This is a genomic window from Ohtaekwangia sp. (genome assembly GCF_036786105.1).
In the GTDB taxonomy this organism is placed as follows: Bacteria; Bacteroidota; Bacteroidia; order Cytophagales; family Cyclobacteriaceae; genus Ohtaekwangia.
The window spans coordinates 1-115,343 of sequence record NZ_DAIQRQ010000002.1; the positions used below are offsets into that span (position 1 = coordinate 1).

Annotated in this window: 110 protein-coding genes (1 of these 110 running past the window's edge); 62 read left to right on the forward strand and 48 right to left on the reverse strand. The window is 43.4% G+C overall.

Annotated features, from left to right (window positions below):
* The first annotated feature begins 126 nt into the window (after positions 1–126).
* The 3 genes from V7Q33_RS01000 to V7Q33_RS01005 all read left to right on the forward strand — a co-directional run bounded on the left by V7Q33_RS01000 (position 127) and on the right by V7Q33_RS01005 (position 2,188).
* Positions 127–468 (forward strand): hypothetical protein, encoded by a 342-nt coding sequence (locus V7Q33_RS01000; protein WP_333818622.1) that lies wholly within the window; start codon positions 127–129, stop codon positions 466–468.
* An 86-nt stretch (positions 469–554) separates the two neighbouring features.
* Positions 555–662 carry an Imm32 family immunity protein gene (locus tag V7Q33_RS23375; protein ID WP_442945884.1) on the forward strand — a complete coding sequence of 36 codons (108 nt, stop codon included), beginning with the start codon at positions 555–557 and terminating at the stop codon, positions 660–662.
* Positions 663–742: 80 nt separating this feature from the next.
* On the forward strand, positions 743–2,188 hold the full coding sequence (locus tag V7Q33_RS01005) for a hypothetical protein (protein ID WP_333818623.1): 1,446 nt from the start codon (positions 743–745) through the stop codon (positions 2,186–2,188).
* 183 nt (positions 2,189–2,371) lie between these two features.
* Here V7Q33_RS01005 and hpf read toward each other — a convergent pair whose 3' ends face one another.
* The 4 genes from hpf to V7Q33_RS01025 form a co-directional block, all read right to left on the reverse strand.
* Positions 2,372–2,674, reverse strand: a complete 303-nt coding sequence (gene hpf, locus V7Q33_RS01010) for a ribosome hibernation-promoting factor, HPF/YfiA family (RefSeq protein ID WP_331983865.1) — start codon at positions 2,672–2,674, stop codon at positions 2,372–2,374.
* Positions 2,675–2,798: 124 nt separating this feature from the next.
* Positions 2,799–3,677 carry a tyrosine-type recombinase/integrase gene (locus V7Q33_RS01015; RefSeq protein ID WP_333818624.1) on the reverse strand — a complete coding sequence of 293 codons (879 nt, stop codon included), beginning with the start codon at positions 3,675–3,677 and terminating at the stop codon, positions 2,799–2,801.
* Between the two features lie 177 nt (positions 3,678–3,854).
* Entirely contained in the window at positions 3,855–4,052 is a 198-nt protein-coding gene (rpsU, locus tag V7Q33_RS01020; RefSeq protein WP_331983861.1) for a 30S ribosomal protein S21, read from the reverse strand.
* 52 nt (positions 4,053–4,104) lie between these two features.
* Positions 4,105–5,274, reverse strand: coding sequence for an acyl-CoA dehydrogenase family protein (locus V7Q33_RS01025; protein ID WP_333818625.1), 1,170 nt, complete (start codon positions 5,272–5,274; stop codon positions 4,105–4,107).
* A 171-nt stretch (positions 5,275–5,445) separates the two neighbouring features.
* Between V7Q33_RS01025 and V7Q33_RS01030 the strand changes: the two genes are divergently transcribed.
* The 18 genes from V7Q33_RS01030 to V7Q33_RS01115 all read left to right on the forward strand — a co-directional run bounded on the left by V7Q33_RS01030 (position 5,446) and on the right by V7Q33_RS01115 (position 27,566).
* Complete coding sequence (locus V7Q33_RS01030; RefSeq protein ID WP_333818626.1) at positions 5,446–6,759, forward strand: UDP-glucose dehydrogenase family protein; 1,314 nt, start codon at positions 5,446–5,448, stop codon at positions 6,757–6,759.
* Entirely contained in the window at positions 6,752–7,741 is a 990-nt protein-coding gene (locus tag V7Q33_RS01035; protein ID WP_331983855.1) for a UDP-glucuronic acid decarboxylase family protein, read from the forward strand. Before V7Q33_RS01030 ends, V7Q33_RS01035 begins: the two co-directional genes overlap by 8 nt.
* Positions 7,742–7,751: 10 nt before the next feature.
* The gene (rfbB, locus tag V7Q33_RS01040; protein WP_331983853.1) at positions 7,752–8,810 is read left to right on the forward strand and encodes a dTDP-glucose 4,6-dehydratase; all 1,059 of its coding nucleotides are present in this window, start codon (positions 7,752–7,754) and stop codon (positions 8,808–8,810) included.
* A gap of 75 nt (positions 8,811–8,885) precedes the next feature.
* Positions 8,886–9,752 carry a glucose-1-phosphate thymidylyltransferase RfbA gene (rfbA, locus tag V7Q33_RS01045; protein ID WP_333818627.1) on the forward strand — a complete coding sequence of 289 codons (867 nt, stop codon included), beginning with the start codon at positions 8,886–8,888 and terminating at the stop codon, positions 9,750–9,752.
* 11 nt (positions 9,753–9,763) lie between these two features.
* Positions 9,764–10,387, forward strand: a complete 624-nt coding sequence (locus V7Q33_RS01050; protein ID WP_333818628.1) for an HD domain-containing protein — start codon at positions 9,764–9,766, stop codon at positions 10,385–10,387.
* Positions 10,388–10,499: 112 nt separating this feature from the next.
* The gene (gene rimP / locus V7Q33_RS01055) at positions 10,500–10,964 is read left to right on the forward strand and encodes a ribosome maturation factor RimP (protein WP_331983847.1); all 465 of its coding nucleotides are present in this window, start codon (positions 10,500–10,502) and stop codon (positions 10,962–10,964) included.
* Between the two features lie 8 nt (positions 10,965–10,972).
* A complete protein-coding gene (gene nusA, locus V7Q33_RS01060) occupies positions 10,973–12,217 on the forward strand; it encodes a transcription termination factor NusA (RefSeq protein WP_331983845.1) in 1,245 nt (414 codons plus the stop codon).
* A 126-nt stretch (positions 12,218–12,343) separates the two neighbouring features.
* Positions 12,344–15,211 carry a translation initiation factor IF-2 gene (gene infB, locus V7Q33_RS01065; RefSeq protein WP_331983843.1) on the forward strand — a complete coding sequence of 956 codons (2,868 nt, stop codon included), beginning with the start codon at positions 12,344–12,346 and terminating at the stop codon, positions 15,209–15,211.
* Between the two features lie 102 nt (positions 15,212–15,313).
* Positions 15,314–15,973 carry a lipid-A-disaccharide synthase N-terminal domain-containing protein gene (locus V7Q33_RS01070; protein WP_333818629.1) on the forward strand — a complete coding sequence of 220 codons (660 nt, stop codon included), beginning with the start codon at positions 15,314–15,316 and terminating at the stop codon, positions 15,971–15,973.
* 29 nt (positions 15,974–16,002) lie between these two features.
* Positions 16,003–17,199, forward strand: a complete 1,197-nt coding sequence (locus V7Q33_RS01075; RefSeq protein ID WP_333818630.1) for a class I SAM-dependent methyltransferase — start codon at positions 16,003–16,005, stop codon at positions 17,197–17,199.
* A 70-nt stretch (positions 17,200–17,269) separates the two neighbouring features.
* The gene (locus V7Q33_RS01080) at positions 17,270–18,457 is read left to right on the forward strand and encodes a class I SAM-dependent rRNA methyltransferase (protein ID WP_333818631.1); all 1,188 of its coding nucleotides are present in this window, start codon (positions 17,270–17,272) and stop codon (positions 18,455–18,457) included.
* 684 nt (positions 18,458–19,141) lie between these two features.
* Positions 19,142–19,453, forward strand: coding sequence for a preprotein translocase subunit YajC (yajC, locus tag V7Q33_RS01085; RefSeq protein WP_331983838.1), 312 nt, complete (start codon positions 19,142–19,144; stop codon positions 19,451–19,453).
* 91 nt (positions 19,454–19,544) lie between these two features.
* Complete coding sequence (locus V7Q33_RS01090; protein ID WP_331983836.1) at positions 19,545–20,483, forward strand: hypothetical protein; 939 nt, start codon at positions 19,545–19,547, stop codon at positions 20,481–20,483.
* A 3-nt stretch (positions 20,484–20,486) separates the two neighbouring features.
* A complete protein-coding gene (coaE, locus tag V7Q33_RS01095; protein WP_333818632.1) occupies positions 20,487–21,086 on the forward strand; it encodes a dephospho-CoA kinase in 600 nt (199 codons plus the stop codon).
* 82 nt (positions 21,087–21,168) lie between these two features.
* Positions 21,169–22,224, forward strand: a complete 1,056-nt coding sequence (locus tag V7Q33_RS01100) for an efflux RND transporter periplasmic adaptor subunit (protein WP_333818633.1) — start codon at positions 21,169–21,171, stop codon at positions 22,222–22,224.
* A 10-nt stretch (positions 22,225–22,234) separates the two neighbouring features.
* Entirely contained in the window at positions 22,235–25,345 is a 3,111-nt protein-coding gene (locus V7Q33_RS01105) for an efflux RND transporter permease subunit (protein WP_333818634.1), read from the forward strand.
* Positions 25,335–26,654 (forward strand): TolC family protein, encoded by a 1,320-nt coding sequence (locus tag V7Q33_RS01110; protein WP_333818635.1) that lies wholly within the window; start codon positions 25,335–25,337, stop codon positions 26,652–26,654. The genes V7Q33_RS01105 and V7Q33_RS01110 overlap by 11 nt, the downstream gene beginning before the upstream one ends.
* Before the next feature lie 96 nt (positions 26,655–26,750).
* Positions 26,751–27,566: a purine-nucleoside phosphorylase gene (locus tag V7Q33_RS01115; RefSeq protein ID WP_331983826.1), complete on the forward strand. Its 816-nt coding sequence runs from the start codon at positions 26,751–26,753 to the stop codon at positions 27,564–27,566.
* A 72-nt stretch (positions 27,567–27,638) separates the two neighbouring features.
* Here the strand turns inward: V7Q33_RS01115 and V7Q33_RS01120 are convergent, their stop codons facing one another.
* The 3 genes from V7Q33_RS01120 to dxs all read right to left on the reverse strand — a co-directional run bounded on the left by V7Q33_RS01120 (position 27,639) and on the right by dxs (position 31,223).
* Positions 27,639–28,391, reverse strand: coding sequence for a hypothetical protein (locus tag V7Q33_RS01120; RefSeq protein WP_331983824.1), 753 nt, complete (start codon positions 28,389–28,391; stop codon positions 27,639–27,641).
* A gap of 151 nt (positions 28,392–28,542) precedes the next feature.
* Positions 28,543–29,304: an alpha/beta fold hydrolase gene (locus V7Q33_RS01125; RefSeq protein WP_331983822.1), complete on the reverse strand. Its 762-nt coding sequence runs from the start codon at positions 29,302–29,304 to the stop codon at positions 28,543–28,545.
* Positions 29,304–31,223 (reverse strand): 1-deoxy-D-xylulose-5-phosphate synthase, encoded by a 1,920-nt coding sequence (gene dxs, locus V7Q33_RS01130; protein ID WP_333818636.1) that lies wholly within the window; start codon positions 31,221–31,223, stop codon positions 29,304–29,306. The genes V7Q33_RS01125 and dxs overlap by 1 nt, the downstream gene beginning before the upstream one ends.
* 197 nt (positions 31,224–31,420) lie before the next feature.
* Between dxs and V7Q33_RS01135 the strand changes: the two genes are divergently transcribed.
* Complete coding sequence (locus tag V7Q33_RS01135; protein ID WP_331983818.1) at positions 31,421–32,206, forward strand: segregation and condensation protein A; 786 nt, start codon at positions 31,421–31,423, stop codon at positions 32,204–32,206.
* Positions 32,207–32,369: 163 nt separating this feature from the next.
* Here the strand turns inward: V7Q33_RS01135 and V7Q33_RS01140 are convergent, their stop codons facing one another.
* Positions 32,370–33,320, reverse strand: a complete 951-nt coding sequence (locus V7Q33_RS01140; RefSeq protein ID WP_333818637.1) for a threonine ammonia-lyase — start codon at positions 33,318–33,320, stop codon at positions 32,370–32,372.
* A 70-nt stretch (positions 33,321–33,390) separates the two neighbouring features.
* The gene (locus V7Q33_RS01145; RefSeq protein ID WP_333818638.1) at positions 33,391–35,553 is read right to left on the reverse strand and encodes a S9 family peptidase; all 2,163 of its coding nucleotides are present in this window, start codon (positions 35,551–35,553) and stop codon (positions 33,391–33,393) included.
* A 66-nt stretch (positions 35,554–35,619) separates the two neighbouring features.
* Between V7Q33_RS01145 and V7Q33_RS01150 the strand changes: the two genes are divergently transcribed.
* Positions 35,620–36,600: a YpdA family putative bacillithiol disulfide reductase gene (locus tag V7Q33_RS01150; RefSeq protein ID WP_331983812.1), complete on the forward strand. Its 981-nt coding sequence runs from the start codon at positions 35,620–35,622 to the stop codon at positions 36,598–36,600.
* Between the two features lie 74 nt (positions 36,601–36,674).
* Here V7Q33_RS01150 and V7Q33_RS01155 read toward each other — a convergent pair whose 3' ends face one another.
* From V7Q33_RS01155 to V7Q33_RS01170, 4 genes are all read right to left on the reverse strand, one after another.
* Positions 36,675–37,238, reverse strand: coding sequence for a hypothetical protein (locus V7Q33_RS01155; RefSeq protein WP_331983810.1), 564 nt, complete (start codon positions 37,236–37,238; stop codon positions 36,675–36,677).
* A 121-nt stretch (positions 37,239–37,359) separates the two neighbouring features.
* The gene (locus V7Q33_RS01160; protein ID WP_331983808.1) at positions 37,360–37,995 is read right to left on the reverse strand and encodes a response regulator transcription factor; all 636 of its coding nucleotides are present in this window, start codon (positions 37,993–37,995) and stop codon (positions 37,360–37,362) included.
* 64 nt (positions 37,996–38,059) lie between these two features.
* Positions 38,060–38,995, reverse strand: a complete 936-nt coding sequence (locus V7Q33_RS01165) for a diacylglycerol/lipid kinase family protein (RefSeq protein WP_333818641.1) — start codon at positions 38,993–38,995, stop codon at positions 38,060–38,062.
* A 9-nt stretch (positions 38,996–39,004) separates the two neighbouring features.
* Positions 39,005–40,111, reverse strand: coding sequence for a tetratricopeptide repeat protein (locus V7Q33_RS01170; RefSeq protein WP_333818642.1), 1,107 nt, complete (start codon positions 40,109–40,111; stop codon positions 39,005–39,007).
* Between the two features lie 172 nt (positions 40,112–40,283).
* On the opposite strand from V7Q33_RS01170, the gene V7Q33_RS01175 reads away from it, so the two are divergent.
* The gene (locus V7Q33_RS01175) at positions 40,284–41,393 is read left to right on the forward strand and encodes an amidohydrolase family protein (RefSeq protein WP_331983802.1); all 1,110 of its coding nucleotides are present in this window, start codon (positions 40,284–40,286) and stop codon (positions 41,391–41,393) included.
* A 57-nt stretch (positions 41,394–41,450) separates the two neighbouring features.
* Here V7Q33_RS01175 and V7Q33_RS01180 read toward each other — a convergent pair whose 3' ends face one another.
* The gene (locus tag V7Q33_RS01180) at positions 41,451–42,203 is read right to left on the reverse strand and encodes a hypothetical protein (protein WP_331983800.1); all 753 of its coding nucleotides are present in this window, start codon (positions 42,201–42,203) and stop codon (positions 41,451–41,453) included.
* A gap of 41 nt (positions 42,204–42,244) precedes the next feature.
* Between V7Q33_RS01180 and V7Q33_RS01185 the strand changes: the two genes are divergently transcribed.
* The 3 genes from V7Q33_RS01185 to V7Q33_RS01195 all read left to right on the forward strand — a co-directional run bounded on the left by V7Q33_RS01185 (position 42,245) and on the right by V7Q33_RS01195 (position 44,992).
* On the forward strand, positions 42,245–42,844 hold the full coding sequence (locus V7Q33_RS01185; protein WP_333818643.1) for a nitroreductase family protein: 600 nt from the start codon (positions 42,245–42,247) through the stop codon (positions 42,842–42,844).
* A 675-nt stretch (positions 42,845–43,519) separates the two neighbouring features.
* On the forward strand, positions 43,520–44,059 hold the full coding sequence (locus V7Q33_RS01190) for a TlpA family protein disulfide reductase (protein WP_331983796.1): 540 nt from the start codon (positions 43,520–43,522) through the stop codon (positions 44,057–44,059).
* Between the two features lie 213 nt (positions 44,060–44,272).
* Positions 44,273–44,992: a PrsW family intramembrane metalloprotease gene (locus V7Q33_RS01195; RefSeq protein ID WP_333818644.1), complete on the forward strand. Its 720-nt coding sequence runs from the start codon at positions 44,273–44,275 to the stop codon at positions 44,990–44,992.
* Here the strand turns inward: V7Q33_RS01195 and V7Q33_RS01200 are convergent, their stop codons facing one another.
* Both V7Q33_RS01200 and V7Q33_RS01205 read right to left on the reverse strand, forming a co-directional pair.
* A complete protein-coding gene (locus V7Q33_RS01200; protein WP_331983792.1) occupies positions 44,993–45,520 on the reverse strand; it encodes a hypothetical protein in 528 nt (175 codons plus the stop codon). It abuts the gene before it with no gap.
* Positions 45,521–45,563: 43 nt separating this feature from the next.
* Positions 45,564–47,942 (reverse strand): GAF domain-containing protein, encoded by a 2,379-nt coding sequence (locus V7Q33_RS01205; RefSeq protein WP_333818645.1) that lies wholly within the window; start codon positions 47,940–47,942, stop codon positions 45,564–45,566.
* A 203-nt stretch (positions 47,943–48,145) separates the two neighbouring features.
* Here V7Q33_RS01205 and V7Q33_RS01210 point away from each other — a divergent pair, with 203 nt between their 5' ends.
* Both V7Q33_RS01210 and proC read left to right on the forward strand, forming a co-directional pair.
* Positions 48,146–48,868, forward strand: a complete 723-nt coding sequence (locus V7Q33_RS01210) for a hypothetical protein (RefSeq protein ID WP_331983788.1) — start codon at positions 48,146–48,148, stop codon at positions 48,866–48,868.
* Positions 48,869–49,067: 199 nt separating this feature from the next.
* On the forward strand, positions 49,068–49,865 hold the full coding sequence (proC, locus tag V7Q33_RS01215; RefSeq protein ID WP_331983786.1) for a pyrroline-5-carboxylate reductase: 798 nt from the start codon (positions 49,068–49,070) through the stop codon (positions 49,863–49,865).
* Here the strand turns inward: proC and V7Q33_RS01220 are convergent, their stop codons facing one another.
* Together V7Q33_RS01220 and tpx are read right to left on the reverse strand one after the other, a co-directional pair.
* Positions 49,866–50,339, reverse strand: a complete 474-nt coding sequence (locus tag V7Q33_RS01220; RefSeq protein ID WP_331983784.1) for an LEA type 2 family protein — start codon at positions 50,337–50,339, stop codon at positions 49,866–49,868. It lies immediately after the preceding gene.
* A gap of 67 nt (positions 50,340–50,406) precedes the next feature.
* A complete protein-coding gene (gene tpx, locus V7Q33_RS01225; RefSeq protein WP_331983782.1) occupies positions 50,407–50,907 on the reverse strand; it encodes a thiol peroxidase in 501 nt (166 codons plus the stop codon).
* A gap of 180 nt (positions 50,908–51,087) precedes the next feature.
* Here tpx and rnr point away from each other — a divergent pair, with 180 nt between their 5' ends.
* The 6 genes from rnr (at position 51,088) to V7Q33_RS01255 (ending at position 57,796) form a co-directional block, all read left to right on the forward strand.
* A complete protein-coding gene (gene rnr, locus V7Q33_RS01230; protein WP_331983780.1) occupies positions 51,088–53,265 on the forward strand; it encodes a ribonuclease R in 2,178 nt (725 codons plus the stop codon).
* Positions 53,266–53,310: 45 nt separating this feature from the next.
* A complete protein-coding gene (locus V7Q33_RS01235) occupies positions 53,311–54,285 on the forward strand; it encodes a polyprenyl synthetase family protein (protein WP_333818646.1) in 975 nt (324 codons plus the stop codon).
* A gap of 119 nt (positions 54,286–54,404) precedes the next feature.
* Positions 54,405–55,598 carry a nucleoside permease gene (locus V7Q33_RS01240; protein ID WP_333818647.1) on the forward strand — a complete coding sequence of 398 codons (1,194 nt, stop codon included), beginning with the start codon at positions 54,405–54,407 and terminating at the stop codon, positions 55,596–55,598.
* 58 nt (positions 55,599–55,656) lie between these two features.
* A complete protein-coding gene (locus V7Q33_RS01245) occupies positions 55,657–56,850 on the forward strand; it encodes a Gfo/Idh/MocA family protein (protein ID WP_331983879.1) in 1,194 nt (397 codons plus the stop codon).
* 41 nt (positions 56,851–56,891) lie between these two features.
* Positions 56,892–57,314, forward strand: coding sequence for a hypothetical protein (locus V7Q33_RS01250; RefSeq protein WP_331983774.1), 423 nt, complete (start codon positions 56,892–56,894; stop codon positions 57,312–57,314).
* 23 nt (positions 57,315–57,337) lie between these two features.
* A complete protein-coding gene (locus V7Q33_RS01255) occupies positions 57,338–57,796 on the forward strand; it encodes a YybH family protein (RefSeq protein WP_331983772.1) in 459 nt (152 codons plus the stop codon).
* A 56-nt stretch (positions 57,797–57,852) separates the two neighbouring features.
* On the opposite strand, the gene V7Q33_RS01260 is transcribed toward V7Q33_RS01255, so the two are convergent.
* On the reverse strand, positions 57,853–59,034 hold the full coding sequence (locus V7Q33_RS01260) for a glycosyltransferase family 4 protein (RefSeq protein ID WP_333818649.1): 1,182 nt from the start codon (positions 59,032–59,034) through the stop codon (positions 57,853–57,855).
* 150 nt (positions 59,035–59,184) lie between these two features.
* Here V7Q33_RS01260 and V7Q33_RS01265 point away from each other — a divergent pair, with 150 nt between their 5' ends.
* Both V7Q33_RS01265 and V7Q33_RS01270 read left to right on the forward strand, forming a co-directional pair.
* Positions 59,185–60,102 carry a DMT family transporter gene (locus V7Q33_RS01265; RefSeq protein WP_333818650.1) on the forward strand — a complete coding sequence of 306 codons (918 nt, stop codon included), beginning with the start codon at positions 59,185–59,187 and terminating at the stop codon, positions 60,100–60,102.
* A 119-nt stretch (positions 60,103–60,221) separates the two neighbouring features.
* Positions 60,222–60,872: a YciI family protein gene (locus V7Q33_RS01270; RefSeq protein ID WP_331983766.1), complete on the forward strand. Its 651-nt coding sequence runs from the start codon at positions 60,222–60,224 to the stop codon at positions 60,870–60,872.
* On the opposite strand, the gene V7Q33_RS01275 is transcribed toward V7Q33_RS01270, so the two are convergent.
* The 8 genes from V7Q33_RS01275 to V7Q33_RS01310 form a co-directional block, all read right to left on the reverse strand.
* Entirely contained in the window at positions 60,873–61,487 is a 615-nt protein-coding gene (locus V7Q33_RS01275; protein ID WP_331983764.1) for a 2'-5' RNA ligase family protein, read from the reverse strand. It lies immediately after the preceding gene.
* Positions 61,460–62,386, reverse strand: a complete 927-nt coding sequence (locus tag V7Q33_RS01280; RefSeq protein WP_333818651.1) for a TIGR01777 family oxidoreductase — start codon at positions 62,384–62,386, stop codon at positions 61,460–61,462. Before V7Q33_RS01280 ends, V7Q33_RS01275 begins: the two co-directional genes overlap by 28 nt.
* 75 nt (positions 62,387–62,461) lie before the next feature.
* Positions 62,462–62,824, reverse strand: coding sequence for a hypothetical protein (locus V7Q33_RS01285; protein ID WP_331983760.1), 363 nt, complete (start codon positions 62,822–62,824; stop codon positions 62,462–62,464).
* 27 nt (positions 62,825–62,851) lie between these two features.
* Entirely contained in the window at positions 62,852–63,247 is a 396-nt protein-coding gene (locus V7Q33_RS01290; RefSeq protein WP_331983758.1) for a hypothetical protein, read from the reverse strand.
* Positions 63,248–63,306: 59 nt separating this feature from the next.
* Positions 63,307–63,810: a GbsR/MarR family transcriptional regulator gene (locus V7Q33_RS01295; protein ID WP_331983756.1), complete on the reverse strand. Its 504-nt coding sequence runs from the start codon at positions 63,808–63,810 to the stop codon at positions 63,307–63,309.
* A 113-nt stretch (positions 63,811–63,923) separates the two neighbouring features.
* Complete coding sequence (locus tag V7Q33_RS01300; protein WP_331968055.1) at positions 63,924–64,193, reverse strand: HU family DNA-binding protein; 270 nt, start codon at positions 64,191–64,193, stop codon at positions 63,924–63,926.
* A 171-nt stretch (positions 64,194–64,364) separates the two neighbouring features.
* The gene (gene polA, locus V7Q33_RS01305; protein ID WP_333818652.1) at positions 64,365–67,115 is read right to left on the reverse strand and encodes a DNA polymerase I; all 2,751 of its coding nucleotides are present in this window, start codon (positions 67,113–67,115) and stop codon (positions 64,365–64,367) included.
* A 190-nt stretch (positions 67,116–67,305) separates the two neighbouring features.
* A complete protein-coding gene (locus V7Q33_RS01310) occupies positions 67,306–67,740 on the reverse strand; it encodes a hypothetical protein (protein ID WP_333818653.1) in 435 nt (144 codons plus the stop codon).
* A 155-nt stretch (positions 67,741–67,895) separates the two neighbouring features.
* Between V7Q33_RS01310 and V7Q33_RS01315 the strand changes: the two genes are divergently transcribed.
* A complete protein-coding gene (locus V7Q33_RS01315) occupies positions 67,896–69,536 on the forward strand; it encodes an AMP-binding protein (RefSeq protein WP_333818654.1) in 1,641 nt (546 codons plus the stop codon).
* Positions 69,537–69,599: 63 nt separating this feature from the next.
* Here the strand turns inward: V7Q33_RS01315 and V7Q33_RS01320 are convergent, their stop codons facing one another.
* From V7Q33_RS01320 to V7Q33_RS01335, 4 genes are all read right to left on the reverse strand, one after another.
* Complete coding sequence (locus tag V7Q33_RS01320; protein WP_333818655.1) at positions 69,600–70,451, reverse strand: dienelactone hydrolase family protein; 852 nt, start codon at positions 70,449–70,451, stop codon at positions 69,600–69,602.
* A gap of 109 nt (positions 70,452–70,560) precedes the next feature.
* Positions 70,561–71,178: a 2OG-Fe(II) oxygenase gene (locus V7Q33_RS01325; protein ID WP_333818656.1), complete on the reverse strand. Its 618-nt coding sequence runs from the start codon at positions 71,176–71,178 to the stop codon at positions 70,561–70,563.
* Between the two features lie 17 nt (positions 71,179–71,195).
* On the reverse strand, positions 71,196–73,727 hold the full coding sequence (locus V7Q33_RS01330) for a M14 family metallopeptidase (protein WP_333818658.1): 2,532 nt from the start codon (positions 73,725–73,727) through the stop codon (positions 71,196–71,198).
* Between the two features lie 103 nt (positions 73,728–73,830).
* On the reverse strand, positions 73,831–74,307 hold the full coding sequence (locus V7Q33_RS01335) for a hypothetical protein (RefSeq protein ID WP_333818660.1): 477 nt from the start codon (positions 74,305–74,307) through the stop codon (positions 73,831–73,833).
* 59 nt (positions 74,308–74,366) lie between these two features.
* On the opposite strand from V7Q33_RS01335, the gene V7Q33_RS01340 reads away from it, so the two are divergent.
* Positions 74,367–74,612, forward strand: a complete 246-nt coding sequence (locus V7Q33_RS01340; protein WP_331983741.1) for a hypothetical protein — start codon at positions 74,367–74,369, stop codon at positions 74,610–74,612.
* Positions 74,613–74,624: 12 nt separating this feature from the next.
* Here V7Q33_RS01340 and V7Q33_RS01345 read toward each other — a convergent pair whose 3' ends face one another.
* The 3 genes from V7Q33_RS01345 to V7Q33_RS01355 are packed head-to-tail and all read right to left on the reverse strand — an operon-like array spanning position 74,625 to position 80,653.
* Positions 74,625–77,651, reverse strand: coding sequence for a two-component regulator propeller domain-containing protein (locus V7Q33_RS01345; RefSeq protein ID WP_333818661.1), 3,027 nt, complete (start codon positions 77,649–77,651; stop codon positions 74,625–74,627).
* A 44-nt stretch (positions 77,652–77,695) separates the two neighbouring features.
* A complete protein-coding gene (locus V7Q33_RS01350; protein WP_333818662.1) occupies positions 77,696–78,586 on the reverse strand; it encodes a fructosamine kinase family protein in 891 nt (296 codons plus the stop codon).
* An 18-nt stretch (positions 78,587–78,604) separates the two neighbouring features.
* Positions 78,605–80,653, reverse strand: a complete 2,049-nt coding sequence (locus V7Q33_RS01355) for a TonB-dependent receptor (protein ID WP_333818663.1) — start codon at positions 80,651–80,653, stop codon at positions 78,605–78,607.
* 103 nt (positions 80,654–80,756) lie between these two features.
* Here V7Q33_RS01355 and V7Q33_RS01360 point away from each other — a divergent pair, with 103 nt between their 5' ends.
* Positions 80,757–80,996 carry a hypothetical protein gene (locus tag V7Q33_RS01360; RefSeq protein ID WP_331983733.1) on the forward strand — a complete coding sequence of 80 codons (240 nt, stop codon included), beginning with the start codon at positions 80,757–80,759 and terminating at the stop codon, positions 80,994–80,996.
* A 21-nt stretch (positions 80,997–81,017) separates the two neighbouring features.
* Here the strand turns inward: V7Q33_RS01360 and V7Q33_RS01365 are convergent, their stop codons facing one another.
* The 3 genes from V7Q33_RS01365 to V7Q33_RS01375 form a co-directional block, all read right to left on the reverse strand.
* Positions 81,018–82,259, reverse strand: a complete 1,242-nt coding sequence (locus V7Q33_RS01365; RefSeq protein WP_333818733.1) for a 4-hydroxy-3-methylbut-2-enyl diphosphate reductase — start codon at positions 82,257–82,259, stop codon at positions 81,018–81,020.
* Between the two features lie 117 nt (positions 82,260–82,376).
* Positions 82,377–82,550: a hypothetical protein gene (locus V7Q33_RS01370; RefSeq protein WP_331983731.1), complete on the reverse strand. Its 174-nt coding sequence runs from the start codon at positions 82,548–82,550 to the stop codon at positions 82,377–82,379.
* Positions 82,551–82,567: 17 nt separating this feature from the next.
* Entirely contained in the window at positions 82,568–84,052 is a 1,485-nt protein-coding gene (locus V7Q33_RS01375; protein ID WP_333818664.1) for a Do family serine endopeptidase, read from the reverse strand.
* Between the two features lie 275 nt (positions 84,053–84,327).
* Between V7Q33_RS01375 and V7Q33_RS01380 the strand changes: the two genes are divergently transcribed.
* Positions 84,328–84,789 carry a hypothetical protein gene (locus V7Q33_RS01380; RefSeq protein WP_333818666.1) on the forward strand — a complete coding sequence of 154 codons (462 nt, stop codon included), beginning with the start codon at positions 84,328–84,330 and terminating at the stop codon, positions 84,787–84,789.
* Positions 84,790–84,903: 114 nt separating this feature from the next.
* Positions 84,904–85,050 (forward strand): hypothetical protein, encoded by a 147-nt coding sequence (locus V7Q33_RS01385; protein ID WP_331983725.1) that lies wholly within the window; start codon positions 84,904–84,906, stop codon positions 85,048–85,050.
* Between the two features lie 5 nt (positions 85,051–85,055).
* On the opposite strand, the gene V7Q33_RS01390 is transcribed toward V7Q33_RS01385, so the two are convergent.
* From V7Q33_RS01390 to V7Q33_RS01400, 3 genes are read right to left on the reverse strand one after another with little or no spacing between them, the layout of a single operon-like run.
* A complete protein-coding gene (locus V7Q33_RS01390) occupies positions 85,056–85,766 on the reverse strand; it encodes a YqjF family protein (protein WP_331983723.1) in 711 nt (236 codons plus the stop codon).
* Positions 85,767–85,769: 3 nt separating this feature from the next.
* The gene (locus tag V7Q33_RS01395; RefSeq protein WP_331983721.1) at positions 85,770–86,279 is read right to left on the reverse strand and encodes a peroxiredoxin family protein; all 510 of its coding nucleotides are present in this window, start codon (positions 86,277–86,279) and stop codon (positions 85,770–85,772) included.
* A gap of 12 nt (positions 86,280–86,291) precedes the next feature.
* Positions 86,292–86,483, reverse strand: a complete 192-nt coding sequence (locus V7Q33_RS01400) for a hypothetical protein (RefSeq protein ID WP_331983719.1) — start codon at positions 86,481–86,483, stop codon at positions 86,292–86,294.
* Between the two features lie 243 nt (positions 86,484–86,726).
* On the opposite strand from V7Q33_RS01400, the gene mfd reads away from it, so the two are divergent.
* Positions 86,727–90,101: a transcription-repair coupling factor gene (gene mfd, locus V7Q33_RS01405; protein WP_333818667.1), complete on the forward strand. Its 3,375-nt coding sequence runs from the start codon at positions 86,727–86,729 to the stop codon at positions 90,099–90,101.
* On the opposite strand, the gene V7Q33_RS01410 is transcribed toward mfd, so the two are convergent.
* The gene (locus tag V7Q33_RS01410; protein WP_331983715.1) at positions 90,062–90,313 is read right to left on the reverse strand and encodes a hypothetical protein; all 252 of its coding nucleotides are present in this window, start codon (positions 90,311–90,313) and stop codon (positions 90,062–90,064) included. The genes mfd and V7Q33_RS01410 overlap by 40 nt on opposite strands.
* 251 nt (positions 90,314–90,564) lie before the next feature.
* Here V7Q33_RS01410 and gldJ point away from each other — a divergent pair, with 251 nt between their 5' ends.
* A complete protein-coding gene (gene gldJ, locus V7Q33_RS01415; RefSeq protein WP_442945881.1) occupies positions 90,565–91,791 on the forward strand; it encodes a gliding motility lipoprotein GldJ in 1,227 nt (408 codons plus the stop codon).
* 251 nt (positions 91,792–92,042) lie between these two features.
* Here the strand turns inward: gldJ and V7Q33_RS01420 are convergent, their stop codons facing one another.
* A complete protein-coding gene (locus tag V7Q33_RS01420; RefSeq protein ID WP_331983711.1) occupies positions 92,043–92,426 on the reverse strand; it encodes a hypothetical protein in 384 nt (127 codons plus the stop codon).
* A 157-nt stretch (positions 92,427–92,583) separates the two neighbouring features.
* On the opposite strand from V7Q33_RS01420, the gene V7Q33_RS01425 reads away from it, so the two are divergent.
* The 3 genes from V7Q33_RS01425 (at position 92,584) to V7Q33_RS01435 (ending at position 96,409) form a co-directional block, all read left to right on the forward strand.
* Complete coding sequence (locus V7Q33_RS01425) at positions 92,584–92,913, forward strand: tRNA-binding protein (RefSeq protein WP_333818668.1); 330 nt, start codon at positions 92,584–92,586, stop codon at positions 92,911–92,913.
* Between the two features lie 4 nt (positions 92,914–92,917).
* Positions 92,918–95,356, forward strand: coding sequence for a bifunctional UDP-N-acetylmuramoyl-tripeptide:D-alanyl-D-alanine ligase/alanine racemase (locus V7Q33_RS01430; RefSeq protein WP_333818669.1), 2,439 nt, complete (start codon positions 92,918–92,920; stop codon positions 95,354–95,356).
* Positions 95,357–95,467: 111 nt separating this feature from the next.
* Positions 95,468–96,409 carry a sulfite exporter TauE/SafE family protein gene (locus tag V7Q33_RS01435; protein ID WP_333818670.1) on the forward strand — a complete coding sequence of 314 codons (942 nt, stop codon included), beginning with the start codon at positions 95,468–95,470 and terminating at the stop codon, positions 96,407–96,409.
* Positions 96,410–96,411: 2 nt separating this feature from the next.
* Here V7Q33_RS01435 and V7Q33_RS01440 read toward each other — a convergent pair whose 3' ends face one another.
* Positions 96,412–96,570: a hypothetical protein gene (locus V7Q33_RS01440; protein WP_331983703.1), complete on the reverse strand. Its 159-nt coding sequence runs from the start codon at positions 96,568–96,570 to the stop codon at positions 96,412–96,414.
* Between the two features lie 116 nt (positions 96,571–96,686).
* Here V7Q33_RS01440 and V7Q33_RS01445 point away from each other — a divergent pair, with 116 nt between their 5' ends.
* From V7Q33_RS01445 to V7Q33_RS01475, 7 genes are all read left to right on the forward strand, one after another.
* Entirely contained in the window at positions 96,687–96,917 is a 231-nt protein-coding gene (locus V7Q33_RS01445; protein WP_331983701.1) for a FeoA family protein, read from the forward strand.
* A gap of 3 nt (positions 96,918–96,920) precedes the next feature.
* Positions 96,921–99,044: a ferrous iron transport protein B gene (gene feoB / locus V7Q33_RS01450; RefSeq protein ID WP_331983699.1), complete on the forward strand. Its 2,124-nt coding sequence runs from the start codon at positions 96,921–96,923 to the stop codon at positions 99,042–99,044.
* Positions 99,045–99,127: 83 nt separating this feature from the next.
* The gene (locus tag V7Q33_RS01455) at positions 99,128–99,508 is read left to right on the forward strand and encodes a tellurite resistance TerB family protein (RefSeq protein ID WP_331983697.1); all 381 of its coding nucleotides are present in this window, start codon (positions 99,128–99,130) and stop codon (positions 99,506–99,508) included.
* 12 nt (positions 99,509–99,520) lie between these two features.
* Positions 99,521–101,446 carry a peptidylprolyl isomerase gene (locus V7Q33_RS01460; protein WP_333818671.1) on the forward strand — a complete coding sequence of 642 codons (1,926 nt, stop codon included), beginning with the start codon at positions 99,521–99,523 and terminating at the stop codon, positions 101,444–101,446.
* Between the two features lie 61 nt (positions 101,447–101,507).
* The gene (locus tag V7Q33_RS01465) at positions 101,508–102,647 is read left to right on the forward strand and encodes a 5-(carboxyamino)imidazole ribonucleotide synthase (protein ID WP_333818672.1); all 1,140 of its coding nucleotides are present in this window, start codon (positions 101,508–101,510) and stop codon (positions 102,645–102,647) included.
* A 1-nt stretch (position 102,648) separates the two neighbouring features.
* Complete coding sequence (purE, locus tag V7Q33_RS01470; RefSeq protein WP_331983691.1) at positions 102,649–103,161, forward strand: 5-(carboxyamino)imidazole ribonucleotide mutase; 513 nt, start codon at positions 102,649–102,651, stop codon at positions 103,159–103,161.
* A gap of 61 nt (positions 103,162–103,222) precedes the next feature.
* A complete protein-coding gene (locus tag V7Q33_RS01475) occupies positions 103,223–104,503 on the forward strand; it encodes a hypothetical protein (protein ID WP_333818673.1) in 1,281 nt (426 codons plus the stop codon).
* Positions 104,504–104,511: 8 nt separating this feature from the next.
* Here V7Q33_RS01475 and V7Q33_RS01480 read toward each other — a convergent pair whose 3' ends face one another.
* The 5 genes from V7Q33_RS01480 to gpmI all read right to left on the reverse strand — a co-directional run bounded on the left by V7Q33_RS01480 (position 104,512) and on the right by gpmI (position 110,065).
* Positions 104,512–105,519 carry a TerC family protein gene (locus tag V7Q33_RS01480; RefSeq protein WP_331983687.1) on the reverse strand — a complete coding sequence of 336 codons (1,008 nt, stop codon included), beginning with the start codon at positions 105,517–105,519 and terminating at the stop codon, positions 104,512–104,514.
* Positions 105,520–105,677: 158 nt separating this feature from the next.
* Entirely contained in the window at positions 105,678–106,094 is a 417-nt protein-coding gene (locus V7Q33_RS01485) for a Fur family transcriptional regulator (protein ID WP_331983685.1), read from the reverse strand.
* Between the two features lie 3 nt (positions 106,095–106,097).
* The gene (locus tag V7Q33_RS01490; protein WP_333818675.1) at positions 106,098–107,888 is read right to left on the reverse strand and encodes an ABC transporter ATP-binding protein; all 1,791 of its coding nucleotides are present in this window, start codon (positions 107,886–107,888) and stop codon (positions 106,098–106,100) included.
* A gap of 40 nt (positions 107,889–107,928) precedes the next feature.
* Entirely contained in the window at positions 107,929–108,537 is a 609-nt protein-coding gene (locus V7Q33_RS01495; RefSeq protein ID WP_333818676.1) for a hypothetical protein, read from the reverse strand.
* A 1-nt stretch (position 108,538) separates the two neighbouring features.
* The gene (gpmI, locus tag V7Q33_RS01500) at positions 108,539–110,065 is read right to left on the reverse strand and encodes a 2,3-bisphosphoglycerate-independent phosphoglycerate mutase (protein ID WP_333818677.1); all 1,527 of its coding nucleotides are present in this window, start codon (positions 110,063–110,065) and stop codon (positions 108,539–108,541) included.
* 163 nt (positions 110,066–110,228) lie between these two features.
* Here gpmI and V7Q33_RS01505 point away from each other — a divergent pair, with 163 nt between their 5' ends.
* From V7Q33_RS01505 to V7Q33_RS01540, 8 genes are all read left to right on the forward strand, one after another.
* Complete coding sequence (locus V7Q33_RS01505; protein WP_331983677.1) at positions 110,229–110,666, forward strand: DUF4783 domain-containing protein; 438 nt, start codon at positions 110,229–110,231, stop codon at positions 110,664–110,666.
* Between the two features lie 27 nt (positions 110,667–110,693).
* Positions 110,694–111,557: a carboxylating nicotinate-nucleotide diphosphorylase gene (nadC, locus tag V7Q33_RS01510; RefSeq protein ID WP_333818678.1), complete on the forward strand. Its 864-nt coding sequence runs from the start codon at positions 110,694–110,696 to the stop codon at positions 111,555–111,557.
* Positions 111,558–111,625: 68 nt separating this feature from the next.
* Positions 111,626–112,108 carry a hypothetical protein gene (locus tag V7Q33_RS01515; protein ID WP_331983673.1) on the forward strand — a complete coding sequence of 161 codons (483 nt, stop codon included), beginning with the start codon at positions 111,626–111,628 and terminating at the stop codon, positions 112,106–112,108.
* A 105-nt stretch (positions 112,109–112,213) separates the two neighbouring features.
* Entirely contained in the window at positions 112,214–112,696 is a 483-nt protein-coding gene (locus tag V7Q33_RS01520) for a regulatory protein RecX (protein WP_333818679.1), read from the forward strand.
* Between the two features lie 88 nt (positions 112,697–112,784).
* Entirely contained in the window at positions 112,785–113,243 is a 459-nt protein-coding gene (locus V7Q33_RS01525) for a YHS domain-containing (seleno)protein (RefSeq protein ID WP_333818680.1), read from the forward strand.
* A 67-nt stretch (positions 113,244–113,310) separates the two neighbouring features.
* The gene (locus tag V7Q33_RS01530) at positions 113,311–113,823 is read left to right on the forward strand and encodes a hypothetical protein (protein WP_331983667.1); all 513 of its coding nucleotides are present in this window, start codon (positions 113,311–113,313) and stop codon (positions 113,821–113,823) included.
* On the forward strand, positions 113,820–114,890 hold the full coding sequence (locus tag V7Q33_RS01535) for a hypothetical protein (RefSeq protein WP_333818682.1): 1,071 nt from the start codon (positions 113,820–113,822) through the stop codon (positions 114,888–114,890). Before V7Q33_RS01530 ends, V7Q33_RS01535 begins: the two co-directional genes overlap by 4 nt.
* Before the next feature lie 29 nt (positions 114,891–114,919).
* Positions 114,920–115,343, forward strand: the 5' portion of a protein-coding gene (locus V7Q33_RS01540) for a LysE family translocator (protein ID WP_331983663.1). The gene runs 188 nt beyond the window's last position; 424 of the gene's 612 nt are visible here — the first part of the coding sequence; the start codon lies at positions 114,920–114,922; its stop codon lies off the right edge, out of view.

Sequence of the window (115,343 nt, forward strand, 5' to 3'; positions counted from 1 at the left end):
AGGTAAGCGTAGATATCTAGATTTAAATGGTAATATTCCTAATAATACGGTTATGAATGGAAAGATTTCAGGAAGAAGTCAGGGTGAATATAACCAGGTAACTCACTTCAATAATATAGATTAACAATGAGGCAGAGAGTAATAACAGTGCCTAAAGATAAAAGGGCGGAAGAAGCATTAGATTTTAATGAAGCAACAAAGAGTCAATTAATTGAATTACCAATAGGAGAAGATGAATTCCAATTTATGTATCAAAATGGAATCATTGAATTAATTAATCGCGAAGGAAATTCTAATATAGACGATTTTGAAGATGATTCTGTAACAGAAGAAGATAAACTTAAAAGGGTGATAAGGGCTCTTAGTCTAATAGAGAATTTTGAGAATAACGGCCGGTTAGTACAAAATATATCAAATCTCTTTAAAGAGGCGTTAGAGAGGGGTACAGGGGTTTATTTTTATTTCTAAGACATAAAGCTGGAAAAGTACAGGCTAGATGAAAAATTGCTTGTATTGAGATCGAAACCAAGTTTGACGGTGGAGTAATAAATATTATTGCTAATAGGGAAGGCATTATTTCGTTGGCTAATCATCTATTGAATTTAGCGCAGGCGGATGTTCCGTCAGGTTATCATTTACATTTTAACGAATATATTCTTTGAAAGATGATTCTTTGGAATTGGTCTTTCAAAAAAAATGAAGCACAAAGTTTTTCTGTATAAAGCGAGCATTTGGTTTTGTAATGAATTTTTGTAAACAACTTATATTTTTAGTCATATTACTGTGCGTAAACTCCACGCTGTTTGCCCAACAGTTGAAAGACGGGAATGCAGCGGATAGCCTTCGCAGCAGCGCGGTGGAGAAGGCAGATTCAACAAGAAACAAGGCCGTGGCCCTAAACAATAAAATTCAAAATCGAGTTGATTCACTGAAGAAGATTGGCGCTACATATTCTTCAATCCATAATCATAGACCGGTAAATTTAGCAGACACCGCTCGTAAAGTTCTTCCCGCTGATTCCATTAAATCTATTGAGGCGAAAGCTAAAGCGCAGCAGGCAAAAATAAACGAAGTAAGTACTGAATTGGGTGTTGGTACTTTAGGTGGCGATGTTAGCCCAGTACACGGAATAAATACAAGTCTTCCTCAGAATATAGAATTGCCCGGCATCAATCAGCCGTCCATCAACAGTCCCGACTTGAATATAGGGAAGCCAGCAGTCAGTATACCAGAAGTTAAGAATGGGAGTGAAGATGTTTCCGGTATAGGTAACGAAATAAAAAGCGTGGAGGGAATATCCAGTGAAGTCAATAATTACTCAAATGAAGTTAAAAGCATTCAGGAGAATGATCTGAAAGAATCAAAGGAGTTGCCGGCCTTGGCAGAAAAGGAAATGCAGGAGCTTGATGAAATGAAGGCACTTCAACAAGTCAAAGGATTTACAGATGAAGAAGTTGAAGCCTATAAAAAGGCAATTGAACAGTATAAAAATGAAAAGCGTATGGAAGCAGAGCTTGCAGAAAAAGCGAAGGAAGTAGCAAACGATGCCGTTTTGCAGAATCAAAGCGTTGTGGATGGTTCTATGAAGAAGATTGCAAAGTATAAATATAAATTCTCTTCAGTAGCTGATATGCGGAATTTGCCAAAGCATGCCCCTAACCCCCTAAAGGATTTACCGCTGCGTGAACGAATTATACCTGGTCTTTCATTACAGGTATTGAATAGCACCGACCGTTGGTTGGAGTTTGATCCAAACGTAAATTACAGACTTACCGGTAACTGGTCTGCTGGTATAGGGGGTATGTTCAGGTTCTCTATGAATCCTTCTAAGTTAAAGTTTAGTGATTTTGGCAGTATGTATGGCTATAAGACTATTGTTCAGTATAAGGCTTTTAAAGGTTTCTTTCTTCAGGCAGAAGGACATCGTGTTACGTGGAAACCATGGGATACTCGTTTAAAAGATCCTTACTACAGGGAAAACGTCTATGTTGCACTTGTCGGTATTGGTAAAAGTCATGCTATATCAAAACGATTGAGAGGCAATATTCAAACCTTCTATCATTATGCATGGGGAATCGACCCCTATAAGCCGAAGGTCATGCTACGCTTCGGAATTGAATTTTCATTGGCAAAGCGGGAAAAGCAATCGTGGGAGAAGAGGTTGAAAGAGTTGCAGGATTGTGACTAATAGATCGTGACAGTCGATCTAAATTCTCAAATAAGCCGTACAATAGGAAACATCATTAGTGTTGCACCCGCAAGAGAAGGCCGTACAAATACACATATTCATGAACTTCATCCCAAAAGTTGAAGCAGTAAATAAAAAAGGCTGTCGTTTCAGACAGCCTTTTTTATTTACTATAATTTGGATCTATACTCTTCCGTTACGAATTTTTGTCTTGAATTTTTCCAGCTGCATACGAAGTGCATCAGTAGCTAAATCTGCTGCAGCCTCAAACGAACGAGCTTTCTCTGTTGCAAAAAGCATGTTTCCCGGAACGCGTAATTTGATTTCAACTGTTTTGTTTTCAATCCCCTCATTGTTAAGTCGAAGAAATACTTCGCCATCCACCAAGCGATTATAGAAAGTGTCCAGCTTGTCAAGCTTCTTTTGAATAAAGTTAATGAGCTTGCTGTCAGCATCGAAGTGAATGGAATGAACTTGAACCTTCATAGTGTTAAATTTTAAAAGTTGAACAATAAAACAGTGTTGCCGGCATTCGCAATGCCAGGCGATTCGTCGGAAAATGTAGTTATATACTCATGGGCGTTCTTTGTTATTTTTTGTTGAGAATCATTTATGCTTTGGGATGCGCCAGATCAAAAACCTTTTTGAGTTTTTCCATTGAGTTGTGTGTATATACCTGGGTTGCAGCGAGACTGCTATGGCCGAGTAAATCTTTTACGGCGTTGATCTCTGCACCTTTATTTAACAGGTGCGTTGCATAGGTATGACGCAGTACATGGGGACTTTTCTTTTCTACCGTTGAGCGTGTTAAATGATATTTCACAAGTTTGTAAACCATCATGGGATAGCATGGCTCACCAGAATCGGTAACCAGTAACAATCCATGATCTTGTTTTGTTACTTCCTTGTTCCTTACTTCCCGATAGCCTTCTATAATAGAAACGAGATTTTGAGTAAATGGGATTACCCTTTCCTTGTTTCTTTTACCAAGTACCTTCAACGTTTTTCCCTTCAGATCAATGTCATGATCTTTGAGTTTCAATAACTCAGAGAGGCGCATACCTGTGGCGTAGAATAATTCAAGAATAAGTTTATTACGCCAACCTGCAAGGTCTTCCGTAAACTCATAGTTGTCGAGGATCTTTACCATGTCGCCTTCTTTTACAAAGCTGGGCAACCTCTTTTTGGTTTTCAGAACCTTGATTTTCAGCATGGGATCCTTGCTTATAATCTCCTGTCGCAAAAGGAATTTATAAAATGTACGAAGGCAGGCAATCTTTCTGTTTACAGAAGAAGGTTCGATTCCTTCTTCGACTAATTTAATTATCCACGAACGAATCATTCCGTGGTCTGCCGATTGTGGCATTATATCTGAATACGTCTCCTTCAGAAAAGCAGAAAACTGCTCAAGGTCATTTTGATAGGCCAATAAGGTATTGGTACTTACGCGCTTTTCGTACTGAAGATATTTCAGGAAGGAATCCACCATGCTATCCACACCTTTCATTTTGAGGGGCCCATGGACTGAGCTTTGTAATAGCAATGTAAAAAAATAATCCCCTCAAGGAAATACCTTAAGGGGATATGTGGATAAAATGACAATTTATTGTGGACAAAACATGGTTTGTCCACAAGGAATAATCTTGCTAATAAGGAAAACTAGCTATTAAGCGTTGTTGTCCTGCAGTCTCTGCTGCTCGCGGTATGCAGCGCGGATGATTTCGTTTCTGCGTGTAACAGATGGCTTTTCGAATGCTGTGCGGGCACGCAATTCTTTTAAGATACCTGTTTTTTCAAACTTCTTTTTGAAACGTTTCAGCGCCTTGTCGATTGATTCGTTTTCTTTTACGTTAACGATAAGCATATTTCTTATTTAGGGCTGCAAATATAGCAGAATGTCAGTGAATTATCCAACATTACTTTAAAATGCTCCTTGATATTACCAATTTTTGAATTTCTGATGTGCCTTCACCAATGGTACAAAGTTTAGCATCGCGGTAAAACTTCTCAACGGGAAAGTCTTTGGTGTAGCCGTATCCTCCAAAGATCTGAACGGCTTCGTTGGCAACCTCTACGGCAACTTCAGACGCATAAAGTTTTGCCATGGCAGATTCGCGTGTTACGCTTTCGCCTCTGTTTTTTAAATCGCCGGCTCTGAGTGTCAGTAATTTAGCTGCTTCAATCTTCGTTGCCATGTCAGCGAGCTTAAAGGAAATTCCCTGGAAGGTTGATATGGGCTTATTAAACTGTTGCCGTTCTTGTGAGTATTTAAGAGCTGCATCGAATGCTCCAACGGCAATGCCTACGCTAAGTGCTGCGATGGAGATGCGGCCTCCATCCAACACTTTCAGTGCCTGAACGAAACCATCTCCCTCTTTTCCGATAACCTGGGATTTGTGTATACGACAATCTGAGAATATAAGCTCAGCTGTTTCGGATGCCCGCATGCCCAGTTTGTTCTCTTTTTTACCGGCCGAAAAACCTGGGGTGCCTTTCTCTATTATAAAAGCGGTCATGCCATGTGAATCTCCGACTTCTCCGGTCCTTACAATCACTACGGCTACGTCTCCTGACTTACCATGGGTGATAAAATTCTTCGCTCCATTAACGATATAGTAGTCACCATCTCTTACCGCAACTGTTCGCATGTTACCGGCATCCGAACCCGTGTTAGGTTCTGTTAGGCCCCAGGCACCTATAAATTCGCATGAAGCCAACTTCGGTAAATACTTCTTCTTCTGTTCCGGCGATGCAAATTGAAGAATATGGTTAGTGCAAAGCGAGTTATGGGCAGCGACCGATAAGCCAATCGAACCATCGATACGGGCAATCTCAATAATGGCGGTTATGTACTCCAGATAACCAAATCCGGCCCCTCCAAATTCCTCCGGTACAAGCACTCCCATGAGCCCCAAGGCTCCCATCTTTTTGAAAAGTTGTACAGGAAATTCCTGGCTTTCATCCCACGTCATAATGTTGGGCCTGATTTCTTTATTACCAAAGTCATGAACCATCTGCGAAATCATCTTTTGATTTTCAGTTTCATCAAAACTTATTGAAGCCAGTCTGTCAGTGATCACTTCCATTTTTAAAAATTTTAATTGGAAACGTTAAAGGTAGACGTTTATACGTCAACAAACAAACGAATGTTAGGTTGTGTTGAAATTTGGTGGTATAAATTATACCCTGTTAATGTGAAAATCGCCTGAATCTGCTTAAAAATCTTAATTTCGCAGGTTCAAAAACCCATTTAATACATGAAAATAGCTGTAGTTGGTACAGGTTACGTTGGCCTCGTAACCGGAACATGTTTTGCCGAAACCGGAAACACTGTAACCTGTGTTGACATTGACCAGGAAAAGGTGAAAAAACTCCAAAATGGAAAAATCACCATTTATGAACCTGGTCTTGAACAACTCTTCGAACGAAATATCAAACAAGAAAGACTTTTCTTCACTACCGATCTTGCGGAAGGAATAAAAGATGCGAAGGTTATATTCCTTGCTCTCCCCACACCTCCGGGAGAAGACGGCTCTGCTGATCTCAGGTATATTTTAAAAGTAGCCAGTGATCTCGGTCCATTGTTGTCTGAGTACACCGTGATCATTGACAAGAGTACTGTACCTGTAGGTACTGCTGATAAGGTAAGAGAGAAAATCGCAACAAATGCCAAAGTAGACTTTGATGTAGTATCCAATCCCGAGTTCCTCAGAGAAGGTGTAGCGGTGGAAGATTTTATGAAGCCTGATCGTGTGGTGATCGGAACAACTTCTCCTCGTGCCCGCAAGATCATGGAGACGTTGTATGCACCCTATGTTCGCCAGGGTAATCCGATCATCTTTATGGATGAGCGTTCTGCAGAGCTTACAAAGTATGCGGCTAACTCTTTCCTGGCAACGAAAATTACATTCATGAATGAGATTGCCAATCTCTGCGAATTAGTGGGTGCGGATGTAGATGCAGTTCGCAAGGGTGTTGGTACTGATAACCGAATCGGAAAACGATTCTTGTTTCCAGGAATCGGGTATGGTGGTAGCTGCTTCCCGAAAGATGTACAGGCACTAGCCAAATCTGCTTCTGATGTTAAATATGATTTCAGAATACTGAATGCAGTAATGGATGTAAACGCCGATCAGAAAACAAGACTCATCCAGAAAATCAAAGAATATTTTAAAGGAAATCTTAAAGGCAAGACTATCGCTTTTTGGGGTCTGTCTTTTAAGCCACACACCGATGACATTCGAGAAGCGCCATCACTTTATAACATTGAAGCGTTGCTTAGTGAGGGCGTGAAAATTCAGGCACACGATCCCGAAGCTATTGAAAATGTTAAGAGAATTTTGGGAGACAAAATCCATTACTTCTCTACGCCTTACGAAGCTGCTGAAGGAGCTGATGCAATTTTCATTGCAACGGAATGGCCGGAGTTCCGCACGCCTGATTTTGAAAGACTTTCTTCTGTAGTAAAAGCAAAAGTAATCTTTGATGGAAGAAATCTTTATGATCTATCTGTAATGAAAGAAATGGGATATACTTATTATAGCATAGGAAGAGAGGTGGTCAATGGCTAAGGAAAGAATATTGATTACAGGCGGAGCCGGCTTTTTAGGCTCTCACCTCTGCGACAGATTTATTAAAGAAGGCTACAGCGTTATTGCTATGGATAACCTGATAACGGGTGATCTGCGCAACATCGAGCATCTTTTCAAGCATCCTGATTTTGAATTCTATCACCACGATGTTTCTTCATTCGTGCATGTGCCGGGCGAACTAAAATATATACTTCATTTTGCTTCGCCGGCAAGTCCGATAGATTATCTCAAAATTCCTATTCAGACTTTGAAAGTGGGATCATTGGGTACACACAATCTGCTTGGATTGGCCCGTGTAAAAAAAGCACGCATACTGGTAGCTTCTACATCTGAAATATATGGCGATCCCCTCGTTCATCCTCAGGTGGAAGAGTACTATGGCAACGTAAACCCTATTGGTCCACGTGGCGTTTACGATGAGGCTAAACGTTTTCAGGAAGCCATCACCATGGCCTATCATACTTATCATGGACTGGAGACGCGCATTGTTAGAATATTTAACACGTATGGCCCTCGTATGCGACTGAACGATGGACGCGTACTTCCTGCTTTTATCGGACAGGCTTTACGAGGTGAAGACCTTACCGTTTTCGGTGATGGTTCGCAAACCCGTTCATTCTGTTATGTAGACGATCAGGTGGATGGTATTTTCAGATTACTCATGTCAGATTATCATTTGCCTGTAAACATTGGCAACCCTGATGAGATCACCATCCGGGAATTTGCTGAAGAAATCGTGAAACTTACCGGTACAAAACAAAAAGTGGTATACAAACCCCTTCCACAGGACGATCCCAAGCAACGTCAGCCAAATACAACCAAAGCAAGAGAAATTCTTGGATGGGAAGCAAAAGTACCGCGCTCCGAAGGTTTGAAAATAACCTACGAATATTTCAGGTCGTTACCGCAGGAAGTATTATATCAGCGAGATCATAAAAATTTCGAAAAGTTCATCCGCTAATCTATCAATTATGGCTGCAAAAAAAATACTTATTACTGGCGGAGCAGGCTTTATAGGCTCCCATGTGGTTCGACTTTTTGTGAACAAGTATCCCGCATATACTATTGTCAACCTCGACAAACTTACGTACGCAGGCAATCTGGAGAACCTCAAGGATGTAGAGAAAAAACCGAACTACAATTTTGAGCGTGGCGATATTCTGGATATAGAATTTCTCAACTCGGTATTTAGCAAGTATGAGATTGATGGTGTAGTACACCTTGCGGCAGAATCGCATGTAGATCGTTCGCTTCACAATCCTACGGAGTTTGCAAACACCAACATCATTGGTACGCTAAACTTGTTACGTGCCGCTCAAACAGCCTGGCAAGGAAACTTTGAGAACAAACGGTTCTACCACATCTCAACGGATGAGGTATATGGATCTGCAGAACATGGTGGCTTCTTCACAGAAGAAACTCCCATCGATCCACGCTCTCCTTACTCAGCATCAAAGGCCAGCAGCGATCACTTTGTAAGTGCCTATCACAATAGTTTCGCACTGCCAACAATGATAAGCCGTTGTTCCAATAACTATGGACCTTTTCATTTCCCTGAGAAATTGATTCCGTTGATGATTAACAACATCATTAACAATAAACCACTGCCCGTATACGGCAAGGGAGAAAACATTCGCGACTGGTTATTTGTTGAAGACCATGCGCGTGCTATCGATACTATTTTCCACAAGGGTAAACCAGGAGAAGTATATAACATTGGCGGTAATAACGAGTGGAAGAATATAGATCTGGTGAATCTGCTTTGCCACATCATGGATAAGAAGCTCAACCGGGCAGAAGGCACGTCAGCCAAGCTGATAACACATGTGAAGGATCGCCCGGGCCATGACCTGCGCTATGCTATTGATGCATCTAAACTGATCAGCGAAACCGGCTGGCGTCCGGAAGTAACATTCGAGATTGGCCTTGAGAAAACTGTTGACTGGTATCTGGCCAATACTACATGGCTTAACAACGTTACTTCGGGCGAATACCTGAAGTATTACAACAGCATGTATCAGGAGAGATAACAGAGGGAGTTATATTCTTCTCTCTCAAACCAGTTGTATTTGTTTTTAGCATCAACTTAAACACGTAGCGAAAACATGAAAGGTATAATTTTAGCCGGTGGCTCCGGCACACGCCTGTATCCATTAACCATTGCGGTTAGCAAGCAACTCATGCCGTTGTATGACAAGCCGATGATATACTATCCGCTTTCGGTGTTGATGATGGCAGGCATTCGTGAAATTCTGATAATCGCCACACCGCACGATATGCCCATGTTCCAAAAATTATTGGGCGATGGGAAGAGCCTTGGTTGTTCATTTAGCTATGAAGTGCAACCTAAACCGGAAGGACTTGCACAGGCTTTTATTATTGGAGAGAAATTTATTGGTAACGATAAAGTGGCTCTTATTCTGGGCGATAATATTTTCTATGGATCAGGCATGCAAAAGTTATTGCAGTCGAATGTGAATCCGGACGGAGGTGTAGTGTTCGCTTACCACGTTATGGACCCGGAACGCTATGGTGTAGTTGAGTTTGACGCAAACAAAAAGGCCATTTCCATTGAAGAAAAACCTGCTAAACCAAAGTCAAACTACGCAGTGCCCGGACTATATTTTTATGATAATGAGGTTGTAAAAATTTCAAAAGAACTGAAGCCGAGCCCGCGTGGGGAACTGGAGATAACCGATGTAAACAACATCTACCTGAAACAAGGCAAACTTACTGTAGCGCCCATGAGCCGCGGCACGGCATGGCTGGATACGGGTACATTCGACTCGCTGATGCAAGCTGCTAACTTTGTTCAAACCATAGAGCAACGCCAGGGATTAAAAATAGGATGTATTGAGGAGATTGCTTTCAGACAGGGTTTCATCTCTAAAGACCAGTTACTGACACTGGCCAAGCCGCTTGAAAAAAGTGGTTATGGTGTTTACCTGAAGAATCTGCCGGAATATATCTGATATACTCGTTCATGCTCGCTCAATATTTTGAAGAAGCTGTTATGCGCTATTGTCATGATCAGCGCGTGGCTGCAAAGCTCTGGTCAGAAATTGAGAAGCACTACACATCGAAGAAGCGCTACTATCACACGTTGGCACATCTTGAAAGTCTGGTAACGGAACTTTGGTTGCTTCGCGATTGTATTGAGGATTGGGATTGTATTTTATTCTCCATCGCCTATCACGACATTATCTACAATACACTCAATAAGGATAATGAAGAGAAAAGCGCAGCCTTCGCGGCAGAACAATTAAGAACAATTTCTTTTCCCGGCCAACGGATTGATCGATGCGTTGCACAGATATTGGCAACCAAGAGCCACGCAGTAAGTGAAGACAGCGATGCGAATCTTTTCACAGATTCAGATCTTTCTGTACTCGGATCAGATTGGGATGTGTACGGCCAGTACGCGCGAAATATTCGAAAAGAATATTCCTTCTATCCGGATTTGCTTTATAAACCGGGAAGGAAGAAAGTTTTGCAGCATTTTCTTTCAATGGAAAGGATCTTTAAAACAGAACAGTTCTTTTCCCGCTTTGAGGATAAGGCGCGAAAAAACCTTTTGCAGGAGTTTGAAACCCTCTCGGAATCCTGACAAATACTGTAAAGTTTGGCATTAATGTAAAAAAGGTATACTTTTGCGAAAGTTTCTGAGTATTCTTTAAGAGGGGACCAACGTCCCCTCTTTGTTTATAGAATTTTTTTCAATGGATATAGCAGCAGAGATAAAACGCATAGCGGAGTTGGCACTGGTTGATCAAAGTCAGTTTATTGTCGATGTTATCGTTTCGTCAAAGCAAGGTCCTCGAAAAATATTGGTATTGCTGGATAGCGACAAAGGCATAAGCATCGATGAATGCGCAGACCTGAGTCGCGCGTTGTCCAAGCAGTTGGATGAAGTAACATGGCTTGAAGAAAGCTATACACTGGAAGTATCAACCCCGGGACTGGATCATCCATTGAAGTTGACGCGCCAGTATCATAAAAATATCGGACGCAGGCTGAGGGTGAAGACCAGAGAGAAGCAGGAGGAAGGAAAGCTTACAGGTGTGACCGATGAGAAGATTGTGTTAGAACAGGAAACAGGTTCCGGCAAAAGGAAAGAAGTAAAAGCAATTGAAATCCCATTTACAGACATAGAAAAAGCTTTTGTGTTAGTAAGTTTTAAATAAGACGAACCATGGATGCACATGAATTGATTCAGTCATTTGCTGAATTTGCAAAACAAAAGAACATCGACCGGCCTACGATGATCCGGATTCTGGAAGATGTTTTCAAAAACATGATCCGGAAGAGATATGAGTCGGATGAAAACTTCGATGTGATTATCAATGCGGATAAAGGCGATCTTGAAATCTATCGCTTCCGCGAGATTGTTGATGATGACTCCGAAGACATTTGGGATTTCGACAAAATAAGTTTGTCGGAAGCGCGCAAAATAGAACCTGATTTCGAAGTAGGTGAAGAAGTATCTGAACAGATTTACATCGAAGATTTTGGTCGCAGAGCTGTAACAACAGCGAGACAAACGCTGATTCAAAAAGTAAAAGACCTGGAGAAAGATATACTTTTCCAGAAGTATAAAGATCTGGTAGGCGAAATCATAGCCGGCGAAGTATACCAGGTGCTGAGTAAGGAAGTTTTATTGACTGACGCAGAAGGAAATGAGATTGCCATTCCACGCAGTGAGCAGATTCAAAAGGATCGCTACCGTAAAGGCGAGAACGTAAGAGCAATTGTTCACAAGGTGGAGATGGTAAATGGTAATCCGAAGATCATTCTTTCCCGTACATCACCTGTATTTCTGGAACGCTTGTTCGAGCAGGAAGTACCGGAAGTGTACGATGGGCTGATCACCATCAAAAAAGTTGTTCGTGAGCCAGGTGAGCGTGCTAAAGTTGCTGTAGAATCTTACGATGACAGGATTGATCCGGTGGGTGCTTGCGTTGGTATGAAAGGATCGCGCATTCACGCTATTGTTCGTGAACTGCAGAATGAAAATATAGATGTTATAAATTATACTGAAAACCTGGAACTATATATCCAGCGTGCGTTGAGTCCTGCAAAAATTACCTCCATTAAAGTGGATAAAGAGAATGGACGCGCATCAGTATATCTGAAGCCCGACCAAGTATCTCTGGCAATTGGTAAAGGAGGTTTGAATATTAAACTGGCCAGCCGCCTGGTGGGTTATGAAATAGACGTGTTCCGCGAACTTGCCGAAGGTCAGGTAGAAGAAGATGTTGACCTGGATGAATTCTCAGATGAGATTGAAAGCTGGGTAATTGATGAGTTGAATCGTATTGGTCTTGATACAGCGAAGAGTGTACTGGCGCTTTCCAAAGATGAACTGGTAAGAAGAACAGACCTCGAAGAAGAAACTGTAGAAGGTGTATTGAACATCCTGAAGAAGGAGTTCGAATAAATCGTTTGAGATTTGGGTTTTATAATGAATCCTTAATAGTGAGCGATGAACTGTGAACAATAAGTTAAATTGCGCAACTGGGCGCATTTGAATTTTAAAGTCCTTAAAAAACAGGCATATTTGAATATGGCAGAAGAAAAGTTGATCAGGTTGAGTCAGGCAGCAAGGAAGCTCAATGTGGGGCACAACACCATTTTGGACTTTCTGGCGAAAAAGGGTTTTGAGGTTGAGAACAACCCCAATGCTAAACTCACGCCTGAGCAATTCAACCTTTTGTCGAAAGAGTTTGCCTCTTCTGCAACCGACAAACTGGAGGCTTCCGGTCTTCACATCGGAGCCAAGCATGCAGACAATCTTGTGTTGGAGAGTGAAAAAGAACTGGCCAAGAAGCGTGTAGAGGAAGAAGAGCGCATCATGATTAAAAACCTCGGCTCCAAAGAGGTTAAAGCGAAAGAGGAAGCCAAGCCCGACAAGATTGAGCGTGAAAAGCCGAAGCTTGAAGGTATCAAGGTATTAGGTAAAATTGATCTTGAGAAAAAACCGGCTATTAAAGCTGAAGAAGAACCAATCCCGGTAGTTGAAAAACCTGTTGTTGAAAAACAACCCGTTGCCGAGAAGAAAGAGGTTAACGAAGTAAAAGAGGTAATAGAGGTTAAGGAGACGAAGGAACCTGTTAAAGAGGTTGTAAAAGAAACACCTAAAGTTGTAGAACAACCTCCGGTAGTTACCCCAAAAGTTGTTGAGCAACCTGTAGCAGAAAAACCAGCTGAGCCTGAACTTGAGCTTATCAAAGCGAGAGCAGACCGGTTGAAAGGTTTAAAAGTTGTTGATAAGATCGAGCTCCCGGTTGATAAGAAGAAAGATTCACCGGTAGCATCATCTGATACAAAAGATGATCGGAAAGGTAAGCGTCCACGCAAACGCATTCCTACAGCCGATGATCAACAGCAAGGTGGCCAGGGTGGTCAGCAACAAGGCCAGGGTCAGGGACAAGGTCAGCATCACCATCGCCCTAATCAACAGCGCCCACATCAACAACAACGGGGTAAAGGACCTCATCAACATCCGCCGCGAGTTCAGAAAGAAGAGCCTACTGAAAAGGAGATCCAGGATCAAATACGCGCTACACTTGCAAAACTGAGTGGTGGTGGTAAAAAGACCAGCGGATCGAAGTACAGAAGAGAGAAGCGACAGGCTAACTCTGAAGCGCAGGAACAACAAATGCTTCAGGAACAAGAAGCATCCAAAACATTGCGTGTAACAGAATTTATTTCTGCCAATGACCTTGCGTCACTGATGGATGTTTCTGTCAACGAGGTAATTTCGACATGTCTGAGTCTGGGTATGTTTGTTTCGATCAACCAGCGACTTGATGCAGAAGCAATCACCGTTATAGCCGATGAGTTCGGATACAATGTTCAGTTCACTTCTGCCGAAGAAGAGCTGGAGGTAGAAGCAGATCAAGACAGCGAAGAAGATATGCAACCGCGTGCGCCAATCGTTACGATTATGGGTCACGTTGACCACGGTAAAACTTCGTTGCTTGACTACATCCGTAATACAAAAGTTACAGCATCAGAAGCAGGTGGTATAACACAGCACATCGGAGCGTATGATGTAACTACGAAGAGTGGTAACAAGATTGCATTCCTCGATACACCCGGTCACGAAGCGTTTACCGCGATGCGTGCGCGTGGTGCTAAACTTACCGATATAGCCATCATTGTGGTAGCAGCCGACGATGACGTGATGCCACAAACAAAAGAAGCGATCAATCACGCACAGGTGGCCGGTGTACCGATCGTTATCGCCATCAACAAGATTGATAAGCCGAGTGCAAATCCGGATAAGATTCGCGAATCGCTTTCTAAAATCAATATCCTTGTAGAAGAGTGGGGTGGTAAATATCAAAGCCAGGAGATCTCTGCTAAATCCGGAAAAGGTATAGATGATCTGCTCGAAAAAGTATTGCTCGAAGCAGAACTTCTCAACCTGAAAGCAAATCCTGACAGGAATGCAACAGGATCAATTATTGAAGCGTCACTCGATAAGGGTCGCGGATATGTAGCCACTGTGATGGTACAGACTGGTACGTTGAAGATCGGAGATATAGTATTGGCGGGAGCACATTACGGTCGCGTGAAAGCGATGTTTGACGACACCGGTAAAAAAGTAACAGAAGCAGGGCCATCTACTCCGGTAGTGTTGTTGGGTCTTGACGGAGCGCCACAGGCAGGTGAGAAGTTTAGCGTGATGGAATCAGATCGTGAGGCACGTGAACTTGCTGGAAAGAGAAGTCAGTTGTTGCGTGAGCAAAGTATACGCACCAAAAAACATATTACACTGGATGAGATCGGAAGACGTCTAGCGATCGGAAGCTTCAAGCAATTGAATGTGATTGTGAAAGGTGACGTGGATGGATCGGTAGAAGCATTGTCAGATTCATTGTTGAAACTTTCTACTCCTGAAATTCAAGTGGCCATTATACACCGTGGCGTAGGGCAGATATCGGAGTCCGATGTATTGCTGGCATCTGCATCTGATGCCATTATACTTGGCTTCCAGGTGCGTCCTTCCAATTCGGCGAAACGCGTAGCAGAGAATGAAGAGATCGAAATTCGTCTCTACTCAATCATCTACGATGCAATCAACGATGTGAAGGCTGCGATGGAAGGTATGTTGGCGCCTGAAACTGAAGAAGTGATTGTAGGTAACGCAGAAGTGCGCGAAACATTCAAGATTTCGAAAATTGGTACAATTGCCGGATGTATGGTTACCGATGGATCGATAAAACGTTCGAATCCGATTCGTTTGATCCGCGATGGTATTGTGATATACGCTGGTAAACTTGGATCACTCAAGCGTCATAAAGATGATGCGAGCGAGGTGAGATCTGGTTTCGACTGCGGTATAGGCATCGATGGTTTCAACAACATTGAGACGGGCGATGTAATTGAAAGCTACGAGCAGCGCGAAGTAAAGCGCACGCTCTAATCAACATAAACTTTACTGAAAGGCCTGGTCAGAATATTGATCAGGCTTTTTTAATCTTAAGGCAACACTCATTTCTTTTTGTTGCTTTTCTTTTGCAAAATCATGGAGTTCATTCAGCAATATTGGATTTACGGACTAGGCTTTTTTGCCCAGTCGTTATTTGGTGCACGCCTCGTAGTACAATTATTCCATTCCGAGAAGCAGGGAAAAGTTGCATCGCCTACAATTTTTTGGCAATTGAGCCTGCTCGCGTCTTTTCTGTTCCTTATATATGGCGTTGTTCGCAACGATATAGTGATCATTCTGGGCCAAACACTTTCGTATTTTATATACATCCGAAACTTGCAATTGAAGCACGATTGGGCAAAAATTCCATTCGTAATTCGAATAATCCTTCTGGTCTTGCCAGTCGTTACGTTTGCATGGATTGTGGTGGGTGCCAATGAAAAGATGGCCAGTATATTTTCAAACAGTGACTTTACTAATCCTGTTATTGTTATGGGCGCTATTGGCCAGCTTATGCTCAATCTCCGGTTTGTACATCAATGGTATTATTCCGAGAAACATAAGACATCTTTATTGCCTTTAGGCTTTTGGATAATAAGCACCCTTGCATCCGTGCTTATACTGATCTACGCCTCTTATCGCATAGATCCGGTGCTGCTGGTGGCGCAGGGCATGGGTATATTTGTATACGTGCGCAATATCTTCATTTATCGTAAGCAAAAAGCTGCTCTTAGTAACGAGTTCAAAAACGGTTAAATTTACTTTCAGGAAAGCAAATTAAAACTGTGATCAGCGAGCTTCTTCAAGAACGCGTACAACAATTTATCCATCAGCATGCCAATGATGATGAGCGCGATCTCGTATTAAAATATAGAAACATTGAAGGCGTATCTTCTGCCAGAATTGCTGAGCAAATAGCAGGACGCAGAAAAGCAAAAGAAAAGCTTCCTGCCTTTTATGCCGCCGCAGGTATAGTATATCCTCCCGGAATAAATCTTGAACAAAGCTCATCTGAGCGGACAGCGATATATAAGGCCAAGATTGCTAAGCAAGAAAATATTCCTGCCGGAACAATGGTAGATCTCACAGGAGGTTTTGGCATCGATTCTTATTTTCTAAGCAGATACTTTCAGCGGGTGCATTATGTAGAGTCACATGCTTCTCTTCTGGATATAGCGAAGCATAATCATACGATGCTTGGTGCTGAAAATATCCATCATCACAACACCCATGCTGAAAAATTTCTTCAAGCGATGGAACGTGCCGACTTGGTTTATATAGATCCTTCACGGAGACTGAAAGGGCAAAAAGTTTTTAAATTGAGTGATTGCGAACCGGATGTTATTGCATTGCAGGATATGATATTAGGTAAAACAAATTACCTGTTAATCAAAACATCGCCGTTATTGGATATACACCAGGCATTGAAAGAATTAAAAACCGTTAAGAAAGTATTTGTTTTATCGGTTGCAAATGAATGTAAAGAGTTGCTGTTTTTATGTACGCAGCATGTTACAATCGATCCTAAAATTATAGCGGTCAATTTGATCTCAGCACAAACACACGAGTTTCCGTTTACCTTTTTGCAAGAACAAAGTGCTTCTCCAAACTATACTTCTCCTGAAGAATATCTGTACGAGCCTAATGCCTCGTTGCTCAAAGCCGGTGCTTTTAAAATAGTTGCTCAACAATATTGCGTTTCAAAAATTCACCCCAGCACGCATTTGTATACCAGCATGGAGTTGATTCCTGATTTCCCCGGGAAGATTTTTAAAATACTGGCTTTTGTGAAGAGTGACAAGAAAGAAATGCTCCCATATTTCCCCCATGGCAAAGCAAATGTGGTGACGAGAAATTACCCCTTGTCGCCAGAAGAATTAAAGAGGAAGACAGGGCTTAAAGATGGTGGTGATAAGTTTTTGATAGGTTTCTCTGGCAGGAATGAGAAGTTCCTGGCGGTGGCAGAACGCATCATAGTCTGAGAGGACTGCTAAAGTATATTCTGTATACCTCACATTTTGTTTATACTTTTGCGTCACGATAAACGATACTATGGTTATTGCAGGAAGGATTACACTCAAAAAAGGAAAGGAACATTCTATAGAGCGCTTTCATCCCTGGATTTTCTCGGGCGCTATTCAAAAGATAGAGGGCGAACTTACAGATGGCTGCTGGGTGGAGGTCTTGAATTTTAAAAATAAAATATTGGGATTCGGACATTATCAGAATGGAAGTATTGCTGTTCGCATGTTAACGTTCGGCCCGATTATACCTGCTGAAAATTTCTGGGAGCAGAAGCTATCAAAGGCTCTTACGGTACGACAGAGTGCAGGCTTGCCAACAACGGCTACCAATGCTTTCCGCCTCATACATGGTGAAGGCGATGGACTTCCGGGATTGATCATTGACTATTACGATGGTGCTGTTGTAATGCAGGCACACGATGCGGGCATGCACCTCGATAGAAAAGATATAGCTTCTGCATTGCAAAATGTATTGGGCGATTCTTTACGCTGTATATACTATAAAAGTCAGGGAACATTACCGGGTAAGCTTCGTGATGTTTTGCAGGATGAATACCTGTATGGCATGGGAAGTGTACCACATGTTGTGTTAGAGAACGATAACAAGTTTCTCATCGATTGGGAAGAAGGGCAGAAGACTGGATTTTTTCTCGATCAACGTGAGAACAGAAAATTACTGGGCGATTTCTCGAAAGGAAAGAAGGTACTCAACACTTTCTGCTATACCGGGGGTTTTTCCATATATGCTTTGGGAACCGGCGCAGCACTTGTCCACTCCGTTGATGCTTCTGAAAAAGCCATTAACCTGACACGCAAAAATATTGCGCTCAACGGATTTGATCCCGAGTTGCATACATGCTTCGCTGAAGATACCTTCGATTTTCTGAAAGACAAGCAGGATGTTTACGATGTAATTATACTCGACCCTCCGGCATTTGCCAAGCATCGTGATGCCCGCCATCAGGCTGTAAAAGGTTATCAGCGTCTGAATACAGAGGCTATGAAAACAATAAAGCCCGGAGGTGTAATTTTTACCTTTTCGTGTTCGCAGGTTGTAGATCGGCAGTTGTTTTATGATACGGTGGTATCTGCAGCCATACAAGCGGGGCGACAGATCAAAGTGCTGCATCATCTTTCGCAACCGGCAGATCATCCGGTTTCCATCTTTCATCCGGAAGGGGAATATCTGAAGGGACTGGTGCTATATGTAGAGTAGCTTTAATTGAAGTGACACTCTTTTACTGTGCGGTGAGAGATCAGTTGCCAGTTTTTATTTCGTAAGCATATACCCTCACACAGCGTATTCCATACTTTGCATTTTTATCAGCATCGTTACGAGTAATGGAGGAGATTTCATGTAACGATGGCTATATCTTGGTGTAATTCTACCTTTGTGGAGTCGTGTTCGCGCGAAGTAAATTTTTTGACAGGATTTCAACATCCTTTATCCAGTTCTCTTTTCCGTCTACATGACCGGTGCCCGTGCGTAAAGACAAAATCATGGGCATATAGCTTTCGCGATAACGCGGCTGGACAGTGTGGATTTGTGTTCGAGTTGAAGAGGAAAAAACATTTTCCCGGAGGTGGTACACCTACTTTTTTACAGCACATCCATGCCTTCTGAAGACGAGTACCCTTTTATAGACTTTGGGTTTGTGGATGGCAAAAGTAAACGATAATACAAATCTTATAATGTGGCCAGCACCAACATGCCGGGAAAAGTTGTAATGATCACCTGCATCTGGGGAGATAATGTATCAGTCAGGCCAATGAATCATTTTAGCCGCCTTACAACTCTGAAACCGGTGGCCGGCATAAGGTTTTCAGAGGTCAAAACCTCAAACAACGTTGGTATGTTTGTAGTAATTAGGATAACTTTGAGGCCTTAAAAAACCAAATTATGTATTCAATCTTGTTACAAGCCCAAACCGGCGGTAATCCTCTTCAGTTCATTGTTTTCGGAGCCATCATTGTAATTTTCTATTTCTTCATGATTCGTCCTCAGCAAAAAAAGGCAAAGGAGCAGAAAAAGTTTACGGAAGAGATTAAGCGTGGAGATGCCGTAGTTACCATTGGCGGAGCGCATGGTATCGTAGCAGAATTGGAAGGTGATACGTTTATTCTGGAAGTAGAGAAAGGCGGCCGTATCCGCTTTAATAAATCTGCTATTTCTATGGAAGCAACCAAGGCTGCAACAGCAACCAAAAAATGATAACACGTTTGTACATATACGTTGACTGGTATTTACATCATAGTACGTATCAGCAGCGTATATATACACCAAGGTGCCAACGCGAATGAGTGTGATTAATTCAATATTCAACCTGTTGCGCTTCAACAGAAAAAACTGGAAGGCCGTGGCGCTGTGTTTATTTGCAGCTACGGTCTTCTGGTTTTTTAATGCCTTGAATAAAAATTATACCACCAACATTTCATTCCCCATCAAGTTTGATTACGACCAGGAAAATTATATAGCCGTTCGCCCGTTGCCACAAGTTGTGCGCATCAATGTAACAGGCATGGGATGGGATCTGTTTCGCAGAAGCCTGGGCGTTAAAGTGCCGCCTCTGATTATCCCGCTGGAGCGACCGGTTGATGTTCGGAAAATAGTGGGCACCACACTGCCTGCATTATTTGCCAATCAGGTAGAACGACTGGAAATAAATTTTGTATTAACGGATACGTTGCATGTTGCTATTGAACCGAAAGGCAGGCGGTGGATATCGCTTACTGTTGACACGCCTTCTATACTCTTCAGGAAGGGTTATGTAATGACGAGCGATGCTACAGTAGAACCGGATAGTATATATATAGAAGGGCCATGGAATCTTGTAAAGAGTATATCCGAACCGGTTTATATCAAGATTCAGCAACGTAATATTGACGAGACTTTTCAAAACGACCTGGAGGTAAAGTTTTTGAATGATGAACTTATCAAACGAAACCCTCCTACAGTACGCGTAAGCTTTGATGTAGATCAACTGCGGGAAATCACCGACTCTGTAAAACTCGTGCTGCTAAATTTGCCGAAAGGCGCGCGTCCTTCACTCGCGCTGCGAGAACTTCCCTGTACCTTCGCAATACCGCAACGCTATATTAGCAGTTACCATCGCGATTCGCTGAAAGCAGTTGTTGATCTAAAGAATTTCTCGCGTGGTGTTAAGCGGGTACAACCTGTTTTACAGGGGTTGCCTCCATACTCCCGGGTGATTCAGGTAGATTCTGTATTTGTTAAATTTTAATCTGTGAGTAAACCACTGCAAATTGGTATTACCGGAGGAATAGGATCTGGTAAAACATTGGTGTGTAAAATTTTCGCATGCCTCGGCATACCTGTATATGATGCTGACAGCCATGCGAAAGAACTAATGACCACCGATGGAAATCTCGTATCACAGATAAAGAAAGAATTCGGTGATTTGTCTTACCTAAGCGATGGAACACTTAACCGTAAATACCTTGGTGAGGTTGTTTTCAGCAATCAGGAGAAGCTGGATGTATTGAATAAGCTTGTGCATCCATGTGTAGCGCAAGATTATGCCTGTTGGGTAGAGAGCCACAGCGACAAGGCATACGTTTTGAAGGAAGCTGCCTTGTTGTTTGAGTCGGGTTCTTACCGGGGGTTGGACAAGATAATTGTTGTGCATGCTCCACAGGATGTGCGCGTGAAAAGAGTGGTACATCGCGATGGCAGAACCGAAGAGCAGGTGAAAGAGATCATGCAAAAGCAAATGTCCGAAGAGGAAAAATTACAACGGGCGGATGCCATCATTTACAATGATGATTCTTCCCTTATCATCCCACAAGTACTCTCGCTCCACAATCGCTTTCAAGCGAAGAAGTGACAGTAAGCCTCCGATCTTTCCTGAACCAGATCGAAACAGCAGGCGTTAAAGTATAGCTACCTATTTGATTTTCATGTATAGAATGTATAGATATAGTCTCGTAGTATTTGTTTGTGTTTCTGCACTGGCGGTGTCATCCTGCAAATCCAAGAAAGAAAATCAAACAGCAGGCCGTCCGCGCGTGCAAGGCCCTATAGTGGCCGATGGATTTCGTGTAGCACAAAGCTCGGTTAGTGAAAAGATAGAAGTTCCAGGCTCGCTGTTGCCCTTTGAAGAAACTCAACTGCGTGCCGAAGTAGGTGGCCGTATAGTATCACTTAACATCAATGAAGGTGCTGTTGTACAGAAAGGCACATTGCTGGTAAAACTGTTTGACCAGGACTTGCAGGCGCAGTTAAAGAAGTTGCAGGTACAGCTTCAGATCAAAGAGAAAACCGAAGAAAGAAATCGCGAGCTCGTAAAGATTAATGGTATCAGTCAGCAGGATTATGATCTTGCTGCATTGGATGTTGAGAACCTGAAAGCAGATATAGAGTCAACACAAATTGCTATATCCAAAACAGAAATTCGTGCACCCTATACGGGCAAGCTGGGGTTGCGTAACGTGAGCCTCGGTTCATATATAGCTCCTACCGATGTTGTTACTACTATACGCCAGGTAGATCAATTGAAACTGGAATTTTCTGTTCCTGAAAAATATGCGAAAGATTTACAGAAAGGATATACGGTAAGCTTCAAGATTGATGCCGGAGGTGGGCAATCGCATAAAGCAACTGTGCTGGCTACCGAGAGCAGTGTAGACCAGAATACACGTACGCTCAAAATAAGAGCCGTAGTAAATGAGCGTCATCCCGAATTGGTGCCGGGTGTATTTGCAAAAGTAAATTTGCAACTGGGCCAGAACAATCGTGCACTCCTTGTGCCTACTCAGGCAATCATTCCTACAGCACGCGATAAACAAGTTATACTGCTGCACAAAGACAGCGTATCATTTACGACAGTAGAAACCGGTATCCGCGATTCTGCCTATGTGCAGATAGTAAACGGATTGAAGCCTGGTGATACTATTATCACCTCGGGATTGATGGCTATTCGTCCCAACTCTAAAGTTAAGGTAACGAAGGTAAGTACCTTATAAGCGAACGCGTATGAATATATCGGAAGTAAGTTTACGAAGACCCGTATTGGCATTTGTGATGAACATTATCCTGGTGCTGTTCGGAGTTATAGGTTTTAATTTCCTGGGCATCCGCGATTATCCTGCTATCGATCCGCCCGTAGTAAACGTGCGTACCACTTACTCAGGAGCCAATGCAGATATCATTGAATCACAAATCACAGAACCGTTGGAGAAATCCATCAATGGTATAGCCGGTATAAAAAATATTACGTCTTCTTCCAGTGTTGGCAACAGTAACATCAACATTGAGTTTGAGTTGGGTGTAGACCTCGAAGCTGCTACCAACGATGTGCGTGATAAAGTATCGCAGGCTGTGCGCTCACTGCCGCAAGATCTTACAAATCCACCGGTAGTATCCAAAGCCGATGCGAACTCCGATGCCATCATCTCGATGACGGTGCAGAGCAACAGTAAAAATTCATTACAGTTAACGGAGTATGCTAACAATGTATTGGTAGAGCGCCTGCAAACTATACCGGGTGTAAGCAGTATACAGATATGGGGAGAAAAGCGATATGCCATGCGTATATGGCTCGACCCTGGAAAGCTCAGTGCCTATAGCTTGACACCGCTCGATGTACAGACAGCATTGAACAAAGAGAATGTAGAATTACCTTCCGGTAAAATTGCCGGCGATGCAACCGAACTTACCGTGCGAACCTTCGGTAAATTATATACGGAAGAAGATTTTGCTAATGTTATTATCAAGTCTACAGCACAAGGTGATATTCGATTGAAAGATATAGGACAGGCTGTGCTGGGTCCGGAAAATGAAGAGTCTATTCTGCGCGAAAGTAATGTGCCCATGGTAGGCCTTGCACTTGTACCTCTTCCTGGTGCCAACTATGTAGAGATCTCTGATGAATTTTACAAACGACTGGAGCAGATCAAAAAAGAAGTACCGGAAGATATCAAACTGAATATCGCGCTCGACCAGACGGTATTCATCAAACGCTCAATATCAGAAGTGGAGGAAACACTAATCATCTCCTTCCTGCTTGTGGTGTTAATTATCTACTTGTTCTTCCGTGATTTTATTATTGCCATTCGCCCGCTCATTGATATACCGGTTTCGCTGATTGCTACATTTTTCATTATGTATCTCTGCGGGTTCTCCGTCAATGTACTCACCATGCTCGGCATTGTGCTTGCCACTGGTCTTGTTGTGGATGATGGTATTGTGGTGACCGAAAATATATACAAGAAATTAGAGCAGGGTATGAATAAGTACCAGGCAGCAAAAGAAGGCTCAACCGAAATTTTCTTCGCGGTAATTTCTACTTCCATCACGCTCGCAGTTGTATTTCTTCCTATACTCTTTCTGCAGGGATTTGTGGGGCGCTTGTTCCGCGAGTTCGGAATTGTAGTAGCAAGTGCCGTGTTGGTTTCATGCTTTGTATCACTTACGCTTACACCTGTGCTCAGTGTAAAGCTTACACGCACCAAGCATTCACACTCGTGGTTTTACCGCGTAACAGAGCCTTTCTTCAGCAGTATGGAGAATGGATACAGGCGCATACTCGAATCGTTTATGCGGGTGCGCTGGGTATCGATTCTCATCATCTTGTTGTGTCTTGCATCAACCTATTTTATAGGAACGAATATGCAATCAGAGCTTGCTCCTATGGAAGACCGTAATCAGTTCCGTTTACAGCTATCAGCCGTAGAAGGTACATCTTACGACTATATGGATCAATATGTACAAAGCATGGTACAGTTTGTACAGGATTCTATACCGGAATATCAAACTGCATTGTCGGTAACAGCGCCAGGTTTTTCAGGAGCAGGTTCTGTAAACAGTGGGTTTGTTCGTGTAACCTTATCCGATCCGCAGAACAGAGATCGGTCACAACAACAGATCGTTGATATGGTGAACCGAAACCTGAGTCGCTTTCCGCAGGGTCGTGCCTTTCCCATACAGGAGCAGACTATATCTGTAAACAGAAGAGGTGGCTTGCCTGTGCAGTTCGTTATACAGAACAACAATCTCGAAAAACTCCGCCAGGTTATTCCGCAGTTTTTGGAAGAAGCCAATGCCAGCCCGGTGCTGCAAGGTGTAGATATAGATTTGAAGTTTAACAAGCCTGAACTACGCGTGGAGATCAATCGCCTGAAAGCTGCGCAGCTTGGTATCAGCGTTCAGGATATAGCACAGACATTACAACTAGCCTACAGTAATCTTCGTTTCGGATATTTCACCAAAGAAGGTAAACAATACCAGGTAATGGGCCAGGTAACACGCATTGACCGTGATGACCCGGATGATCTGAAGAACCTGTATGTACGCACAAATTCAGGACAACTGGTTTCATTGGATAATGTTGTGACTGTTCAGGAGTCTACCACACCGCCTTCACTCTATCACTTTAACCGCTATAAGTCAGCTACTATATCAGCCGGCCTCGCACCGGGCAAAACAGTAGGCGATGGTATAAAAGTTATGAATGAAATCTCAGCTAAGCTCCTGGATGATACGTTCACAACTTCGTTAAGCGGTACCTCGCGCGACTATGCAGAAAGTTCCAGTAATACCTCATTTGCATTCCTGCTCGCGCTGGTGCTGATATACCTTATTCTTGCAGCGCAGTTCGAAAGCTTTGTAGATCCGCTCACCATCATGCTTACGGTGCCGCTTGCCATTAGCGGTGCATTTATATCCCTGTATATATTTGGCCAGACTATAAATATATTCTCACAAATCGGAATGATTATGCTGATAGGTTTGGTAACAAAGAACGGTATTCTCATCGTGGAATTTGCCAATCAGAAACGCGAAGAAGGTTTGTCGAAGATTGAAGCGGTGTTGGAAGCATCGCGTCTGCGTCTTCGCCCTATATTGATGACGAGTCTGGCAATGGCGTTGGGATCATTACCATTGGCACTTTCGCTGGGAGCAGCATCAACCAGCCGCAAACCGCTCGGTATCGTGATTGTGGGTGGTATCATGTTTTCGCTTATCCTTACTTTATTTGTTATACCTGCGATGTATTCATTCTTATCTCGCAAAAGAAAGCACATTGAATTTGGTGACGGGGCTCCAACACCTCAGCCACAAAAGGAATTGGTTTATGAACATTAGATTCACGTTAACAATTTTTGTAGTCTTTATTTTTCTGTGTGTAGGCCAGGCACAGGAGATGATAACTGTAGAACAAGCGGTTGCACTGGCTATTGAAAAGAACTATGACATTAAATTGTCAGAGAATATATTAAGCTCAGTTGAGCTTGATAACAGTTATGCCTTTGGTGCCTTCCTTCCTCAGCTGAACGGATCGGCATCAAGAGTATGGAATACCAGCAACCAAAAACAATTACTGGCAGATAACAGCACTCGCCAGCAGAAAGGCCTGAAATCAAATACACAGGCTGCTGCTGTACAACTAACGTGGACGCTCTTCGATGGCACAAAAATGTTTGCAACCAGAGAAAGACTGGAAGAGTTGGTGAGACAGGGAGAGATCAATGTGAAGGGCCAGATTACAAACACTGTTGCACAGGTAATAACAAACTACTTTAACATTGTTCAGCAAAAGCAGCAACTTAAGGCCACCCAGGAACAAATGTCTGTAAGTGAAGAGCGTGTAAAATTAGCTGAGAAAAAACTTCAGGTTGGCACGGGTGGTAAGCCGGAGCTTCTTCAGGCAAAGGTAGATTTGAATACGCAGCGAACGCAGGTATTGCAGCAAGAGGCAGCGATTGCTCAATTAAAAGAACAATTGAGGGGCTTGGTAGGCATGCAGCTCCCGGAGCTGTATGATGTGTCGGATACGATTATCATAGATCTTGGATTGAAACGTGAAGACATTGAATTAAATATAGCGAATCAGAATTTTGCGTTATTGTCTGCGAAAAGAGACATTGAAATAGCAAGATTGGCTTTGCATGAGCGCAAAGCAGAACAATTTCCTACTATAAGTTTTAACTCTGCGTATTCCTATAATAAATCAACCAACGCAGTTTCACTAAACCCCGGTATTCCCCTGTATAGTCAAAGCAACGGATATAATTATGGTTTCTCGGCTGCTATTCCAATTCTGGGTGGTTTCAACAGAAGAAGGTTAGTTCAGCAGGCGAAGATTACATTAAGCAGGCAGCAGACAATTTACGATCAGCAAAAGTATATGGTTGACGTGGGCGTTCGTAATGCATACGTTAATTACGATAATGCCAAACAAGTACTGTTGGTGGAAGAAGAAACTATTCTGCTGGCGAAAGAGAATGTCTTCATTGCATTGGAAGGATTCAAACGAGGCATTACTACATTCATTGAATTACGTACGGCACAACAAAGTTTAGCGGATGCTTATAATCGTTTGATCAATGCACGCTACCTGGCCAAAGTAGCAGAGACCGAGCTGCTGCGACTCAATGGTTCACTACTGAAGTAACACAAGTATATTTAAAATTTTAAACCCACGGCAATACTGTGGTTATTTTTTGTCTGCTTATAGGTATATTTCATAGCGGTGTAATTTACTATAGCTATGATTGAACAGATTAACGAAGCAGCAGCTTATATTAAAAGTAAAGGTATTGATGAACCTGAGATCGGAGTGGTGCTGGGCACGGGCCTTGGCAATCTCTTCGTTAAACAAATACACGATACTGTTGTGATTGATTATCATAACATCCCTCACTTTCCGGTTTCCACAGTAGAGTTTCATAAAGGCAGGTTGGTCTATGGAAAGATACAGGGCAGGAATGTGCTGGCTATGCAAGGTCGCTTTCATTACTATGAAGGATATACCATGCAGCAGATAACATTTCCCGTCAGGGTAATGAAGAAGCTTGGTGTAAAGCACTTGCTGCTCTCTAACGCGGCAGGTAACATGAACCTTCATTGGAAGAAGGGCGAGCTGATGTTGCTGGACGATCACATCCACTTTCAACCGGATAATCCGCTGCGAGGTATAAACGATGAAACATTAGGTCCGCGTTTTCCGGATATGAGCCAGCCATATTCACCACACCTCAATGCGCTGCTGATTAGTATAGCGAAGCAGAAGGATATCAAACTTAATATAGGGGTATATGTAAGCGTGATGGGACCAAACCTGGAAACACGAAGTGAATATCGTTTTCTGAGAAGGATGGGAGCAGATGCTGTTGGAATGAGCACTGTGCCGGAAGTTATCGTTGCGAATCACATGGGGTTGCCGTGCTGCGCAGTTTCTGTACTGACCGATGATTGCGATCCCGATAACCTGAAGCCTGTTGCGCTCGCTGATATAATTGCTATTGCCAGCCAGGCAGAAGGTAAATTAACTGACCTGTACGTGGAGCTGATCGGGCGACTTTAAAAACCGGATTTCTTTTTAAAAAGAAACCCCGAAGCATGGCTCCGGGGTTCTATAGATAATATTTGTAAAGTCTTATGCCGTTGCTGCAGATGATTCTTCGAATTTCTGAGACATTCTAAGCGTAACAGTTTTCTTGGCTTTGTATCCGCAATAGCCACACTGGAAGTGCTTCAGCAGTTCGCCTTCTTCTGTGTTTGAAGGAGCTTTGAGAACTTCTTCGCGCACTACCTTGAAGGTTTGGTAATTACATTCAGGGCATTGTAAAGCATGGAGGTGACCAGAGTAACGCTCAATCTTTACATAGCCGGTTTCTTCATCTTTCCACACATCGTAGTCGATAGAGAAAACATTTTCTTCTGCTTGCATACCTTCATCCAGGTAAGCATCTTCTTCATCTTCGCTCAGAAGCTTCATAGCCTTTCCGGTTTTTGGAGAAATGCGTGGCTTATAGCGCAATACTTTAAGACGTTTCTCGATGAAGAACGGGTAATAGAATTTCAAAAGATTTTGAATGATCAATGCCACGATCAAGCCCATGGCAAACGTTGTAAATACGCGTACAAAGATCCAGAGCGGACTGAGCTCAACGATGTTGGCGTTTGCATAAAAGCAGCAGCCGATCACTAAAATGACAGACGAAATCCAAAGGGTCTTAATCTCACTGCGGTTGATGTAATCATACTTCGTCTTGGCATCACTCATCGTTGCGAGCCGCACAACATGATACAAAGCAATCAGGATGGCAATTGCCCAGGCAGCAAAAGCAACGTTTTTAGCCATCGTATTCCAGGCGTCATACTGATGTGGATCTACTATCTCTTCCATGGTTACAGGTTGGTTATTAATATTCCTATTAGCAAATATAGAGTCCTGATTTTATTTAACCTAACATCGCAGGTGCGCAGCCCACCGAAATTATTTCTAATTAACACTGTTTTCATGAATTTGTCAAAGCGATTGCAATATAGACGCTGTGTTACACACAACGGTTCACAAAAAACTTAACGAGGTTAACTGTTTCACTTGGTTGTTCGAACATTCCCATGTGCGCCACTTGTGTTAGCAGGTGCAGATCAGGTTGCTTGCAAACTTGAGCTTGCTCTTCAATACTGGCTCCGGGAATACCCTGATCCTTCGTTCCGCCAATCAATAGAACCGGCTTATTAAATTGTTCTAAAACATTAACGCATTCCGGGCGATCACGCATCGCTGCCGTATATCCGACTACGGCTTCTTCAGTAGATTGCATGGCTATTTCACGCACTATGACAATCGCAGGATGATGAGGATCAGCAAAAAGTTGCTGAGTAAAATTGGAAGTAAAGGCTAATACCCCATTCTTTTTTACAAACTCAATAGTTTTTGTACGTGATTCTTTTTTTTCAGCAGAATCCGCATAGGCTGTAGAATGAAACAGTCCTATACCGGCAAGCTTCTCTTCAGCTTTTGCTGCCATCGCCAATGTAACATAGCCTCCCAGCGAATGGCCGATTACCACCGGGTTTATAATTTTCTGCTCATCGATCCATAGTAACATTTGAGCAGCGACATCGCTTATTGAAAAAGGCACTGGTAAAATGGCACTCTTGCCAAAGCCCGGAAGATCGGGAGTAAATACCTCAAAATTGGTTGATAGTTGTGAAGCAAAGCTCTCCCATACTGTGCTATTCATTGGGAAACCATGTAAAAGTATAACAGGGCGACCGGAGCCGCGCGTAGTAAAAGCGATCGTTGACATTACTTTGTTACAAGCTCTAGCATTTCTACAACAGCACGCTCAATACCTTCCACATCAAAACCGCATTCATGATGAAGTTCATGTTGCTCACCATGCTCTACAATTCTGTCGGGGATACCAAGCCTTTTTACTTCTGCATGAAGATTATGGTCGGCCATAAATTCAAGCACAGCACTTCCAAAGCCTCCCTGCAAACAACCATCCTCCACAGTAATGATCTTTTTATATTGACTGAACACTTCATGCAGCAGCTTTTCGTCCAGCGGCTTCACAAAGCGCATATCGTAATGACCTACTAAAATAGAATGCCGGGCCAGGCGATCGCATGCTTCCACAGCATAGTTACCAATGTGACCAATGGTAAGTATAGCCAGGTCGTTTCCTTTTCGCAGTCGTCTTCCAGTGCCAATCTTGATCTCCTCCATAGGCGTTCTCCATTCCGGCATAACACCTTGCCCGCGCGGATATCGAATAGAGAACGCCTGCTCTTTTCGTGGAAGCTGTGCAGTATACATCAGGTTGCGCAACTCGGCCTCATTCATCGGTGATGAAATAATGATGTTAGGCAGGCAGCGGAAGTAGGCAATATCATAAGCACCGTGGTGCGTTGGTCCGTCTGCTCCGGCAAATCCTGCACGATCGAGGCAGAAGTTTACCGGCAAATTCTGAATACATACATCGTGCACTACCTGGTCGAAAGCACGCTGCATGAACGAACTATATATATTACAAAAAGGTATTAACCCCTGTGTAGCAAGACCGGCAGAGAATGTTACAGCATGTTGTTCCGCTATACCTACATCGAACGCGCGGTCAGGCATTTCTTTCATCATAATATTCATCGATGAGCCGGAAGGCATTGCCGGCGTAATACCAATGATTTTGTCATTGGTTTTGGCAAGCTCTACCAAGGTATGACCAAATACATCCTGATACTTGGGTGACTGTGGCTTGTCGTATACTTTTTTGAATATCTCTCCGGTAATCTTATCGAAAGTGCCCGGAGCATGCCATGTAGTAGCATTGCCTTTTTCAGCAGGACCATAGCCTTTACCTTTCACCGTTACACAATGGAGAATCTTGGGGCCTTTTATATTTTTGAGGTCGTTGAAAATAGTAACGAGGTGATTAACATCGTGTCCATCAACAGGACCGAAGTAGCGAAGGTTAAGTGATTCGAACAGGTTGCTCTGGCTTAGCAATGTTGACTTGATACCATTCTCGACTTTCGATACAATTTCCTGCGCGCTCTTTCCAAAGTTGGAGAGCTTGCCTAACAAATTCCAGACTTCATCCTTCAGTTTGTTATAGGTGCGCGATGTTGTGATGTCGGTAAGGTAATCTTTCAAGGCGCCAACATTCGGATCGATCGACATACAGTTGTCGTTGAGAATGATCAGAATGTTAGAGTCAGAAACACCTGCATGATTCAATCCTTCAAATGCCATTCCACCCGTTAGTGCGCCATCACCAATCACAGCAATATGCTGCTTGTCTTCCTGGCCCAGGTACTTCGATGCAACGGCCATTCCCAACGCTGCTGATACTGATGTAGAAGAGTGCCCTACGCCAAAAGCATCATACTCACTTTCTTTTCTTTTTGGAAAACCAGAGAGTCCGTTGTAAACACGGTTTGTATAAAAGTTATCCCTTCTGCCGGTAAGGATTTTATGACCGTATGCCTGATGCCCAACGTCCCACACCAGTTGATCGTAAGGAGTTTTGAAAACGTAATGAAGTGCTACCGTTAATTCCACCACACCGAGGCTCGCACCGAAGTGACCTCCATATACCGAGACATTGTCGATGATGAAATGACGAAGCTCATCGCAAAGCTGAACCAGTTGGGCCTGGTCAAGCTTCTTGAGATCATCAGGCGAGTTTATTTCTGCCAAGAGTTTTCCCGGTGTAATCAGCATGGGTTTCTGAGATTAGTGCGCTCAAATAACAATAATTGAAGGTAAGAGTTTTACCCCATCGCTCCTAACACACCCTTAAACGAGATAAATGACCTGAAAAAGAGGGTTTTGGAGAAAAATCAAGCTACAAAATTAGTATTTCTTTTCAATCAGCTTTTTGCCGGATTATAAATAAATTTGCCCCCTCACTTCGCCTTATGTCACAGGAAAATTTTGAAGTAAAGCTGCCATTGTTCGAAGGTCCGTTCGATCTTCTGTTGTTCTTCATTGAACGCGATGAACTGGATATTTATGATATTCCGATCGCCACGATTACGAACGATTTCCTGGCGTACATTCAACAGATGGAGCAACTCAATATAGAAGTAGCAAGTGAGTTTATCCTGGTAGCAGCAACACTTATGCGCATCAAGTCAAAAATGTTGCTGCCACGTCCGCAGCTTGATGAGCAAGGCAATGAAATCGACCCTCGCGAAGAACTGGTGCGCCACCTGCTCGAATACAAAAAGTATAAATCTGTAGTAGATGTCTTCCACAAAATGGAAGAGACAGAGCTCACCAAAGAGAAGCGCGGTAACCTGATGAAGGAGTTGAAATCACTGGCCGAGAGCACTAACGTGGAAGCAGAACTACAAGACATCACTGTATTCAAACTGATGCAAGTGTTTGAGAAAGTGATCAAGCGCTTTGAAGCAGAAAAGAATAAACCTGTTCACCAGGTTATTCAATATCCATATACCGTAGAAGGACAGAAGCAATACCTCGTGGATGAGGTCACCAAAAAACAACGTGTATCATTCACCGAGCTGTTAGAATCATTTCCATCGCGCATCGGATTGATCTTTAACTTCCTCGCCATCCTGGAAATGCTTGCATTGCAAATACTCACGATACAGGTAGGCGAAGGCTTCAACAACTTCTGGATATCAAAATCAGAAGCTACACCATCGGCAGCAACTCCCGCACAAGTAGACAACGCGTAGTCAGAGGGCTTCAGGCTACTGGCTGCTAGTTGCTGGGCTTGTGCATTCGCTGTATATCTCTTATTTCTTATCGATGTTAATCTGTTCCTGACAGCTATATCGGAATGTGGGGAAAATATATCTTTACTCACACCTCTAGCGGCCAGTAGCCAGAGGCCGGTTGCTACCGGATTCCAAACAAAGCAAACGCCCTTGCCAGCTCTACATTACCTCCGGAGATAATTACTCCTACCTTCTTGCCATTAAATTTTTCCTTCGACTTCAGTATAGCCGCAAAGGGAACAGCACCGGAAGGCTCTACAATTACTTTCAGATTTTCCCATAGCAGTCGCATCGATTCAGCTATCTCCTGATCGCTTACCGTGATTACTTCTTTTACATGTTCGCTAATGATCGGGAAAGTTTTATCTCCCAATGCCGTGAGCAATCCATCGGCAATTGAATTGGATTGTGATGATTCAATCTTTCCACTTTGTAGAGAGCGATAGGCATCATCCGCACCTTCGGGTTCTCCGGCTATAACTATTGTATGGGGAGAAAAATATTTTGTTGCCAGTGCTGTGCCGCTCAATAGACCACCGCCGCCTACCGGAGGTACAATAATATCCAGCGAAGGTATATCTTCAAACAGCTCTTTTGCGGCAGTGCCCTGACCGGTAATAACAGCATCGTTATTAAAAGGATGAACGACACTCGCACCTGTTTTGGCAACTACTTGCTGTAAAGTTGTTTCACGCGATTCCAGTGTTGGCTCACATTCAAATATCTCTCCGCCAAAACTGACTACACCGCGCTTCTTTATTTCCGGTGCTGTGCGCGGCATAACGATATACGAACGAATGCCGGTAATTTTTGCAGCTCGTGCCAACGCTTGTGCATGATTGCCCGATGAGTGTGTGGCTACGCCCAAAGCCCGCACGGCAGGTTCAAGCGATAGCACTGCGTTCATCGCGCCACGTGCTTTGAAGGCTCCTATCTTCTGCAAGTTCTCGCATTTGAAAAAAATGTTAGCGCCCGTTAAATCATCCATACTTTCAGAGGTCATTACCGGAGTATGGTATATATAGGGCTTGATGCGATCGTGTGCCTGTTCGATGTCTGCTTTTGTAATCATGGGATTGGGTTGGTATGTAATGGTATATTTAAAAAGAAGACCCCGACTGGCTGATCGGGGTCAGGCTTGACTATAAATTTTCCTGAATGTAATTCAACATCATGGTATATAGATGGCATTTAGTTTTAGCACCCTGAATACTGTGATGTTTATCCGGATAATAGAACGACTCGAATTGTTTGCCCGCGTTGATCAGGGCGTCCTGCAGCACGACTGAATTTTGAAAGTGCACATTGTCATCCCCTGTGCCGTGGATCAACAGGAAATTGCCTTGTAATTTATCGGCATACGTTGTAGGTGAATTATCGTCATACCCACCGGCATTTAATTGAGGTGTCTGAAGATAACGCTCGGTATAAATCGTGTCGTAAAATCTCCAGTTCGTAACGGGCGCCACTGCTATACCCATCTTGAATGCATCGCCTCCCTTGGTCATGGCCAGTGATGACATGTAGCCTCCATAGCTCCATCCCCATATACCGATGCGGCTGTCGTCTACATATTCCAGCGTAGCGAGAAACTTTGCGCCGGCTATAAGATCTTCCAGCTCATATTTACCAAGCTGCTTGTACGTAACCTTCTTGAATTTTTCTCCGCGGGCTCCGGTGCCACGGGAATCTATCACGGCTACTATATACCCTTTCTGTACCAGCATCTGGTGAAAGAAGAAGTGCCCACCACCCCAGGTGTTGTTTACATTTTGTGATCCCGGTCCGCTGTATTGATACACTAACACCGGATATTGCTTACCTGCATCAAAGTTCTTTGGTTTTAACATATAGCCATCAAGGGGCGTACCATCGGCTGCTTTCAAAGAGAAAAATTCTTTCGCTACAAAACCGTAATCGTCCAGAATCCTGGCTAACTCATCGTTGCTTTCGAGTACTTTCAGCAGTGCATTGTCTTTTGTTTTATACAGACTTACAGCAGTAGGACGCGTAGCGGTGGTATAGTAGTCGATATAAAACTGGAAACCTGTGCTCATGTTGATGTTGTGTACACCCGCAGCCTGTGATAGCTTTACCTTCTTCTTGCCATCCAGTGAGATGGAGTAGAATTGTTTTTCGAGCGGAGAAACTTCTGTGGAAGTATAATAAACGGTTTTGTTTTTCTCATCGAGGCCAACAAACTGTGCTACCTCAAAGGAGCCGCTGGTGATCTGGTGTAATAAAGTTCCTTCTATTGAGTAAAGATAAAGGTGTTTGAAGCCATCGCGTTCAGAAGTATAAATGAACTGTTTGCCATCCGCCAGGTATAAGAGATCGTCTGTAAATTCCAGATCAATATAAGTGTTGCTCTTTTCGTTGAGTACAAGCGTAGCGGCTCCCGTGGAGGCATTGATGTGTAGTATATCAAGATTATTTTGAAGTCGGTTCAACCTGCGAACAGAAAGTGTATTGCCATTAGCTGTCCACTTTACACGCGGTATATAGATATCTTTTTCGGTGCCAATGTCAGCTTTTACCTTTTGTTGAGAAGCCAGATCGTATATCCAGATTTCTATGGTTGAATTTGCTTCACCCGCTTTTGGATATTTGAAGCGATAATCGGTAGGATATAATGTTTTGCCCCAGCGCTGCAAATTATATTCGCGCACAGCTGATTCATCAAAGCGATAATACGCCAGCTTCTTATTATCAGGTGACCAGTAAAAACCATCTACAAAGCTAAACTCTTCTTCGTATACCCAATCGGTAGTGCCGTTAATAATGTGATTGAATTTTCCATCCGTTGTTACCTGCACCTCTTGCATGTCGCTTAAGGTAACATAGTAAAGATTGTTCTCTCGTACGAAAGCGACTTTACTGCCATCGGGCGAAAAAGCTGCATAAGATTGTTTGCCGTGCGCTGACAATTGCCTGACAGTTTTAGTAGTAAGATCGTATACAAAGTAATTGGCTGTGAACGACCGGCGGTATATATTTTCAAAGCTGGTTTGAAGCAAAAGTTTCTTTTCGTCTCCGCTGAACATGTAACCCTGGATATCAATCTGAGGCGATAATGTTGAGCCATCCACCAGTATTTCAACGGGCTTACTCGTGGTAATGTCGTACTTTACAACTTTGTTGTTCTCCAGAGTTGAATAGAATTTGCCGTCCTTCATCCAATTAATGCCGCGGACAGTTTTCTGCGGGAAGGTGTTTTTAGTAGTAAAATCTTCCACTGTAATTTGCTTCTGGGCAAATGCTGCTATGCTCGTAGCAAAAAAGACAGCGATTAGTAGTTTATTCATATCAAGTTTAGGTTATCGATCCAAATTTTTAAGAATATTGTTGAATTATCAAATTGATTTATAAGAATGGAGCTGTTTGATGTAATTATAGTCGGTGCCGGCCCTATTGGCCTGGCCTGCGGTATTGAAGCGCAAAAGGTGGGACTAAAGTATACTATTCTGGAGAAGGGTTGCCTCACCCATTCGCTATATAACTACCCACTGAACATGACATTCTTCTCTACTTCCGAGCGACTCGAAATAGGAGAGGTTCCATTCATATCGCATCAGCCTAAACCCAATCGATTTGAAGCACTTGAATACTACCGCAGAGTTTGCACTTCGTGGAAATTGGATTTAAAACTTTATGAAAAGGTAACGATGATCACTTCAACGGATGGTGTACATGATGTTACTACCGTAAAAAGCCAGTATAGATCGAAAGCTGTTATTCTGGCGTTGGGCTTCTATGACCTGCCATACCTGTTAAACGTGCCCGGAGAAAATCTGCCGAAAGTGAAGCATTACTATGATGAACCGCATCCATACTTCGGGCAGAAGATCGTGGTGATCGGTGCTGCCAACTCGGCTGTAGATGTGGCGCTTGAAACATGGCGCAAGGGAGCGGAGGTTACAATGGTAATTCGTGAAGGCGGTATTCGCGATAGCGTAAAGTATTGGGTGAAGCCTGATATAGAGAATCGCATTCAGGAAGGATCGATCAAAGCTTACTTTCATTCGGAGGTAATCAAAATTACGCCCGACACGGTGGAGATAAAAACCCCGGATGGCAACAAAACACTGGAGAATAACTTTGTGCTGGCGATGACGGGCTACCAGCCACCGTTTGAATTTATGGAAGCCTGCGGCATCCGTTTTCATAACGATGAGTTTCATACACCGGTATATAACGAGCATACGATGGAAACGAACGTTGCCGGTATATATCTGGCAGGTGTGGTATGCGGAGGACTAAAAACCAATAAGTGGTTTATTGAAAATTCGCGTGTACATGCAACCATGATTATAGAAGACCTCAATAGGAAATTCCAGCTAAGGTCAAAATAGAAAAATGCTTCCCCCGGAAGGGAAGCACCACCTGTAAAACCAACTATATACCAGTATTGGTAATTATCTTGACATCAAAGTGTATTCGCCTGAATAGCAACATCCAGTGTTACACTCATAACGAATGATACGGGTGTTTGCGAAAGTGTTCCCGTCAGGTAAACTTTTACAGCCTTTTTGTCTTTCAACATCGATTCAACTTTGGCTACATCGCTGGCCGGTATGGTAAGTTCGAAAACGGTTCCCGCGGTATAGGCTGCTTTCAGATCGAGGTTGGTGATGGTTGCAGAAACATTTGAAGTTGATCCAGCCTCATCACCAAAAGCCAGTATACCATTGAAGATGGTTGAGAAATCTCCGGTATAGGAAGATATAGTATAATTAATCTTTTTTACTTCAAAACCTTTGATCTTGTCTTTATAGCGTTCTATTTCAGAATCGGTGGTAGCGTCCAGCACAATTTCCTGCTCGTACGGAACGTCTTTACCGCTGCTGGTTTCAGAAACAGCAATATTCTGGTCTAGTGTTCTGTTGAAAGTAACATCATCTGCTTTGTCGAACAGATTGCATGAAGTGAACAACGTTGCTGTCAGAAACAGCAGGGCCAGTGATAGCGATCTTAGCGTTAGGATTTTCATGGGGGTAGAATATTTACGTAAAGCTAAGCGATTTTATAAAGCTATGCACAGCCGGAAAACAAATCAACTCCACAATCATGTGGGGCATGTTGCACGAGGCGGTTTTGATAGTAGAAAAGTACTAAATCTCTCCGCGCAACGATTTGGAAATAACTTCTGCCTTGCCGTGCACGTGAAGTTTGCGATAGATATTTTTGATATGAAAGCGCACCGTTTCTATGCTGATATCCATGCGATCGGCAATCAATTTATAACTCAGGCCATCTACCAAACCAATCACGATCTCTTTCTCTTTTGCGGAAAGAGGCGACTGTGGTTCTTTCTTTTTGGCATTGCTCTGGCTGAAATGTTCAATCACTTTCCTGGCAATCTGTGGCGACATGGGTGAGCCGCCTTTGGAAAGTAATTCGATGCCTTCTTTGATTTCCTCCAGCGGAGTATTCTTTAGCAGATATCCGGTGGCACCGGCACACAATGAATCGAAGATGCGCCTGGAATCATTGTATACCGAAAACACAATGATATCTACATCACTATATTTCTCTTTGATGAGCTTAATGCCTTCGATACCCGACATACCGGGCAGGCCAAGATCCATGATCAACACATTGGGAATATTAACGGATGTTATATTCTTTAGAAACTCTTCCACTGAACCGTAAGAATATTCGCAGGCAAAGTTTTCCTGCCGGTTCAAAAAGGTTTGAACACCCTTGCGGATTTCTTCATCATCTTCAATAATGCCTATCAGGATCATAGTGCAAAATAATCAAAGGAGATGGTATTCATAAGGAAAGCGCGACCCATAAAGATGGGGGAGTTTATTTCAGTAAATGATCTGTGCGGGGAACGAGAAAACGAAGCTTATGCGAAGTTATGCGAATGGTTGCCGGAAGTTTACCGAGCAGTTCTCCGTCTGCTTCAATAAGACAATCACTTTCGGAAGTTAGTGTAACGAATGTTGCTTTCTTATACCACACTTCCGGAATGTTGATGTGCTTACCTTGCTTCAGTGGTATAGAGTTTCGGACAAAATCAAGCACCGATACATTTCCGCATATAAAAGCTTCCAGTATGCCATCGTTCAATATCGCATCAGGGGCTACACATAATCCGTGGCCGTAATACTTGCCATTGCCAAATGCCATCGTGCGCAGTTTACCCTGCCACTCCCAGTCGTCAGCTTTTGCAGTAACCACCATAGGGCTATAAGTGAGAAAGGTTCTTAAGATAGAAAGGAAGTATGTAACTGCCGAACCCAACGATCGCCCGCTGTCAAGCACACGCTTTACTACTTCAGGTCCCATACCGAGGTCTGCTACATTGATAAAGTAACGATGCCCTGATCCTTCAGAAGTGGTGTAATGTACCTCACCCACATCAATCTCCCGCGTATTGAAATCCTTTAACAGCGCTAATAATTTTGCGGCGTTTGACGGTATATCTATACTTCGTGCAAAATCGTTTCCCGTACCAACAGGCACCACGGCAATAGCCGGCAGATGTTTTACATTTTCTCGTCCCGCCAGCATACCGTTTACAACCTGGTGCAAGGTGCCATCACCACCAGCAGCTATAATCACATCATATAACTTGTCGGTTGCTTTTGATGCCAGCGAAAAAGCATCATGACGCGAACGCGTCTCAAACAGATCTACCGTATAAACCGACCGTAATACAGGCAAAACCTTGCGGCAAAAAAATCTCTTGTCGAGTGCTATACCATTCAGAATAATCGCTAGCCGCAACGGTTTCACAAACAGAAGTTACTTGCAGTTCTTTTTGATGAGTGCTTTTGCTTCTGTAGAGCCCAGCTCTTCTGCGTGTTTAAAATCGAGGCACGCATCGTATTTGTTGTTCATACTGATTTTTACCAAACCACGCTGAAAGTAAGTTTCAGGATCGCTTGGGTATAGCTCGATGGAGGAGGAATAATCTTCTACAGCGCCGGCATAGTCTTCCTTCTCTGTTTTGCTCAGGGCACGGTTATCGTAATATACCGGGTTGGTATCATCAAGCTCGATGGCTTTTGTATAATCGGCTATGGCGCCATCGTGATCTTCGAGATTATACTTTACTACACCGCGAAGGTTAAACGTTTCGGGGTCGGTAGCATTCAACTCAATGGCTTTTGAATAATCTTCCAGCGCTCCTTTAAAATCCTGTTTGGCATTTTTGGCCAGCGCGCGATTCTCAAACTTCAATGGATCTTTTGGATCAAGTTTTAAAGCTTCGTTGTAGTCTGCAATAGCAAGGTCAAGATTGCCCGTGTTGTAGTAGGCTACACCGCGATAGTTATATAGTCCAGCATCCGTCTTATCCATTTCGATGGCCTTGGTATAATCATCAATAGCGCTGATAAATTCACCAAGCTCAGCTTTCACCACACCGCGATTGAAGTATTTGTCGGAATCAGCTGGGCCGAGTTCCAGTGCTTTTGAAAAATCGAAGTATGCACCTTGCAGGTCTTCAATATTATACTTGGCAAGGCCACGGTTGCTATAGGCATCAGCAAATTTGCTGTTGAACTTAATTGCTTTATCGAAGTCTGTAATGGCAGCTTCATCATCGCCAAGGGCCATCTTGGCTTCACCGCGATTGTTGAGTGCATCGGCAAAGGTGGAGTCAATGTCCAGTGCAGCATTGTAATCGCCAATGGCACCATAGAAGTCTTCCAGCTCCATGCGTGCTTGCCCACGAAGATTGAGCGCCAGCTTGTTTTTCGGATTACTATCAATGATTTTGGTGAGGTCTGCTTTTGCTCCTTTAAAGTCACTAGCCTGAATTTTCTTTTTAGCACTTTCAAGTTGTGCGTCCTGGGCGTACGATACGAGAGCGAAGAAGATCAAAAAAATGAATGCAAATGGTTTCATGCCGGAGTTTTAAAAATCATGGCCAATTTAAACATAAAAACGAAGCAGCACGATCTATATTTCCACGTTCGTCCGGTAAATCCTGGTAATGTGATCTGTGGTTTTACCATTCATCCTGTTTTAGAAAAGGTAGTTCGGTTCTTTCTGCTATTTTCACATTAAAAGCTTTTTTATGAGGAGATACTTTGTTTTTATAATGGTGGCCTGGAGTGGTATAGTTTCATGCCGTGCCCAGGAGAAGCCGCTTGATATGAAAATGGATTTTGAAGAGTATGATCCGCCATCAACGCTTATTGTACCGGAGCATCATGTAACACGCGCCAAGTTTCCTTTCATTGACGTGCACAATCACCAGTTCAATATGCCTACACAGGACCTGAATGCGTTGTTGAAAGAAATGGATAAGCTCAACATGATGGTGATGGTAAACCTGAGCGGCCGTGGCAGAGGCAGCACCGAGCACTTGGATAAATCGCTGGAGAATGTAAAGAAAACCAACCCGAAAAGACTGGTGGTATTTACGAATATGGATTTTGCAGCGATCGATGATCCGGAATGGCAGGGCCGTATGCTGAAGCAACTGGAAGACGATGTGAAGAAAGGTGCCAGTGGATTGAAGATATATAAGAACCTCGGCATGTTTACGTTCGATAGCAAGGGGAGGCGAGTGCATATTGATGATCCGCGCATCGATCCTATCTGGGAGAAGTGTGGCGAGCTGGGTATACCGGTATTGATTCATGCAGCCGATCCCAAACAGTTCTGGCAGCCGATCGATAAAAACAACGAGCGCTGGCTGGAACTAAAGCTTCATCCGGGAAGAAGACATGACACGGATACGGTTTCGTGGGAAACGATCATCGCGGAACAGCATAATATTTTCAGAAAACATCCGAAGACTAAATTTATCAATGCACACCTCGGCTGGTATGGAAGTGACCTGAAGAAGCTGGGAGAGCTGCTGGATAAATATCCAAATATGTATACCGAGATCGGTGCTGTTATAGCCGAGCTGGGTCGTCAGCCACGGGCTGCAAAAACATTCTTAACCAGGTATCAGGATCGTGTATTGTTCGGCAAGGATTCGTGGGTGCCGGAAGAATATGAAACGTACTTCCGTGTATTGGAAACTGCTGACGAGTATTTCCCTTATCATAAACGTTACCATGCCTACTGGCGGATGTATGGACTTGATTTGCCAGACGATATTTTGAAAAAGATATACTATAAAAACGCACTGCGCATCATTCCAAACATTGATGCAAGTCAGTTTCCCAAATAATACAAATGCGCTGTCAGGGTATATATCTGCACCTTGACAGCGATATTTTACCAGTAGTTATTCCGTTGTTTTGTCTTTTGATTTGGAAGACGCACTACCGCCAAACCGAAAGCCCAGGCCTGTGCCCAATTGGAACGAGCGATACTCAAAATATACATCCGGACTTGCCACGATTGTAGCGCCTACCTGAAACGTAAAGAAGAGGTGGTTATTCGCCAGGTTAACACGACCCATTACGGCTGGCTCCACAAATACTTTTGCGGATGAATTTACATTGGTAACAACAATTCCGGTAACATCGTCCTTGAATTGATAAAAGTTAACTACCGAGAATCGCGGGATGAACGACACGTGCATTACTTTCTTGTTGATACCAAAGGCAGGCTGCACAAAAAAACGTTCATATTTTCCCGTAGCCTGCGAGGTACCCCCTGAAAAAAAACTATAGTCGGCATAACTGGAGGCTTCACCTTTTCCATAACCACCAAAAATTTCGTAGCACCAGATGCCATCATTTTCATAATAGCCAATGCCACCTTCCAGGAATTTGTGTTTGTGATAATCGTCTGTATTGTTGTTACTACTGCTGGTTGTAGCAGAGCGATCTTCAAAAGAATAATTGGTCATTACACCAATGTGGTTGGAAACGGATAACGCTCCCTGCAGATCAAGGCCATTGCCAATTTGCATAGAGCCTTGAAACTCTCCACCTTTCGTGAACAAAGGTGAGTTGCGCAGGTTGGGTACATAAACCGGTGCACAAGAGGAAGCGATCAAAATAACACAGAGGGGGAGTAAATATTTTTGCATGCTTGATTGTTTAGTATTCTAAATTTAAAAAAACTTGCACAATGAAGATAGATGCTACAAAAGTTGAGCTGGTAAACAGCCTTATTCGTAACCGGCGTTCTGTTTACCAGCAACATTATACAGGTGAGAGGGTAGATGATGAAATTGTTACACAGATGCTGGAAAATGCGCGATGGGCTCCTACACACAAGCTCACAGAGCCCTGGCAGTTTGTTGTATTTACCGGTGAGGGTTTAAGGAAGTTAGGTGAAGCCCAGGCAACAGTATATAAGAAAGTAACAGAAGCCGATGGCACATTCAAGGAAGAGCGCTATCAAAACCTGCTCACTAAAACAACACTGTCATCGCATATCATTGCTGTTGGAATGAAGCGCGATGACAAAAAATCAATACCTGAAGTGGAAGAGATAGGTGCTGTATTTTGTGCGGTTGAAAACATGTATCTCACCGCAGCAGCGTATGGTATAGGCTGTTACCTGAGCACTGGAGGTATAACTTACTTTGAAGCAGCAAAAGAGTTATTCGGCCTTGGTGATGATGATAAGCTTCTGGGTTTCCTGCACATCGGTATACCGAAAGCAGCTATACCCGATAGTAAACGTAAACCCATTGAAGATAAATCTGTGTGGGTAAGAGGTTAGCCCACTGGCTTCTGGCTGCAAGCCGCTGGATGTGCATCTATATCTTCGGACTTTCCGTCTTCCGGGCTCTTGCAATTGATTTGTTCAAAAGTTTTCTGTGCAATTCTGTTCCCGATACTATCGGGATGGAGGCTGCATCCAGTTCAACATTCAACTGATAACAATAACGATTTCTGCTGGGTATTAACGCACACCACAGTAGGCGATAAGTTGATTCACCATTTTCAGTGTATTAAAATGCGTTAATGTATCACCCTATATAAACTATTATATCAGCCAGAGCCTCTCAAGTTGAGATATAGTCAACTATATCCTGTTCAAGGATCTCCACAGGCAATTTGTTTTGTTAACTTGCAGTTCGCTCAAAAGCTGATGATTGAAATCAATGACCTTTACAACAAAACGGAGCTTTGCAAGAGGTATACTTTGCAAGCCCTGGCCTGCACCCGGGTGAATCGCAACCTTTGTTGTAACAGGCAAGATTTAGTTGGCATGAAAGTGGCTTCCTGGTTACTGTGCTTCTCTTTAAAATCTTCTGATATATCATGAATAAAATTACCGGAGGTGTGTGTCGTAGTGCTCTTTACTGTCATCCTGGCGAATTATAAAGTACTTTCATTAAATGAAACGGTTACTAAGCACGTTATTCAATAAATTAAATCAAAAATCAATTGTATGAGATACGCTATACTCTTTGTTATTGTATTGTCGAACCTGGCAGCGAAAGCTCAGGCGGTCGGTAAAATGTTTCCGGCCATGGAAGCTGAAACTGTTGAAGATAAAAAAGTAAAGTTGCCAGACGATGTAAAAGGCAAATATACTCTGCTTGGACTGGCTTATTCTAAAAAGTCAGAAGATGAACTGAACTCATGGTTTCAACCCGTGTTCGAGAAGTTTATACAAAAAACATCGGGTGTATTATCTGGCTTTTCGTACGATGTGAATGTATACTTCGTTCCCATGTTTACGGGTGTGAACGCAGCTGCTACCGGCACTGCGAAACGGAAAGCGATAAAAAACATAGACCCACAACTGTTACCTTACATCTTATTCTACAAAGGCGAATTAAAGCCCTACAAAGAAGCTCTCGATTTCGAAAAGAGAGACATCCCTTACTTCTTTGTACTGGATGCCACCGGCAAGATTGTCTACGCAACCTCCGGGAAATACTCATCAGATAAAATGGATAAAGTAGAAGAAGTTATGGAGGAGTAGTTAGCCGTTACACATTAATGAAGAAAAACTTTTAATCAATAACGAATTTCAAAATGTCAGGCGGAGATGTCTGACATTTTCGTTTATAGCCCTTTAAGGAGGGAGCCAGGTGAAATCCTGACCTGCACAACCGGGCTCCTCACAGCTGCTTTGATAACGATTAACGTGTAACCTATAACAGTTACGGATAATCTAATTCATTATCTTCGCTGCATGGATTTCATTAGCCTGTTAGCGTTGGCACTGGCTCCCGGTGTGGCCATTGGTATATATATTTATCTAAAAGACAGGCATGAGCGCGAACCGCTGCTGTTGCTTTTCATCAGCTTTCTGTATGGCGCCCTCAGCGTTGTAGTTACCTGGATGATCAGCATGCCGGTAAACCTGTTGATCCTTACCAAAGAAGAAGATGTTGTGCACCAGTTTGTAAACGCATTCTTTAAAGTGGCGTTGATCGAGGAGTTCAGCAAATTCATCTTTGTTCGGTTTATACTTTTTTACAATAAGAATTTTAACGAGCCCTTCGATGGCATTGTCTATGCTGTTATGGTAGGCATGGGGTTTGCCACTTTGGAGAATATAGCGTATGTATTTCAATACGGACTGGTAACGGGTATACTTCGTGTCTTTACAGCTGTGCCGGCGCACGCTACCTTCGCGGTGATGATGGGATTCTTTCTGGGTAAAGCGAAATTCACACATCGCCAGCGTATAGGGCTTAGTGTTGGGGCGTTACTGGCGGCTACATTCTTTCATGGCCTGTACGATTACTTCTGGTTTATAGCATATATACCCGGCATTGGTATCTGTGCCATTGTATCGTTGATCATCGGGTTTATTTTATCACGAAAAGCCATACGCCTGCATCAGCAGGCTTCGCCTTTTATTGATCAGCACCTGGAAGGAAATGAACAACAGCGCCTTGAACCCTGATCACTGAATCTTTTTAAGGGTAGCTGTTTTTTTAAAGTATCCCTTCCTGATCAGGTCTAACAGTTCTTTGGGAGAAGGATCGATCTGGTAAAGAGTTTCCGTAGGCAGCACCGTAGAGTCTACCTTGATTTCTTTTGATAGATTTTTCAAAAGCTCGGGAAAAACGTTCTCTTCGGTAGCCAGCATATAACAGCTTATGTCGCCATTCTTTTCCTGCTCGAACACGCGCAACAACCACTCTGGCCGATCATTTATACTAATGAAATAGAATCCTTTGTAGAATTTGAGTAACAAGCTGTCGCTCAAGTGGCTGCCTCTTTTCGGATCGCTCGAAGCAAAATATGTATTGCTTTGCACCACCAGCGTATCGCGGACGGAACGGTTATCTTCAGGCAACAGATATTTACCTTGCAGATTTTTAGGTATACGTCGAAGGCTCTCTACTCCCTTCGGTTGCGGTTCACGATACGTTATCTCTTTGCAACCTATACATGCCAGGAGTATACAATAGACTAAAATGTTCTTCATAAAAATGAAAGGTACAAAGAACAACGAAAAAGCAAAAAATAGCTCATTGCATACGGAGACCTTCTTCAATTTCTTTCAACAGATTGTCGGGGTCAGATACAGAAAGTGCATTTTGTTCGGGTGTCAGTTGCACGCGCAATGCGTGGAGCCCTGTGGCACCCGGTAATTCTTCCAGCTCCAGTTCTTCTACCGGGCCGGTAATTAATCCTTTTGCTTTCAGGTAGTGGAAGTAGCGCTTGTACTCTTCTTCTACTTTGGCCTGGTTATATACTATAGCGAGTTTACCGGGTTGTGTAAGACGCTCGCCTGTATTTTTTATGTGTGCTTTGTCAATGCGCTTCTTTACGATCTCGTAGCGGATGTCGTAGGCGCCATCTACATCGAACTGTTTCTCGTCCGGACGGAATCGTATAGAGATTGGCTGATCGTGCACCAGGATCAACTGTGTGATCTCCAGTGGCGTTTTCATCTTTGCCTTGAGGGCATCAACTCTGCGGTTGGCTTCGATCATTACCAGCAATTGCCACAGGCGAAAATTTTTCAGACTGAAAAGATCAAAGGTTTTATCTTTTACCAGCGAGCTGCCCAGGTACATGGTGAACTCGACACCATCGGTTTTATATTTCTCGAAGTAGTGCGGAAACATTTTCTGTGCTTCGCCCTCCGCTTCATCAAGATAATCCCCAATAGTGGTATTAATCAGCGAGAGACTTTCTTCAAAAGCCTTTCTGCGTTTGTACACTACCCCAAAAGTTGGGTCGAGGTGTGCACGATAGCGCGAAATTAATTTCTGAAGGTCTTCCTCTTTTTCGAAGTGCTCAATCATGGGGTTGATCTCAGACTTCAGGAAATCAAGCACGTTGCTTTCATCACCCGAAGCCAGCCCGCCATTAATCTTGCGAAGCTGCTCGTCTGTTCTGAAGATTACTTCATCCAGCAATGGAAGTTTTTTGGCAGCATTTATTTTATGCAACAACTCCTTGGCAAGCTTCAGATTTTGCTGCAGGTCGCGTTGTATAGCCGTGTTGCGCTCAATAGAAGAATTGCGTACATCAGCCAAACCGTATAGCGGGTATACATCTTTGAATGCTATTTCTTCCAGTGTTGCCTTTTCATCGTCTCTTCTGCGATTGAGAAGGTTAAGACCAGCCTCAAAGAAACGCCATTGCACGGTAGGATGAATGGCTGTACATTCTTCCTGTATCAATGCACGAACTTCTGTAGACATCTCTTCCTTCACGCGCTTTACCGATGCCGTGAACATGGGCAATGCATTCTCTACCTTATGTGCACTGATGGGATTGAGTTTGCCGGGTGTAGGAGAGGCAAGCTCCAGCATACCGATGATCTCATCGTTATCGATGAGTGGTGCCAGCAGTATATTTTTAATTCCGTGCGCCAGCAGTGATTCTTCGATGGGTGATTTAAACGGGTAGTCTGCCAGGTTCTCCACAGTAATGTAGCGTTTCTCCATCCAGCTGCGTTCGTAGATCGAGCCGGTGTAGTCTCGACAGGCGTTATCGCCTTGTCCGCACATTACGCTGTTCCACGATTCAGTAGAAGGTTTGTTTACGATGATGTTATCGTTCGGATCCAGGTATGCTATACCGAGGCGGATATCGTTGATACCGAACAGTGAGCGAATCTTGTGTTGTATCTGCTCAAAGCTTTCTCTGCGGATCACCGCATTGCGCTCCAGCAGATCGTACTTGATAGACGATAACATCTCCTGCTCTGTAACGTCCACCAATCGCATGATGAGCAATCCGTGAAATTCAAAATCTTCCGGACGTATATACTGCAGCCACAGATCGGCATCGTATAATTTCTCCATCAGAAATTTAATGACGCTGCGATCAATCGGTTTATATTCTGTTTTGCAAATAATATCGCAGAACTGGTGCGTGATCTCGATCTTATATACTTTGTCAAGACCGGTTTGTGGATCGGTTAATGTAACCAGTACTGGTCTTGGGTTTTCAGCGATTATGCCGAAGTTCTGAAATTTCTCCAGTATCATCAGGCATGCACGTATGGTTTTGCCAAGGGTAAGTTTTCCGCCTGGTACATTGGCTTGTGCCTGTTGTTCGAACACGTCAAAGTTAACAGCGCGGTCTAATGCCGGTGTGCTGTATAACATTTTGAACGTAAAGGGTGGCAGTACAGCTATAAGGTCTGTTTCATCAGTAGCGGAAGGTATAGCGGCCGTCATGAGAAAGTCGAGGAAAGGTTTATGCTTTTGGTATACTGCATCATCCTCGATAGGCTCGCGCAGTTCAGGGGCATTTTTTATATAGGCTAGTATCGTTTCAGAAAAAGCCGGAAACTGCCCTTTTAAAATTCGTTGCTCCCAATGTTCAATGAGCAGACGAAAGCTCAGGCGGCATTTAAACGGGAAGCTATAGCGGGTGACGTTGCTCATAAAAAACTCGGATGTTTGATAATACGGGGGATTGAACCCGGAGTTTTCTTAAAAAGACGAATGTGTAATCTTTTTAGTGTACGATGCTAATATACGGATAACACGGGCCAAAACTTGATTGATCCCGTCATTAGGGGTTAAATTTGACATAAATTACAACCGGGTTCGTCATCGTGGTGTCTAACTGTCAAATGCCATTAACCATGAAGTGCGGGGCAATTCTATACGTGATAACAGCCTTTCTTTGCTTCGGATGCAACCTGAACAATACCGGGTCACAAGATCTTGCACTGGAATCCATCGTCTCCGATTTCAGTCATTCACAGGATGGCTGGGAGGCAGATTTTTCTGATTATCCTGCCACAGCAGAAGACTCGCTTAAATTGAATTTGCAGTTCAGTTATACAAATCTTCCCGCAAATCTGGGTTCTGGCAAATCGATTATGCTATCGGGCACCAACTATAACGATGATCTTTTCATGTTCATTAAAAAGAAGGTTAATGGCCTTCGCCCGAATACAGAATACACGCTTACGTTTGAAGTGGAGTTTGCCTCCAATGCTTCTTCGGGTGGCACTTCCTCCAATGAAGGATCGCCTGGTGAGAGTGTATTTCTTAAAGCCGGTGCAGTTGCTGTGGAGCCTTCCAAGATCGTGCGCGAGAGCGACTACGTGCTTAATATAGACAAAGGTCAATTGTTATACGGCGGGCAAAACATGATTGTGCTGGGTAATATTGCTGCCGGTCAAAATGCAAGTAATTATACATTACTTACCCGCACCAATGCCAACAACCTTGTGCCTTTTACGGCTATCACCAACAGTGCCGGAGAGCTGTGGCTCATTGTAGGTACAGATTCAGGCTTTAGCGGAACCACTACGATATACTATACCAAAGTGAGCGTAGTACTTAGCGCTACCGTGTGATGTTGTTACAGCTACCGAACAGGAGTAAGTGACATCAGTGTTTTATGTCATTATATTTTTTCACAGTTACACCTGTTTATATCATTATCGCTCTGGAAGAATTACAATAGAGGTAGCATTCCATTAAATTTTTTGCATCGCAGAGTAAAGTGGGTAAAAGTTGTTTTAATTTTCACACGGGTATATTTTAATCAACGTCATGAAACATTCAAAGATTGCCATTATAGGCGGAGGGAACCTGGGAGCTGCCATTGCAGAGGGATTGATCAAGAGTCAGTTTGTAGCACCGCAGCAGATAACCGTTACACGAAGAAACGTAGAAGCCCTTCAGCCGCTTGAAGCGCTGGGCGTAACTATTACGAGCGATAACCAGCAAGCTATACAAAACAGTGAAGTGATCATTGTAGCGCTCAAGCCCTATAATGTGAAAGAAGTGCTGGAAAGCTTGAAGAAGAACTTTGATCCGAAACGCCACATCATCATCAGCGTAGTGACCGGTATCTTTTTAAAAGATCTTGCCGCTATAGTGGATCATGGCGTGCCTATCTTCCGTGCCATGCCCAATACAGCCATTGCTATACAGGAGTCTGTTACATGCATGTGTCATCAGGGTGCGAATGCTGAGCAGGTAAAATATGTTACCGATCTGTTCGATCAGTTAGGTATTACAATCGCGATCGATGAAAAGCTGATGGATGCAGCTACAGTGCTCGGTGCATGTGGTATTGCGTATGCCTTGCGTTTTATACGCGCCTCTACTCAAGGGGGTATAGAAATAGGCTTTGATGCCAAGACAGCTAATCTTATTGCTGCACAAACTGTAAAAGGCGCTGCCGAATTGTTGTTGAAACTAGGCCGCCACCCGGAGGCTGAAATCGATAAGGTGACCACTCCCAAGGGATGCACCATTGTAGGCTTGAATGAAATGGAACATCAGGGTTTCAGCTCATCGCTCATCAAAGGTATAGGAGCTTCTTACGATAAAATTGTGAAGTAACTAGAACCGGATACGCACTTCATCGGTATACTTTACCGGCACACGGAAGGGTATACCATGATAGGTGAGCTTGAGAGATCCTTCGTATCGTACTTCAAATTTTTTGCCGCCCAGCACGCCCAGTAATGTATCGAAGAACCCCAGTTCTTTAATGGCTAACTGTACTTCCAGCGGTACACTGAACTCGCCATTAGCTGGTATCAGCGTATGAAGTTTCTGATCAATCTTACCGGCCTTTTTACCATTCACGTATATATCAACTTTTATCTTTTTGAGCCGGCCCTGTTTGTTGTTGGGGTTGAAGAAGATAGCCGTTGCCCGCAGGCGCGGGTCAGTATTGGCGTCTACTACAACATCGCGTATCTGCTTGAGCTTTATCTCTTCGTAGTCACCGGTTTTACATCCGTAAAGCACAGCGCCAAAGAGTATAATAATCGTGAATCGAACGAATAAGGTAAAGATGTTGTTAGTCATGCGTAGAAGATGATGTCCCCGCACCAATAACGTGCGGGGATATAAAGTATTTCTGATGGAGATAATTTTACCCGATAGCGTTTAATGCGGCATCGTAGTTCGGTTCCTGGCCAATAACCGGTACTACTTCGGTATATTTAACTTTCCCCTGTTTGTCGATCACCACAATGCAGCGGGCTAATAATCCAGCCAAACCGCCATCAACCATTTCAACACCGTAGTTTTTAGAGAAACCTTTGTTACGGAAGTCTGAAAGAGTAACAACTTTATCGATCCCTTCAGCAGCACAGAAACGTTTGAAGGCAAACGGCAGATCCTTGGAAACGCTGAGGATAAATGTATCCGGCTTTTCGGCGGCCCGCTTATTGAATGTACGAACCGAAGTAGCGCATACACCGGTGTCGATGCTCGGGAAGATATTCAGGATAATATTTTTGCCTGCATAGTCTTTCAGCGAATGCTCCTTCAGGTCTGTGCCAACGAGTATAAAGTCTGCGGCCTGAGAGCCTACAGCCGGTAAATTTCCATTGGTATTTACTACGTTCTCACCAAGTTTTGTTTGTGCCATATAAAGAAAATTTAAATGTGTTGAATTTGGTATAACAGGACTTCAGCAGCCAGTGTTCAAAATTAATTATGTTCATCGTATGGCATAATTTTATTTTTATATAATTCAGTGGTATGGTGTAGAGTGAACTGAAATGCTGATATTTAGAAGCAATATTATAAGTATTAAAAACCCGCTCGCATGAGCAAGAAGAAAAAAGAAACAAAACCCAAAAAAGCGAAAGGCAAAGAGTTGAAGAAACTTTTGCAAAGCTCCATTCTCGACATCCTGGATAATGCTTCGGGCAAAGGCTATAGCATGAAGCAGATTATTAAAAAATTAGGCCTGAAGAAAAGAGACGATATAAAGCAGGCCACCCTGCTGATCTATGAACTGACAGACGATGAGCGTATTAAAGAACTAAAGAACGGCAGCTATACTTCCAACCGCCCGGTAGAGGAACTAACCGGTATTGTAGATCACGTAAGTTCACGCTTTGCCTACGTGCGCATTGGTGCAGACAAGGAAGATATATTTGTTAAAGCGCGCGACATGGGTTCGGCTGTAGACGGTGACACCGTAAAGCTCGAGGTATTACCCACGCGCCATGGCGACCACGCCGAAGGAAAAATCACCGAGGTGATCAGACGAAATCGTACCCGCTATGTTGGCAAAATCGAGCTCTCCAAGAACTTTGCCTTTGTTGTACCCGATTATCGCAAGATGCATCAGGATTTCTTTGTATACCCCGAGAATATCAACGGTGCCCGTAATGGCGACAAAGTAATTATTGAAGTTACTTCCTGGGCAGAACACGATCGAAAACCCGAGGCCAAAGTAGTGGATGTGCTCGGCAAGGCCGGTGAAAATGAAGCGGAAATACACTCCATCATGGCAGAGTTTGGTTTGCCGTTCAAATTTCCGGAGCAGGTAGAGAAAGAATCAGAAGCTATTGAAGAAGGCATCAACAAGAAAGAGATCAAAAAGCGCTGGGATTTCCGCGAGATAACAACGTTTACGATCGACCCACTGGATGCAAAGGATTTTGATGATGCGTTATCGTTCAGAAAACTGGATGGCGGTGGTTATGAAATTGGTGTACATATAGCCGATGTTACGCACTATGTTGATATGAAGTCGGAGCTTGAGAAAGAAGCGTACGATCGTGCTACGTCAGTATATCTTGTTGACCGCACTATACCCATGCTCCCCGAGCGACTCTCCAATGGTTTATGTTCCCTTCGCCCGAATGAAGACAAGCTTACCTTTTCAGCTGTATTTGAAATGGACGATAAAGGAAAGATCAAAAAAGAATGGTTTGGCAGAACGATCATTCACTCCAACAGACGCTTTACATACGAGGAGGCACAGGAAGTTCTGGAGACCGGTAAAGGCGATTATGCCGAAGAGCTGATCATTTTGAATACACTGGCTAAAAAACTTCGTAAAGAACGTTTCAGCAAAGGTGCTGTGAACTTTGAAACCACGGAAGTAAAGTTCAAACTCGATGAAAAAGGTAAACCCCTTGCCGTAATTCCGAAGGTAAGAAAGGATGCACATAAACTGATTGAAGAGTTCATGCTGCTCGCCAACAAACAGGTGGCAACCTTTATATACAACTATAAAAAAGGTAAAGAGAAGAATACATTTGTATACCGTATCCACGATTTTCCTGATCCGGATAAGGTGAAAGACTTCTCGGTATTTGCCAAACAGTTTGGCCATAACATGAATGTAGAGGAGCAGTCGATAAGCCGTTCGTTGAATAAACTGATGGAAGAGATTGAAGGCAAACCCGAGCAAAATATACTCGAACAACTGGCTATTCGCACCATGGCGAAAGCGAAGTATTCTACGGAAGCAAAAGGACATTTCGGGTTGGCATTTGAACATTACTCACATTTTACCTCTCCCATCCGCCGGTATCCGGATATGATGGTACATCGGCTGCTGCAACATTACCTCGATGATGGCAAGCCGCTGAGTCAAAATGAATATGAAGAGAAATGTGTTCACTCATCAGAGCGCGAGAAACGCGCTGCCGATGCTGAGCGTGCATCGATCAAATACAAGCAGGTAGAGTTCATGGCCACGGCCGAGAACAAAGTATACGAAGGTCTGATCTCCGGGGTAACCGAGTGGGGGTTGTATGTGGAGATTGTGGAGACGAAATGTGAAGGTATGATCCGTATGTCCGATCTCACCGATGATTTCTATGAATTTGACGAGCGCAGGTATCGCATTGTTGGCCGCAAGCGCAAGAAGATTTATACCCTGGGTGACCGTATCAAGGTACGGGTAAAGAAAACAGATATAGACAAGCGACTGATCGATTTGATCTTTGCCGACCAGGTAACAAAAAAGACTTTCGAAGATTAAATCAAATTGCCACCTTCGCGGGTTATTTATCATGCACTGATCTTTATGCAGCAACTTAAAACCTACCACTCTTTATTGGAGAAGGAGATCGCGAAGCAAAAATATGGTAAGCAGCCCGCATCGCTTTATGAGCCCATCCGTTACCTGATGGGCCTGGGAGGCAAACGCCTTCGGCCGATGCTTGCCCTGCTGTCGTATTCGCTCTATAAAACCGATACACCCTCCGTTGTGCCCTATGCAGTTGCCGTGGAGGCGTTTCATAATTTCACGCTTATGCACGATGACATTATGGATAAAGCTCCCTTGCGCCGGGGAAAGCAAACCGTTCATGAAAAATGGAATGTAAATACTGCGATTATATCCGGCGATGTAATGGTGGTGAAGGTATATGAAATGTTTACATCCCTCGAACCCGTTATACTGCAACGCGTGCTCAAAGCATTCAGCCAGTGCGCTGCAGAAGTATGCGAAGGCCAGCAGTGGGACATGGAGTTTGAGATTACCGAAAAAGTTACCGAAGCACAGTACATTAACATGATTCGCCAGAAAACAGCAGTGCTTCTCGGTTTCAGCCTGGAGTTAGGTGCTATACTGGCAGGTGCCCCTGATGAAGATCGTGTCGCCCTGCGTGACTTCGGAACCAACATCGGCATTGGTTTTCAATTGAAAGATGATCTGCTTGATGCCTATGCCGACCCTGAGAAATTTGGCAAGCAGATAGGTGGCGATATCATTGCAAACAAAAAGACCTTTTTGTTAATCAAGGCGTGCGAAAAGGCAACTGGTAAAACGAAACGTGAACTAACCGAATGGCTTACCGCCAGCAAGTTTAATAAGAATAAAAAAGTAGCCGCAGTAAAGTCCATTTATGATACCCTCGGAATACCCGAGCTTACCCAGAAAAAAGTAGATCAGTTTTTCAAGAAAGGTTTCGATAGTCTCGATCGCCTCGCGATTAACACCGAGGCCAAAGCTGTGCTGCGCCGGTATGCTGAAGCATTGATCGAGCGGCAGTCGTAATCTTTCTTTCATGCTTTGTGTGTGCAAGACACATCCGCTTTTGATCGAAATTTTTTACGGGTGGTTTTATAGAGCGCAGTGATCGCTGTATCTTTCTTTTAGTCTTTCACAACCAATCTATGAAACCACTTGTTTTTGCAAAGCTGTCGTTCATGATGCTTCTCGAATATTTTATTTGGGGAGCCTGGTACGTAACGATGGGTACCTATATGTCAACCTTCCTGCATTCTACAGGTATTCAGATAGGTGCAGCGTATAGTGCACTGGCTATTGCTACCATGATCTCTCCGTTTTTTATAGGGCTGGTGGCCGATCGTTACTTTGCGGCACAACGGATTATGGGTGTGTTGCATTTAGCAGGCGCTGTGCTGCTATATTTTGCAACACAGGTGGTAGATAACACTGCGTTTTACTGGATCATTCTTTTTTACTCCTTGCTATATATGCCAACCATTGCATTGTCTAACAGTATAGCGTTTCACCAGCTGACCGATCCCGGTAAACAATTTCCGTGGATACGTGTATTCGGCACGGTAGGATGGATCATTGCCGGTATCATGATTGGTGTACTATCCATTGAAAAAACACCGCAGACATTTTACCTCGCGGCCATCGCTTCTGCCTTGTTAGGTATAAGTAGCTTTACGCTTCCAAACACACCACCAAAAGGAAAGTCATTGGAAGCTTCCAGTGCTATGGGAGCAGAAGCCTTTGTGTTATTTACCGATAGGCCTTATTTTATCTTTTTCATTGCTGCTGTTCTGGTATGTATACCGCTTTCATTTTACTATGGTTTTGCCAACCTCTTCTTGAACGAAGCAGGCATGCACAATGCAGCCGGAAAGATGATTATAGGTCAGGCATCGGAAGCGATCTTTATTCTGGCTATTCCCTTTCTTTTTAATAGCATCGGTGTAAAGAAAATGCTGCTGCTCGGTATGGTGGCCTGGATACTTCGTTATCTATGCTTCGCTTATGGCAATGTAGATGCTTCGTTGTGGATGCTATATGCCGGCATTGCATTGCACGGCATCTGCTATGATTTCTTCTTTGTAACAGGTTATATGTATACCGAAAAGAAAGCAGGAGAGAAGATTAAGAATGCGGCACAGGGACTGTTTACGTTTGCCACCTATGGAGCCGGTATGTTTATAGGAACGTGGTTCTCCGGTTTTACTACCGATCATTACACAACCAATGGCGTTCACCACTGGAAAGAAATCTGGTTCGTGCCGGTATATATTGCCATCGCTGTGTTGCTGTACTTTGTTTTCTTCTTTAAGGAAAAAGACGAAGTGAAACAAGCTGCGTAGATATCCGCAGTATACATTTCGAGAACAAGAGAATTAATCCAATAAAAAAAACTACACCATTATGAACATCGCCATGCTTGGTTCCGGTTTTATCGGACGTTTTTATGCAGATTCGTTGCAAGGCTACAGAAGTAAAGATAAAATTGTAAGCATCTACTCTCGCAGGGAAGAGAGCGCTAAAAAATTTGCACAGGATTATAACGTTGCTTTTTCTACCATTAAAATGGAAGAAGCGATCAACCGCCCTGAGGTAGATATTGTATGTATATCGCTTCCCAACAACCTGCATGAAGAAGCTGTGTTACTTTGCTGCAAGCATAAGAAGGGCGTTATCACTACAAAACCTTTGGGCCGCAATGCAGAGGAGGCCAAGCGCATGCTGGAAGCTGTAGAGAAAGCGGGTGTATTCAACGGCTACCTGGAGGACCTGGTATATACGCCCAAGTTTATCAAGGCGATGGACAGTGTGAAGAACGGTGCATTGGGAAGAATACTTTGGGCGAAGTCGCGCGAAACACACCCGGGGCCGCACAGCGATTGGTTCTGGGATATTGAACAAGCCGGTGGCGGATGTATACTTGATTTAGGATGCCACTGTGTGGAGATTACCCGCAGCTATATCGGTAAAGATATAAAGCCGGTGGAAGTGATGTGCTGGGCCGATACACAGGTGAAACCGATCGATGCAGAAGATCATGCGATAGGCTTGGTGAAATATGAAAATGGTGCGATAGGCCAGTTTGAAGTGAGCTGGACATTTCGCGGGGGACTTGACCTGCGCGATGAAGTGATGGGAACCGAAGGTACAATCTGGATCAACAGCTTTCTGCGTACCGGCTTCGATATGTTCACTACAGGTAAAGGTGCCGACTATGTAGCAGAGAAAGCAGAGAGCAACACCGGCTGGTTATTCCCGGTAGGCGATGAGCTGAACGAGCTTGGCTACAATCACATGTTTATGGATATGTTCAACGCTATGGAGAAAGGTATAGCACCAAAAGAAACTTTTTACGATGGTTACGTGGTAAATGCTATCCTTGACGCAGCGTATCGTTCGGCCAAAACAAAACAATGGGAACCGGTGAAGCTGGATATATGGCGCGGAAAAACCGGTGTATCGAAGGACAGCCATTTGACGGAGTATGATGCCGATCATTACCTGGTAAAAGAAGAAGTAACGCACTATGGTGCACGCAAAGTGATTATCAAAAACAAGAAGACAGGTAAAATCACCGAAAAAGTATTAGATTAAACCATTTGGTATATATTGGATTAAGTATCTTCGAGTATTGTATGAAGCATTACAGCATATTGCTATTGATTCTGCTCGCAACAGCATGCTCTGTAAAACGCACCGGTGAGAAAACAGGTGAAGTAGTGGGTGAATTTATCAAAGGTGCATCGAGCGGTGTTCAAAATTCTTTTAAGGTAGAAGTTGAACTCACGCCTGAACTCAGGCAACGTGGCCTTGAACTGGGAAAGATCATTATCGCCAATGATACAATGGGAGTTGATAATCTTGTGAGCGTATACTGTATATTTAACCAGGACTTTGATGATACTGTTATGCTAAAAGCATTCGACAATCAGAAACTGGAAACCGGCAGAAGTAAAAAGATCATCAAAGCAAAAAAAGATGATGCCGGTTTCTATGATTTCGCCTTCGATCGCAGAGCCAATCTCGATGCGGAAGATTGCCGGTTAGTTCTTCAATAGTATTTTAAAAACCCTCTAATAGCATGAGACTTCTTTCCATTTGTGTTCTATTGATTCTTGCACTAAGCAGTTGTGAGCGAACAACACTATCACCAACGGAAATGCGGGTGATCTTGCACGAACGCAATGAAACGTTGGGTAAGTTTTTTAAGGAAGGCGATGTTGAAAAACTTGCAACCATGTATACCGACAGTGCCAAGCTTTGCCCCAATGGCGCAGTGGATATTTATATAGGCCGTGAAGCGATCAAACAATTCTGGAAAGAAGCGATGGAAGGCTCGCAGTTGCTCGATATGAAAACAGAAACATTATCGGTGAACGGAAACCATGACCTGATCTATGAAACCGGTAAAACCACCACACATACAAAGTATCAGGATTCTGTTTATGTTTCTGAAGTAAAGTTTGCCAACGTATGGAAACGCCAGCAAGACGGAAGCTACCGCCTGGATGTAGACATCTGGAACGCCATAAAGCATTAACCTTTGTGCCCCTTCGTTCCCTTTGTGAAACTGGATTTAGAATTTGAGGATATAGTTTATATCTTCTCTCCAAAAATCCCAGTAAATAACTTCCCTAATTTTTTCCGTGAGTATTTTTCTTCTGCCAACGAACGGCTCTTTTGTTGTGCTTGTTGAAGCAAAGCCGCATCGTAAATATAGGGCTGTATCTTCTTCGTAAAGTCGGTCGGATATTTTGGGTCGCTATAGATTCCGCAGCCGCGTTGCTCGATTTCCTCTTTTATCCAGCCACCAAAATTCACCACGATCAATTTACCGGCGGCAAGTCCGTCAAAATATTTATTGGGCGAGCCTGTTTCCAGAACAGGCAAAGGCTTATAGCAAATGAAAGAAGCATCGGTAATATTCATGAGTTCACGAACACCATCGCGATTTGTGAAAGGGACGAACGTGAAGTTATTCAATTGAATTTTGCGTGCGCTCTGTTGCAGACGACTTGCCATGCCACCTTCCCCACAGAGAAAGAAATGGATTGGTAATGATGCCTTCTGTGCATTGCGCGCACACTCAAGGAAATAATCAAGTCCATTGGCATAGCCAACGGCACCAATGTAGGAGACTACAAATTTACCTTGCACACTATATTTCTCTTCCAGGCGTGTGTCTTTGATTTCGGGAAAGTAAAAATCAGTATCCGCCATGTTGGGGATAAGATGTACTTTTTTTCCGGGGGCTCTCTTTTCGATCGCGTCTTTAATCATGGGCGATAAAGCCACCACAGAATCAGCTTGCTGATAGATGGTGCGCTCCAGGCTATAAAGAAACTGCTTGAAGAAATAATTTTTAATCACACCAATCTGTATCGGAGCATCGGGCCACAGATCGCCTACTTCAAAAATATAGCGAATACCGAAACGGCTTCTGATCCACAGCGCAGCCAACCCAATGGTGAGCGGAACCGAAATAGCATAACAGACATCGATATCTTTAAATTTACCTGCAAGACTAACCGATTGAAAGATATATTTCAGGAATGAAAAGCTACGTTTGTAGAACCCAAATCTGTTCTCGTACGCGATAGGGAGATAATGAACTTCTATACCATCTACTTGCTCAACATATTGCTGTGTGCTATTAGAGCCGGTAATCACAATCGTATCAATACCCTGATCGACCAGTGCCTTGGCGAGGTAATACGACCGGAGCGCTCCTCCTTTTTGGGGTGTATTGAAATGTTGGTGCAGGATGAGAACTTTCACGATGCAAAGAAATAAAAACCGGCAACAGCACAAGATACCCACATACCAGTTTTTTGCTTCGCAGGAGCATAATTCCTCAACTTTAAACGCTGATGCCACAAAACCTTTCAAACCTGATGGTCTGACTTATCGTATTTTTGATTTTTATTCATGGCAAAAACTCACGCTTCTCCATACTTTATAGGTGGTGTTATCATTGGCCTGGCAGGTGCTATTTGCTTTTCTACTAAAGCGATTTTCGTAAAACTGGCCTACCGCGATACGGCTATTGATGCCGTAACACTGCTGGCGCTTCGTATGCTGTTCTCATTGCCCTTCTTTGTTGTTTCTGCAACGATCGAATCACGCAGAGATACCAATACCCGGTTCACTACAAAGCAATGGATTGGGGTGGCTGCCGTTGGTTTGTTAGGATACTATATCAGCAGTCTGCTGGATTTTTTGGGGCTGCAGTATATATCAGCGGGTATGGAGCGACTTGTTTTGTTCGTCTATCCTACACTGGTATTACTGATGTCGGCTGTGTTCTTCAAGCAGAAAATAGCAAGATACCAGTGGATAGCCTTGATCATTACCTATGCCGGGCTCGCCATTGCTTTTATAAGTGAAGTAGACTGGAGTGAAAATCATAATACAAACTTCTACGTGGGGGCGTTGCTCATTTTTCTCTGTGCCATTACGTATGCCCTATATATTGTTGGCAGCGGTCGCCTCATACCCATCGTTGGTGCCACCAAGTTCAACAGCTATGCCATGACCTTCGCATCGGCCGGTGTGTTAATTCACTATGCACTTGCGGGCCATACATCAGTTTTCAATTTGCCGCCGCTGGTATATCTGTATAGTTTCATGATGGCCATTATAGGCACAGTGGTACCCTCCTACCTGGTTACGGAGGGCATTAAACGCATTGGGTCTGATAATGCCGCCATTGTAGGGAGCATCGGTCCGATGTCTACTATTCTGCAAGCCTATGTCTTTTTGCAGGAGCCTATATCGGTGATGCAGATGGCCGGTACCGTGCTGATCCTCGTGGGTATTTTGCTGATTGGCCGAAAAGGAAAATAATGGCTCATGGCCGGGTACTGTAATTTCGGTATAAAATCGGGCTGCTTCAGTACTTTCAGGGGATAGTATTTATATACTTTCGGCAATTATCGGTAAGTTTCGAAAATTACTTATACGCTATGAGATACGCCTTGATCATTTTTTTATTCATCCTTAGCCAGGTGGCTTTTGCACAGGATAAACAATACTCCTTCGTTTTTCTGAATAAGAAAACGGACGCAGTACAAATGCCTAAAGAGCAACTGGATAAAATCATGGAAGGGCACATGGCAAACATCAATCGCCTGGCAAAAGAAGGAAAGCTGCTTGCCGCCGGACCGTTTGAAGGTGGTGGAGGTATATTTATACTTAACACAAAATCAAACGAAGAAGCAAAACAATGGCTGTCAACCGATCCGGGTGTGCAGGCCAATCGCTGGAATATTGAGATACTTCCGTTTACGTTTCGCATCGCATCGCCCTGTAAAGCTCCTGAACCGTATGAAATGGTTACATACGAATTTATACGCTTCGATGCCGTGGTGAGTAAATTTACTTCGGCCACCTATCCCGATATCATCCGGAAGCATGATGCGTTTTTAAAGAAGTTATCCGAGACTGGTAACGTGGTAATGGAAGGAACCTTCGGAGCGCATGATGGTGGTATACTGATCATGCGGGGTGCGCTGCAACGCGAAGTGATTGAAGCTGACCCGGGATTGCAGGAAGGGTTGCTGGAGATCAGTTACAAAAAGCTCTGGATAGCAAAAGGATCGTTTTGCGAAAAGTAATTAATGGTGAAGCTCGAACGAATTGGCTTCTTCATCTTTGGGCAGTGACGATGGATCGAAAAGAAACTCTTTCAATACTTCCCAAATCTTTCCATTGTGTTTGAGCAGAACAATACTCTCTACATCAAAGCGAGCGGAGAACTTTCGTTTCTGAAATTCTTCCCAGGCTTTTTCAAACATAGGTTTTTTCAGATCACGGAAAGCCAGCGTCATGTGCGGATGAAAGGGCAGATCTTTATACGCAGCATTAAACAGATTTAACTCGCGTTTGCAAAAACGGTGAAGCTCTTTGCTGAGCAGTGTAAGGGCATCGTTGGGTTGAACATCAATGAAGATTACACGTGGTGCAAACGCACTGAAATCCTGGAGCTCTATTTTGAAAGAAGGTCTGCCGAGTGCAAATTTAGCGAAGGCAAGCATCAACTCATTTTCTTTCTCTTCCTTCCATTTGAAAGGCATGTGCAGTGTAATGTGGGGAGGAGAGTTTAATGAAGCCTTGCTATTGTACTGCTCGCGGAAATAATTTTTCAACCGCAGGGCATCATCCGCGATGGGTGGTGGCGGAACAAGGGCGATGAAATATTGCTTCAGCTTCTCTTCGCTTCGACCTGGCATAAATCTTCAAGTGCAGCTTTCAGGTCTGGAAATTCGAAAACAAATTCTTCATCTAATAATCTTTGCGGATAAACTTTTCTGCTTTTTAGCAGCAGCTCTGTTTCAGTACATATTAACCGGGCGCCCAAAGCAAGCATCGGTACGGGCAACGGCAGGCCCACAGGCACCTTTGCTGCACCACGAAGTGTCTCCATAAAATGATGATTGGGCATGGGTTGTGGAGCGCAAACGTTATACACTCCAAGTACAGCATGCTGCATCAGCCAATCTACAATGCGGCAAAAATCACGGATGTGAAGCCAGCTTACAAACTGGTTGCCAGAACCCTGATGTCCGCCAAAGCCGATGCGCACCAGTCGCAACAGTGGCACCAATGCGCCCCCTCGCGTACTCAACACAATCGCAGTGCGAAGAACAACTTTCCGGGTACGCGGTGTAATTTCATTTTTGAAAGCAGACTCCCATTGCTGACAAACGTCCTCTGAAAAGTTGTTTCCAACGTCTCCGGTATATTCGTCCATAAGCTTGGTATAGGAATCGCGATATATAGTTGCTGAGCTGGTGTTCAACCAAACGGTTGGCGGCACCATACATCGCCTTACGGCTTCGCCCAGTATACACGTAGTATCGAGCCTTGAACTATATATCTCTTTTCGATTGTGCTCAGTATAACGGCAGTTAACGGATTTACCACTCAGGTTAATCAGTGCCTCGGCACGCTCCAGTTCTAGCGCCCAGTTGCCCATCGTTTTGCCATCCCAATATACTTCCTTTACGAAAGATGAGCCTTTGCCAGGGTTACGCGTAAGTATAACTACCTGCTTTTGCTGTGCAGTAAAATAATTTGCCAGTGCTCTGCCGAGGAAACCGCTGCCACCCGCTATAACAATGTGATTCATAATGCCGGAATTTAAATTTTAGAAAGGATACTATAGATACAGGGCATCGTTTAGCCGATGCCCTGCCGGAGAATGTTAAGCTGCAACTTTGTGTGCCTGCGCTTTTTTACGAAGACTGAAAAATATAAAGAGATTAAAGAAGTGCATAGCACCCAACACAAGAATGATCCAGCCGATCTTCTGGCTCAGCATTTCGATCATGCTTTGTGTACTGTCAATCGTCTCCCAAACCTTCAGGGTATATACCGCGTAGCCAATGTTTATCAGGTAAAAGCCCACCAACAAAAGTTTGTTTACGCTATCGGCCAGAAGCGCATCCTGGTGAAATATTTCCAGGAGAAATACGCGACCATTGGTAAAGATCGTTCTGGCTACCCAGATGGTAAGAATAATGGTGACGGGCAGATAAATGCTGTAAGTTATTACGGTGTAGTTCATAAAGTATATAGTTAGCGTTAAATGATTTCAGAAGCTAAGGTGTGGAAGAAAGCCGCGTTTGATCTTAGGAAAATACCCGTTCAGGGTAATGACATAATAGTATATGCCTAAAGCCCAGGCCGGCAGGGTGAAGTAAAGTATACCGACCATCTCAGGGATGTGAATATATTCAGCCAGTACGCTGGCAAACACAAACAGCGACAGCAGGTAAACGACAGCCATTAACAGGTATCTTCTTCTTTGTGAGTTGCCTTTGGGATATGCAATGAGATGAATCACACAACTAAGTACTTGCACCACACCAAGGTAGAATTGACAAGAAAGAAAGATCCAGATCAGATCCTCAGTAAAGAAGAATGAGGCAGTACAAACCAGTCCGGCTAAAAGCAACAGCGACTGTGCGAAAGTATCTATATATTTCATACTATTTATAATTTTGATATTTTCAGAAAATATTGAAAGATTATAATAAAAAAATAGCACTACTTCATCAGTTTCAATACTACGTTCCAGAACCAGCTTTCTTCCGATTTGATAAAGGTTTCCAGCAGGCCATCTGATTTTTCGGCAAAATTTTTCAGGTCTTTCACTACGCGTTTCAGTTCTTTGGTTTCTTCGCTTCCGTCAGACTGTACATCGTTTACTTCTCGCAGCACACGCAGGATCGGCTCAAGCTCGCGCTTTCTTCTTTCTTTGGCTACCTGCCGTGCCAATGACCATATATCTTTTTCTGACTTGAAGTATTCTTTACGCTCGCCCGGTATCAGTATACGGGAGATGATGCCCCAATCGAGCAACGCGCGAATGTTCATGTTTGCATTGCCACGGGAGATAGACAGTTCCTGCATGATCTCTTCTGTGGAGAGGGGCTTTGGAGAGATCATCAGCAATGCGTGAATCTGTGCCATGGTTTTATTGAGGCCCCAGCTATACCCGAGGTTTCCCCAGGCCTGGATCAGTTCTTCTTTTGCCTCCGTGTATTTCATACGGACAAATCTACCAAAAGTTTTCAAACTTTCAATACTTTTTGAAAGTTCGTATAAAAAGAAAACCCCGACTACTTGCAATCGGGGTTTCTTTTTTTTGATCTGTTATTTAATTACAGTTTGCCTGAAAGCTCTTTGCTGGCTTTAAACTTAGCAACTTTCTTAGCTTTGATCTTGATAGTCTCCCCGGTGAAAGGATTGCGTCCTTTACGTGCAGCTCTCTTTGATACAGAGAATGTACCGAAACCAGTAAGCGTAAGCTTGTCACCTTTCTTCAGCGTTTTTTCAACGGCTGTCATGAAAGATTCGAGTGCTGTGCCTGCTGCTACTTTCGTGATACCTGCGTCTTCTGCGATCTTGCTAATCAATTCAGCTTTTGTCATAAAGTGGTTTAATTAAAAATTATTTGATGGGGCACAAATATAGAGGCTTTTTGATTTCATCAAATGCCCATTAAACAAAAGTCTGCTGTGATCTATAGATCGCAAAAAACTTTTCGCTTCATCTATAGTCTGTGTGATGTATGAAGACGCTAAAATAAATCTGATCACTTATCAATGTGCATCAAGCCAGTTGGAGGCAATACCAACTTCAACTTCCATAGGCACAGCGAGATGCACAGCATACTTCATCAGCGCGATCACATTTTCTTTTACAACTGCTGCTTCATCCTGGTGTACATCAAATACAAGTTCATCATGCACCTGCATAATCATTTTTGTCTTCAATTTATTTTTCTCCAGCCAGCGATGAATGTTCACCATTGCAATCTTGATAATATCGGCAGCGCTTCCCTGTATAGGAGCATTGATCGCATTTCGCTCGGCAAACCCACGTGTAGTGATGTTGCGCGAGTTAATATCACGCAAATATCGTCTTCTGCCAAGAATGGTTTCTACATATTCTTTCTCCCGCGCCATGTTAATGGAGTCATCCATATAGCGTTTGATGCCCGGAAATTCTTTGAAGTATGAATCGATGATCTCCGATGCTTCGGTGCGCGAGATACCGAGATTCTGCGATAGCCCGAACGCAGTGCTGCCATAGAGAATGCCGAAATTTACTTCCTTCGCTTTCCTGCGCATATCAGCAGTAACCTGTTCTAGGGGAACTTTGAATACTTTGGCTGCCGTAGTAGTGTGGATGTCGCGCCTGTTTCGAAAGGCTTCGATCATCACCTCATCTTTGGCAAACGATGCAGCAATGCGCAGCTCGATTTGCGAATAGTCGGCCGACATAAAAAGATATTCATCATTACGCGACACAAAAGCTCTGCGGATAAGTTTACCCTTGGCCGTGCGAATTGGAATGTTCTGCAGGTTAGGATTGTTTGAGCTTAGCCGTCCCGTGGCAGCAACTGCCTGGCGATAGTCGGTATGTATACGACCATCAAACTTGCTGATCATCTTGGGCAGTGCATCAACATACGTGGAGCGCAACTTGTCAAACTCGCGGTAGTCGAGAATCTTTTGTGCTATAGCATGCTTGGGTGCCAGTGTAAGGAGGATGTCTTCACCCGTAGCGTATTGCCCGGACTTTGTTTTCTTTGGCTTCTCCATCAGCTTCATTTTCTCGAAGAGCACTTCACCCAATTGTTTGGGCGAGCCAATGTTAAACTCTGTACCCGCCAACTCGTAGACCTCCCGTTGTACGCGCTCCAACTCATGCCGAAGTTCGTCAGACATTTTAGAAAGAGCAGACGTATCGATCTTTACACCTTCATATTCCATTGCTGCCAGCACATGTACCAGCGGCATCTCGGTATGACTCATCAACAATGTTTGCCTGCGGCTCTCCATATCCTGCTTCATTTTGTGACGAAGCTGAAAGATGATGTCGGCACGCTCACCTAATTGTTCACGTATATCGGCATGACTGATGGGAAGCAGATCGTATTGGAGGTATTGTGCACTGAGTGTATGAATATCGTGCGCTGCTTCCGGCTCGATAAGATAATGTGCAAGCATAGTGTCGAACAAGGGTCCGCGCACCTCAATACCAATTTTCTTCAAAGCCAGCATCGTGCCTTTCAGATTATGGCCGATCTTCATTATGCCTTCATGCTGGAATGCAGCAAAGTCGCGTAAGATCGTAGCAGCTTGTTCGGCATTGCCAAGCGGAAGGAAGTAAGCTTCGCTTTCGCGAAATGAAAATGACAAGCCTTTAATAGAGTAATCAAAGTTGCCGAGATCATCTGTAACCGAATCCATTGCAAAACTTGTCTGCTCTTTCAGCTTCTCGGCAAAAGCCTTGTATTGTTTCTCATCGATAGTTTGATATTGAACTTTGCCTGCATCAAAACTTCTGCGCTCACCCGATTCATCTACAGGAACCAGATCATCTTCTGAAGATGCTGCACCGAACATCGATAGCTGTGCGCTTTGTGCTGCTGCTTTAGCAGGAGCAGCAGCCGTTCCGGCAACACCTTCATTGAATACACGTGCCGAAATAGTTTTAAACTCCAGCACATCAAATATAGGCTTGAGCTTTTCTGCATCAGGGCCTTTATACGTAAGTGCTTCTTCTTTGAACTCTATAGGAACATCGGTAATGATCGTAGCCAATTTTTTAGAGAGCAACGCCTGTTCTCCAAATTGCTTTACCAGATCTTTTTGTTTGCCTTTCAATTCATCGGCATGTGCAATGATGTTTTCGATTGATCCATATTGCTTGATCAATGTTGCAGCCGTCTTCGGACCAAAGCCAGGTATACCGGGTATGTTATCAGATGTATCGCCCTGCAAGCCCAGCATGTCTATAACCTGCGATACATCGTTGATGTCCCACTTCTCACAAACTTCCTTTACACCCAGCACATCTACTGCGTTGCCCATATAGGCAGGCTTGTATAAGAAGACGCATTCATTTACCAGCTGCCCGAAATCTTTGTCGGGCGTCATCATATATACTTCAAAACCTTGCGTGCAGGCTTGTCGCGATAATGTGCCGATAATGTCGTCTGCTTCGTAGCCATCCATTTCCAGTATAGGAATGTTGAAGCCTTGTATAATCTCTTTTACGATGGGAATGCCATAGCGAATATCTTCCGGAGTCTCCTGGCGATTGGCTTTGTATTCTTTGAAGATCTCATCACGAAATGTTTTGGTGGCCGTGTCGAACGCAATACCGATATGGGTAGGCTTTTGCTTTTGCAGAACTTCCAGCAACGTGTTGGTGAACCCGAATGGAACAGAAGTATTATGGCCTTTGGAATTAATGCGTGGAGTTTTGGTGAATGCAAAGTGCGCGCGATAGATCAGCGCATAGGCATCCAGCAGAAAAAGTTTTTTATCCGGTTTGCTCATGATCGCAAAGTTGTAAAAGATGATTAAATATCCGCAGTCAAATGAAAATAAAACAGGTCAGCCAAAAATTATTTTGAGGAACATGGCTGAAATGTGTTGCTGTTCCATGTACAAAAACAATCATAAAGAAAAAGAGACACAATAAGCTCACGTATTGTGCCTTTGGAATATTGTTAAGCTGGCCGGTGAATTATTTCCGCGTTGCTTCGCACTGGTGTATCAGCTGTGTATGCCCGGTGTTTACAGTGTATGTAAAATGAAGCCCGGTATCTGAGAAAGAGCCCGTACCTGAAATAACAATGGAGATCGTTTTGCCTTTGAAAGTTTGCGGCTGAATGTAAAAGTGATCACCGCGCACTATGGCTGTAATGGGTACATACATAATGTTGCCAAAATTATGCAGCTCAATAAGGGCGGTGCCGGCTGTAGATTTTGCTATGGAAATGGAATAACGCGAAGCTTGTGTGTTGTTCAGCTTTTGATCGGCCACGCGATAAGCGCCAACAATCTTCTCTACGTGAGCCGCTACATCTTCCGGCAAATTATCTTCACGTGCTGATAAGGTAATAAGCGCCAGCACAGCAAGGAGCATTACACGGGTAAAATAAAAAGAGAACTTTTTCATAACAATCCTTTATAAAACAAGTGTTACCTGAAAAATTTTAACACCTGCAATTTTTTCGAATCAGTATACCCAACGGGAACAGTTATAAAAAAGTTTGACAATTTTTAACGCAATCGATAAACTAATGATAAATTATAGGATAAATATTTCTGAAAATGACTGCTCACACACCCTTGGAACGTTTTTATCATTGGGAAAAAAATACACCGAAGCAACCTTTTTTAAGACAACCTGTTGCCGGAAAATGGACAGTGTATACTTATCAACAGGCAGGAAACGAGGCACGCAGAATAGCGCAGGCACTGAAAAAACTTAACCTGCCGCCACAAAGTAACATTGCTATTCTTTCGAAAAACTGTGCACACTGGATTATGGCCGACCTCGCCATCTGGATGGCTGGCCACGTATCTATACCTATATATCCTACATTATCGGCAACCGGTATCCATTACATACTGGAGCATGGTGAAGCGCGCGCTATATTTTTAGGAAAACTGGATTCATTCGTGAAACAGCGAGATGCTATAGCTCCGGACATATACCAGATCAGCTTCCCATTCTACGGGCCAAACGAAGGTGACGCATGGGACGATCTTCTGCAGAATGAACCGCTGATGGAAAGTGCACTTCCTTCCGGTGAGCAGGTGGCATCGATTATGTATTCATCGGGAACAACCGGAGATCCTAAAGGCGTAGAGCTTACCTTTGGTGCATTTGATTTTACAGGACAAAGCCTGGTTCGCAATTTTGGCATTACGAAACCCGAGCGATTCTTTTCTTACCTGCCCCTGAGCCACATAGCAGAGCGTGCCTATATAGAGATTGGTGTGTTGTATTCAGGCAGCTCTATATCATTTACCGAGTCACTGGATAAATTTGCTGAAAACCTCCGCGAAGTACAGCCTACATTATTCGGCGGTGTGCCTCGTATCTTTGCCAAATTTCAGGAAGGTATACTTTCAAAAATGCCACAGCAAAAACTTGATCGTTTGTTGTCGATACCAATTGCATCGGCAATCATGAAGCGAGTGATTCAAAAGAAACTTGGATTTAGCAAAACACATCTCATTGTAGGTGGTGCCGCTCCTATACCGGTAGGCCTGCTAAAGTGGTTTGCATCGTTAGGCGTTGAGATACGAGAGATCTATGGTATGACGGAGAACTGCGGATACTCGCATGGCGATCACGGAGATATAGTACACATTGGAACGGTAGGCCGTCCGTGGCCTGGCATTGAAGTAAAATTTACGGAAGAAGGTGAGATATTAGTGAGACATCCGGGATTGATGCGTGGCTATTATAAAGATGCCGAAACAACGCGAAATGTTTTCACAGCGGATGGATTCTTAAAAACGGGTGATAAAGGTGTGGCCGATGCAGCCGGTTATCTCACCATTACAGGCCGCGTAAAAGATCAGTTCAAAACCGACAAAGCTAAATTTATAGCACCGGCTCCAATTGAGATGAAGTTTTCTTCCAACCCGGATATTGATAGTATATGTGTGGTAGGGATGGGTATACCCCAGCCCATAGCATTGGTTGTTTTATCAGCGATGGCTGTAGATAAAAGTAAAGATATGGTGATGGAGGGATTGACTTTTACACTGCAACAGGTAAATGCAAGTCTTGAGCATTATGAGCGTATTGAAAAAGTGGTAATTATGCGCGAGGGATGGACTGTAGAAAACGGTTTTATGACTCCTTCACTCAAAGTAAAACGTAACGAAATTGAGAAAGTGCACCTGGCAAAATACCCAGTGTGGTATAAACACGAAGCAAAAATTGTGTGGGAATAAATGTATATATAGATAATAAAAAAGGCCACAAGCAGACTGTGGCCTTGTATAGATGAAGGTACGCTACTTCAATTTCGATTTGAAGAATGCCAGCGTATTCTCATACGCATCTTTGGTGGCTTCCTCTTTATATCCCATTGCGTTGCTCGGATTGGCAAAACCATGGTCGGCATTATAGCTTTTCAATGTAAGCTTTTTGCCGGCAGCACTCATGTTCGACTCAAACTTGGCAACGGTTTCCGGGTTTATCCATTTATCCTGTGTGGCAAATATACCCAGCACTTCACAGTTCAGTTCTTTGAGCCTGGCCACATCTTCTACCGGCATGCCATAGTATATAACGCAGGCAGCAGCTTGTTTACCTGCCGTTAACGCAGCGAGCAATGACTGCCCGCCACCAAAACACCAACCAATAGTGCCGACACGTGCATTTTTACCGGCATATTCTAATGCACCTTTTACAATGGCATTGCCACGCTCTTGCTTGAACTCCTGCATATAACGGGCGGCATCTTCACGTTGATTGGTAACTTTTCCATCATACATATCAACGGCAAGTATATTTACATTACCGAGGTCTTTGTATAAGTTGTCTGACTGTTTCTTGATATAGTCGTTCAGGCCCCACCATTCCTGGAATACTAAAATCCAGTTGTTTGTTTTGGTTTTGGCTTCGATCAAGTATCCGTTGGCTTCAACACCATCAGCACATTTAAACTTGATCATCTTGCCACCTTCTTCACTGACGTGAACGTATTTTCCGGGCGTAGCATGCGATGCTTTAAATTCCTTGCTGGATGCAAACACAGCAAATTTTTCGGTAGCCGATGTGTGACAAACTGTTATCTCCTGTTGTTGGGCAAACAGCGCTGCAGCAAACAGTATAAATGTGATGGACAGGTATATTTTTTTCATAGTCCTTTTAGGGTTTAGTCCGATTGTGTAAACAAACATTGAGGTAATTGGTTCACATGTTTTTTATCATAATGCTATAAATTCTTCATCATCTGGATCTGTATTATTACTAAAGATGCCGCAGGTCGGCCACCTGGTCTAATATCCAGCCAGTGAGGCTCAATCGTTCGCGTGTGGCTGGCAGCACTTCATGTTCAATCTGATCACTTCGAAAACAAACCAGCCGCCCGCTGACAGGAAGTATATCTTTCGTTTCATTATCAAGATACATACGCAGCTGACCGCCATGCTCGTCCTGCCAGTGATCATTCAGATAACAGATAACCGATAACTTCCGGTGATCATCCTTTTTAAACTGATCGAGATGACGCTTGTAAAATGTACCGGCAGGATAAATCGTCATGTGTACTTCGTAATCCTTCAAACTAAGAAAGAGCGTACGATTGATATACCCTATCAATTCCTGCAGCCGGTCGAGATATACTTTTGCCGGAGCAGACGCGTTATTCTTGTCGAGCCAGCGAATATAGTCACCCCGTATAGCTTCGTTTATTTGCAGATCGTTTTGTTTACCGATGCCTGCTTTTTTAAACTGATCGGCTTCCTGTAAAAAATCAGCGCTGTTGCGTATGGCATCGACCTCGGCCTGGCTCAGAAATAAATCTGCTATAGCATATCCATGCTCGGCCAGACCATCGGCGATGCGTTCAAATGTTTCATCCATCATGAAACAAAAATACAGACTTACTGCCCTACAAGGAAGACTGCATTCGATAAAAGCATTTTGCCATCTTCCCAGAAGCAGCGGAACATCGGGTTATCAACCAGATAAATAATGGTTCCGCTTCCTTTCTCTTCCACACCAAACACCATGCTGTTGGCTAATTTTTCATTAGCATGTTTACCGGCAAAGCCCTGCACAGGTTTGGGTTTGCCTTTCAGTGCGCCTACATTCCAGCCGCCTTCCAGGTATGCAAAGTGAAGTTCGTTTGTTTTCAACGAATAGTATGTATTCGATAAGCCAAACGCCAGCGGATGAGAATTGTCGAGCGTAACCTTATAGATCGCACCTCCTATAAAATTGGAGATCTGTTTGCGTTCAGCATCTTCGTAGCGGATTAGTGCTTCTTGTTGCCCGGTTTCTTTTTGTTTTTTCTCGGCATTGTCTTTTTCGTTGTCGGATGCGTATGTCTTCAGTGCAAATCCTTTTTTATCTGCAAATGCGTTAAGACCGTCTGCTATCACGATCAGCTTTCCTCCAGCCGATACCCATCCGGAAATCTTTTCGAGAAATTTATCATCCAATGAGCTATAGCGACCTTCCGGTATAATAAGCACATCATATTTACTCAAAGGCACATACTTGAAATAATCAGTTCCCAATGTGGTGATGGGGTAATGAAGCTGTTGTTCGAAGTAATACCAGATTTCACCGGCAGATAGCGATGATGTTTCTTTGCCAAACAGCAACGCAACCTTAGGAGTTTTGATGAAATGGATAGAGCCCGATCCAAAATCTTTACCACTTTCTACGAAGCCGGTGGTAGCTGTATAGATCACGCGACCCATATTTTTGGCCAGCGTCTGCACAGTATTGTCGAAGTCGGATACGCTTTCGTTATTTCGGCGTGTGATCAGCAACGTGCCGCGATCGAACGTCTGCCCGTGAATAGTAAAGGCTTTGTCAGACGAGCGGACTTTTATTCCCTTCTGTATCAAAGCAGAAAGAAATGCTACATCCTGTATACTTTGATACTTGAATATATAGGCATACGGTTTTGATGCTGTTGCCGTATTTTCTGCAGGCTTGGGAGTATAGGCTTTGCCAACGTTGATGCGCTCCGTCAGTGCAAAAGCTTTCAGGTTGTTGGCATACATCAGGTTCCATGCAGTAATGTCGTATGTCAATGAATCGCTCAGGTGCGATTGAGGTTCAAACACTGCGGTGATAAAGCGTGATTTAGGTTGGTATATATTGATGATGATATCATCGGTTGAAACAGAAACATTGCCTGCTGTCTGTGTCTGATAATCAAAGCCGCGTGTTGCTTTACCCGCAGACGGATGTCCATACCTGATCGAATGCTTATCCATCCACTTGGTAAGCTGTTCAATCTTGTCAACATTGTTGCTGCCCTTAATTACATACGTTTTATAGATTGCAGCGGGATTGTTCAGATTATCGCGAAAGTACTTTTCAAATTCATCCACTACACGGGTATAATTCTGCGCAGTAATCTCTACAGTAGACAGCCCGGTGGTATGATGGTGCGTCAGGCGATCTTTCAACGTAAGGGGGTCGCCTTCGGTAGTAGTTACCGTAATGCCGGTTTGTCCGCCTTGTTCATACGTCATGCCGATTGCTCCGCTATAGGTAGGATAGGTGTCGCCATAGCTGGGATAGTATAGATCGAATACTTCTTTAGTAAAATATAGCCAGCCTTGTTCATCAAAATACCTGGCGTTATTCTTTCCAATGGTTACCTGAAACTCGCGTTGCCAGTTTGAAATAATATTGTGAAATGGTTCCGCAGCAGGAGGGAAGAAGTAAGGATGATTGTGGCCCTGTTCGTGGAAGTCGACATGCACGTGGGGCATCCACTGATTGTAAATTTTTAGACGCGCCTGTGTTTCGGTTTGAGTCGCCCATGCCCAGTCGCGATTTAAATCGAACATATAGTGATTAGAGCGACCGTGTGGCCACGGTTCGTTATGCTCGTGCGAGTCTTCATCTCCATTGGGAGGCATATTGCCATATTGATTATAGAAATTAGTATAGCGATCACGACCGTCCGGATTCAGGCAAGGGTCCATAATAACCACGGTATTCTTCAGCCAGGTTTGTGTCTTCTGGTTCTGCGGATTGCTCAGTTCATATAACGTAAGCATCGATGCTTCCGTGCTGTTGGCTTCATTGCCATGCACATTATAGCTGAGCCATACAATGGCTTTCTTATCAGCAGAAGGAGTGCCGTCCATCATACCCGAACGCTTCAAATTATCAGTGCGAATCTGTTCCAGGTTTTGAAAGTTTTCAGGAGCCGTAATCACCACATATACCAGTGGACGGCGTTCATAGGTTTCTCCGTATTGGTAAAACTCAACGTTTGGTAATGCATCGGCTACATGCCTGAAGTACTCCACTACACGATGATGCCTGGTAAAATGATCGCCCAGTTCATATCCCAAAAATTCCTTTGGGCTTAGCAGCTTTTGTTGTGCAAGAACTGCGAAGGAAGAAAGAACGAAGGTAAAGATCAGTAAGCGTTTAATCATAAAGCGATTTAAGTTCAGCGGGTAAGGTATGGCAAATAATAGGAACGTGGCAGTTTAATTTTTTAAAAGGTTTTTCACCTGTGGCCAATGGTGATGTATATGTTCATGGAAGAACACCATCCGCCTGCAGTACATCAAGTCGTCCGGCAATAGGATGCTTATAGATTTTTTTCCGGATGTTTTCTTCGTGCATGGCCTCAGGAAAAGTGTAAAGATCCATTCGAATCGTATTCCATTTCTTAATCACGGCTGGTAAGGGCATGGGCTCAGGCGTGTTCTCTACCAGCACCTGGGGTGCTTTATACCGCAGCGGTAAACGTTGAGACATCTTTAATGCCAGCAGTTTAAATGATTCGATCAAACTTGAATTGCCTACCTGATCAATATCCTGCGATTTCTTCTTCATATAGATTAGCGACATTCGTTCGGATGTTACCAGGTGAGTGAGAATCTGGCTGACCAACCATCTACCAGAAGGACTATAATTCAGCTTATCGTGTGGTGTATGCATGAGGCCAGCCAGTAGCATTTTACGGTCGGTTTCCAGTTTAGTATATCTTCTCAGAAGTTTTGGATGCATACTATCAGCTGTCTCTTCAAAATTAAGTATCTTTCGTTAAACCAAAACTTATTCACCTCATGGAAAATCAACAAACCGCCGCTGTATTGTCGACCAAAGACTGGGTGCTTACACTTTTAATTTCGTTTATACCATTAGTAGGCATCATTATGTTATTTGTATGGGCCTTTGGTTCTACAGAGAATCCCAACAAAAGCAACTGGGCAAAAGCAATTCTCATCTGGTATGCTATCGGCTTTGTATTTTTTATATTCCTGTGGGTAACCGTGATCGGCGCACTCGTAGCCTCGCGGGGCAGTTATTGATTTAGCAGCTGCCTATATCTTTCGGGTTGTTACTGTAATGGTTGTGCCAAGGTGATTCTCAAGTGAGAATTGCCCTTCTATAGCTTCGGCCCTGCGCCGCATATTTCGCAGGCCGTTACCTTTGGGTGATCCATTGGCAGGAGTACCTTTGCCATCATCTTTTATAGTCATGGCGAACTCACCTCTGGCAGCAGATAACACTACTTGAACACGGCTGGCCTGCGCGTGTTTTACAATGTTGTTGACAGCTTCTTTGAAAATGAGGTATAGATTCTGTTTAAGAACAGGGTCAAGTATCTTTTTGTCATCAATACCCTGCGCCTGAAACTCGAATGCTATATTTTTTGCCTGCAATACTTCAGAGGCAAAATCTTTCATGCGAAGTGTGAGTGCTTCCAGGGTATCGTATCGGTTGTCGATAGACCAAACTATATCACTCATGGTTGTAACTACCTCACGACTCAGCTCACTGATGCCCTTCAGGTATGTTTTACTCTCATTCTCTTCCGAACCGTTTTGAACAAGATCAGAGTATATAGATATACGTGTTAAGCTCGATCCAACCTCATCATGCAGATCGCTGGCAATTTTGTTGCGAAGGCGTTCTACCTTCAGCGACTGCTCAAGTCTATACCGGTGGATTACATACATCAACGCAGCCGATAACAGTATAACAAGTGATGTAAACCACCAGGTTTGCCAGAAAGGCGGACGAATATAGAGTTTGATGGATGCTCCGGGCTCTGTCCAGTAGCCATCCGGATTGGCGGCTTTTACGCGAAAGGTATAATGCCCCGGATCGAGGTTGGTATAATGTGCTTCACGTGTATTGCCAGCATCCGTCCACGTGTTGTCAAAACCATCAAGTTTGTAGCTATATTTTATTTTGCCCGGTGCAGAAAATTCCAGCGCTGCAAAAGAGAATGTGATATAATTCTCATCATAGCTTAGCGATATATCACCCTTTGGTAAATATATTTTCTCAAACACCGCATAATTCTGAATGAGTAACGAAGGCGGTATAGTATTTTCCCGGATGGCGGCAGGATCGAATACATTAAATCCGTTGACACCGCCGAAGTAAATTTCACCCGTGGAGCTTTTCAAAAAAGCATTGGAGTTAAACTCGTTGCTTTGAAGTCCATCCGTTTCCGTATAGTTCTTGAATGTATACGTTTTAGGATTGAATTTGCTAATGCCTCCGTTGGTGCTGATCCAGTAACTGCCGGTATTGTCCTGCAACATTTCATAGACCACATTATTGGCAAGCCCGTCTTTTTCAAAGAAGTGTGTGAACTTTCCCGTGGTAGTGTTGAACTTGTTTAAACCACTGTGCGTGCAGATCCAGAATATACTATCATTTTGCTGGTTGATGCTGATTACCACCTGGTCGCTTAACCCCGTTGCATCCTTGCGGTCGTATTGATAATTGGTAAATGTGCCCGATTGCTTGTTATATATGCTTAACCCGCCACCCCAGAAACCGATCCATATATTTTCCTTGTAATCGCGATAGATGCAATTGATAAAGTTTGATCCGATGCTGTTAGGGTCTTTCGGATTCATCTTATACTGCTTTACTTCTTCTGTCTGCAGATTGTAATGCAGCAAACCATCTTCATGTGTACCAATCCATAAAGAATTATCGTCATCCAACATTACTTCATTTACCATGGTGATCTTGCCCAATGGAGAGTTATGTGAGCCGAGGAAGAAACGCGTGTTGCCGGTATATTTGTCGTATCGCACCAGCCCGGCATTGAAAGAAGCAATCCAGAACACACCATCTTTAAAAATCATCTTGTAAATGTTGCTGGCTATATTTCCACGATCATCGCGTATGGTAATTTGTTTAAATGATCGTGTAACCGGATCGAACATGTTAATCGGTCCGCTCTCAGTGCCTATCCATACTTTGCCGGCATCATCTTCACAAAACGACCAGACCATATTTTGCGATAGACTGTTGGGGTCTCCCTGCCGGTTACGAAAAGTTCTAAAGAGATTTTTGTGCGGGTCATACAGATCAACGCCGCTTCCCGAAACCCAGATTATACCGGTGCGATCTTCAAACAATGCATAAATAGAGTTACTACTGATACCATTGGGATTGGACGGATCGTGCTGATAGTTATAAAAGCGTTTGGCATCATGATCGTAAAAGCGAAGACCGCTGTTGGTGCCAATCCACATGTTGCCATGCGAATCACATATAATTTTGTTCACATCATTTACACCAAAATTCAGAATGTGTACAAACCGGTTAGTGGATCTTTCAAATATAGTGAGCCCTGACGCATAACTGCCGATCCATAAATTGCCTTCCTTATCTTCTGCAATAGAAGTGATGCGCCCGGCCCCTCCAAAACCATATTCACCCTGCGTGTCGAAACGTTGAAAATGTATACCTTTTTCATCTTCTACTACACGATTGAGGCCACCGTTCCAGGTGCCCACCCAAATTGTACCTTTGCTGTCGCAGAACAATGTGCGCACGGCATTGTCGCTAAGGGATTGTTGATCATCCGGATTATTTTTGAAGCTTTGAAATGTATTGGTGCCAGCATGGTATAGATTCAGCCCGCTTCCCCATGAAGAAATCCAGAGTCTCCCTTTTTTATCTTTAATTATATAATTCGGGCGATTGCCACTGATGGAAGTTGAATCGTGCATTTTGTGATAGTATTGCACAAACCTGTCTTCACTGCGGATATACCTGCAAAGACCTTGAAATGTACCCACCCATATATCACCCTTTGCATCTTCCTGCACAGTCCATACCCAGTTGTGCGTAAGCGTTGTACTATCAAAAGGATTGTTCTTGAAGACTTTAAACTCATGGCCATCAAAACGATTAAGTCCATCTTGTGTTCCGATCCATATATAGCCGTGGCTGTCTTGAAAGATACTATAGGGCTGCGATTGTGATAGACCATCTTTAATCGTGAGGTGATCGAACCGGAATGACGCAGGTTGCGCACCGGCATCGAAAATAAAGGTAAAGAATGCGATGACACAATAAAGAGGGTAGTTCTTCACAAGTAGAGCAATAACCGAACAACGAAAATACAAATTCACTGCAACTAAATAAATCGTTGCAGTATAGAATTTACAGATGAAAGATAGCCCACGCCAAAAAGGTTTACATGCACCAGCAATGGGTATAGATTGTAAAGATCAACACGTTTATCAAAACCCGGCACCAGGGGAAATACTTCCCCATAGGCATCCAGAAAATTACCATCAAAGCCTCCGAACAATTGGGTCATGGCCAAATCGATTTCGCGATGGCCGAAATATACCGCCGGATCAATAAGGCAAGGACTTCCGGAAGCATGTGTCAGGATATTGCCACTCCATAAATCACCGTGTATTAAAGAAGGCTTTTCTTCGGGCAGCAGTGCTGGCAATTTGGTGTAGAGCGTTTCAAAGTCTCGCTGCAAAGCAGACGAAGCGTGGCCGGCATGTACCGCGAATTGAAGTTGAACCTGCAGCCGCTGATGAATAAAGAATTCAATCCAGGAATGAGATGGAGAGTTTATTTGCTGAATCGAACCAATATAATTATCATGATCGAGACCGTAAGATGCTGCTGAAGTTTGATGCAACCTGGCTAACTGCTGACCGAAATCATTCCAGTAGGATTTGGATGGTGCGCCGGGTGCTTCTATAAATTCGAGCAGTAAAAACTGATGCTCATCCGTTTCTCCTGTGGCAATGACATCCGGTATATATATACTTTTCGCCTGACCTAATAATGCCAACCCACGTGCTTCGGTAGCAAACATGTTGGGATAACGACTCCGGCTGTTCCATTTCAGAAAATAGACTCCGGAAGATGTGGTGAACCTGCCACCATGGTTAATACATCCACCGCTTATGGATGTAAAGGATTGGAAAGCAACCGTGCCGGAAAGATTGTGTTGCAATGCTTTCAGTGCGCCTTCACGTACATCTTCCGGAACAAGGCTCATACCATTATAATCAGGTAACTACAACGATAAACCAGTTTTAAGGCCTGCATAATAATTAATGCCTGGCGCGGCATTATAGTATCTGCCAAGCGCAGCATTAAGGTCATTGCCCAGACTATATTTTGCATTCAATGCATTATCAACACCTCCGAATATATCCAGCGAAAGGCGCTGCCATTGTTTTTTATAGCCGGCACGGGCACCAAGCAAAAAGTAGTCGTTCGCGTAATCTGTATTGGCATCGTTCACAGGGATGCGATCGGTATAAGTAAACGTGATGTTTGTATACAATCCCGTTTGTATATTAAGATCCAAGCCAGCTACAACAATATGAGGTGCTATGCCGGTAAGTTTATTGCCGCTGTAGTTAGTGGTGTCTTTCGCGTAGTTTTTAAATGTATAGTCATTATACGTAAAACTCGTCCATACTTTCAGATTTGATAAGAATGATTGTGGCGATAGATGAGGTGACCATCCGAGCTGGATTTCAGCACCACGCTGCTGTGTTTTGCCGGCATTTACAAAATATTCAGCGCCATCGTCCAGGCGCCTGGTAACAATGGTCTCGTTGAGTTGAAAATTATAGACAACTACATCATAAGTAAAAGTAGTATTGAACAACAGACCACGAATGCCTATTTCGGAATTTTTTCCCTGTTCTGGTTTGAGATCAGGATTAAATTGCCCCGTAGAAGGGAATAATTCCTGAGAAGTAGGGGGTGAATATCCCTGGCTGTAGCTCGCATGAATAGAGATATATGGACTGATTTTATTTAATAATGCTATGCGAGGAGAAAAAACAAGGTCGAAATTATTACTGGCATTTCTCGGAGGAGTGTCTGATAATTTGATATCATTAACATCTAGCTTGTTAATACTTGCACCGGCAGTAAGAAAGAAATTGGCAGGCAGGTAAAACTCAGCCTGGGCAAAACCAAAATAGGTATTGATGGAGATCTCATCATCGGTTTGCATCGCGCCTGATTGGCCCTGGTTATTATCGTATACTTTTACAGGCGAGAAGCTGCGTTGATATTCAGCACCAAAATTCAGTTTACCTTTCGGGAAAATATACTGTGTGTTGGTTCTTGCTCCCATGCCTTGTTCCACACGTTTCTCAACATTACGAATAGCAGGGTTGTCGAATTGCGTGAACGATCCGTATACACCGGTTGTGTTAGACCAGCGATCGTTCCACTGATAATCATAACTTAAACCTGAATAGAACGTCTTGTTGTATACAGCTGCCTTTTGTTCAATAGCACCCGGATTAGGTCCTGCAGTCGGGCGTGCCTGTCGTGGATCAGTCTGATATTGTTGCTTTGTCAAGGCGCCTGGTGTTTGATAGTACAAGTCAGCGTAGAGTATATTGGCTGATAAGGTTCCTTTTTCATTCACCAGAAAATCGGCTTGTGTCTGCACAACATCGCGTGCCATCTTTGTTTGCTGACGATAGCCATCAGACTGCTGGTGTGCATAGAGTACTTGTATATTGCTTTGGTCGCTGTGCGATTTTGCCTGCATAGTATAGCGCATCAATCCATAACTGCCAGCCATGGCCGATACATCTATACCGCTTTTAACGGGTGAATTTTTTAAAAGCAACACGCCACCCGTGCCCGCGCCATACAGGCTTGTGCCCGGGCCTTTAATGATTTCTGCCTGCTGAAAAGAATTTTGATCCAGGAGATTCAGGTATGTGTTACCGCCTGCATCCGTAAACGGCAATCCATTCCAGTAAACTTTTACATTGCGTACACCAAAAGGTGAGCGCAGCGAGCTCCCGCGTATAGCCAGTCGGTAGCTTCCTGGCGACCGTTCTTCCATACGTACGCCCGGCACGGTATTTATAGCAGATAATAGGGATGTATTGCTGAATCGTTCGAGTTCTTTCGTTTGCAGAAGGCCAATAGAGGCAGGCACTTCAGACAGCGGGCGGTCATACTGAAAAGCTTCAATTGTGACTTCATCAAGTACCTGGGTAGTATCCGCTGAGCGATTTTCTTGTTGTGCTATAGCCGAAAGGGAGCGAACTATACAGATAAAAACAATTAAACCTCGTATCATTGTATTTTAGGTGAAGCCTGAAATATAACAGAATAGCCCACTCATCAAAAAAATCGAACCAAAAGGTTCATTATTAAGTTATAATTAACAAACTACAACTATCATGGGAAGACCTCCAGTATTACCGAAGAAGAAAAAAGACGGGTTTTGGCTTGAAATACGAAATAAGGGAGCAAAGTCGGGTGGTACCATTCTTATTCGTGACACTTACGAAGCAATGATGCAAGCTGCCAGACAGTACGAGATCACGAAAGATGTGGTTATTTTAGGCGAACATCGTAACGGCAAGAAAGTAGAAGACTCTACTTCCCGTAAGAAGAAAAGCACGGCTGACGCTGATTAAAGCACGCCTGGCAGCCACAAATTAAGCCCGTGGCGCTTCTATAAACTTCGTCAGAACTTCGTCCACTGACGTAACAGGTTGAAAGAACTCAAGTATCCGAAGCATAACTCTGTCCACCAAGGTATCAGGACAGGATGCTCCACTGGTTAATATAATCTTGACTATATTTTTATCTGGCAGGAAGGAGTGTGTCTTTACATGCTTCCTGTTATGATAGTCAAAGTGATTGATCTCTTCTTTTGATACAATTTCTTTTTCAGAGTTAATGAAGTAAGTCGGGAATTTGCGCTCGCACAGTTCTACGATGTGTGAAGTATTTGAGCTATTATATCCGCCCACCACTAAGGCCAGATCAGCGTCCGTCTCTAACAGCTGATACGTGGCATCCTGATTATCATTCGTTGCATAGCACAGCGTGTCACGTGTATCGGCAAAATGTTCCTTCAGATTTTCCATGCCGTACAAATCAACCATCAGTTGACGGAGGTAATCGGCAATAGCTTGTGTCTCCGTTGCCAGCATGGTTGTTTGATTAACAACACCAATACGCTGCAAGTGAAGCTGTGGATCAAATCCGATTGAGTACTTTGAAGCAAATTCCTTGAAGAATGCTTCAGGGGATTTTCGGCCCAGAATATACTCTCCCAGTTTTATGGCGTCATTCATATCGCGCACAATCACCGAACGCCCTTTCTGTGCGCTATGCGAAAAAGTAGCACGCGTTTCTTCATGTCTGGGCTTACCATGTATAATGATGGTGTAGTCTTCACTGCCGAGTTTCTCAGAGCGATTCCATACCTTCTCTACAAAAGGACAGGTGGTGTTATACTTCTGTACTTCTATACCTTTATCCAGGAGCAAATGTTCGATTTCAACAGTGGTTCCAAATGCGGGGATAATTACTACATCGTCCTTTTGCAGGGCATCCCAGGGTATAAATTGTTTGCCATCGGTGTCCATAATAAACTGGATTCCGCGGCTTTGCAGGTCGTTGTTTACTTCCTGGTTATGAATCATCTGGCTAAGCAGAAATACGCGCTTGTTGGGATTTTCTTCTAAAGCACGGTAGCTGATCTCGATGGCATTTTCAACACCATAGCAAAACCCGAAATGACGGGCGATATAAAACTGAACCGGGCCGAAATTCAGCAGGGTTGGAGAGAAGTCTTGTTTACGCAGATCTTTTACTCTGCGCGCTTCTTTTATTTTACCGGTAATGGACGACCGGTAGTAAGCGGGAATGTCAAACTTTTTGATAAGCAGTTCTCTTTTACACTAACTGTGCAAAGTTAGAGGAAGTTGCCTAAACGTTAAGTGTTATCCGCTAACCGTAATAATTTTTAATGAACTATTACGGTTAACGGATAACGTTTAAACTATTTATGCTGCTTTGGAGAGTTGATCTTCCTTAATCTTGTTGGTTCGGACTTCCTTCTTCTCAAGGTCAAACCATTTCACTTCTACGAAATTGTTTTTAATGTACTTGAGAACTTCCATCACTTTCCCATCAATCTTGCTGCGAACACGTTCGCCTTTCTTAAAAAGTCTCCTCATAAATTCTAACTGTTATTTTACATTCTAAAGGCATAATTGAATTCTCTGGGAACATCTTCATACGTGCCGGAGAGAATAACCAATTCACCAGTTTTCTTTTTCTTCAATAACTCATTGAACTCTTTAACGGATTTCACCGGCGTCTCGTTGACCTTTGTGATAATGAAGCCTTCACGAATGTCTGTGTACTTGGCCAATTTCCCGTTCCCGAGTTCCTTTACCCGAACACCGTTGTTAATATCTAATTTTTTCAGAACATTTCCACTAACATCTTCAACTTCTAATCCCAGAGAAGCAAAGCCATCACGTTCTTCAGGCTTCACAGTTCCGGTTTTTCCGTCACGGTTTTTTAACACAACCGGTAGCGTGAGCTCTTTTCCTTTACGATTGACAGTAACATTTACTTTATCACCCGGACGATGACGACCTATATATTCAATCAACGCAGCACTGGTGTTGATCGGTGTTTCATCTATCTTCACTACCACATCGCCTTCCTGCAAACCAGCTTCTTTTGCCGAGCTATGTTCAGGAAATCCGGATACATACGCGCCTGTATTAACCTGTAAATCTTTCTCTTTTACAATCTGGCTGTTTACACTGCCGATGGATATACCTAACCAACCGCGTTGTACGGTACCAAATTGAATGAGATCTTCAACAATCTTACTCACAATGTTTGAAGGTACTGCAAAACCATAGCCAGAGTAAGAACCTGTAGGACTCGCAATTGCAGTATTGATACCCAGCAAACCACCATTGAGGTTTACCAATGCACCACCGCTGTTGCCAGGGTTAATAGCTGCATCGGTCTGTATAAATGATTCGATCGCAGTATTGCCTCCTTCCGAGTTACGCTGAAGGATGTTAATGCTTCTTCCTTTCGCACTTATAATACCAGCGGTTACAGTAGAATTTAAATTGAAAGGATTTCCGATAGCCAATACCCACTCACCAACCTTCGATTTGTCTGAGTCTACAAATGAAAGATGGGGAAGAGTTTTCTCATTTATTTTAATAAGCGCTATATCAGTATCCGGATCTGTACCCACAACTTCTGCTTTATAAGTACGGTTATCGTACAACGTTACTTCTACCACATCAGCATCTTGCACAACGTGGTTGTTGGTAACGATATAACCATTCTCATTAACAATTACGCCCGAGCCGGAACTCTGGGTTGGTCCTTGAGGCATCATACGGGGTCCGAAGAATTCACGGAAAGGATCGGAGTTATCTGTAGATTCATCTCTTCGCGACATTCCATCCTGGGTAGAGCGGATATATACCACCGCTGGCGTTACACGCTCGGCTGTTTGAGTAAAATCAAGCGGTACAGTTTGTCCGTTTTCATTAACGCTGTACGCTACTCTCGATGTCGGTGTGCCATTAATATAGTCTAACTTGACACCCTGTTCATCTTTGTCCAAAACTTTGAATGCGACCATCGTGCTGGCACTACCAAGCACTGCCGCCAGAAAAAGTGATGCAAATCTTTTCATAATCACAATTTTATTAAGCGTTTGTTTCTGAACAAAAACCAGGCAGAACGCCTTCAAAAGAAATTTTGTCAGTTTATTCCCCTCGTTCTATCTCCGCCTTCTGTCAGATTTTTAATTTTGTATCATAAGTACGAAAACTTTCGGATTTTGGTTCAGGTATTTACAATCATAACGAATAGAAGATTGGCGAACGGTTAAAAATGCAACATCAAGGTGAGCTAAACTGCGAAGACCGGTAAATGATTACTTAACTTTACTTAAATGCTATACTGTCTATGAACTTTTCCTTCATAAAAATCCTGATTCTGTTTTTTGCGTGTTGTATGAACTTCAACACATGGAGCCAGCAAAAAGAATTTGGGTGGTTGCTCGGCACATGGCAATTAAAAGACAAACAGGTTTTCGAACACTGGTCACTTGATCACGACAATCAAACTATTCACGGCATATCATACCGCATAAAGAACACGGCTGATACGGTAGTTACTGAAGAAATAACATTAAAACTTGAACAAGGTGCTTTCTATTATGTGCCCGATGTTATCGGCAATCAAGGCCCGGTTGCATTCAGGATAACACAATATGACAAAACGATGTTCGTTGCTGAAAATATGAAACATGACTTCCCGAAAATCATTCGGTATAAACTTGTGCGAAAGGATAACCACGATATAAATGAAGCCTCTATAGAAGGAAATGGAAAAGTTATCAGCTATACGTTCGTTAGGTTGAATTAATTAATGTAGGTAATTATAAGTCTGATGCGGGATTTCCTGTAGCTATAAAAACTTTTTTTAAAAATCACCCATCAAAAGGTAAACTTGACTATACCCGCTCCCGTAACGGTCGTAATGGCAAACACCTACACAACCTATACCATGCAGTCGAACCACGACAAAGAAACCGCACACCGCAGGCTCAAAAGATTGCGTACGCTTCTTATTATCTGGCTGATTTCTTTACTGGCAACAGTAGTATGGTTTTCGCTTACCGCCTGATATACCTATATTTTTGTACCCCTCCTTACTACGATCTCAGAACCTTCTGCCAGAAATACGGAACCCGGTTTTTGCGTTGAAAGATTTGAAAAGCCACCTCCGTAGATTTTCCCGAAATCAACATCAATACGATAACTGCTTACAGGAAATACCATCCACCGGGGATGTTCCACAGCATATTCGGATGTTCTATGGGGCGCAAGCTGTGTATAACCCCAGTAATGCTCCGTGATAAATTCTTCTTCACTGCCTTCTCGTATCGCTACTGTATTTTTGGCTGCCGTCACTTCCAGTGAATGCCAGCGCTGTAGTTCCCAGCGATAGGCAACGGTCAGTCTATCGTCTTTTGCTTCTATCATGTGCGACATCGGCAGGGTTTGGTAGTGCTCGCCATACATGGTATTGGCTACGAATGTGAGTGCAGGTTTAGGCACAATCTCTTTGATAAAAACCACACCTCGTTTCCAACCCGTTATATCTTTATACTTCACATAGAAGCGAAGATTTACCTCTTCGAATGTATGATGAAAAGGTATGCGCAAGCCACAAAGCTTCGTGTTTAAAAACATGAAGCCGACAAGGCTTACATAACAGGTGTCATTCCAAAGATCAAGTTCCGTCTTATTGGGAAGGTATGGCTGCAGTGCAGATGGATCTACAACATAATTCGCCATGGCCAGTTTGCGCCATTCAGCCGTGAGAAAAACCGCTGCCATGGGTTAAATATTTTGCAGAATCTTTGACAGATCGGTTTCTCCGTTAAAATTCTTTATCAGTTTACGGTCGTGATAGATATATACTGACGGTGCATCGATAGGCCCAAAGTTCTCGATGATCTGATTAGAGGTAGTATTTCCAAAATGCACATTAGGCCTGTTGTTCAATTCATACTCTTCCGAAAATTTCCGAAGCTCATCTGCAGTTGCCGTGGAAACAAAATATAGTTGGTACGCAGCAAAAGCATCTATCTTTTCACTGAACTGTTTGGCTTCTCGTTGGCAATGATCGCAGTCTGGCTGAAACATGATGAGTATATTTTTACCGGTGAAACTTCTCATCGAGAATTGTTTTCCATCCAGTAAAGTTATTGCCATATCGGGCAACTGATCGGGTACCGTTGCAGGCATAGGTGGAATATAGGGCTTGTCGGCTTGTTTCTCTTTCTTTTGCGTGTTGCACGACACTACCATAAGAGCAAGTGCCGTTAAAGTTAATGTTATAGATCTCATCTTTTTTGTAAGTCAAATGAAGGCAATCATAAGCCAATGCAAACCATAGGTGATAATCGAGATGCTGCCATAAAGCCTCAATATCTTTCTTCTGTTCTGCACATCTTCCCACCATAACATAGTCCAGGGCTTATACAAACCAATCAACAGAAAGACGAATGATGTGATGCTGATGTACAGTAAAAGCTGTTGAACAAAATTCATCTTCCTGACGTTTATGGACGCTGTGAAGCAACAAGGTAGCAGTCGCCGGTCAAATAGTAAACTCAACAAAAAATATAATTTATAACAGTTGGTGAGGGATTTGCCGGGCTGTTATCTTTGCACCCTTCTTTTTGTTAATCCGTAGATATCGTTGCACTTGATCACATTCTGTCGAATACAAGGCGGACAGTTTGCTGGCAGATATTTTTAGCGGACTAATGCAATCATAAACAGAAACGGTACGTGAAGGCGAACGATTTTCTAAGTATCTATAAAGCGGATAGTTTGGTAAAGACCATAGCCGATGGGATCAAAGCGTCTGCACCTCAAACTATTCGTGTAAAAGGATTGTCTGGTAGCCTCGATGCTGTCGTGCTGGCAGCCACCTTTAAAATACACCCGAGAGATTATTTGGTTATACTTCAGGATCGCGAAGAAGCCGCATACTTTCAGAACGATCTTCAAAATCTGCTGGAGCGGGAAGTTTTACTTTTTCCCATGTCGTACAAAAGACCGTATGAGTACGATGAAACAGAGAATGCCAATATTTTAATGCGTGCCGAGGTACTCAATCGCCTGGCAAGTAAATCTGCAGCGGAGATTATTGTTACCTATCCCGAAGCGTTAAGCGAGAAGGTGATCAATAAGCGATCACTTGCCTCCAATACATTTACTATAAAGCTAAAGGAACAACTCGATGTTAATTTTCTCGAAGAGTTTCTTCATAATTACGATTTCGAAAGAACCGATTTTGTTTACGAAGCTGGCCAATTTGCCATTCGCGGTGGTATCATTGATATTTATTCCTTTGCTTACGAGCTTCCCTATCGCATCGAGTTATTTGGCAATGAAGTAGACAGCATTCGTACGTTTGAACCGGGTTCTCAGCTCTCTGTAAATTCTCTTGAGAAGGTAAATATCATACCGAATGTGCAGACTAAGCTGATACAGGAAGAGCGGCAGTCGTTGCTTGAATTTATATCAGCTGAAACGAAGTTATGGTTAAAGGACGCTCAACTAACGGAAGACATCGTTCAGAAAAGCTACGATCGTGCCGAAGCATCATTCGATAAGATTATAAAAGCAAGCGGAGTACAGGTTGTTTCGTCACCTGATAAATTATTCGATACCGGAAAAGAATTTACAACGCGGAGTGCTTCCTTTACACGTATTGAATTTGGAAACAGATTTATACTTCCCAACACCGATACGATTGAGTATACATCGTCAGCACAGCCATCGTTCAATAAGGACTTCGAGTTACTGACAGCCAATCTGTACGAACACCAGGAGCATGGTCTGAGTAATTTTATTGCTGCTGATATGCCCCGGCAACTAGAGCGGCTGAAAGGTATTTTTGAAGAGATAAATATGGCGTTGAAATTTCAGCCTCTTGAATTTGCGCTGAGACAAGGCTATGTTGATCAGAATCTGAAGATTGTTTGCTATACCGATCATCAGATTTTTGAACGTTTCCATCGCTATAAAGCGAAAGAGAAATTTACCAAATCGAAAGCACTCACCATGCGAGAGCTGCAAACGCTTCAGCCGGGAGACTTTGTAACACACATTGATTATGGCATAGCAAAATTTGCAGGTCTTGAGAAACGCGATATTAACGGTCACGAGCAGGAAGCTATACGTCTCGTATATCGAGATGACGATTTGTTGTATGTCAGCATTCACTCGCTTCATAAAATATCCAAATACTCGGGTAAGGAAGGCACTCCGCCTGTGATGAGCAAGCTGGGTACGCAGGAGTGGGAAACTAAGAAGTCAAAAGTAAAGAAGCGCGTAAAAGACATTGCAAAAGAGCTTATTGAGTTATACGCAAAACGCAAGACTGCACCTGGATTTGCATACGCCCCGGATGGATTTTTACAGGCAGAGCTGGAGTCATCGTTTATGTATGAAGATACTCCAGATCAGGCGCGTGCCACCGAAGATGTAAAGAAAGATATGCAGCAGCCTCACCCGATGGATAGACTGGTGTGTGGTGATGTTGGCTTTGGAAAAACAGAAGTTGCTGTGCGTGCAGCATTCAAAGCAGCAAGCGAAGGCAAACAGGTAGCGGTATTAGTGCCAACTACCATATTAGCAATGCAGCATTACAAAACGTTTCGCGATCGACTCTCAAATTTTCCAGTGCGGGTGGAATATGTTTCCCGTTTCAAAACAGATGCTGAAATAAAAAAAATCATAGCCGAAACGAAAGAAGGAAAAGTAGATATACTCATCGGAACACACCGTGTGGTAAGTAAGGATGTTCAATTCAAGGATCTTGGTCTGCTCATAATAGACGAGGAGCAGAAGTTTGGCGTGAAGGTGAAAGACAGACTCAAAGAGTTGAAGGTAAATGTAGATGTACTCACCCTCACAGCTACACCGATACCACGTACATTACATTTTTCTTTAATGGGCGCTCGCGACTTGAGTATTATAGCAACACCACCACCTAATCGCCAACCGGTAACTACGGAGTTGCATACCTTTAATGAAGAAATTATCCGTGATGCTATAAGCAAAGAACTGCGCAGGGGCGGGCAGGTTTTCTTTGTATATAATCGCGTGAGTGATATAGAGTCTGTTGCCAACGTTATTTACAAGCTTGTGCCCGATGCTCGTATTGGTATTGGTCACGGACAAATGGAAGGCGACAAGCTTGAGAAGGTAATGGTAAAATTTATTGAGGGAGAATACGATGTGTTGGTTTCTACCAACATCATTGAGTCGGGACTTGATATACCCAACGCCAATACCATCATCATCAACCAGGCGCACATGTTTGGTTTGTCTGATCTTCACCAGATGCGCGGACGTGTTGGTCGATCGAATAAAAAAGCATTCTGCTATTTACTCACACCGCCCGCATCGATGCTATCTGCTGACTCCAGAAAAAAATTATCAGCATTGGAAGAATTTTCTGAATTGGGCGATGGCTTTAAGGTAGCCATGCGTGACCTTGATATACGCGGAGCCGGCAATTTATTAGGCGCTGAACAGACAGGATTTATCAGCGATCTTGGTTTTGATACTTATCACAAAATTCTGGATGATGCCGTGCAGGAATTGAAGGAAACGGATTTCAAGGAATTGTTTGCTTCTGATCTGGCAGAAAAAGCAAAGCTAATTGTTCAGGATTGCGTAATTGAAACCGATCTGGAAATATTGATTCCCGAAACATACATTGCCAGTACAACGGAGCGCCTGCAGCTATACTCCAGGCTCGATAATATACCGGATGAAACACAGCTTAATAAGTTTGTAGATGAAATGCGCGACCGTTTTGGTGCTATACCTCCTACCGTGGAGGAATTGATCAATACCGTAAGACTGCGCTGGCTTGGAGAGAAGCTCGGGTTCGAAAAATTAAGCCTCAAGAGTGAAAAACTCCGCGCTTACTTTATCAGTACCAAGGATGCATATTTCAGCTCAGACATATTTGGACAGGTACTATCTTTTGTCCAGAAAAATTCCAAGCAATGTAAAATGAAAGACAGTGGTGGTAAGGCCATGCTGATAATTGATAACGTTAAGACTGTAGACGCAGCCATTGAGCTGTTAAGTCGAATGGCTGGTCACGAAGTCAAATCATCCAAAGAAATTTTGTCAAGATAAGGCTTCAGTCCAACCGTGTTATCAAAAGCATTGATCATTAATACCTTTTGATACTTAGGAGAATAAAACACTTCAATGTAGAAGCCGTCAGTGTAATACAAAAAAACTTTGCAGTCGGCCAGTACGCGTTGCATCAGGTAATTACCGTGAAATGTGATGATATCACATTTCTTTTCGAAGGTCATAACGCGGAAGTCTTCAAGGGTGAACATAAGGAATGTTTTTTAAACCCGTTAATCGAAAAGGCATGCCACCCGCTTTAACCTTCGAAAATGTCAACTAAACGGAACTTCCGGCATGTTCTGCTTCCCAAAAATGGATAGATGATTCCCGAAACAATGAATCCCAATTGGTTACGTTTTATAGTACCGGTTTTCCTTTCATTAAAGATTCACTAATAACTTGCGACTGCTTGGAAAACATGGGATTATCCCCTTAATTAGCATTTGGTTTAAAATCTAGAATGAAAATGAAGTATTCTTTCAGGGTTCTCTTGTATGTAGTTGGTGGATCAGTTGCCCTGTCTGCCTGCTCACTTTTTGGAGGCAAAGGCGGAAAGCCCACAGCTTCAAACCCGGGTCAGATGAGTTCAGCTACAGGCTTAGCTTATAATGACGAAGATCAGGGCGGATTTATGGTTAATCCATACGAAGGTCAACCCGATGCACCAAATATGGTGTTCATCGAAGGTGGACGTGCGGTTATGGGTTCTTTCGAAGAAGATGTTATGTCGTATCGCGATAACATCGAGAGAACAGTTTCAGTAGCTTCATTCTATATGGATGAAACTGAAATTGCCAACATCCACTGGCTGGAATACTTGCATTACCTCGCAAAAGATTCTTCACAGGAAGCTTATCAGGCCGCTCTTCCGGATACAATGGTTTGGGTAGGCAAGCTTGCTTTCAATGATCCTTATGTTGATCACTATCTGCGTTACCCTGGTTTTCGTTATTTTCCTGTAGTGGGTATCACCTGGAATCAGGCTAATAAATATGCTGTATGGAGAACACGCGCCGTGAACATTAAACTGGCTGAAAATGCTGGTGAAGAATATGCAGAAAGCGATGGCCGTATTCCGTTGGAATCTGGTATTGTAGTACCTGCTTACCGTTTGCCTACAGAAGCTGAGTGGGAATATGCTGCACAGGCATTGATCGGTACTCAGTGGCTGGAAGAAATGCAAACGCACCAGCGCATTTATCCTTGGGATGGTCACGCGGTTCGTAACCCATACGGAAAACAAATGGGCTTTATGCTTGCTAACTTTAAACGCGGTCGTGGTGACTATGCTGGTATAGCAGGTCGTTTGAACGATGGTGCGTTGATCACCTCTTATATATATGAATTCCCTCCGAATGATTACGGTCTCTATAACATGGCAGGTAACGTAAGCGAGTGGGTTCAGGACACTTACCGTCCTACTACTTACCAGGATTTTGATGATCTTAACCCAATCAGAAGAGATGGTTTCCTTGATCCTTCATCGGGGTATAATAGCGATTCAGAGAAAAACCCAGAAACATTTACTTCCCTCATTAATGATAACGCCCGCGTGTACAAAGGTGGTTCATGGAAGGATGTAGCATACTGGATGTCACCTGGTACAAGAAGATATCTGGATAAAGATTCTGCTACCGCTACAGTTGGTTTCCGCTGTGCGATGATCAGAGCCGGATCTAATTATTAAGAAGATTTTAGACCCAAAATAAAAGAAGCCAGTGAATGTTCACTGGCTTCTTTGTTTTATCGTGTGTACGTGTAGGTCTATGAAGTACTGGTAAATAGGTAACTCTCAGGAATCACGTTCTAAATCTCTGATACCATCTCTTTCTTCCTTTGCCCATACATAGACGGGAAATGAGAACCATTACGTTCTTGGAGAAAACAAAAAAATGTTTAAAATGGGCAAAAGGTGCGGCTGTTTTAGGAACAGTAACCTCAATCAACTATATCCTGTAACTTGTACTTGCGAATGATATAGTAAAGAAAATTAAATGAAAGAACATCGTCTTCGTGAGCCGGTTTAGACATGTTCTTGCCGGGATCTGCTGTTACTGGGATGCGCGTGGGATTTCGCATGCTGGCTGAGTCTCTCGCTGCTGTGGAGACCCTTGTATTTGTATTAACACTGGAAGATGACACGGATGAACCTCCACTGAGAGGTTCCCCCTCACCACCGGGCGAGTAATTAATACGTTCCTTTTCAGATGAAACGGTACCACCATCGAAGGTAGCATCTTGGGCATGCAGTACCATAAACCCTGCGGGTGTAATTGTACTCAGGCTGAGTGTTAAAAGAATATGATGAAGTTTGTGCTTCATTCTGTGGTGGCCCAGGTGCCTCTTGTTAACGCCAGAATTTTATTTTTTGTTTCGACAAAGTACAAAATTAAACTCGTAATGCCATTTATTTGGGCATAAGTTCGATTGGATCATGAATTAAATGTAAGGAATTTGACGGTTTTAAAAATTTTTAGAGATGTTAAGCTGGGATGATTTTATAAAAGTTGATTTACGGGCCGGTACCATTATAAAAGTGGAATCGTTTGCAGAAGCAAGAAAGCCTGCTATCAAATTATGGATAGATTTAGGTGAGGTAGGTATAAAAAGATCAAGTGCGCAAATTACCGATCACTATTCAATCGAAGCACTAATTGGCAGACAAGTAATCTGTGTTGTAAATTTTCCGCCCAAGCAAATCGCAAATTTTGTTTCCGAAGTATTAGTAACAGGTTTCCCGGATGAACATAATCATGTTGTTTTGAGTAGTATTGATAAAAAGGTGCCTAACGGTGCGCGATTATTCTGAGGCCATGATCAATTTTTCATCATTAGAGAAGATAACAGGTGGTAAGAACCTGCAGTATATTTCAGATAAGCAGATACGCACCCTTATAATTGATAGCCGAAAGGCTGTGGGAGAGTCTGGCGCTATATTCTTTGCTATAGCAGGTGAGCGTCATGACGGACACCGGTATATACAAGAGCTATATCAAAAGGGAGTACACCAGTTTGTGGTTGAACAGGTAATAGAAAATATAGCTTCTCTAAAAGAGGCCAATATTATTCAGGTTACATCATCTGTAGATGCACTTCAAAGACTGGCCGCGTATCATCGCACTCAATTCTATATACCGGTTATTGGTATTACTGGCAGCAATGGTAAAACAATTATTAAAGAATGGTTGTATCAGATGCTCTCCAGGAACGGAAGTGTTGTGAAAAATCCAGGAAGCTATAATTCGCAAGTAGGTGTCCCTCTTTCAGTGTGGCAAATGCAGCCGCATCATACCATCGGTATATTCGAGGCAGGTATTTCGCACCCTGGAGAAATGGAGAAACTGGCTAATGTTATAAAGCCAACCATTGGTATATTTTCAATGATTGGGTCCGCGCATGACGAAGGTTTTTCAAGTCAGCAGCAAAAGATACAAGAAAAGTTGCGGTTGTTTAAAGCAAGCCATACACTTATTTATTGTAAAGATCATGATGCTATTGATAATGCTATCTCTTTATCAAACTACAAATCGCTAAGCTGGGGCTACAGCATTTCCGCAGATATAGTTATTGAGTCAGTACAGTCCAGGTATATAGTTATTTACCAAGGTCAACGGCTCTCTTTGACATTGCCTTTTTCTGATCCCGCTTCCATAGAGAATTGCTTCCATTGTATAGCAACGCTGCTGTGGCTTGGGTACAATCAGATGGCAATTCAGGAAGGTATAAACAGTTTACGTACGGTGCAAATGCGCCTCGAGTTGAAAGAAGGTATCAATCACTGCCAGCTGGTTGACGATACTTATAATAACGACTTGGCCGGTTTGGAGATTAGCCTGCAGTTTCTTACACATCAACATCAACGTACACGTAAGCGGGTGATTCTTTCGGATATACTCGAATCCGGTTTGCCAAACGAAAACCTGGTGAAACTCATTGCCGAACTGATTACTAAAAATCACATCGATGATTTTATAGGTATAGGGAGAGTACTGGGTGAGTATAGAAAGTACTTTTCTTCAACATCTATATTTTACGAATCTACAGAGACCTTTCTGCGTGATTTCGATACGAGTGAGCTTCACAATGAAATAATTCTGGTAAAAGGCGCTAGAACTTTTGAATTTGAAAAGATCGTAAACCGGTTACAACGAAAAGTTCACGGCACTGTAATGGAGATTAACCTGGGCGCGTTGGTGCACAATCTTAATTTCTTTAGGTCGCGGCTCAAGCCTTCCATCAAAATCATGGTAATGGTGAAAGCCTTTGCTTACGGAAGTGGTAGTAACGAAATAGCCAATATACTTCAGTACCATCAGGTGGATTACCTCGGCGTAGCTTACGCCGATGAAGGTGTGGATCTTCGAAAGAATAATATAGCATTGCCGATCATGGTGATGAACCCATCCGAAGAAAGTTTTAATTCTCTGCAGTTGCATCGGCTGGAGCCGGAAATTTATAGTTTTAAAATTCTGCGTGCTCTTCTCAGTTATCTGAATGACCAGTCGCTTAGTATTCATATCAAGCTGGATACAGGGATGCATCGCCTGGGTTTTGAAGAGTGTGATCTTGACGAACTGATTCAGCTTTTAAGAAAGCATAAAAATCTTCACGTAGCTTCTATTTTCAGTCATCTTGCCGGTGCAGATGAAACCGAGCACGATACCTTCTCTAAAAATCAGGCAGGGAAATTCAAACAATGGGCCGATCGCATTTCAGATGCTTTAGGATATAAACCATTATATCATATTTTGAATACACCAGGTATATTACGGTTGCCCGATTATCAAATGGATATGGTGCGTCTGGGTATAGGATTGTATGGAGTAGATCCAACAACAGAGGGTTTCCGTGAATTAAAACCTGTGGCAACGCTGAAGACAATTATCTCCCAAATCAGGCATATAAAATCTGGCGAGAGTGTTGGTTATGGACGAAGAGGCGTAGCTTCTGGCGACCTCACACTGGCGACCATTGCCATTGGTTATGCCGATGGATTTAGTCGCGCGTTTAGCCGGGGCGTTGGGCAAGTACTGATCAATGGAAAGCGGGCACCAGTGATTGGCAATGTGTGTATGGATATGACCATGATTGACATAACCGGCATAGACGCAGCAGAAGGTGATGAGGTGATTTTATTTGGATCGCAGTTACCCATTCAGGAAATAGCATCCTCTATTAAGACAATTCCATACGAGATTTTAACGAACACCAGTGAGCGTGTAAAGCGGATTTTTGTTGCCGAAAGTATCTGATATCTGACATTTCGGCGCTTTCATTAATTTTTTACAGCCTTTTTTCCAGTAACACTGGGAGTTAAAGCTTCCATGCCTCATATTTGTATACTAGATCGATAGAGAATAGAGATGAACGATACAACCATGGAACGCCAGCAGCCATTTGAGAAAGTAACCACGATGGAAGTGCCACGCAAGGTGCCTTTCAATGGAAAATATATCTACCTTACGCTTATCGTTCTTGTCTTCGTTGTTGCCATCGCAACTATTCTTTATTCCTTTAATTTCTTTGAATCTGCAGCAACGTGGATCAGTAGCCTCAGTGAAGATTTCTATCTTTTCATGCTGGCAGGGTTTATTGCCCAGATGATCGATGGGGCTCTCGGTATGGCATACGGAGTAAGCGCATCTACATTCCTACTTTCGTTTGGTGTTCCACCTGCAGCAGCCAGTGCGAGTATTCACACGTCAGAGATATTCACCAGTGGTGTTTCTGGATTAATGCATCTGCGGTTTCAGAATGTTAACAAAAAACTTTTCAAGACGCTGCTCCTGCCCGGTGTAATTGGTGCCGCTTTAGGTGCTTATGTGCTGTCTTCTCTGGAAGAATACAATCAATATATAAAGCCAGTCATAGCACTTTATACCTTGTACCTGGGTGTTGTTATTGTTCGCAAAGCGATTTACGGCAGCAGTAAAAAAATCAAGACAAAGACTATTCCTCGTCTCGCGACCTTTGGTGGATTTATGGACTCTATTGGAGGAGGAGGATGGGGCCCTATCGTTTCATCAACTCTTATCGCGGGTGGCAGACATCCACGTTACACCATCGGTTCAGTTAACCTCACAGAATTCTTTGTGGCATTAGCCAGCTCTATTACTTTTCTTGCCGTGATTGGATTGAGTCACTGGCAGGTAATTGCCGGTCTTATATCGGGCGGAATCATTGCGGCACCCATAGCTGCCTATTTTTCCAGCCGATTACCAGTTAAACGAATGATGATCCTGGTAGGTATCATGGTCATCTTGGTAAGCATCCGAATAATTTTTATAAGCCTTACTTCCCTGTAAGGTTAACCACAGCCCAAGTTCTTTTTCAAATCGCGTTGCGGTAATCCACCGTAGTCGTGCGGTTTTGCCTGTTCAAATTCAGGTGCAGCTGCCTCTTTCGGTTTTTCAGGCTGAGGCTTCGGTACATTTGCTTTTTCAGATTCTCCCTTTTTTCTGCTCATGGTTATGAAAATATGATCTTTATCATAACATCTGTTTTCTAAATATAAATCATTTGCTCAAGACTGGAACCACCTATATCTTTGTCTTGTTTGAATTTAATCTAAATAAGTCGGGAATGACACTGCTAAAAAATGTATCCCAAATGAAGCCGGGTGAAGTGGGGATTGTGGCGGGGTTTACGGATGATCATCTTTCCGTGAAGCTCATGGAGATGGGATGTCTACCAGGTGCTGCCGTGCGGTTTAACTTCACAGCTCCGTTTGGCGACCCGGTGTGTATTAGTGTTTCCGGATACGAGCTTTCACTCCGTTTGGATGAAGCTGCGACCATTTCCATTTTGAATTAAATAATGGCCGCTTCCAGACGTCCCAAAATTGCATTAGTAGGCAACCCTAATTCGGGCAAATCATCGCTTTTTAATCACCTTACCGGACTCAATCAGAAGATTGGAAACTTTCCCGGAGTTACGGTGGAAAAAAAATCTGGAAGCTGTTCCCTGCATGACGGAAGCGTTGTTGAAATCATAGACTTTCCCGGCATCTATAGTATATATCCGCGCAGCCTCGATGAGCAAATTGTTTCGGAAGTATTGCTCGATCATCATTCTTCCAACACGCCCGATAAAATTGTGATCGTAGCAGATGCTACCAATCTCAAGCGCGGGCTTTTGTTACTTACCCAGATCATCGATGTTGGTCTACCCACCATGCTTGTTTTAAATATGATGGACCTTGTAGCAAAAGCGGGCATAAGTTATGATCTGCAAGCACTGTCGAAAAAACTAGGTGTGCCGGTTGTGCCAATCAACGCGCGCAATGGTGTTGGGTTAGAAGAATTAAAAAAGCAACTGGCCAAGCCGTTGCCTGTACCAAATACCAGGATCTTTTCAATATGGGAAGATGCGCAGGCTCCTGTACGCGAACTCCGGCAGCGGGTGGAAGTTGATAATGACTATGAGGCCTACCTGTTTCTGGAACAACCTCAGTCGCTCAATTTTCTGAGCACAGAAAAAAAGAACACGGTCGATAGCATTCGCAGCACACATAAATTCGTTCCGGGTAAATTTCAAGGTGCCGAAACCATTCAGCGCTATAGCTTTATTCAGGATCTTCTGAATGAGATTGTATTGCAGGCTCCCGTGGATCAATCGTGGAAGAAAAAGTCGAGCGAGCTTGATAGGATTCTGACTCATAAAGTGTGGGGATACCTGATCTTCTTCGGTATTCTCTTTCTTATTTTCCAGGCCATCTTCGCATGGGCAACGGTACCGATGGATTTTATAGATAGTGTGTTTGCCGATTTAAGTAAATATATAGCTTCTGCTTTACCCGATGGTCCGTTAACGCGTTTACTGGCAGAAGGTGTTATACCCGGACTGGGTGGTATCATTATTTTTGTTCCTCAAATCGCTATACTGTTTGCCTTCATATCTGTGCTGGAAGAATCGGGCTATATGGCCCGCGTTGTTTTTCTCATGGATAAAGTGATGCGTAAATTTGGACTTAATGGTAAAAGCGTTGTGCCACTCATATCGGGTGTGGCCTGTGCTATACCGGCTATTATGGCTACGCGCACCATTGATAATTGGAAAGAGCGCACCATTACCATAATGGTAACGCCGCTGGTGAGTTGCTCGGCGCGTTTACCCATCTTCACTATATTAATTGCATTGATCGTTCCTGACCAAAAAGCGCTGGGATTCTTTAACCTGCAAGGCTTTGCATTGATGGGGCTATATTTACTAGGCTTCGCTGCTGCCATTGGTGCAGCCTGGATCATGAAATACCTGATCCGTGTAAAGGAGCGCAGTTATCTGATAATGGAGCTGCCAACGTATCGTATACCAAAATGGTCAAACGTAGGTTATACCATCCTGGAAAAAACAAAAGCATTTGTACTGGAAGCCGGTAAAGTGATTATGGCAATTGCCATTATACTTTGGGTATTGGCAAGCTATGGTCCCGGCGATACAATGAGTAAGGCTGAGCAGGTGGTGCAGGAGCAAACCAAAAATATGCATTTAACGGAGCAAGGTCTTGCTGATCGCATTGCTGCGTATAAACTGGAACACTCGTATGCCGGTATTGTTGGTAAAGCTATTGAGCCGGCCATTAAACCGCTGGGATATGATTGGAAAATTGGCATTGCGTTGATCACATCGTTTGCTGCGCGCGAGGTATTTGTAGGTACCATTGCTACCATCTATAGCATTGGTAGTGTGGATGGAGATGATGATGCCACCATCAAAGCGCGCATGAAAGAAGAAGTTAATCGGGAAACCGGCGGACCGCGATTTACTCCTGCTGTTGGATTTTCGCTGCTTGTATTTTACACTTTTGCCATGCAATGCATGAGCACACTGGCTGTAGTATATCGCGAAACTCACGGATGGAAGTGGCCCGTTCTTCAACTTGTGTATATGACTGTGCTGGCATACGTTTCAGCATTTGCTGTCTACCAGATTTTTTCCTGATATTTTAATATAGCCGGTTACAGGGCGATGCCCGGAAACCGTATTCATAATTTCTGTTATCTTCGGGATAACAACACTCTCCCATGAACAGGAATTATCAACTGGGGCTGCTGTATCTCATCAAGCTATTGATTGATGCAGATGGCATTGCTGATGAAAAAGAACTGGAGGCTCTGCGCATCATAAAAGACAAAGAGCATATTTCGAATGATGTATTCCGGGAATTTGAGGAGGGGTTTAGAAATTGCAACGAACGTGAAGTATACGACACGGGAATAGCGTTGATCAGTGCCTGCAGCAACGAAGAGAAACTTAAAGTTTTTGGAACACTATACCGATTGTCGGAAGCCGACGGCCGCGTACATGTTAAAGAAATTAAACTATTGCTATATTCTATTAAAACAGCGGGACTTGAATTTGACACTGTGGTGAATTACGCCCGATCTTTACCTCCTATTTTTTAGTATATATATTCTATGATTAAAACACTTTGCGTTGGGATTCCTCTCTTTTTAATTTTTGTTACTTCGTGTACGAAGCCTGAACAACCACTGAATAAATTCTCGGATACCGTATTGGTAAAGATTGCCGATTTTCAGGATCGCAGAAAGGCTGATAGCCTTTATAAGTATTTTAAAAGTGAGAACGCGTTATACAGAAGAGAAGCTGTGCTCGCATTTGCATCGGTACAAGATACTGCTTTCGCAGATGAACTTGGCTATATATTGCTTAACGATGCCAACACCGCTGTACGACAAGCTGCTGCTTATGCGTTAGGACAAACCGGTACACCGGCTTGTGCAGCTGCGTTGACGATGGCCATAGATCGCGAGAAGGACAGTGTTGTAGTAAAAGAAATTCTGGAAGCTTATGGAAAGGCCACACCGAAGTGGTCGTTGCAGGTAACGCCTGAGAATTCATTTGGCTGGGAGGGACTTGCATGGTCTTATTATCGTGCGGCGTTAAAAGGAAGAATCGATAGTACCTATAGCAAACAAGCTTCGGAGCTTCTGCAAAAGGGCCACACAGAACCTACGCGACTGGCTGCTGCAAACTATTTTGCAAGAGGCACCAAAGGTTTTGACGCGTATGAAGCTATACTTATACAAGCTGCCCGTTATGATCTTTCTTCCGATGTGCGCATGGCTGCAGCATGGGCATTGAAAAAAATAAAAACAGATTCTTCGCGAGTAACTTTAGAGCGTCTTGTAAAGAGCGATGCCGATTATCGCATTCGTGTTAATGCTGTACGTGGACTTCAGTCATTCCCGTTCAATAAAACGAAAGAAACGCTCAAATATGCGTTGAACGATAAGCAGATCAACGTAGCTGTAACAGCATCGGAAGTTATTGATGAAGTGCTTACACCTGAGTCTGCATCGGAATTTAGATCGCTTGTTAAAACTATATCCAATCATCGGTTACAGGGAAATATATATAAAGCCATTTTGCGCGTGAGTCCTGTAAAAGAAGTAATAGCAGAGATTGAAAGTAAAGTGAAGAGCACGGACAATCCGTATGCCAAGGCAGCATTCATCACGGCCCTTCAATCATCGGTCGGAGGGGCTGATTTCGTACATCAACAATTGTTACAAGCCGATACACCTGTGGTGAAATCAGCAGCAGCATCGGCTTTGGTTGCTATGAATCATCACAAGGATTTTAAGCCTACGTTCCGTAAACATTTTTCAGAACTATATGTTCAGGCTATACAAACAGGAGATGCGGCCGTTATAGGTATAGTAGCGGCTGCTTTAGCAGATTCTACATTAGGATATAAAAGTGTGATCAAGGATTTTTCTTTCCTGTATGAAGCGAAGAAAAAGCTTTCATTACCTAAAGACATCGAAGCACTTCAACCGCTTGAAGCTGCTATAGCTTATGTGGAAGGAAGGAAAGTTTCTGCACCGGTTAAAAATGAATTTAATCATCCGATCGATTGGAAGCTGGTGAAATCTATTCCAAAAGATCAACGTGCTATTATCAAGACCTCAAAAGGTGACATTACGTTGCGACTATTGGTGGAGGATGCTCCCGGCTCTGTGGCAAACTTTGTAGCGCTTGCCAAGGCTCATTATTTCAATAAAAAATTCTTTCATCGTGTGGTGCCTAACTTTGTGATTCAGGCGGGCTGTAACCGTGGTGACGGTGGGGGAAGCGAAGATTACTCCATTCGCTCGGAGTTTTCACCCGTTCGCTATAGAACAGGAAGTGTAGGCATGGCCTCGGCCGGAAAAGATACCGAAGGCACGCAGTGGTTCATTACACATTCACCAACACCACACCTGGATGGCCGGTATACCATTTTTGCAGAAGTAGAAAGCGGTATGGACATCGTGCACATTATAGAGGTGGGCGATCTGATATTGGATGTTCAGTTGCCGGACTCCAGAAATTTGTAGCTGGTACATTTCGATTTTACAGATCGGTTTTACTGTTTTAACTTGGTCAAAAATTTAAGCTTTGAGTCTTTCGTTTCAACAAAATTTCAAGCTCGGTATACTGGGCGGTGGCCAGCTCGGCCGTATGCTCGTGCAGTCGGGTATAGATTTCAATATACCTTTTTCTATTCTTGATCCCGATGAGCATGCACCGTGTGCTTCGCTCGCGGAGTTTCATTATGGCAAGCTTACCGATTTTGATACCGTGATGAAGTTTGGCGCTGCCTGCGATGTGATTACCATTGAAATAGAAAATGTAAATACCAGCGCTTTAAAGGAGCTGGTAAAGCAAGGCAAGAAAGTATATCCGCAGCCGGAAGTAATTGAACTTATTCAGGATAAGCGTGTGCAGAAAGCGTTCTATCGCGATCATAATATACCTACAGCAGAATTTATATTGGTAGAGAATGCTGCAGACGTACACCGCCATGCACACTATCTACCCGCCGTAAACAAACTTGGTAAAGAAGGATATGACGGGCGCGGCGTGCAGTTGCTCCGCACATCAGACGACCTGACGAAAGCCTTTGATGCCCCAGGCCTGTTAGAAAAACTCATCGATTTTGATAAAGAGATTTCGGTGATTGTGGCGCGAAATGAAGCGGGAGAGATAAATACATTCCCCGTGGTAGAAATGGTTTTTCATCCTGTGCAAAACCTCGTGGAATATCTTTTTGCTCCGGCTGCTCTCTCTGAAAAAATAGCGCACGAAGCAGACAGTATTGCGCGTAAAATAATTACTGAGCTAAACATGGTTGGCTTGCTTGCCGTAGAGATGTTTGTTACAAAAGACGGACGTGTACTGGTAAACGAGATAGCACCACGCCCTCACAACAGCGGCCACCAGACTATTGAAGCGAATATCACTTCGCAGTATGAACAACATCTGCGCGCTATACTTAACTGGCCGCTGGGCGATACTGCCTTGCTGATGCCAAGTGCTATGGTAAATCTTTTGGGCGAAGATGGATATAAAGGCCTCGCTAAATATGAAGGCTTTGATGAGGTAGTGAAGCTCCCCGGTGTACATGTACACCTCTATGGCAAGCGACTCACCAAACCTTTCCGGAAAATGGGCCACGTTACAATTGTTGATCAGGATGTTGAGCGTTTGAAAAAGAAAGCCAACTTTGTAAAGCAAACTTTAAAAGTTATTGCCTGATATGAGTAAACCTGTGGTTGGTATAATTATGGGCAGTCAGTCAGATCTAAGGATCATGAAAGAGGCGGCCGAAGTGTTGGATGAACTTGCTGTTCCGTACGAACTTACTGTAGTATCGGCTCACCGTACGCCTTTGCGCATGGTGGAGTACGGTACGGAGGCACGTAAACGTGGATTAAAAGTAATTATAGCCGGTGCTGGCGGTGCTGCGCATTTACCAGGTATGGTAGCATCGCTTACATCGCTGCCAGTAATTGGAGTTCCGGTAAAATCATCTAACTCGATTGACGGCTGGGATTCTGTGCTCTCTATCCTACAAATGCCTGCGGGTGTGCCCGTAGCCACCGTTGCGTTAGACGGTGCAAGGAATGCCGGTATTCTTGCAGCGCAGATAATTGGCGCTTCAGATAAAGATCTGGGTGATCGGTTAGACGCATTTAAAAAATCACTGCAGACCAAAGTAGAATCAGCCGCTAAAACCATCGAAACGAATGGCTGGAAAAGCGCTTTGTGACATTACTGTTCCAATTGAGTTATTTTTTCCGTAACTTAAGTTTGCAGAGTTATACCCGGAAATGAAACCCCGCGAAAAAGGCTGGCTTAAAGAGTACCTTGAATTTCGAAAAGAATTACTCAAGGACCTCACCACGGAAACGAAGCGAAAGGCCTCGCATCCGGAGTATTCGCTTTACAGAGTCATTCAACCCACCGGCTTAATGTATGGCCAGGTGGTGGGAGACATAAACATACCCGAAAGTGAGCATTGGAACGAGCGAGATCGCATGAAGATACTGCTCGCGGAAAGCCTGTTGAGCAGCTCACTTCTTTTTCAGGAGAAGCCTATAAAAACTCCCGAAGAACTCTCCGGTATATTTCTTAAAACCCTGGAAAGTATCAGCAATTTTTACAATAACATTTTCCCTGAACTGTCTATTCCCACCAAGACATTGTTTGGTCGTAAGAAGACTGTGATGGAACTTGCAGAGCGTATACTGGATAAGCGTATTGAACACACCAATGCGTTTGAAGGTAATTTCTGGGCATCGTTCTTTCATAATACGCTGCTCTTTCTCGATGTATTCATTTTCGGCCAGTGGATTCATACCAATGCCGATAAAGTGGTAGCAGATTTCTTTCGATACGAAAGAGAAGAGCTGCGTTTCTCCGTTGTAAAAGTGATTGCCTCGGCAGCACACGCCAATAAGGAGATTGCTTACGAAGAAAAAAAACTGCTCGAATACTTTTTACAAAGCACCGATCTGTCGCACGAACGCAAACGGCAAGCAATACAGATATTTGAAGATGGCATTGCCGTAGAAGATATTAACCTGCCTTCGGAGAACTCATGGATATTGAAGAAGTTCTTTCTTGAAGTAGCCATCCTCACGTTGTGGGCCGATAAGAAAGTCGAACAGTCGGAGCTCGACTACCTGAAGAGCTTCTGTCATTACCTCAATTTTTCGGAGGAGGATCTTGAAAACAGTATGATTGCTATTGAAGGTTTTGTTTTGGAGCATTGGTCGCAGCTTGAACACCTGCAAAACAAGCAGGACTATCATGAGGTAAGCGAACAGTTTATAAAGCGCATAGCCAAGATTGCCGAGCGGAATAAAGGTCGTCTGGTAAAGGAAATTCACGAGCATGAAGATGTTATGAACCTGCTTCGTAAAGCACGTTCCAATGAGCTCACATTAGATGAGAAAGAGAAGATGCGCCAGGAATTGATTCAAATGTTAAAAACGCTTCCGACTTTTGTAATTATAGCGCTGCCGCAAAAATTTCTTACACTTCCGATTCTGCTGAAAATCCTTCCGAGAAATTTATTTGCTGAAGGTGTGAATACAGATGCTTCCTGAGGTTCGTATTAGCCCTTCGATTCCTCTTCAGCTTCTTCTGCCTCACCTTTGCGTGGAACAATAACTGAGAAGATGATCGATAACGTAAGCGTGGCAATGATCACAGCAAAAGAAAGATATACGTTCACATCGATATCGAAGATCTCCAACAACATCTTGGCTCCAATGAAGAACAGGATGATTGAAAGACCTTTCTGCAACAGATAGAATTTATCGATGATACCGGCCAGCAGGAAGAACATGGCACGAAGACCCATTACAGCAAAAATGTTGGAAGTATAGATCAGAAACTCATTCTGAGTAATAGCAAATGCAGCGGGAATAGAATCTACAGCAAAGATCAAGTCAGTGGTTTCGATCAATATTATAACCAGGAAGAGCGGTGTGAACACAACTCTGCCGGCTTCCTTCACGATAAACATGCCGCCATGATCATCTTTGGAGATTGGCAGATACCTGCGACAGAATTTCATGATCGGATTTTTATCCGGCTCAATTTTCTCATCGCCATCTTCAAAGTAAATGCGGATACCCGAGTAGATCAGGAACACTCCGAACATGTACAAGATCCAATGGAATTGATGAATCAGATAGGCTCCCACGAAAATGAATATGCCGCGGAATACAATGGCGCCCAGAATGCCCCAGAAAAGTGTTTTGTGATAGTATTCTTCTTTTACCCTGAAATATTTCAGGATTAAAAGAATTACAAAGATGTTATCTACCGACAATGCATACTCAGTCAGGTAAGCTGAAAAATACTCAACAGCCCCTTCAGCTCCACTGTTATCGTACTTGTAAATGAAAAAGCCAAACAGCGTAGAGATTATAACCCAGAAGATAGACTGATACAAGGCAGACTTTGTAGAGATTTTGCGGGCCTGCTTGTGAAAGATGCCGAGATCAAGAACCAGGAAGAGGATAATTATAATAGCAAAAACGCCAAAAAGAATAGTCTCCCGGCTGCTTTGGTTTCTGAATAGGGAGAAGAGGAGTATGTTCATCAATGATGACAAGAGGAGTCTTCTGGTTTATGATTAAAAGCCTGTAAACATTAAAAAATCACATCCTTGGCAATATGTGAATGCCAAAACTACAAATATATTTCAATCTCGAAAACTCCGGATTCGATTTCTGTGCGACCAATTGATAAAAAGAACAAAGAGTTGAAACACTACCGCGAACAGCGTTCGCAGATACCTTGTATAAGGAGGTTAACTTCGCTGGCCCGATAACCTTTGGGTAATTTTACCGGAGGCACTTCTATTTCCAGACAGTTGGTTTGACCGCAACGCGTACACTTAAAATGCACGTGGTCGTGGTGGTGGCCGGCGTTGGTGCAGGTGTCATTACAAAGTGCATACTTCAGACTTCCTTCGTCATCCAGTACTTTATGGATAAGTCCTTTGTCGAGAAAAGTTTTAAGGGTGCGGTAAACCGTTACGCGATCCAGCTCGTTGTTGATCTCTTTTTCAATGTCGCCATGCGAGAGCGCGTAATCCTTATTCAAAAAGAGGTGCAATATTTCCTGCCGGCTTGGCGTAGAGCGCAAGCGAAATGTTTTGAGCAAACGATCAGACGGCGCGTTCATAACTTATTGCAGTTGTAGCTTCAGCAAGTTACTATAAATACCGTTATCGAGCCGCGTTAGTTCAGCGTGCGAGCCTGTTTCGGCCAGCATGCCTTCTTTGATTACAAAGATGCGATCTACCTTCTTAATCGTGCTCAAACGGTGCGCAATGATGATGGTAGTTCGGCCTTCCATTAGTTTCTCAAGCGCCTGCTGTACCAGCACTTCAGAGTGTGCGTCCAGCGAGCTCGTTGCTTCGTCTAAAATAAGAATAGCAGGGTCCTTCAGGATAGCACGCGCAATAGCGATGCGTTGCCGCTGGCCTCCGGAAAGCTTTACGCCCCGTTCACCTACAATTGTTCCGAATTTGTCAGGAAAGCTTTCTATAAATTCATAAGCATTGGCCTTGCGTGCCGCTGCATGGATTTCTTCCAGTGTTGCGCCCGGTTTGCCATAGGCAATGTTCTCCAGAATGGTGCCACCAAAGAGAATCACTTCCTGCGGCACAATGCCTATATTTTGACGATAGGCGGTAAGATTGAAATCATGAATATCTTTTCCATCTACCTGAATACTGCCTTGCTTGGCTCCATAGAATCGCATCAGAAGGTTGATGATAGTAGATTTGCCTGAACCACTCTGGCCTACCAGCGCTACCTTTTCTCCCGGTGCGATGTGAAAGTTAAGATCCTTCAACACGGTAAAGTCATTACGGGTAGGGTAGGCGAACGAAACATGTTCGAATAAAATATCGCCGTGAAGCTTAACCGGTACAACGGGTTCATTTATATTCTCATCTTTCTCATGGAGTATATCCAGCACGCGTTCCGAGGCGCCAATAGATCGTTGCAGCTGGGTATAGATATCACCTAAACCTGCTATCGAAAATCCGATGAACGAAGTATAAAGTATAAAAGAAAATAATTCTCCGGTGGTGATCGCTTGTGCCTGCACAAGGCTGGCGCCCTTCCATCCCACCGCCACGATGCCGCCAAAGAGCACAAACACGATGAATGAAATGAACAGACCTCTGTATCGCGCTCCGCGCAGTGCTGTATTCACAACCGTATTGATAGCAGTGCTATACCGATTAATCTCGAACGACTCATTGGTAAATGCTTTTACTACGGATACGGACTGAAAAGATTCTTCAACAATAACGTTGGCAGATGCCAGGGTATCTTGTGTTGTTTTAGAAAGCTTACGAATGAATTTCCCGAAGACAAGTGCTGATAACACCAACACCGGGAAGGTTAATAACATAAATGCGGTGAGCGTGGGAGCGAGGTAAAAAATAATAACGGTTCCGGTGATGAGTGTGATAATCTGGCGGAGTAACTCGGCAAGCGTAAAACTGAAAGTGCCTTGCAGCGTTTCTATATCGGCAATCATGCGACTCATGAGCTCACCGACCCTGCGATTATCAAAGAACGATAATGGCATCCAGATAATCTTCTGGTAGATCGACTTGCGTACATCGGCCATGCCGCGCTCCGTTACAATCGAAAAAGTATATACGCGGATAAAAGAAAATATACCCTGCACGAAAAGAATACCCAGCAATGCCAGAGCAGCCTGGTTAATGGTGCTGAAATATTTCGGCTTGCCGGAGGCGATGTCAAGCAGCTCTCCTGAGAGACGGGGAAACGCCATCAGCGTAACGCTTGAAAACACAAGGGCTACAAGACCCAGTATAAATATGCCTTTATAAGGCACCATGAATTTGAAGACACCAGCCAGTTGTTGCAGACTGGTTTTGTTGATGCGTCTCTTCTCTTCTTCCCTTAGCGGTTCGCCGCTGCTACGCTTTGCCATACTTCTATACTTAAGAGTCAGTTCAGACTTTATACACGAGTTATTGAAAGACTACAGTACCTTTAATGGAATAGGTTACCGTATCTCCCAGAAACATTTTTTGTCCTCCATCAATAGAGTAGGATGAGAGGACTGTTTTATTGTCTACATCCTGAAATTCCATTACCAGAAAGCGCTCGCTGCTATAAAGCGAGTTCACTTCATTGAATTGTGCTTCAATGCGCTTTACTTTCTGAGGCTTATCATAATAATAGATTTTCATAGATCGCACGGGTAGAGATTGTTGGGTGGCGATCGATTTTATCTTCAGGTTACTCCTGTTATCGGGCAGATCATTTTCAACGCGATACGCCCCTTGATTGATAGGCTTGTTCAGTGTTTTTAACTCACGAAAAATATCGAATTCGTTAATCCATCCAATGCTGTCTGCAGGTTTAATGGTGCTGGTTTCTTCTTTCCCACCAAACTTCGCCACCTTCACCGCCGATGCATGCGTTGACGCAAGAAAATGAATCTGTGCTGTAATGATGCTATCTACCGGATAGTAGCCCTGGTAATGTTTACCACCTCTTTGCTCGCAGCCACTCAACGTGCCAAGCAACGTCAATGCTACAGCAAAGAGGTAGGGATGAATACAAACGTTCTTCAAACTATTTTTCCAATAATACATTGCCGGTCATTTGCGATGGCACGGGTATGCCCATCAGCGTAAGAATAGTAGGGGCCAGATCGCCCAGTTTACCATTCTTCAATTTACCTGTATAACTGTCATCAACCAGTATGCACGGAACGAGGTTCGTAGTATGAGCCGTGTTCGGAGTGCCGTCTTCGTTAATCATCATATCCGCATTACCATGATCTGCAATAATGATGGTGGCGTAACCATTTTTTAAAGCAGCTTCAGCAACCTGCTGTGCACAGGAGTCTACCGTTTCACATGCCTTTACAGCAGCTTCAAATACCCCCGTGTGGCCCACCATATCGGGGTTGGCAAAGTTCAGACAGATGAAGTCAGGCTCTTTTTTATTCAGTTCCGGAATGATCTTGTCTTTGATGTCATTGGCGCTCATCTCAGGAGCGAGATCATAGGTGGCTACTTTTGGCGAAGGACAAAGTATTCTCGATTCGCCCGGGAAGGCCTCCTCGCGCCCTCCGGAGAAGAAGAACGTTACGTGCGGATACTTTTCAGTCTCGGCAATGCGTATTTGTTTTTTACCAGCTGCCGAAACAACTTCACCCAACGTTTTTTCAAGATTGTCTTTATCGAAAATTACTTTCACATTTTTGAAAGAGTCATCGTAGTTTGTAAGCGTGATATAGTATAACGACAGCGCTTTCATTCCCTGCTCCGGAAAATCCTGCTGTGTCAACGCCTGGGTTATCTGTCGGCCACGATCAGTCCGGAAATTAAAGCAAAGTACTACATCGCCTTCGTGTATTGTACCTACAGGGTTCTGTTGTGCATCAACCATCACAATCGGCTTGATAAACTCGTCTGTCACATTCGCATCGTATGATTGCTGAATAGACTTGAGCGCATCTGTAGATTTTTCGCCAACACCTTTTACCAACAGGTCGTACGCCAGCTTAACACGTTCCCAGCGTTTGTCGCGGTCCATCGCATAGTAGCGGCCCACGATGCTCGCCAGTTTACCAGTGGTCTTGCTCATGTGATCCACCACTTCCTTCACATATTGCAAACCGCCTTTCGGATCGGTATCGCGACCATCTGTGAAAGCGTGAACAAATAAATTCTGAACATCATTATTCCTGGCAATCGTGATCAGTCCTTTCAGGTGTTCAATGTGTGAGTGTACACCACCATCGGAAACCAGCCCGATATAGTGTACATTTTTATTGTTGGTTTTTGCGTAAGCAAAGGCATCGAGCAATACCGGATTGCTATCGAGCTCTTTTTCTTCAATCGCTTTATTTACACGAACCAGATCCTGGTATACAACACGGCCGGCACCAATGTTCATGTGCCCTACTTCGGAGTTACCCATCTGGCCGGCCGGCAAGCCTACTGCCAAGCCTGATGCTTCTAATTTACTGTGGGCATACTTTCCGTATAAAGAATTGATGAAGGGAGTTTTAGCTTTGTCAATCGCTGATACGGCTTTGTTTGTGGCAATGCCCCAGCCGTCTAGGATCATCAGCAATACTTTTTTATTCATGGAGATTGGATGTTTGGTTTTCCGGACTTAAAAATAAATGCGCGCAAATATAAGGATGATTTACAGGATGGCGGATTGTAAAATTGAAGGCTTTTTTGCCTTCGATTAGGGTAAACGATTGAAAACCACCCCCACTGTTCATAATTTCATTATCTTGCAAAGCGTGGCACAATTTTGGCCGCACACTATAGTTGCCATGAAGGTGAACAAATATATTTCGTTAGTAGTTTTTGTGCTCATTAGTTTTCGTGCTGTGCCTTTATTGGCGCAGAATAATGACGTAATCAACCAGGTAAAGGAGACTATTAAAGCTGGTAGTGCAAAAGAGCTTTCAAAATACCTCAATCAGACAGTCGATGTAACCATCGATGATCATGTGGAATCTTACAGTAAGGCTCAGGCTGAGTTTATATTCCGCGATTTTTTCAAACAGCATCCGGCCAGCGAGTTCAATATTATTCACCAGGGTTCATCCAAAGGCGGTCAGCCCTTTGCCATAGGTCAGTATAAAAGCGGTAATGAAACACACCGTGTGTTTATGAAGATCAAAACCGTGGGCAATCAGCAGCTTATTCATGAAATTTCTTTTGTGAAGGAGTAAATCCATCCCTTCGCCTATTTTTGCACGGTGAAACCGTATTACATCACTGAAGAATTTTTAAAGTCATTCATTTCTGCAGCTTTGAAAGAGGATGCAGGTGATGGCGACCATTCTTCATTGGCCAGCATATCTGCCGATGCCACGAGCCAGGCGCGGCTGTTGGTGAAAGAAGATGGTGTGTTGGCAGGTGTGGAACTGGCTTTGGCTATTTTCAATGAGGTGGATCCAACGTTGCGCGTAGAGGTTCTTATCCGGGACGGTGGCATTGTAAAAAAAGGTGATGTTGCTTTTGTTGTTTCCGGACTTTCGCGCTCTATTTTGCTGGCCGAGCGCCTGGTGCTTAACTGCATGCAGCGAATGAGTGCCATTGCAACCAAAACGCGTTATTTATCCAATCTTATTAGCGGAACAAAAGCCTGTTTGCTAGATACGCGTAAAACAACTCCCAATTTCCGCCTGCCTGAAAAATGGGCGGTTATTATCGGTGGAGGCAAGAATCATAGAATCGGCCTGTACGACATGATTATGTTAAAAGACAATCATATTGATATGGCGGGAGGACTTGAGCAGGCAATCATTCGAACAAAAGATTATCTTCGCGCCACCAACCGAAACCTAAGGATTGAGATTGAGACCAGAAATCTGATCGAAGTAAAAGAGGTGCTGCGGATTGGCGGTGTTGACGTTATCATGCTCGACAATATGAGCCTGGAGGATATGAAAACAGCAGTAGCACTGATTGGTGATAAATACCAGACGGAGGCGAGCGGTGGTATAACCGAAGAAAATATCAGGATGGTGGCAGAATGTGGTGTTGATTTTATTTCGGTGGGCGCATTAACACATTCAATAAAAAGCCTTGACCTGAGCATGAAAGCCGCGGGTTTTTAAAAAATGGAAAATACGGGCATGTGCGAGGTATATATTTCTCACATGCTATGAAATAGTGAACTAGCATTATGATCGTTAAAACAAAAAACTACAAACTCGAAAAGAAAATCTACATCAACATAGCGTTAAAGAACGTGTTGAAGAGACAAGGATGGATAGCCGGTCTGGCAGCTTTTGTTATCTGCCTGGGGTATGCTATACCCGGCTTGCAAAGCATCTGGTGGTTCATTGGTGCTATACTGGGTCTCGGTTTATACCTGCTGTTCTGGTGGGTACAATTTTATGGCGTTACACAGCTCGATCAGGGCAAAGCATTGTTTGAAAAATATTCATACGATATCAGCAGCCAGCAGATATTGATGAAGCTTAACCCGCGGGAAGGAATGCCGCTGAAGTGGGATCAGATAAAGACAGCAGAGATCGGCAAAGATTTCTTTGTGTTATACATCAACAAGGCGCAGATCCTTTACTGGCCGTTCAAAATCTTTAACACCGATAACGAGCGCAAATTTGTTGCAAGCATTCTAAAGACGAAGGGACTGGTGAAGTAAATTACTTCTTCATCTTCGTTTCCAGTGCTTCAAAGATGATATATCATGCCGGTCTGAATATTTCAGACCGGATTTTTTTATATATAGCTGTACTTAAATTAGTCTATGGTGCAATCCGGTAAACGATTATCGCCTGCTGAAGCAAAACAGAAGATATACCGCTACTGTGCATACCAGGAACGTGCGCACAAAGAGGTGCGCAACAAGCTCTATGAATACGGCTTGTATAAGGATGAAGTGGAAGATATACTTTCTGCCCTCATTACAGAGGGTTTTTTGAACGAAGAACGGTTTGCCAAATCATTTGCCGGAGGAAAATTCCGGATGCAGCATTGGGGAAAGGTGAAAATTGTAAATGAGCTCGAAGAAAAAGGGCTTACGAAAAACTGCATTCGTATCGGTTTAAAAGAGATCGATGATGATGATTACCTCAACACGTTGAAAGACATACTTGAAAAGAAGGCAACCCGGTTAGCTGACGAGCAAAACGCTTTTGTGAAGCGTGATAAGCTTGCACGCTACGCCATTCAAAAAGGCTTTGAGCCTGACTTGGTGTGGGAACAGGTGAAACAGGTTGTGAAAGATTAATGTAGTTTGTAATCTCCGCGACAATTTCAGCTAGCCATAAAAGCCACTTTTACGTTTCAACTGGTATAGATTGATGAACATTATGAATATGAAAAATGGTTTGATATTTCTTTTACTGATCAGTGTTACGCAACTCTTTGCGCAGAACGATGCATTGCGTGTAAAACATTTCAATGTAAAAAAGAATATTGCATTGGATGGGTATGATCCTGTAAGCTATTTCGATAACAAACCTCAGGAAGGAAGTGAATCGATCCGTACAATATACAAAGGCATAACCTACTTGTTCAGTAGTCAAAATAACCTTACCAAATTCAAAAGTAATCCCGATAAATATGAACCTGCGTATGGCGGCTGGTGCGCGTATGCTATGGGCGAGAGCGGTGAGAAAGTGAAGGTAGACCCGGAGACGTTCAAGATTATTGATGGAAAACTTTACCTCTATTACAACTTCTGGGGTAACAACACACTGGAAAGCTGGAACAAAAATGAAGCGAAACTTAAACAGGCAGGTGACCGGAATTGGAAGAATGTCTCCAGCAAGTAAAATAGAAGTACAATCTTTTAAAGATTTTGTAAATTGAATATTTAACTTACTTAAAGAATCCACCCCCATGCATATCCACCGTGCCTGTACGTCTATATTGTCGCAGTTGGCGGAACTTACAGTCCAAATTCACGAACAAGATTTCATAAAACCATCCGATAACCTGAGTCAATCAACGATCGGGCAACACATTCGTCATACATTGGAATTTTTTATCTGCTTTGAGAATGGTTATCAGCAAGGTGTAATTAACTACGATAAACGCGCTCACGATAAACTTATAGAGACAGATAAATATACAGCGCTTTCATCGATCAATCGTATCCATGATTTTATTGTAGCGCTGCAGGAGAAAGATCTGAATCTTGAAGTCGGTTATGATCTGTCGAAGGAGGAGTTTACTACTATTCGTACTACAGCAACGCGCGAGCTGGTATATAACATCGAACATGCCGTGCATCACATGGCGATTATGAAGATTGGTGTTCGTGAAGTAGCGCCGTATATAAATCTGCCAAAAGATTTTGGTGTAGCGGCTTCCACCATCCGCTATAAGGAAATGGCTTCTGTTACACATTGATTATCTATTTTCGTGGCATCATGACTTTGTGGGAGCGGATTACTCGCAGTAATTTTTTTATTAAACTTACCAGTTGGGAGTACTGGCCTTTTGGTATAGTGCAATTCCCGCTGTTTATATACTATGCGTGGCTGTCGCTGCGTGCCCGTTCATTTATTTTTTTCTCGGCATCAAATCCGGGTATAGTAATGGGAGGTATGTTTGGTGAATCGAAATATGAAGTGCTCAAAAAAATTCCGGAGCAGTATACTCCAAAAACCATATTGGTAAAGCGGCCTACTACAAAACAGGAGGTTGTAGATATGTTATCGCATCATGGATTTACGTTGCCGGTAATTTTTAAACCCGATATAGGCGAGCGCGGCTTTATGGTGAAGCGTATCGACAGTGAACAGGATATTGGCAATTACCTGGAGCAGATCAAGTTCGATTTTGTTATCCAAGAACTGGTAGACTTGCCATTCGAGTTTGGTGTATTTTATGTTCGATTTCCCTACGAGCGAGAGGGTAACGTGACATCCGTTGTAATGAAAGAAATGCTTTCGGTTACAGGTGATGGTATATCTACACTGCAGCAATTGATTTTGAAAAAGGACCGGGCAAAACTTCAGTGGGAAAAACTAAGTTTAGTTTTTAAAGATCGCTTGAAAGAAATTATACCTCATGGAAAATCAATCGAATTGGTATCGATCGGAAATCACTGTCTGGGTACAAAGTTTTTGGATGCAACGCATTTGATCAATGACAGCTTATCGCGTACGTTTGATAGCGTAAGTCAGCAGATCGATGGTTTTTATTTTGGCAGATTTGATTTGCGCTGTGCCAGTATAGAGGATTTATATGCTGGTAACATCCAGGTGTTGGAGTTGAACGGATGTGGTGCAGAACCAGCGCACATTTACCATCCGGGCTATCCGTTGCCGAAGGCTATTCGCGTTTTGTTCAATCACTGGAAAAACATTTTCCTGATTGCACAGGAGAATGTTAAACGTGGAGCTTCGTATACATCGCTGCGCGATGCAAAGGGATATTATAAAAAATTCAAAACAGCCACTTCATTGAAGTAACACAGTCATTCATAGATATTACAGCTTACATGGCATTGATCATTGCTTTTTGCCTGGCATTCTTCTTCAGTTTTATAGGATCTATACCTCCCGGGACTATCAATCTCACCATTGTGCAAATGGGTCTGGAGAATCGGATGAGTATAGCGTGGCGTTTTGCCATAGCTTCTGCCCTGATGGAATATCCCTATGCGTGGCTTGCTGTAGTGTTTGAAAAATGGATAACCTCGGCCCCGGTTATACTCGAACATCTTCAACTTCTTACGTCGGTGGTAATGATCGTGCTCGGTATACTTGCATTGTGGTCTGTGAATAAACCTTCATCTTTTACGGTTCAATTGAACGCAAGTGGTTTCAGACGAGGATTGATACTGGGAATATTAAATCCACTGGCGGTGCCATACTGGCTAGGCATAACGGCTTACATGAAAAGTCAGCATTGGGTTGATCTTT

Coding starts and splice junctions, on each gene's coding strand:
- V7Q33_RS01525 (WP_333818680.1), top strand. CDS start 112,785: ATGAAAAATGGTTTGATATTTCTTTTACTGATCAGTGTTACGCAACTC.
- V7Q33_RS01340 (WP_331983741.1), top strand. CDS start 74,367: ATGGAAAATCAACAAACCGCCGCTGTATTGTCGACCAAAGACTGGGTG.
- V7Q33_RS01255 (WP_331983772.1), top strand. CDS start 57,338: ATGAGACTTCTTTCCATTTGTGTTCTATTGATTCTTGCACTAAGCAGT.
- proC (WP_331983786.1), top strand. CDS start 49,068: ATGAAACATTCAAAGATTGCCATTATAGGCGGAGGGAACCTGGGAGCT.
- V7Q33_RS01385 (WP_331983725.1), top strand. CDS start 84,904: ATGGCAAACACCTACACAACCTATACCATGCAGTCGAACCACGACAAA.
- rfbA (WP_333818627.1), top strand. CDS start 8,886: ATGAAAGGTATAATTTTAGCCGGTGGCTCCGGCACACGCCTGTATCCA.
- V7Q33_RS01035 (WP_331983855.1), top strand. CDS start 6,752: ATGGCTAAGGAAAGAATATTGATTACAGGCGGAGCCGGCTTTTTAGGC.
- V7Q33_RS01160 (WP_331983808.1), bottom strand. CDS start 37,995: ATGATCCTGATAGGCATTATTGAAGATGATGAAGAAATCCGCAAGGGT.
- V7Q33_RS01115 (WP_331983826.1), top strand. CDS start 26,751: ATGATTGAACAGATTAACGAAGCAGCAGCTTATATTAAAAGTAAAGGT.
- V7Q33_RS01355 (WP_333818663.1), bottom strand. CDS start 80,653: ATGATACGAGGTTTAATTGTTTTTATCTGTATAGTTCGCTCCCTTTCG.
- V7Q33_RS01250 (WP_331983774.1), top strand. CDS start 56,892: ATGAAGCATTACAGCATATTGCTATTGATTCTGCTCGCAACAGCATGC.
- V7Q33_RS01205 (WP_333818645.1), bottom strand. CDS start 47,942: ATGAGCAACGTCACCCGCTATAGCTTCCCGTTTAAATGCCGCCTGAGC.
- V7Q33_RS01140 (WP_333818637.1), bottom strand. CDS start 33,320: ATGATTACAAAAGCAGACATCGAACAGGCACACGATCGCATCAAGCCC.
- V7Q33_RS01235 (WP_333818646.1), top strand. CDS start 53,311: ATGCAGCAACTTAAAACCTACCACTCTTTATTGGAGAAGGAGATCGCG.
- V7Q33_RS01180 (WP_331983800.1), bottom strand. CDS start 42,203: ATGCAAAAATATTTACTCCCCCTCTGTGTTATTTTGATCGCTTCCTCT.
- V7Q33_RS01275 (WP_331983764.1), bottom strand. CDS start 61,487: ATGCCAGGTCGAAGCGAAGAGAAGCTGAAGCAATATTTCATCGCCCTT.
- V7Q33_RS01005 (WP_333818623.1), top strand. CDS start 743: ATGAATTTTTGTAAACAACTTATATTTTTAGTCATATTACTGTGCGTA.
- V7Q33_RS01460 (WP_333818671.1), top strand. CDS start 99,521: ATGATTAAAACACTTTGCGTTGGGATTCCTCTCTTTTTAATTTTTGTT.
- V7Q33_RS01150 (WP_331983812.1), top strand. CDS start 35,620: ATGGAGCTGTTTGATGTAATTATAGTCGGTGCCGGCCCTATTGGCCTG.
- infB (WP_331983843.1), top strand. CDS start 12,344: ATGGCAGAAGAAAAGTTGATCAGGTTGAGTCAGGCAGCAAGGAAGCTC.
- V7Q33_RS01030 (WP_333818626.1), top strand. CDS start 5,446: ATGAAAATAGCTGTAGTTGGTACAGGTTACGTTGGCCTCGTAACCGGA.
- V7Q33_RS01285 (WP_331983760.1), bottom strand. CDS start 62,824: ATGAACTACACCGTAATAACTTACAGCATTTATCTGCCCGTCACCATT.
- V7Q33_RS01445 (WP_331983701.1), top strand. CDS start 96,687: ATGACACTGCTAAAAAATGTATCCCAAATGAAGCCGGGTGAAGTGGGG.
- V7Q33_RS01400 (WP_331983719.1), bottom strand. CDS start 86,483: ATGAATTTTGTTCAACAGCTTTTACTGTACATCAGCATCACATCATTC.
- V7Q33_RS01170 (WP_333818642.1), bottom strand. CDS start 40,111: ATGAAACCATTTGCATTCATTTTTTTGATCTTCTTCGCTCTCGTATCG.
- V7Q33_RS01515 (WP_331983673.1), top strand. CDS start 111,626: ATGATCGTTAAAACAAAAAACTACAAACTCGAAAAGAAAATCTACATC.
- V7Q33_RS01190 (WP_331983796.1), top strand. CDS start 43,520: ATGAGATACGCTATACTCTTTGTTATTGTATTGTCGAACCTGGCAGCG.
- V7Q33_RS01100 (WP_333818633.1), top strand. CDS start 21,169: ATGTATAGATATAGTCTCGTAGTATTTGTTTGTGTTTCTGCACTGGCG.
- V7Q33_RS01080 (WP_333818631.1), top strand. CDS start 17,270: ATGGTTATTGCAGGAAGGATTACACTCAAAAAAGGAAAGGAACATTCT.
- rnr (WP_331983780.1), top strand. CDS start 51,088: ATGAGCAAGAAGAAAAAAGAAACAAAACCCAAAAAAGCGAAAGGCAAA.
- V7Q33_RS01025 (WP_333818625.1), bottom strand. CDS start 5,274: ATGGAAGTGATCACTGACAGACTGGCTTCAATAAGTTTTGATGAAACT.
- V7Q33_RS01015 (WP_333818624.1), bottom strand. CDS start 3,677: ATGGTGGATTCCTTCCTGAAATATCTTCAGTACGAAAAGCGCGTAAGT.
- V7Q33_RS01280 (WP_333818651.1), bottom strand. CDS start 62,386: ATGAATCACATTGTTATAGCGGGTGGCAGCGGTTTCCTCGGCAGAGCA.
- V7Q33_RS01050 (WP_333818628.1), top strand. CDS start 9,764: ATGCTCGCTCAATATTTTGAAGAAGCTGTTATGCGCTATTGTCATGAT.
- V7Q33_RS01350 (WP_333818662.1), bottom strand. CDS start 78,586: ATGAGCCTTGTTCCGGAAGATGTACGTGAAGGCGCACTGAAAGCATTG.
- V7Q33_RS01520 (WP_333818679.1), top strand. CDS start 112,214: ATGGTGCAATCCGGTAAACGATTATCGCCTGCTGAAGCAAAACAGAAG.
- V7Q33_RS01335 (WP_333818660.1), bottom strand. CDS start 74,307: ATGCATCCAAAACTTCTGAGAAGATATACTAAACTGGAAACCGACCGT.
- V7Q33_RS01135 (WP_331983818.1), top strand. CDS start 31,421: ATGTCACAGGAAAATTTTGAAGTAAAGCTGCCATTGTTCGAAGGTCCG.
- V7Q33_RS01270 (WP_331983766.1), top strand. CDS start 60,222: ATGAGATACGCCTTGATCATTTTTTTATTCATCCTTAGCCAGGTGGCT.
- V7Q33_RS01380 (WP_333818666.1), top strand. CDS start 84,328: ATGAACTTTTCCTTCATAAAAATCCTGATTCTGTTTTTTGCGTGTTGT.
- V7Q33_RS01375 (WP_333818664.1), bottom strand. CDS start 84,052: ATGAAAAGATTTGCATCACTTTTTCTGGCGGCAGTGCTTGGTAGTGCC.
- V7Q33_RS01425 (WP_333818668.1), top strand. CDS start 92,584: ATGTTAAGCTGGGATGATTTTATAAAAGTTGATTTACGGGCCGGTACC.
- V7Q33_RS01395 (WP_331983721.1), bottom strand. CDS start 86,279: ATGAGATCTATAACATTAACTTTAACGGCACTTGCTCTTATGGTAGTG.
- tpx (WP_331983782.1), bottom strand. CDS start 50,907: ATGGCACAAACAAAACTTGGTGAGAACGTAGTAAATACCAATGGAAAT.
- gldJ (WP_442945881.1), top strand. CDS start 90,565: ATGAAAATGAAGTATTCTTTCAGGGTTCTCTTGTATGTAGTTGGTGGA.
- rimP (WP_331983847.1), top strand. CDS start 10,500: ATGGATATAGCAGCAGAGATAAAACGCATAGCGGAGTTGGCACTGGTT.
- V7Q33_RS01125 (WP_331983822.1), bottom strand. CDS start 29,304: ATGTCAACGATCGCTTTTACTACGCGCGGCTCCGGTCGCCCTGTTATA.
- V7Q33_RS01475 (WP_333818673.1), top strand. CDS start 103,223: ATGAAACCCCGCGAAAAAGGCTGGCTTAAAGAGTACCTTGAATTTCGA.
- V7Q33_RS01210 (WP_331983788.1), top strand. CDS start 48,146: ATGAAGTGCGGGGCAATTCTATACGTGATAACAGCCTTTCTTTGCTTC.
- nusA (WP_331983845.1), top strand. CDS start 10,973: ATGGATGCACATGAATTGATTCAGTCATTTGCTGAATTTGCAAAACAA.
- V7Q33_RS01435 (WP_333818670.1), top strand. CDS start 95,468: ATGAACGATACAACCATGGAACGCCAGCAGCCATTTGAGAAAGTAACC.
- V7Q33_RS01110 (WP_333818635.1), top strand. CDS start 25,335: ATGAACATTAGATTCACGTTAACAATTTTTGTAGTCTTTATTTTTCTG.
- V7Q33_RS01485 (WP_331983685.1), bottom strand. CDS start 106,094: ATGAACGCGCCGTCTGATCGTTTGCTCAAAACATTTCGCTTGCGCTCT.
- V7Q33_RS01070 (WP_333818629.1), top strand. CDS start 15,314: ATGGAGTTCATTCAGCAATATTGGATTTACGGACTAGGCTTTTTTGCC.
- V7Q33_RS01315 (WP_333818654.1), top strand. CDS start 67,896: ATGACTGCTCACACACCCTTGGAACGTTTTTATCATTGGGAAAAAAAT.
- V7Q33_RS01175 (WP_331983802.1), top strand. CDS start 40,284: ATGAGGAGATACTTTGTTTTTATAATGGTGGCCTGGAGTGGTATAGTT.
- V7Q33_RS01530 (WP_331983667.1), top strand. CDS start 113,311: ATGCATATCCACCGTGCCTGTACGTCTATATTGTCGCAGTTGGCGGAA.
- V7Q33_RS01000 (WP_333818622.1), top strand. CDS start 127: ATGAGGCAGAGAGTAATAACAGTGCCTAAAGATAAAAGGGCGGAAGAA.
- hpf (WP_331983865.1), bottom strand. CDS start 2,674: ATGAAGGTTCAAGTTCATTCCATTCACTTCGATGCTGACAGCAAGCTC.
- V7Q33_RS01310 (WP_333818653.1), bottom strand. CDS start 67,740: ATGAAAAAGTTCTCTTTTTATTTTACCCGTGTAATGCTCCTTGCTGTG.
- V7Q33_RS01330 (WP_333818658.1), bottom strand. CDS start 73,727: ATGATTAAACGCTTACTGATCTTTACCTTCGTTCTTTCTTCCTTCGCA.
- rfbB (WP_331983853.1), top strand. CDS start 7,752: ATGGCTGCAAAAAAAATACTTATTACTGGCGGAGCAGGCTTTATAGGC.
- V7Q33_RS01430 (WP_333818669.1), top strand. CDS start 92,918: ATGATCAATTTTTCATCATTAGAGAAGATAACAGGTGGTAAGAACCTG.
- V7Q33_RS01105 (WP_333818634.1), top strand. CDS start 22,235: ATGAATATATCGGAAGTAAGTTTACGAAGACCCGTATTGGCATTTGTG.
- V7Q33_RS01195 (WP_333818644.1), top strand. CDS start 44,273: ATGGATTTCATTAGCCTGTTAGCGTTGGCACTGGCTCCCGGTGTGGCC.
- V7Q33_RS01390 (WP_331983723.1), bottom strand. CDS start 85,766: ATGGCAGCGGTTTTTCTCACGGCTGAATGGCGCAAACTGGCCATGGCG.
- V7Q33_RS01490 (WP_333818675.1), bottom strand. CDS start 107,888: ATGGCAAAGCGTAGCAGCGGCGAACCGCTAAGGGAAGAAGAGAAGAGA.
- V7Q33_RS01220 (WP_331983784.1), bottom strand. CDS start 50,339: ATGACTAACAACATCTTTACCTTATTCGTTCGATTCACGATTATTATA.
- V7Q33_RS01420 (WP_331983711.1), bottom strand. CDS start 92,426: ATGAAGCACAAACTTCATCATATTCTTTTAACACTCAGCCTGAGTACA.
- V7Q33_RS01265 (WP_333818650.1), top strand. CDS start 59,185: ATGGCAAAAACTCACGCTTCTCCATACTTTATAGGTGGTGTTATCATT.
- V7Q33_RS01295 (WP_331983756.1), bottom strand. CDS start 63,810: ATGAAATACACGGAGGCAAAAGAAGAACTGATCCAGGCCTGGGGAAAC.
- feoB (WP_331983699.1), top strand. CDS start 96,921: ATGGCCGCTTCCAGACGTCCCAAAATTGCATTAGTAGGCAACCCTAAT.
- V7Q33_RS01155 (WP_331983810.1), bottom strand. CDS start 37,238: ATGAAAATCCTAACGCTAAGATCGCTATCACTGGCCCTGCTGTTTCTG.
- V7Q33_RS01200 (WP_331983792.1), bottom strand. CDS start 45,520: ATGAAGAACATTTTAGTCTATTGTATACTCCTGGCATGTATAGGTTGC.
- V7Q33_RS01120 (WP_331983824.1), bottom strand. CDS start 28,391: ATGGAAGAGATAGTAGATCCACATCAGTATGACGCCTGGAATACGATG.
- rpsU (WP_331983861.1), bottom strand. CDS start 4,052: ATGCTTATCGTTAACGTAAAAGAAAACGAATCAATCGACAAGGCGCTG.
- V7Q33_RS01455 (WP_331983697.1), top strand. CDS start 99,128: ATGAACAGGAATTATCAACTGGGGCTGCTGTATCTCATCAAGCTATTG.
- V7Q33_RS01240 (WP_333818647.1), top strand. CDS start 54,405: ATGAAACCACTTGTTTTTGCAAAGCTGTCGTTCATGATGCTTCTCGAA.
- gpmI (WP_333818677.1), bottom strand. CDS start 110,065: ATGAATAAAAAAGTATTGCTGATGATCCTAGACGGCTGGGGCATTGCC.
- V7Q33_RS01370 (WP_331983731.1), bottom strand. CDS start 82,550: ATGAGGAGACTTTTTAAGAAAGGCGAACGTGTTCGCAGCAAGATTGAT.
- dxs (WP_333818636.1), bottom strand. CDS start 31,223: ATGCTGATTACACCGGGAAAACTCTTGGCAGAAATAAACTCGCCTGAT.
- V7Q33_RS01325 (WP_333818656.1), bottom strand. CDS start 71,178: ATGATGGATGAAACATTTGAACGCATCGCCGATGGTCTGGCCGAGCAT.
- V7Q33_RS01320 (WP_333818655.1), bottom strand. CDS start 70,451: ATGAAAAAAATATACCTGTCCATCACATTTATACTGTTTGCTGCAGCG.
- V7Q33_RS01145 (WP_333818638.1), bottom strand. CDS start 35,553: ATGAATAAACTACTAATCGCTGTCTTTTTTGCTACGAGCATAGCAGCA.
- purE (WP_331983691.1), top strand. CDS start 102,649: ATGAGTAAACCTGTGGTTGGTATAATTATGGGCAGTCAGTCAGATCTA.
- V7Q33_RS01300 (WP_331968055.1), bottom strand. CDS start 64,193: ATGACAAAAGCTGAATTGATTAGCAAGATCGCAGAAGACGCAGGTATC.
- V7Q33_RS01410 (WP_331983715.1), bottom strand. CDS start 90,313: ATGTTCACCCTTGAAGACTTCCGCGTTATGACCTTCGAAAAGAAATGT.
- yajC (WP_331983838.1), top strand. CDS start 19,142: ATGTATTCAATCTTGTTACAAGCCCAAACCGGCGGTAATCCTCTTCAG.
- V7Q33_RS01185 (WP_333818643.1), top strand. CDS start 42,245: ATGAAGATAGATGCTACAAAAGTTGAGCTGGTAAACAGCCTTATTCGT.
- V7Q33_RS01290 (WP_331983758.1), bottom strand. CDS start 63,247: ATGAAATATATAGATACTTTCGCACAGTCGCTGTTGCTTTTAGCCGGA.
- V7Q33_RS01360 (WP_331983733.1), top strand. CDS start 80,757: ATGGGAAGACCTCCAGTATTACCGAAGAAGAAAAAAGACGGGTTTTGG.
- polA (WP_333818652.1), bottom strand. CDS start 67,115: ATGAGCAAACCGGATAAAAAACTTTTTCTGCTGGATGCCTATGCGCTG.
- V7Q33_RS01440 (WP_331983703.1), bottom strand. CDS start 96,570: ATGAGCAGAAAAAAGGGAGAATCTGAAAAAGCAAATGTACCGAAGCCT.